This is a genomic window from Achromobacter aloeverae, assembly GCF_004121055.1.
GTDB lineage: Bacteria > Pseudomonadota > Gammaproteobacteria > Burkholderiales > Burkholderiaceae_B > Bordetella_C > Bordetella_C aloeverae.
The window spans coordinates 1-112,742 of the sequence record NZ_PYAL01000008.1; the positions used below are offsets into that span (position 1 = coordinate 1).

Sequence of the window (112,742 nt, forward strand, 5' to 3'; positions counted from 1 at the left end):
GCCGTTGGTGATGACGCCGACCAGGTTGCCGCGGCTGGTGTAGCGCACCGCGTTGACGGGGTCCGCGACGATTTCCTCACAGGCCGCCGCCACACCGGGCGTGTACGCCAGCGCCAGGTCGCGCTGGTTGGTCAGTTGTTTGGTGGGCGTAACCGAAACTTTGCCGGGGCGGCCCTGCTCGTGATATTCGAGCGCGGCCTTGCGTAAATTGGCGTCCATGATCGCTTTCAGGGTGGAAAAACTGGCAACAATGTTACTCCTTGCCATCCGGATGCAGCGCCGGGTGTGTCAAAACCGGCGCTGGGAGCCATGGCCGCGCGCTAGGGCGTCGGCGCGTCCGGAAACAGGCCGGCCGGGTCGAAAACGTCCTTGATATGCGCGTCCAGGGCTCGCGCCTCGGCGGGATAGGCAGGCGCCTCGCCGCCGTCCGCGTCCTTGGTCAAGTCCGCGGACGGGCAGGCCGCCGGCGACGTCACGGCCCCGCCGGCTGCGGACCGCTCGTGGTCCGGCACGGCCTGCAACACCACGCTCTCCACCCACGCCAGCGCGCCCTCGTGGCCCGCCAGCAGGCCCGCGAGGTTGGCCTCCGCCGGCGGTGGCGGCATCAAGGCATCGAGACGGTAGCGCGCCGGCCAACGCGCCTGGGCGCGGCACCAGCCCGCCCCCGCGCGCGTCGACAGGGTATACAAGGCTGGGATCAACGCCTGCCCCGAGGCGCTGCGCAGCGGCAATCCGCCGCTGGCGCCGAACGGCCCCAGCGTCTCCAGCGCGCCATCCGCCAACATGGCGTCAACGCTGACCAGGCCGGGCGGGCAGGCGAACCTCCCGCTGCCGGCCCCGCGGCGACGTCCCGCCAGCCAGGCCGCCACCGTCATGTCCGCCGGCAGCGCCGCGAATTGCGCCAGGCCCGCATCGGCCAGCATGGCCATGGTGACCCCCGGCGCCGCGCGCCAGCGCGCCGCGGACGCGGATGCCGACGACGGCGACACATCGTCCAGGCATCGCAACGTATCGAGCGCCCGAGGATCCACCCATAGGCAGGAGCGCCCCGCCGCCTGGCCGCGCGTCCCCGCCAAGGCCATGGCGACGCCATGCTCGGCGCATAGCGCACGTGCCGCGCGCACGTCCGCCAGGGACGCGGGCCGCCAATGGGCAGCGGCCGATGCCGTGGCGGAGGCGGCCGGCGCGGCGGGCGATGGCGCCGATGCAGGAACCGACCCGGCGTCCATTGCCTGCAATTCTCCCTCGCAGGCACGCCGCAAGCGTCGCAAAAAAACTGTCCACGGCGTTTCCGGCGGTCGACGGCCCATCAGAAACGCTCGGCGCGCTGCCTCCACTACAATCACTCCTTTCGGCCCGGACGATTTTCGTTCAGCGCCCACGTTTTCATGCCAGCCGGCCACGAAGTCGCGTGGACGGCCGCCGGTTCGCTTCCCCGCCAGCCTGGACCGGCCCACTTTGTTCTTGTTCCGGCGCCTGCTCGCGCTGGCGCCCAGTCCTCACGTTTCCGCCTCGAGAATCACCATGCCACGCCTTGCCTCCCGCACCCAGGACTTCCTGACCTTCCAGGTGGTCGAACTGTTCAAGCAGGCGCAGGCGCTACAGGCGGCGGGCCGGGACATCATCAGCCTGGGCATCGGCGAACCCGACTTTACCGCGCCGCCCCAGGTGGTGGAAGCCTTGGAACGCGCCGCCCGTGCCGGCCTCAGTGGCTATAGCGCGCCCGCCGGGCTCTCGGCCCTGCGCGAAGCCATCGCCCACTACTACGAAACGGAGTTCGGCGCCCGCGTCGATCCTTCCCGGGTGATCGTGACCAACGGCGCCTCGGGCGCCCTGGCCCTGGCCTGCGCGGCACTGGTCAATCCGGGCGCCGGCGTCATGATGCCCGACCCCTCCTACCCCGCCAACAGCAATTTCGTCCTGGCCAGCGGCGGCCGGCCGCAATTGGTGCCCAGCACGGCCGCCAAGCGCTACCAATTGTCGGCGCGGGACGTACGGGAAAACTGGAAACCGCATACCCAGGGGGTGCTGATCGCGTCGCCCAGCAATCCCACCGGCACATCGGTGGCGCCGGCCGAATTGGCCGAACTGCTGCGCGAAGTGCGGGAACGCGACGGCTATACCCTGATGGACGAAATCTACCTGGGCCTGTCCTACGAACAGGCGCCCCGCTCGGCGCTGACGCTGGACGACGACATCGTCGTCATCAACAGCTTCTCCAAGTACTTCACCATGACGGGCTGGCGCCTGGGCTGGCTGATCGTGCCGCAGGATATAGCGGGCATCGTCGAGAAAATGGCCGCCAGCCTGCATATCTGCGCGCCGACCCTGGCCCAGCACGCGGCGCTGGCCTGCTTCCTGCCCGATACCCTCAAGGTCTACCAGCAGCGGCGCGAGGCCTTTCGCCAGCGTCGAGATTTCCTGCTACAGGCCTTCGACGGCATGGACCTGAGGGTGCCGGTCAAGCCGGACGGCGCCTTCTATATCTATGCCGATCTTTCCAACCAGGGCCTGGACAGCACCACGTTCTCGCACCGCCTGCTGCACGAATCCGGCGTGGCGGCCGTGCCGGGGGTGGATTTCGGCCCGGCCCATGGCCATCACACCATGCGCTTCGCCTACACCGTGGGCCTGGACCGGCTGGAAGAGGCGGCGACGCGCATAGGTGCGTTCCTGGAAACCTTGCGCGAGCCGGCACTATAAGGCCGTGGACCTATACGGCCGATGGACCTGTACGGCCGTGGACCCATACGGCCGTGGACTGTAGCGCCGTGAGTCCCCGGCCCCTCGAACCCGAGCCGGATCAGTCGCGCGCCAGCGGGATGCCGGACGCCACCGCCAGCCGGCGGCGCTCGGCGAGCACCTTGTCGCCATAGCCGCCATCGTTGGGGCCGCTGGCGCCCACGTAGCAGGCCAAGCCGCCGGACACCGAGCCGCGGCGGCCGATGCAATCCTTGAGGATGCCGGCGCCGACCCGGATGTTCGCCACGGGATCCAGCGCGCCGTTCTTGCTGCCCAAGGTGTCGAACTTGGAACGGTGCACACTGGTCATGACCTGCATCAGCCCCTGGGCCCCGACGCTGCTTTCCGCGAAGGGGTTGTAGCGCGACTCGATGGCGATGACGGCCAGCAGCAGCAGGGGATCCACCTTCAGGTCGCGGCCCACCTTGTAGGAGGTATTGACCAGCACGCCGGTGGCGTCATAAGCCACCTTGTACTTGCGCGATATGTAATTGCGCAGGGCTTCGACCTGCGCACTGGTGGCGGCAACGTCCACGCGCGCCCGCGCGGCCGCCGGCGGATGGGGCAACGGAGTCAGGTATCCCGTGGCATTGCTGCCGGTCGTATCGGGCACGACCATGGCCACCGCGGCCCCGGTGTCGATATCCAGGTCGCCGGCGAGCAGGCCGTCCTGGTCCGAAGACGCATTGGACGGAACGGAACTTGGCGCAAGCGCCGTCAGCAAGGCTTTGTGCACCTGCAAGGCCTGGTCGCGCAGACCGGGCAAGGCAAATCCCATGCTTACCGTCACGATGACCGCGATACCCAGGTAGACCGAGCAAATACGCAGCCATTCGGCAAGATAGCGATGCACTCCTTGTGCCAGGTGCCTGAAGAGGACACTGGCGGCTGACGCATCGGGCATGGAAACCTCCTGCGTGAGTAGAAAAGGGAGGGTGATGTTAACCTTTATCGCGGGACGCGTATGTAACCAAGCCTCTAATAGGGTTGCAACTTTGCGCAATTTAACCTAACTCTCCTTCATCTTCCCGGGATTGCAGTGAAATACCGAGACCTCAGAGACTTCATCGCCCAACTTGAATCGCGCGGCGACCTCAAACGTATCCAGACGGCGGTCTCGACGCGCCTGGAAATGACCGAAATCGGCGACCGCGTGCTCCGCGCCGGCGGGCCGGCGCTGCTTTTCGAGAACGCCCAGCATGATGGCAAGCCGGCCGGCATGCCGGTATTGACCAATCTGTTCGGCACCCCGCAGCGGGTCGCCTGGGGCATGGGCGCCACCGATGTCGCCGCCCTGCGCGACACGGGCGAATTGCTGGCTTCGCTGCGCGAGCCGGAAGCACCGAAGGGCCTGCGCGACGCCTTCGCCAAGGTGTCCATGCTGAAGTCGGCGCTTTGGGACATGAGTCCGAAGGCCGTGCGTGGGGCGGCCTGCCAGGAAATCGTGCTGGAAGGCCAGGATGTCGACCTGGGGCGCCTGCCGCTGCAAGCCTGCTGGCCTGGCGACGTGGCGCCGCTGCTGACCTGGGGGCTGGTGGTCACGCGCGGCCCCAATGCCAAGCGCCAGAATCTGGGCATCTACCGCCAGCAACCCATCGGCCGCAATAAATTGATCATGCGCTGGCTGTCGCACCGCGGCGGCGCGCTGGACTTTCGCGACCACGCCCAGGCCTATCCCGGCCAGCCTTTTCCCATCGCGGTGGCGCTGGGCGCCGACCCCGCCACCATACTCGGCGCCGTCACGCCGGTGCCGGATACGCTGTCCGAGTACCAGTTCGCCGGCCTGCTGCGCGGCTCCCGCACCGAAGTCACGCAGGCCTTGGGCAGCAAGCTGTCGGTGCCCGCCTACGCCGAAATCGTGCTGGAGGGCCATTTGCTGCCGGCCAGCGACCCCCGTGCGGTGGCGCCGGCGGTGCCCGAGGGCGTCAACCCGCCGCCGGACACCGGCTACGAAATGGCGCTGGAGGGTCCCTACGGCGACCATACCGGCTACTACAACGAACGCGACTGGTTCCCGGTATTCACCGTCGACCGCATCACCATGCGGCGCAACCCGATCTACCACTCGACCTATACCGGCAAGCCGCCCGACGAACCGGCCGTGCTGGGCGTGGCGCTGAACGAAGTCTTCGTGCCCCTGTTGCGGCGCCAGTTGCCCGAAATCGTCGATTTCTACCTGCCGCCGGAAGGGTGCAGCTACCGCCTGGCGGTGGTGTCCATCCGCAAGCATTACCCCGGCCACGCCAAGCGGGTCATGTTCGGCCTGTGGAGCATCCTGCGCCAGTTCATGTACACCAAGTTCATCGTGGTGGTGGACGAGGACATCGATCCGCGCGACTGGAAGGAAGTGGTCTGGGCGATGACCACCCGCATGGACCCGGTGCGCGATACCACGCTGGTGGAGCACACGCCCATCGACTACCTGGATTTCGCGTCGCCGGTCTCCGGCCTGGGCGGGAAGATGGGCCTGGACGCCACCAACAAATGGCCCGGCGAAACCCAGCGCGAGTGGGGCACCCCCATCGTCATGGACAAGGCGGTCAAGGACCGGGTCGACGCCATCTGGGGCGAACTGGGGCTATAGGGCAGTAGGGCCATAGGGCCATAAGGCCAAAAGGGCTGTAGATATAGGTGCGGGCGGGCCAACATGATCCACGTCGTGATCCACGTCGGCCCGTCTAGGCCATATCGCGTTGGCCCGTCCAGGCTGTCCAGGTCCCTATGGACCCCTAGCGTGGCTTTCGTCGCTGTCGTCGCGCTTTTCACGCCAGACGCGCAGCGCTTGCCAGCCCACCAGGGCGCCGGCGGCCAGCTTGAGCAGCTTGGACTTCCGGTTACCCCCCATGACCAGCGCGGACGCGCTGGACAACACCATGGGATAACGCCTCAACAAGCCAAACACCTGCCACGCCAGCCTGCTGCCGCCACCGCCGCCTGCCAGGCCTTTCAGGCTGGCGGGCAGCATGTTACGCACCAGGTGCGAAGGGGACAAGGCCACCCCGGCTTCGGCCAGGTGATGCACCAGCGCTTCGCGCTCGACGGCCGCCTTGGCACGCAGCAATTCCAGGCGGACGGCGCGATCGATGGCGGGGGAAAGTTTCTTGCTCATCCAGACCCCCTATCAAAAACGCTCGCGCCGGGCCGCGCGGGCATGCGCGGCCGCCTCTTCGGCCGCTTCCTCGGCTTGCGCCGCGGCCCGGACACGATCGAGCAGTTGCACGTCCCGCCCCAGTTCTTCCAGGGTGGCGGCGAAGGGCGCCGGCCCGTGCACCAGATGACGCCAGACGACGGCAAGCAGGATGACACCCAGCACGGCATAGCCGCCCGCCAGCGCGCCCAGCGCCATATAGCGCGAGTCCGTGGGCCAGAAATAAACGGCCACCAGGATGGAAAACACCAGCACGGCCAGCGTCAGGAACAGCAGGGCCGCGAACGACAGCCCCAGCAGACGCAATAACCGGCCCTGTTCGACGCGGGCCTCCAGCGTCAGCAGTTCGAAACGCGTGCGGCCCAGCTCGACCAGGCTGGAGGCAACGCCCAGCAGGGATTTTCGAATAGCCATGGAGGATAGGGATGAAGAGAGAAGGAGTTGCGGCCAGCACTGCAAGCGCCGTGCCGCCCTCGCCCTCCGCCGGACAGGAAATACAGGCCGTCAAGGAAGACGGCCTGCCACCGTGAACAGCTGCGTGATCAGCGGCGGCTGATCAACAGGCCCAGCAAGAGGCCGACGCCGCCGGCGATGCCGATGGCCTGCCAGGGATTGTCATGCACGTAGTCGTCGGTGGCGCGAGCCGCCTTGCGACCGCGTTCCAGCACGGCGTCCTGCACGTCGTAGAGCGTCTCGCGGGTGCGCTTCAAGGTCGCCAGGGCGCGCTCGCGCAACTCTGCAGCCTTGTCGCCGGTGGTGGACGCCGCTTCGCGCAGCAAGTCCTCGGCGTCGTTCAAACTGCTCTTGACGTTATCGATCAGGGTTTCCTTGACGGCTTCCGGGGATTTTCTCGCGTTCATGTGTGCGCTCCTTGCGTTACGTGTCCGATGGGAACAGGCCCCGATGGGAATAGGCCCTTACCGCTCGATGATACCAGCCGGATATGCCCTGTTTGTCGGCAGCGTGACGCTTTTGCTACCGACTGCTACGGCAGAGCGGGCACATCCATGTAAGCCGCGGCGATTCCCGGCCGTTCTCAACCGGCCCGTTCAACCATATACCGCTATTTCAACTGCGTAATCTCCACCGACGACTTGATGCCTTGCTGGTCGATATCCTGCTTCATCACCAGGTTGACCGCCGGGCAATACCAATCGGTGACGGTGGAGGTGATGCCGGGGATGGGGATGGTCAGGCTCTTGAACGTCGCCATGGTGGGATCGGAGTTACGCTCGTACCGCACGGGGAAGCAGGTTTCCTTGCCCAGCGCGGTATCCAGGGCCTGTTTGGCGCCCACTGTCTTCTGGCCGATGCGCACCGTCGTCGTGGGCGTGCCGCCGACGGGAGCCTCCTTGCCGATGCGCAGGCGGAAGCTGGAGCCCGGCAGCTTCTGGCCGGCCGAGAGCTTGCCGTCATAGGCAAAGAGACCGAGCATGCGCAGGTCGAACTGCCCGTCGCCGCTGGGCTGCTCGCCGGCGTTCTCGTACTTCACGAAGCTTGCCTGGCCGGACTTGACCGTCATCAGGTAATCCAGCTTCGATTTGCCGGGCGGCAGGCCGGCATAGGAAAAAGTGGCCACCCCGTTGACACGGGCGCGGCAGTTGTCGCCATTGGTCTTGTTGACCTCGCTGAAGGCCAGGTCGGCGCCCAATGCCAGGTTGCCCCGGCCAGTCAGTTGCACCGCCCCGCCCTCGTGCATGAAGGCGGCGTCGCAGACGCCCGCCTGCGCGGCGCCAGCGCCCAGGAACATCGCCACGGCAGCCGCCGCCAGAATCTTGGAATCAGGAAACACCGTCGAACCCCGCTAACCGATAGGCGCCGCTACGTCATGGAGCGGCAATCATCTGCCGATACTACACTGTCCGGCATTGCGTCAGACTCCTCCGGCCGCCAGGAAGTTTTATGCCTTGTGCATATATTTTTTGCCAGTTTTATACATTTTAATAATATTGAAATTCCCCCTTGTTCGTTCGTTCAAGGACTGAACCCTATTTAGAATGCAGTTCGCGCGTCGCTCACGCCTGTGCTGGCCGCCACGGCCCTCTCGCGGCCTTCCCCCCCATCCTCGCCAGCCACGCCGCCCTCGGATATACCTCATGAAGCTGTTCCCGCTCTTCGCCGACCTGAATCAGCGACCGGTCCTGGTGGTCGGCGGCGGCGCCGTCGCCAGCCGCAAGACCCAGGCGCTATTGGAAGCGGGGGCGCGGGTGAGCGTCGGCGCGCCGCAGCTGACAGCGGACCTGGCGGCGCTGGCCGCCGGCGGCCGCATCGCGCACCTCGCCGGAGCGTTCCAGCCGGACTGGCTGGATGACGCCTGGCTGGTCGTGGCCGCCACCGACGACCGCGTGGTCAATGCCCACGTTTCGCGTTGCGCCGAGGCGCGCAGGATCTTCTGCAACGTGGTCGACGACCCGGCGCTGTCCTCCTTCCAGGTTCCGTCCATCGTCGATCGCTCGCCCATCACCGTGGCGATTTCGTCGGCGGGCGTGGCGCCCGTGCTGGCGCGACGGCTGCGCGAGCGCATCGAATCGATGTTCGACCACACCCTGGCCCCGCTGGCCCAGCTGGCCGCGCGCCATCGCGCCGCCATCCGCGCCGCCCGCCCGGACCTGGGAGCGCGCCGCCGCTTCTACGACTGGCTGCTGGACGGCCCCGTGGCGTCCCTGCTGCGCCAGGCCCGGCCGGCCGACGCCGAGGCGGCGCTGACGGAAGAACTGGAAACGCCGCAGATGGTCCCGCCGGGCAGCGTGGTGCTGGTGGGCGCGGGCCCGGGCGACCCCGGCCTGCTCACCTTGCGCGCCCTGCGCGCCCTCAATGAAGCCGATGTCATCCTGTACGACCGCCTGGTCAGCCCCGACATCCTGGCCATGGCCCGCCGCGACGCGGAACGGGTCGACGTGGGCAAGCATCCGGGCGAGGACCATCACGCCACCCAGACGCGCATCCACGGATTGATGGCGGACAACGCCCGCCTGGGCCGGCGCGTCGTCCGGCTCAAAGGCGGCGATGCCTTCATCTTCGGCCGCGGCGGCGAGGAACTGCAATTCCTGCGCGCGCGCAATATCCGCTACGAAGTGGTGCCGGGCATCACGGCAGCCCTGGCCTGTGCGGCGCATGCCGGCATTCCCCTTACCCATCGCGCCCATGCGCAATCGGTGCATCTGGTGACGGCGCATTCCAGCACCGAGGCCGACACCCTGGATTGGCCGGCCCTGGCCGGCGCCACCCAGACGTTGGCGTTCTACATGGGCGTGGGGCAGCTGGATGCCCTGGCGCGCCGCCTGATCCAGCATGGACGCGATCCGCTTACGCCTTTTGCCCTGGTGGAGAATGGCAGCCGGCCGCAGCAGCGCGTGCTGACCGGCCAGCTGGAGGACCTGCCGCGCCTGGCGCGCGCCCATGGCATCCATGCGCCGGCCATGCTGTTTGTCGGCGAGGTGGCGCGGCTGGGCGATGAGTTGCACTGGTTCGGGCAGCACCTGTCGGAGCGCGTGGACGCGACGACCTGAAGCGACGATCTGAAGCGGCGGCCTGGAACGGCGGCCTGGAGCGGCGGCGGCCGCCCAGGGCGGCCCGCGACCTATTCCTCTTTCTGCTTGGTCCCGAAGATCCGGTCGCCGGCATCGCCCAGGCCGGGGATGATGTAGCCGTCCTCGTTGAGCCGCTCGTCGATGGCGGCCGTATAGATCCGCACGTCGGGGTGCAGCTTTTCGATGTGGGCGATGCCCACCGGCGCCGCCACCAGCACGAGGGCGCGAATATCGCGGCAGCCGGCCTGCTTGAGCAGGTCGATGGTGGCCGCCATGGAGCCGCCCGTGGCCAGCATCGGGTCGATGATCAGCGCGGTACGCTGGTCCAGCTCTCCCACCAGCCGTTCCAGGTAGGTGTGCGCCTGCAAGGTCTCCTCGTTGCGGGCGATGCCGACCACGCTGACCTTGGCGCCCGGAATCAGGCTGAGCACGCCGTCCAGCATGCCGATGCCGGCGCGCAGGATGGGCACCACCGTGATCTTCTTGCCGGCGATCTTTTCCACCTCGATGGGGCCGCACCAGCCCTGGACCGTGCAGGGCTCCAGGGGCAGGTCCTTGGACGCCTCGTAGGTCAGCAGCGCGCCGACTTCCTGCGCCAGCTCGCGAAAGCTCTTGGTGCTCAGGTCGGCGCGGCGCATGATGCCCAGCTTGTGGCGTATCAGTGGGTGGCGTATTTCATGCACGGGCATGGCGGTCTCCGGGATAGATGCGGCAGGCGCATCGTAGCCCGATTGCAACGCCGCGCGCCAGCGCTCCGGCCGCGCTGCCCTACCGGTCCGCGAGCCAGGCGATCAGCGCGTCGTCGAAGGCCCGCACCGCCTCCGCCTGGGGATGGTTGACGATGCTCACCACGATATAGCGCTTGCCGCTCGCGCCCAGCACATAGCCCGCGATGGAGCGCACCCCGTTCAAGGTGCCGGTCTTCAAGTGCGCCATGCCCTGGGTGCCCTTGCCGCGCATGCGCCGGCGCACCGTGCCATCCAGGCCGGCGATCGCCAGCGAAGACATGTACTCCGGCATGAACGGCGAATTCCACGCCACCGTCATCAGCGAGGCCAGGCTATCGGCGGACACCCGCGCCACGCGCGACAGGCCGGCGCCGTTGTCAACCACCAGCTCCGGCATGTTCAGGCCCTGGCTGGCCAGGATGCGCTTGACCACCTCGCCGCTGCTCTCCACCGTGGCCGGACGGCGGCCGCCCTCGGCGCCCACGGTCAGCAAGAGCGTGCGCGCCATGACGTTGTTGCTGCGCTTGTTGATCTTGCGAATGATGTCGCCCAGCGACGGCGATTCGTGGGTGGCTACCACCACGGCGTCGCCGGGCACCATGCCGGCCCGCACCCGCCCGCTGAACGTGCCGCCCAGCTCGCGCCAGAGCAGGCGGAAGACTTCCGTTGCGAACTCCGGCTGCGCCAGGGCCAGGCGGTAGACGTCGAACTCGCCGCAGGAGCCAGCGACCTTGCCGGCGATGCGCAGCGATACGCCCTGCTGGGTAATGACGGGGTCCGTGTTGATTTCCGGCGATCCCGGGCAGCGGATATCGCTCCACTCGACCTGGCCGGTGATCTTCACGCCCGGTAGCGGCGGGTCCATGACCACATTCCATTTACGCGCCGCCGGGTCCGGCGTGAACAGCAGGCGCACGGCGCCGAAACCCACCATCAGGGCGTCCGGATTCGCGTTGTAGGGCCGGTCCGGCGCGCTGTCGAAGGCGCCGGGATCCACCGCCACGTTGCCGAACAGCGTGCGGTCTATGACCAGGTCGTTGATCTGCCGCACGCCGTGCAGGCGCAGGTCGCGCAGCAGGGTCCACAGGTCCTGCATCAGCAGCAGGGGATCGCCGCCGCCGCGCAGGTACAGCGGTCCGGGAAGAACGCCATCGGCGCCGGCGTGGGCGCCAGGTTCGGCCAGCAGTTCGGTGCGCCAGGTGTAGTTGGGGCCGAGGTCCGAAAGGCCCGCCCAGGTGGTCACCAGCTTCATGACCGAGGCCGGATTGCGCGGCTCCTTGGCGTTGATCGAAATCAGGCGCGGCCCGCCGATTTCCTGCACCACCAGCGACAGCGAGGAGTCCGGCAGCTTGCTGGCGCGCCAGGTCTGGGCCAGCTCGCGCGGCAAGACGTTCTGCGACGCCGGCGCCAGCCCCTGGGCCTGGACGCCCGTCGCCAGCGCCAGCGCGGCCAGCCCGGCCGCCATCGCGCGTGCGCCCCACGCCCGGATCCGCCCGCCCATCGTGCGCCCCATCGTTTCGATCATGCCCCGCCCTTCACTCGCTCGCGCCATGAGCCTGTGCCGCCCATGGGTCCTGTTCCGGTAAAACCGTGAGCATACAGGGAACGGCGGCCGCGGCCGCGCCGGCCCGCCCGGCCGCCACCGTACAATAAGGGATTCCAAGAATTTCCCGTTTCCTGTCAGTGTCTTCCCCGCTCACCGTCGCCGATTTCGACTATGCCCTGCCGCCGGAGCTGATCGCCCAGCACCCCAGCCCCGAGCGCGGCGGCAGCCGCCTGTTGCACCTGGATGCCCAGGGTCGCCTGCACGACCGCGTGTTCGCCGACCTGGCCGGCCTGCTGCGGCCGAACGATCTGCTGGTCTTCAACGACACGCGCGTGATCAAGGCCCGCCTGACCGGCCACAAGGCCAGCGGCGGCAAGGTGGAAGTACTGATCGAGCGCATCGTCGAGCCCGACCGCGCCCTGGCCCATGTCCGGGCCAGCAAGTCGCCCGGGCCGGGCACGGTGCTGCGCCTGGCCGACTGTTTCGACGCCACGGTGCTGGGCCGCGCGGGCGCCCTGTTCGACCTGCGCTTTCCCGGCGACGTGCTGGACCTGCTGCAGGCGCACGGCGCCACGCCGCTGCCGCCCTACATCACGCACGCGGCCGGGTCCGAGGACGATGAACGCTACCAGACGGTCTATGCCCGCGCGCCCGGCGCCGTCGCCGCGCCCACGGCCGGCCTGCACTTCGACGAAGCCATGCTGGGCCGCCTGGAGGAGGCCGGCATCGCCCGCGCCTTCGTCACCCTGCATGTCGGCGCCGGCACGTTCAAACCGGTCCAGGTGGAAAAGGTGTCCGACCACGTCATGCACGCCGAGTGGTACACGGTGCCGCAGGCTACGGCCGATGCCGTGGCGCGGGCGCGCGCCGCCGGCGGCCGCGTCATCGCCGTGGGCACCACCAGCGCTCGCGCGCTGGAATCGGCCGCCGCCCAGGCCTCGCCGCTGCGCGCGACGCAGGGCGACACCCAGCTTTTCATCACGCCCGGCTACCGCTTCCAGGTACTGGACGGCCTGATCACCAATTTCCACCTGCCCCAATCGACCCTGCTGATGATGATTTCGGCGCTGGCGGGCATGGAACCCATCCGCCGCGCCTATGCTCACGCGGTCGCCGAACGCTACCGCTTCTTCAGCTATGGCGACGCCATGCTGATCGAGTCGCCCCTGCCCCCCGCCTCCGCGGCGCCAGCCTCCTCGACACCGCCCTCGCCGGCATCCCCCCACTCGGCCGCTTCCGGCCCCGCAGCAGCATGAACGGACTGAACTTCGAACTCCTCGCCACCGACGGCGCGGCCCGCCGTGGCCGCATGACCCTGAACCACGGCGTGGTCGAGACGCCCATCTTCATGCCGGTCGGCACCTACGGCAGCGTCAAGGCCATGCTGCCGCACGAGTTGAAGGACGTCGGCGCGCAGATCGTGCTGGGCAACACCTTCCATCTCTGGCTGCGTCCCGGTAACGACATCATGCGCAAGCATGGCGGCCTGCACGGCTTCATGGGCTGGGACAAGCCCATCCTGACGGATTCCGGCGGTTTCCAGGTCTTCAGCCTGCAGGGGATGCGCAAGATCACCGAGGAAGGCGTCAAGTTCGCCTCCCCGATCGACGGGGCCCGGCTTTTCCTGACACCCGAAGAATCCATGGCCATCCAGCGCGCGCTGAACTCCGACATCGCCATGGTGTTCGACGAGTGCACGCCCTACGAAATCGATGGCCGCGCCGCCACCCCGGAAGAAGCGGCCAAGTCCATGCGCATGTCGTTGCGCTGGGCGCGCCGGTCCCGCGACGCCTTCGACAAGCTGGAGAACCCGAACGCGCTGTTCGGCATCGTGCAGGGCGGCATGTACGAGAACCTGCGCGACGAGTCCCTGGCCGGGCTGGTCGACATCGGCTTCCATGGTTATGCCATCGGCGGCCTGTCGGTGGGCGAGCCCAAGGAGGACATGCTGCGCATCCTCACCCACGTGGCGCCGCGCCTGCCCGTCAACGCCCCGCGCTACCTGATGGGCGTGGGCACGCCGGAAGACCTGGTGGATGGCGTGGCGCGCGGCATCGACATGTTCGATTGCGTCATGCCCACCCGCAACGCGCGCAACGGCTGGCTGTTCACCCGCTACGGCGACGTCAAGATCCGCAACGCGCGCTACCGCGACGACACCCGGCCCCTGGATCCCAGCTGCGGTTGCCATACCTGCGGCCACTTTTCGCGCGCCTACCTGCATCACCTGCAACGCGCCAACGAAATCACCGGGGCCCGCCTGAACACCTTGCATAACCTGCATTTCTACCTGAACCTGATGGACGAAATGCGCGGCGCCATCGCCGCCGGCACCTTCCAGGCATGGCGCGAGCAATTCGCCGCCGACCGGGCGCGCGGGGTGGATTAGCGGGGAAACCGCGGCCCTGGGCGGCCCGGCCGGACCCGCCGGCCACGGCCCGCTGGCCGCCCTGCGCAACATCGCTACAATAGCGGGCTGCCCTGTCCAAGGCTCGCGCTCAACAGTGGCTAAAAACATACCAAGATCCGCAAACCTGGATCCAAAACCTGCTCAGATCCGGATTCGCTTCGGATTCAACCAAGGAGAACCTTATGTCCCTCATCGATAACCTCGGCGTCGTCGTGGCTCAAGCCGCCGAAGGTGGCGCCGCCGGCAGCCTGCTCGGCATGGCCCCCATCATCCTGATGTTCGTGATCCTCTATTTCCTGATGATCCGTCCCCAGATGAAGCGCCAGAAGGAACACCGCAACCTGGTCGCCGCCCTGGCCAAGGGCGACGAAGTCGTGACCGCCGGCGGCCTGCTGGGCAAGGTCTCCAAGGTGACCGACAGCTACATCACCGTGGAAGTCTCCGAACTGGCCGACAAGCCGGTGGAAGTGGTGGTGCAGAAGACCGCCGTGTCGACCGTGCTGCCCAAGGGAACCATCAAGGCCCTGTAAGCGTCTGACTCGGCCGGCTCGCATAGCGGGCCGGCATGCCGCGCGGCGCCAGGGGGCGTGCGCGCGGCTTTCCCTCATCGCCCCCGCATTTCGTCCAGACTTAGAGTTACGGCCATGAACCGCTATCCCCTTTGGAAGTACCTAACGGTCCTGATCGCGGTCGTTATCGGCCTGCTCTATACGCTTCCGAATTTCTACGGCGAATCCCCGGCCGTGCAGGTTTCCGCCGCCAAGGCGACCGTCAAGGTCGACCAGGTCCTGCTGGATACGGTGCAAAGGACCCTGGCCGCGGCCAACATCCCGACCACGGGCGCCTATTACGAACAGAACGGCACGCTGGGCACGGTGCGCGCCCGCTTCGAGAATACCGACCAGCAGTTGCAGGCGCGCGACCTGCTCGACAAGACGCTGAACACCGTTGCCGGCGATCCGCACTACACCGTGGCGCTGAACCTGCTGCCGGCCTCGCCGAGCTGGATGCACAGCCTGGGCTGGTTCGAGCCCAAGCCCATGTACCTGGGCCTGGACTTGCGCGGCGGCGTGTACTTCCTGCTGCAGATCGACATGCAGGGCGCGCTGACCGCCCGCTACGACTCGATGGCCGCCGACGTGCGCACCACGCTGCGCGACCAGAACGCCCCTGCCACCAATGTGGAACGCAGCGGCCAGTCGGTGCTGATCACCTTCGCCAACGCCGACGCGCGCGACAAGGCCATGTCCGTCCTGCGCCAGCGCGTCCCGGACCTGCAGTTCACCGACGCCAACGATGGCGGCAAGGTGCAACTGAGCGGCGTGCTGAACCCGGCATCCGTCACGCGCGTGCAGGAAAACGCGCTCAACCAGAACATCAACACCCTGCATAACCGGATCAACGAACTGGGCGTGTCCGAACCCGTGATCCAGCAGCAAGGCACCGACCGCATCGTGGTGCAGCTGCCCGGCGTGCAGGACGTGGCCAAGGCCAAGGAATTGCTGGGCCGCACCGCCACGCTGGAAATCCGCATGGTGGACGACTCGCCGGCGGCGCAGTCGGCGCTGAACGCCAATACCGTGCCGTTCGGCCTGGAACGCTACAACGAACGCGACGGCCGTCCCGTGCTGGTGCGCCGCCAGGTCATCCTGACCGGCGAAAACCTGCAGGACGCCCAGCCGGGCCGCGACCAGCAGACCCAGCAGCCCGCCGTGCACCTGACGCTGGACAGCAAGGGCGCGCGCATCTTCCGCGACGTCACCCGCGACAACATCGGCAAGCGCATGGCCATCCTGCTGTTCGAGAACGGCAAGGGCGAAGTGGTCACGGCGCCGGTCATCCGCGGCGAGATCGCCGGCGGCCAGGTGCAGATCTCCGGCAGCATGACCGCCGAGGAAGCCGCCGACACCGCGCTGCTGCTACGCGCCGGCGCGCTGGCCGCGCCCATGTCCATCATCGAGGAACGCACCGTCGGCCCCAGCCTGGGCGCGGACAACATCGCCAAGGGCTTCCACTCCACGCTGTGGGGCTTCGTGGCGATCGCCGTCTTCATCATGCTGTACTACCGCCTGTTCGGCGCCTTCTCCACGGTGGGCCTGGCGGTGAACGTGCTGCTGCTGCTGGCGGTGCTGTCCATGCTGCAGGCCACGCTCACGCTGCCGGGCATCGCGGCCATCGCGCTGACACTGGGCATGGCGATCGACTCCAACGTGCTGATCAACGAACGGATACGTGAAGAACTGCGCAACGGCGCCACGCCGCAGCAGGCCATCCACCACGGCTTCGAGCGGGCCTGGGGCACGATCCTGGACTCCAACCTGACCACGCTGATCGTCGGCCTGGCGCTGCTGGCCTTCGGTTCGGGCCCGATCCGCGGTTTCGCGGTGGTGCACTGCCTGGGCATCGTGACGTCGATGTTCTCGTCGGTGGTCGGCGTGCGCGCCCTGGCCAACCTCTGGTACGGACGCAAGAAGAAGCTGACCAGCATCTCCATCGGCCAGGTCTGGAAGCCCGAGAGCAAATAAAAGCCGCCGGCCCGACGCAAGCAACGAAGCGTCGGAAGCAATCGGCAGTCATCGGAAATAACGGCCGCGGCCTCACCGCCGCGCCCTACAGCTAGTCAACGAACGCTAGGCATATCATGGAATTTTTCCGGATCCACCGCACCATACCGTTCATGCGCCACGCCCTGGTGCTGAACGCCATCAGTCTGGTGACCTTCCTGGCCGCGGTGTTTTTCATCGCCACGCGCGGTTTCCACTTGTCCATCGAATTCACCGGCGGCACGGTGATGGAAGTGAACTACGCCCAGGCCGCCAAGCTCGACGAGGTGCGCGGCGCGGTCGGCAAGCTCGGCTACGCCGACTTCCAGGTGCAGAATTTCGGTACCTCGCGCGACGTGCTGATCCGCCTGCCGCTGGCCCACGGCCAGACGTCGGCGGCGCAAAGCGACGCGGTGCTGTCCGCCCTGAAGGCGGCCGATTCGTCGGTCGAGCTCAGGCGCGTGGAATTCGTGGGCCCGCAAGTGGGGCAGGAGCTGGTGCACAACGGCCTGATGGCGCTGCTGTTCGTGGTGCTGGGCATCGTCATCTACCTGGGTATCCGCTTCGAATGGAAGTTCGCGCTGGCCGGCGTGATCGCCAACCTGCACGACGTGGTCATCATCCTGGGCTTCTTTGCCTTCTTCCAGTGGGAATTCTCCTTGTCGGTACTGGCGGGCGTGCTGGCGGTGCTGGGCTACTCGGTCAACGAGTCGGTGGTGATCATGGACCGGATCCGCGAGAACTTCCGCAAGCAGCGCAAGGCCAGCGTGCCGGAAATCATCAATGGCGCCATCACGCAGACCATCTCGCGGACCATCATCACCCACGGTTCGACCCAGATGATGGTGCTGTCCATGCTGTTCTTCGGCGGCCCCACCCTGCACTATTTCGCCATGGCGCTGACCATCGGCATCTGGTTCGGCATTTATTCGTCCGTCTTCGTTGCCGCGGCCCTGGCCATGTGGTTCGGCGTCAAGCGCGAAGACCTGGTCAAGCCGGTCAAGAAGGAAGGCCCCGAAGTCGCCTGATGACGGCTTCAAGAAGGACTAAGCCAGCCTGAGTACAGAGCCAGCCTGCAAGGGCTGGCTTTTTTCATTGCCCCGTGGCCGTGCCGCGACGGATGCGGTAGTCTCCCGCATGAGAAAAAGGAATCGCGTCCCATGACCACACGCCTGGCAAAAATCATCCTGTCCCTGTCGCTTGCGTCGTTCGCCTTCATGGTGACGTTGAACAACGTCATCGACTACGGCTCCAACTACGCTTTCGTCGAGCACGTGCTGTCCATGGACACGACCTTCCCGGGCAATGCCCTGATGACGCGCGCCATCACCGACCACGTGCTCTGGAGCGTCGGCTACTGGCTGATCATCGGCGCGGAAGGCGCGACGGCCATCCTGCTGTTCTGGGGCACCTGCCGGCTGTGGCGCGCTCGCCGCCGCGACGCGGCCGCCTTCAACCGGGCCAAGGGCCTGGTGATCCTCGGCTGCACGCTGGGCTTCCTGCTGTGGTTCGTCGGCTTCATGGTGGTCGGCGGCGAATGGTTCGCCATGTGGCAGTCCAAGGACTGGAACGGCCAGGAATCGGCGTTCAAGTTCTACATGGCCGTCCTGGGCGTGCTGATCTTCGTGAACCAGCCTGACCAGGACGTGGCGGGACGCTGACGGCGCCGGTCGACGCGCCTGTCCGCCCGCCTATCGCGGCGCCCGCTTGAACCACTGCCACGGCAGGCGCTTGGGCCATTGCCGGGCGGGGTCGAGAAAATAGGGGGAAAGGAAAACGACGACGACCAGGGCGATGAGCGCCGCGGCGGTGACGTCGGACGCGTAGTGGTCCAGGTTCGCCAGGCGGCTGACGGCGACCAGCGTGGATACCGCCAGCACGGGCCAACGACAGCGCGGGAACACGACGGCGAGGGTGAGGCCGACGCCAAACGCGGTCAGGGTGTGGCTGGACGGAAAGGACGTGTAGTGCTTGCCGCCGAACATGGCGCCCAGGCCGTAATAGCCATGCTCGAAAAACATGGAGGGACGGGCCCGCGCCACCAGGTGCTTGAGCACGCCGGTCACGATACCCCCCAGCGCCAGCACCGCCACCATCAGCAGGCCGCCGCGCGCCAGGCGGTCGTAGGCGCCCGCCCAGGGTTCCGACCAGCCGCGCCGGGTCGCGTACAGCGATAGCCCATAGACAAGCAGCGCGCACAAGGCGTAGTTCTCGCCCCGCTCGCCCAGTTGCCCGATCCGGTTGAAGGCCCCGTCGACGTCGGCGGATATCGTCTTGTGGATGTAGATGGCCAGGGGCAGGTCCACATAGGCGGCCAGCAGGGCCAGCACCACGGCGCCGGCCAGCAGGACGGCAACCCAGCGGGCGGGGGGAACGAAACGAACGATCCCTCGGCGGGCGGCGGCGGAAGAGGTGGGCGAAGAAGGCGATTCGCTCATCGAAAAGGAGTCCAGGCGTCGACAAGAAACGCGACGTCCCCGAACAGTCCAGTGAGCGTGCGCGACCAGGCTACGGCGGTCGCGGCGGTGATGCCGGCAACTGCCGGGCAGGCCAATACTCGGTTCCTTGACTGACGCGCCCGCCGAATAATAGCCCGCAATCCTGTCTCCCAACCAGGACAATAAGAAGACAAACGGCGGTGCAAGGTAAAATTATGTGTTTACCTCCTATCCGCCCCCGGGATCTACACCCGTCACGGCCCCTGACATGCAAGAAATCTCCCTCTCGCGCGAAGGCGACCGCGCCGCCGCGCCGTCCACGCCCGCCGCCAGCGCATCGGACACCCTGGCGCAGCCCCGCAAGCTCTTCATCCGCACCTTCGGCTGCCAGATGAACGAGTACGACTCCGAAAAAATGGCCGACGTGCTGCGCGCCGACCAGGGCCTGGAGCTCACGGACAATCCCGAGGACGCCGACGTCATCCTGTTCAACACCTGTTCGGTGCGGGAAAAAGCCCAGGAAAAGGTCTTTTCCGACCTCGGCCGCGTGCAGCACCTGAAAAAGACCAAGCCCGGTCTGGTCATCGGCGTGGGCGGCTGCGTCGCCAGCCAGGAAGGCGACGCCATCGTCAAGCGCGCGCCCTACGTGGACGTGGTATTCGGCCCGCAAACCCTGCATCGCCTGCCGGAACTCATCCGCCAGCGGCAGGCCGATGGCGTGTCCCAGGTGGACATCAGCTTCCCGAATATCGAGAAGTTCGATGCCCTGCCGCCGCCGCGCGTCGAGGGCGCGACCGCCTTCGTCTCCATCATGGAAGGTTGCAGCAAGTATTGCAGCTTCTGCGTGGTGCCCTACACGCGTGGCGAAGAAGTTTCCCGCCCCTTCGATGACGTGCTGGTCGAAATCGCCGACCTGGCCGACCAGGGCGTCAAGGAAGTGACCCTGCTGGGGCAGAACGTCAACGCCTACCGTGGCGCCATGGGCGACAGCGGTGAAATCGCCGATTTCGCCATGCTGCTCGAATACGTGCACGAAATCCCCGGCATCGAGCGCATCCGCTACACCACCTCGCACCCCAAGGAAATGACGCCGCGCCTGATCCAGGCGCATGGCAACCTGCCCAAGCTGGTGTCCTTCCTGCACCTGCCGGTGCAGGCCGGCAGCGACCGCGTGCTGGCAGCCATGAAGCGCGGCTACACCACGCTGGAATTCAAGTCCATCGTGCGCCGCCTGCGCGAGGCGCGGCCGGGCCTGACGCTGTCTTCCGACTTCATCGTCGGCTTCCCCGGCGAAGAGGAAAGCGATTTCGAAAAGACCATGAAGCTGATCGAGGACGTCGGTTTCGACACCTCGTTCTCCTTCGTGTACTCGCGCCGTCCCGGCACCCCGGCGGCCGACCTGCGCGACGACGTGCCGCAGGAACTCAAGCTCAAGCGCCTGCAGCGCCTGCAAGCCCTGATCGGCGAACAGGCGGCGGCCATCAGCCGCGGCATGGTGGGCAGCACGCAGCGCGTGCTGGTCGAAGGCCCGTCGCGCCGCGATCCCAACGAACTGATGGGCCGCACCGAGAACAACCGCATCGTCAACTTCCCGGCCCCGGCACGCCTGGTCGGGCAGATGGTGGACGTGGTCATTACCCAGGCCTATACCAATTCCCTGCGCGCCGAAGTGGCGGGCATCGAGCAGGCGCGCAGCGCCGCCGAAGGAGCACGACAAGGATGAGCAGCGCCCCGCGCAGCCGCGGCGCCCGCCGCGCCCTGCCTGTCACCGTGACATTGGACGGCGACAATACCCACTTGGCCAACCTGTGCGGCCCGCTGGACGAGAACCTGCGCCAGCTGGCCGACGGCCTGGCCGTCAAGCTGCAACGGCGCGGCAACCGCGTCCTCCTCGAAGGCGAGCAGGCCGACCTGGCCGCGCGCGCCCTCCGGCGCTTTCACGAGCAGGCCGTGCACAAGCCCCTGTCGGTGGACGACATCCAGCTGGGGCTGGTGGAGATCGGCGTGTCCCGCCCGCGCGACGAGGACAACGCCGCCCCCGCCCTCGATACCCAGTCCCTGCCGGACCTGGACGATGAAAGCGGCGGCATCGCCCTGCGCACCCGGCGCAGCGACCTGCGGCCGCGCACGCCGCGCCAGCGCGACTACCTGAACAATATCCTCAAGCACGACATCACCTTCGGCATCGGGCCGGCCGGCACGGGCAAGACCTGGCTGGCGGTCGCCTGCGCCATCGACGCCATGGAGCGCGACACCGTCCAGCGGCTGGTGCTGACACGCCCGGCGGTGGAGGCCGGCGAGCGCCTGGGCTTCCTGCCCGGTGACCTGGCGCAGAAGGTTGACCCCTATCTGCGCCCGCTCTACGACGCGCTCTACGACCTGATGGGCTTCGAGCGCGTCCAGCGCCTGTTCGAAAAGCAGACCATAGAGATCGCGCCGCTGGCCTATATGCGCGGACGCACGCTGAACCATGCGTTCGTCATCCTGGACGAAGCGCAGAATACGACGCCTGAGCAGATGAAGATGTTCCTCACGCGCATCGGCTTCGGCAGCAAGGCGGTCATCACTGGCGATCCGTCCCAGGTCGACCTGCCGCGCGGCCAGCAAAGCGGCCTGGCGCACGCCGTGGGCGTGCTCCAGGATGTGCAGGGCATCGCCACCACCCGCTTCACCAGCCGCGACGTGGTGCGCCATCCGCTGGTCGCGCGCATCGTCGACGCCTACGACCAGGCCGCCGAAGATGAAGCCTGATATCCCCGCGCTGTCGCTGGCGGTGCAGTACGCCGTGGCCGAGCCGCGCCTGCCGCGCTGGCGCCTGCGCCGATGGGTGGCCCATGCGCTGGCCGGCGCGCAAGCCGACGGGCTGGTGGACTTCCAGGGCGCGGAGATCAGCCTGCGCCTGGTGGGCCAGGCCGAGGGCCGGCGCCTGAACCGGGATTTCCGTGGCCGCGACTACGCCACCAATGTGCTGACGTTCGAATATGGCGTCGATCCGGCCGGCACCGCACGCGGCGACATCGTGCTGTGCGTGCCCGTGCTGGTGCGCGAGGCGCGCGAACAGGGCAAGACCCTGCTGGCGCATGCCGCCCACCTGACGGCGCATGGCACCCTGCACGCCCTGGGCTACGACCATGTGAAACCGCGCGACGCGCGCCGCATGGAAGCCCTGGAAACCGGCCTGCTGGCCGCCCTGCGCATCGCTGATCCCTACGCGCCCCGGTAGCCGCGCCGTCTGCCGGACCGCATCGGGTAATTACGATGTCCGGGTTACAAAACCGGCCGGCAACATCGGTTATGCTGGCCCATTCTGTAACTTGTCCTCTGGACGATGCCCGACCCTTACCCTGCCAACGAGGCCGACGCGACCCGCCCGGCCAAATCCTCCACCCGTTCCCTGCTCGACCGTATCCTGTCCCTGGTCCGACGCGAGCCCGAAGACCGCGAAGGCATCAAGGCGGTGCTGGAAGCGGCGCACGCACGCGACCTGCTCGACGCCGAGTCCTACACCATGATCAAGGGCGCCCTGGCCGTGTCGGAGCGCACGGTCGGCGACATCATGGTGCCGCGCTCGCGCATGGACCTGCTGGATATCTCCCAGCCGCTGCCCTACCTGTTGTCCACCATCATCGACACCGCGCACTCGCGCTTCCCCGTGTATGAAGGCGACCGCGACAACATTGTCGGCATCCTGCTGGCCAAGGACCTGTTGCGCTGCATGCTGGAGCCCGGCATCGAGGTCCGCTCCCTGGTGCGCCCGGCGGTCTTCATCCCCGAAACCAAGCGCCTGAACGTCCTGCTGCACGAATTCCGCGCCAGCCGCAACCACCTGGCCATCGTCATCGACGAACACGGCGGCATTTCGGGCCTGGTCAGCATGGAAGACGTGCTGGAGCAGATCGTCGGCGACATCGAGGATGAGTTCGACGAAGACGAGGAAACCACCATCTTCGCCGAAGGCGATAACTTGTGGCGTGTCCAGGCCACGACGGAAATCGCCAAGTTCAACGAGGTTTTCGGCAGCAACCTGCCCGACGACGACTACGACACGGTAGGCGGCTGGGTCAGCGCCCAACTGGGGCGCATCCCCCGCCGCGGTGAATTCGTGCAGCACGAAGACCTGCGCATCGAGGTCGTCCGCGCCGATGCGCGACGTCCCTTGTGGTTGCGCGTCAAGCGCCTGCCTTCCGCCCCGCCCCAGGCATGACGTCCGCGGTCCGCTACCCGCGCATGATGCGCGCGGCCGCCGTGCTGGCCGCTGGCGCCGTGCAGGCGCTCTCCTTCGCGCCGGGCCCCTTGCCCGACGCCGTGCTGGCGCCCGTGCAGGTGCTGGCGCTGGCGGTGCTGGCCTGGCATGTGCTGACGGCGCCGGGGCCGCGCCGGGCATTCTGGTTCGGCTGGCTGTTCGATACCGCCTGCTATACGGTCGGCCTGTATTGGCTGTTCATCAGCATGCATCGCTACGGCGATCTCGCCGCGCCGCTGGCCGCGGCCGGCGTCTTCCTGCTGTCCGCGTTTCTCGCCCTCTTCCCGGCCGCCGCCTGCGCCCTGGCGCGCTGGCTGGCGCCGTTGCCGCCCGGCGGCGGCGGTTGGCGCGCCCGGCTGCGGGCGGCGCTGGCCTTCGGCGTGGCCTGGGGTGCGCTGGAGTGGGTGCGCGGCAACCTGTGGACCGGCTTCCCCTGGCTGAACATCGGCTATGCCCATGTCGATAGTCCATTGGCGGGCTGGGCGCCCGTGCTGGGGCTCTATGGCATCGTCCTTATCGCGGCCTTCGCAGCCGCGGCCCTGGCCATGCTGTGGCAGCCCCGCCAGGATGCGACGCGGGACGCGCGCCTGGCCGTCCCCGCCGTGCTGGCTGTCCTGCTGGCGCTGGGCGGTTGGGCGCTGGGCCTGCGCACGTGGTCGCAACCCATGGGCGCGCCGCTGCAGGTTCGCCTGATCCAGGGCAATGTCGGGCAATCCGAGAAGTTCGATCCCGCACTGATGGAGCAGGGCCTGGTCCAGCACATGAACCAGGCTTCCATGCCGCCGGCGGCGGGCACGCCCGCGCCGCGCCTGATCGTATTGCCGGAAACCGTGCTGCCCGTCTTCCAGGACCAGTTGCCGCCGCAGGTGTGGGATATCTGGAAGCGCATCGCCGCCGAGCGCCAGGCCGACGTCATCATGGGGGTGCCGCTGCATCGCGTGGTCAACGGCAAGGACCGCTGGACCAACAGCGCCATCGGGTTCGACGCCAACAGTTCCGTCGAGGCCATGCGCAGCGGTGAAATCAGCACGCGCTATGACAAGCAGCATCTGGTGCCGTGGGGCGAATTCGTGCCGCCGGGCTTCCGTTGGTTCGTGGACCTGCTCAATATCCCGTTGGGCGATTTCGACAATGGGGCGCGCTGGCAGGCGCCCTTCCCCGTTGCCGACCAGCGCATCGCCTTGAATATCTGCTACGAGGACCTGTTCGGCGAGGAATTGCTGCCGGCGATACGGCCGGGACCCAACGGCGAAGCCGGCGCCAGCATCCTCTTGAACATCAGCAATCTTGGCTGGTTCGGCGATTCCTGGGCCTTGCGCCAGCATTTGCAGATCGGCCGCATGCGCACGCTGGAAACCGCACGGCCGATGCTGGCCGCGACCAACACCGGGATGACCGTCGCCATCGACCCGCAAGGACGCGTGGGGGCGGCCTTGCCGCCGATGACGCGCGCCGAATTGGCGACGCAGGTACAGGGAATGAGCGGGCTCACGCCTTATGTCCGCGCCGGCAACCTGCCTGCGGAAGTGTTGATCGCAATCGGGCTGGGAGCGCTGGCAGGGGTGCGGTTGCGGGCGCGGCAGCGCGGGTGATCGACACGCCGCCGCCCGGCGGCTACCCGGCGATCAGGGCAGGTTCAATCCGGTCAGGCCGCTGTTGCGCTCGTCCACCAAGGGCAGGGTCGCGCCCGCCAGCCTGGCGGGCGATACCGGCCCTGTTCCCACGCCTTGCGTCTCGATGACCGCGGCGATTTCCGCCATGTCCTCCGCATCCAGTTCCAGCGTGGCGGCGCCCAGCCAGCCATCGACCTGCGCCGGCGCGCGGGCGCCGACGATGGCGCCGGTCACGCCCGGCCACGCCAGCGTCCAGGCCACAGCGATCGCCGCCACGGTGGAGCCGTGGCGTTCGGCGACTGGCTTGAGCGCTTCTGCCAGGGCCAGGTTGCGCCGCAGGTTCGCGCCCTGGAATTCGGCGCTGTGCGCGCGCCAGTCGTCCGACCCGAGTCGCGCCGCCCGTTCCGCATTGAAGTGCCCGGTCAGCAAACCCGACTGCATGGGGCTGTAGACGATGATGCCCGTGTTACGCGCGGCACACCAAGGCAGCAGGTCCGCGGCCGCATCGCGGCGGATGGCGGAGAACGGCGGTTGCAGGGTATCCACATGGCCAAGGCGCTCGGCGTCCTCCAACTGGGCGACGTTGTGGTTCGACAGGCCGATGGCCCGCACCTTGCCCGCCTGCTTCAGGTCCAGCAAGGCTTGCCAATACTCGTCGATCGGCGCGCCGTCGCTGGAAGGCCAGTGCATTTGATAGAGATCGATGCAGTCGACGCCCAGGCGGCGCAGGGAGTCTTCGGCTTCACGCCGGATGCTGGCGGCCGCGCCCACGCGGCGTGGCGCGGCCCGGCGGTCATGCTCGTCCCACACCAGGCCGCACTTGGTGAAGACATACGGGCGCTGGCTGGGCGGCAGGTCGCTCAGCGCGGCGCGCACGATTTCCTCCGAGTGCCCCAGTCCGTATACGGCCGCCGTATCGATCCAGTTGATGCCGCGCCGGACCGCATGCCGGATGGCGGCGATGGACAGGTTGTCGTCCTGCGGGCCCCAGCCGGCGGCCCAATCGCCGCCGCCCACTGCCCACGCGCCGAAGCCGACGCGGGTGATGGACATTTCGGTGCGGCCCAAGGGGCGGGTGGGAAAGGAGGTATTGCTCATGCCGTGCTCCTGAGTTTGTTGTCCCATGCTTCGGTTGTCCCATGCAGCCGCCGCATGGATCGTGTCCATGCGGTGCCTCCCGCGCCATGCGCGGGCGTGTTCTTCCTGTTCTTCCCATGCGGCTGGGGCTGGGCCCCTCCTGCCCCGGTGCAGTCCGCGTACGCGTTGTCGCGCCTCTGGTCGTGCCTCAGGTAAGACCTGTCCGCCCGTCGCAAGTGCCGCGCCGAAAAAAAATTTCGCAGTTCACACAAATTTTTTTCACCCCGACTTGCACGCCCCAAAAAGTTCATGCATAATCTCGTTTCTTCGCCGACGGAACAAAACGAAGTCAGCAAAGACAGCGGTAAAAAGCGGTTCAGCGTGGTTTTTTGACCCGGTTTTTGCGGCAGGATTTGTTGAAGACGTCCGGATACGGGGGTATAGCTCAGCTGGGAGAGCGCTTGCATGGCATGCAAGAGGTCAGCGGTTCGATCCCGCTTACCTCCACCACTCCAGCCGGACGCGAAGTTGCAGTAAAGTAGCTTGCTTGTTTATGCAGTTCCAGGTCCCCTTCGTCTAGAGGCCTAGGACATCACCCTTTCACGGTGAGTACAGGGGTTCGAATCCCCTAGGGGACGCCAGTTCACTCTGGCTAGGTTGTAGTAATACATACCGCTGCGGAGCGGTAGTTCAGTTGGTTAGAATACCGGCCTGTCACGCCGGGGGTCGCGGGTTCGAGCCCCGTCCGCTCCGCCAGAATTCAGATCGTTGTTGTGACAACAGCGATCACGCAGAAAGCCCTGAAGCTTAATCGCTCAGGGCTTTTTTGCGTTCGGGCTTCCTGAGCAAGCGCCGGGAAGGCGCTCGCTATCTATCAATCGACGTGGATGTCCAGGTGCTGGATGAGTTCGCCGTTGGACTTCAGGTCGTGCTTGTAGATGGCGCTGAAGTCGTCCACGGTGTTGCGCACCGGGATGGCGCCCAGGGTTTCGAGTTTCTTGGCGCCTTCAGGAGTGTTCATGACGTCGTTGATGACGGCATTGAGCTTCGCGACGATCGCCGGCGGCGTGCCCTTGGGAGCCATGACACCGTACCAGGCCTCGGGCGAGAAGTCCTTCACCCCCACTTCCGCGAACGTGGGCACGTCGGGCAGTTGCGCGCTACGCGCCTTGCCCCCGATGGCCAATGCGCGCAACTTGCCTTTCTGCAGTTGCGACATCACCGTGCCCAACGTGGCGAACGACAGGTCGACACGACCCGCCAGCATGTCCAGCATGCCTTCGTTGCCGCCCTTGTAGGGAATGTGCCGGATCCGCAGGCCCGATTTCTGCATGTATTCGGCCAGCGCCAGGTGCGGGTCCGACCCATTGCCCGACGAGAACGCGGTGTACTGGTTCGGATGCGCCGCCGCGTCCTTGACGAAAGCCGCGTAATCCGCCGCCTTCACCGAAGGCCCCACCACCATCACATTGGGCATTTCCAGCACGATGCCGACCGGCTGGAAATCGGTCTCCGGATTGAACGGCAGCTTGGGCGTCAGCCATTTCAGGTTTACATGGCTGCGCGTGACGAAAAACAGCGTGTACCCATCGGCCGGCGCCTTGGTCAGTTCGGACGCCGCGATCGCGCCGTTGGCGCCGCCGCGATTCTGCACGATGATCCTCGCCTGCGGCCACTTCGTGACGATGCGATCCACCAGGAGGCGCGCCGCATTGTCCGCGGGACCGCCAGCAGGAAAGCCGACCAACAGCGTGATGGGCTTGGATGGATAGTCCTTGGCGGCATCCTCGCCGGCGGCATGCGCACTGGATGCGCCCAACGCGGCAAACCCCGCGACGGCCGTGGCCGCGATGAAGGTGGCAAAGCGTTGGCTCATGGTCTTCATGTTGTCTCCTTGTATGACGTCATGGTCCGCAGCGAACACGGAACATGCTTTTATTCATGATAGGGAGACGCGCCTCGCCTGCTATGAAAAATGGGCAAGGCTATGTTCACCAATGCGTGCATAACTGTCACGCGGCTTAACGCGAACGTCATCGCGTTCGTAGCCTAACGCCAGCGGTCACGCGCCCGCATGCACTTCTGTCGAGACCACACGACCTCGCGGCCCGGCACCGTTCGACTATTTGAGATAGGGCTTCACGGCCCGCATGACGATATCCAGGTCGCGCTGGCGCTGGCCCGGATTCGGCTCATGGACGACATGGTCGTGCAAGTGGCCTTCGATGAGAGCGCTCATGAAGCCATTGACCGCGCCGCGCACGGCGGCGGCCTGCTGCAGGATGGCTCCGCAATCCTCTTCCTGGTCGAGCTGGCTCTCCAACGCCGCCACCTGGCCCTTGATGCGTCGGACCCGGGCAAGCAGCTTGGCCTTGTCGCGGATGGTGTGCATGGGTGTCGCCTCGAAGATGGAGCGCGCTGGAAATACAACGCCGGGACCGTGAAAATTATCACGCAACATACTAGGGGGGAGTATATTGGATATCCAGGATCCGGCCACTTTCGCAGCGGGCTGGAATGACCGCGCGGGCACGCCGCGCGCCCTTGTCCCGCAACCCTCTTCATTAAGCGCCGGCGCCACCCCCTACCCCATGACCGACTTCACCACGCTTCTGCAACAAGGCAACGCCTGGCTCTTCCTGCCCAGCGCCATCGTGCTGGGCGCGCTCCATGGCCTGGAGCCCGGACACTCCAAGACCATGATGGCGGCCTTCATCGTGGCCATCCGCGGCAGCGTGATGCAGGCGGTGCTGCTGGGATTGTCCGCGACGCTCTCGCACACCCTGGTGGTATGGGTGGTGGCGATGGCCGGGCTGTACTTCGGCCGTAACTGGGATGCGCAGGCCAGCGAACCCTACTTCCAGGTCGCCTCGGGCATCCTGATCATCGCCGTCGCGGCGTGGATGCTGTGGCGGACCTGGCAAGGCCAGCGCATGGCGGACGCGCACGATCATCATGGGCACCACCATCATGGCCATCATGCGCATGGCGACCATGACCACGCTCATGACCATGACCAGGCCCATGACTTCCATGGGCAGGATCATCATGACGATCACCACCACGGGCATGAGCACCACGGACATGCCCATCACCCGCATGGGCACGGCCCCAACGACAGGCAGTCCAGCAGCGCGGCCGCGCTGCACGAGTGGGAAGCCGTCGCCCCGGCCTACCAGGACGCCCATGAAAAAGCGCACGCGGACGACATACGCCGCCGCTTCGCCAACCGCGACGTCACCACCCCCCAGATCATTCTCTTCGGCCTCACAGGCGGCCTGATTCCCTGCCCCGCTTCCATCACGGTGCTGCTGCTATGCCTGCACCTGAAGAAGGTCGCGCTGGGCGCCACGTTGGTCCTCGGCTTCAGCATCGGCCTCGCACTCACGATGGTGGCCTCGGGCACCCTTGCCGCCCTCAGCGTCCGCCACGTCGCCCGCCGCTGGAGCGGCTTCGGCGAAGTCGCCCGCAAGGCCCCCTACCTGTCCGGCGCCGTCATCGTGGTCGTGGGGTTGTATGTGATCTATCAAGGCGCAGTGGCACTACATCCCTGAACCGCCACAACCATTCCATGGACCTCGGTGGCCGACGGGGACGCCCGCACGCAACGTCACGTCCTGCGGGCCAAAAAAATCGCTCTCGGATCGAACTTTCTTCCAGCGTATGCGACGGACACCGCATTACGCCGGTAAAGTTTCTCCCTCGGGCGGATATACAATCTGGAAATGTATATCCAAGGAGAAATGCCATGCAAGTCGCCAAATGGGGCAATAGCTTGGCCGTCCGGCTTCCAGCCAGTCTCGTGGAGGTATTGCAATTGAAAGAAGGCGACGACATCGAAATCGTGGTCGATGGTCCAAGAAAGTTTGCGGTACGCAAGAAGCCGGGGGCCGATGCGCTCCTGGACCGACTGGACAAGTATCGGGGCAAGCTGCCTTCTGATTTCAAGTTCAATCGGGACGACGCCAATGACCGGGACTGAGCGGCCTGCATTCCTCGACAGCAATGTCTTGCTATACCTTCTGGCGGACGAGCCGCGCAAAGTGGCGCTCGTAAGAGCGCTGCTGAAGCGGCGTCCCACGATCAGCGTACAAGTGCTGAACGAAATCACGAACGTATGCAGGCGCAAGCTCGGCTTGGCCTGGGACGAGATCGGCGAACTCATCGATGTCATCCGGCAGCTGTGCACCGTAACGCCACTGTCGCTGGAGACCCATGACCTTGCGAGACATATCGCACCGCGTTATGGAATGGCTTTCTACGACGCCTGCATCGTTGCCGCCGCAATGCTTGCGGATTGCCGCATCCTGCACACGGAAGACATGCATCATGGCCTGAAAGTGGCCCCCAACCTGACAATCGTGAACCCGTTCAACTAGACCGCGGTTGAAGGGAACGACGTACACAGGGCGCGCCTGCTCACACATGGGCGCGCCCTGCGTAGTGCCCTGGCCCCAAGGCCGGGCGCATCGCCTCCGACTACTCCGCCGGCTGCATCAAGGCCGTGAACGCGCGGGCGTCGTGGACCTTTTCCAGGGACCAGACGGCGTCGCACAAGGCGGCGGCACGGACCTCGCCCAGGACCGGCGCAAGCAGGCCCATGGCCTTGGCCTGGACCTCTTCCCGCGTCATGGGATTCAGGGGCGTACCGCGCACGGCCTTGGTGTGCTCGACGACCGTGCTGCCGTCGTCCAGCGTGATTTCCACGATACCCTGGCGGCTGGGCATGGCCCTGGACAATTCATCGTCGCCCTCCAGCGTGATCAATGCACGCAGGGCCAGCACCCGTGGATCCTGCATGCGCGCCCGGTCGTGCGCCGTATGGAAATCGATATTGCCGTCGATCAGCATCATCGCCACCAGATGCTGCAGGCAGATCTCCGGCATCTCGCGGTTGTTGACGATGGTCAGCGACTCGTGCGGGATGCGCACGCGCACGGCCTTGATGGCATCGGCCTTCAGCTGGTGGCGATGCACCAGCGTATGCGTCGAGTCCAGGGGCGCCTGGATGGGCGAGCCAACGGTCCAGCGCTTGATGCTGGTGCCCAGGATCTCATAGCGCACGCCCAGTTCGCGCCCCAGCGCCAGGCGATCGGGATCATCGCCGAACGCATGATAGAAATTGCGCTCGCCCGAGAATACGTCGTCGACGCCGGTGCAGCCGCTGGCCACCATGATGGCTGCGCTCACGCCATTACGCGCGGCCATGCCGCCGAAGTCGAAGGATTTCTCGATGTGATCCTTGTCCCGCATCCAGCAGGCCACGCCGGACGCCTGTTGCGCGGCATAGGACATGACGTGGCGGCACTGCGTTTCATCCAGGCCGGCCAGCGCGCCGGCCGCCGCAGCCGCGCCGAAGTTCGGGCCGAACGTGTGGGTCGAATGGCCCGCCACGCGAAAATCGTACGCGTGCAGCGACAGCGTCAGGCGCGCGCAAACGTCATAACCCAACACCATCGCGCGCAGCATGTCCTGGCCGCTGCGGCCGAAGAACTCGGCGGCGGCCAGCACCGCGGGAACGATGCCGCACCCGGGGTGCGTCAGAGACGCCGCATGGGAATCGTCGGTTTCATCGGCGTGCGCGAACATGCCGTTGGCCAGCGCCGCATGCACCGGCGACGTGTACAGGCGGGTCCCGGCAACCGCGGACCGCGTGCCGGTTTCGCCCAGCGCCTTGATATAGGCGATGGCCGCGCTGCCCGCTTTCATCCGCGCGCCCGACACCATGGACGCGATGGTATCCAGCATGTGCGCCTTGGCCTTGTCGGCCACCTCGGCCGGCAAGGGCTGCTTGAGCGCGCGCGCCAGATAGGCGGCCAGCGCGGGCATGGGGGTCAGGGCGTCCTGGACGGGGTCGGCTTTCTTGCTATGGCTCTTGGTCATGCTTGCATCCTTGCAGGGGTGGCGCTCAACGCAGCAGCGCCACGAACTCGCGCACGTCGGAGATCTGCTCGAACGCCCACGTGGCCTTGGCGATGGCGGCGGCCTGCGCGGCATCGCGCGCGCCGTCCGCATTGGCAAGGAACTTGGCCTCGATGGCCGCATCCGACATCGGGTTGTCCGTCGTGCCGGTGGCGTGCTCGACCAGGGTTTCGAACACCTCGCCCCCGCGCCGGACGCGGCCCCATGCCTGGTCGCGGCGCAGCCCTTCGTCCACCCCGATGGTGATCTTGCCGCGCAGGGCCGCCACCTGCCCGTCGGCGGCGCGCGCGTCGGTGTACTGCGCAATGCCGGCGGCGCCGTCGATCATCGCCACCGCCGCGCTGTGATAGATGCTGAACTTGGAATGCAGCCCCGTGGTGGGCGCCACCGTGCCCGTAATGGTCACGACCGCGGGATTGACCTTGAGTTCGACTGCCTCGACGCCATCCAGCCGGCCGTCGAGCTTGGCGCGCAACTGGATCATGGCATCGATCGCCGGATGCAGGACGACCCCGCAGGCATAAGGCTTGTGCCCATTGGTGGCGATCATCCATTCCTGTCCCAGGCCGGCCGTCAGTCGCTCCAGCGCCGTGGTCTTGCTGTAGATACGCGCGAAGCCGCGCTTGCCTTCGACGATCTCCTCGGTGCTGTCGAAGCCCTTCTCCGCCAGCAACGCCGCCAGCAGGCCATTGGCGGCCGCCTTGCCCGCATGGAAGGACTTGCACATGGTGCCGCGATTCTGCTGCATCCCGGCCGCCTGCGTGCCCGCGATGCCCAGCGCGTGCGTCATGCGCTGCGCATCCAGCCCCAGCAGCTTGCCCACCGCCGCCGCTGCGGCGAAGGCGCCCAGCGTGCCGGTCAGGTGCCAGCCGCCAGGATGATGCTCCGGCGCCGCCTGGCCGATACGCACGCCCGCCTCGAACCCGGCCACGTAGGCCGCGATGAACGTGCGCCCATCGACCGGGCGCAGTTCCGCCGCGGAGAGCAGCGCCGCCAGCACCGGCGAACTGGCGTGCAGGATGACGCCGCCCATGTGGGTATCGTCGTAGTCCAGCAAATGCCCCATCTGGCCGTTTACCAGGGCCGCGTCGGTGTGCGACAGGCGCGCGGCGCGCGCCAGCACGGTGGCCTTCCCGGCGCTGCCGTTTTCCGCCAGCGCCGCCTGCAGCTTGTCCAGCGTCGGATGGCGGTACGCGGCAAAGGCGCAACCCAGCCAATCCAGAATGCCGCGCCTTGCGGCCTGCACCACGTTCGCGGGCAGTTCGTCATAGGTGAAGCGCGCCAGGAAGGCGGCCAGGTCCTGGGTATAGGCGGGACCATCGCCGCTGCGGATATGCATGCCCATCGTCTTGCTCTCTCTGTCCGGATCTCAATTGGCCTTGATATGCGCGTTCTTGATCACCTCGGACCAGCGCGCGGTTTCGTCGTCCAGCATCTTCTGCGCCTCGGCGGCGTCGCCCTTGGCGGCTTCCAGGCCGTAGTTGGCCAGCTGCTTGCGCATGTCGTCCGAGCGCATGCCTTGCTGGGCCTTCTGCTGCAAGGTCTTCAACACGTCGGCGGGCACGCCGGCCTGCACATAGACGCCGTACCACCCGGTTACCTGGTAGCCCTTCAGCCCCGCTTCGGTCAGGGTCGGCACGTCGGGGAACTGGCTGGTGCGCTCGGCGCTGGTCACGGCCAGCGCGCGCACCTTGCCGCTGCTCAGCATGGGGGCGGCTTCCATGGTCGACGAGAACATCATGTCGACTTCTCCGCCCAGGAGCGCGGTAAGCGCGGGCGAAGCGCCCTTGTAGGGCACGTGAACGATATCCACGCCGGCCTTGGCCTTGAACAATTCGCCGGCCAGATGTATCGCCGAGCCGGTGCCGGCGGACGAGTAATTCATCTTGCCCGGATGCGTCTTGGCGTTCTGGATCAGTTCAGCGACCGACTTGATGGGCGAGTCCGCGCGCACCACCAGCACATAAGGAGTGGTGCCGACCAGCGCGACGGGCGCGAAGTCCTTGGCGCTGATGCCGGATTGCGGATACAGCGCGGGCGCCGAGGCCAGCGCGATATTGCCCAGTAGCAGCGTGTAGCCATCCGGCGCCGCGTGCGCCGCTGCCTGGATGCCGATGGTGCCGCCGGCGCCAGGCCGGTTGTCCACCACCACCGACTGGCCCAGGGCCTTGCCCAGTTCCAGCGCTGCGGGACGCGCGGCGCCGTCCACCGCGCCGCCGGGCGCGAACGGGACGATCAGGCGCAAGGGATGCTCGGGAAAGGCGGCCTGCGCGGGCGCGGCGGCCATGCCCAATACCGAACAAGCCAGCATGAGCATGGTGGGCGCGATCAGGCCGCGTGCACGACGGACGGGCGGACAAGGAAAGGCGGCAACGCCGCCGGCGGACGCGAAATACATGTTTGTCTCCAGGTAACGACATATCAACGGGCCGGATTATGGGCGCGTGCCAGGGCGTCGGAAACGCTCTGCCGTAGAACAGGTCTTCACGATTTTTGATGACTTCGTCTTTCAACGTCGTTCAATTATCGGTAAGACTAGCTTTTTTATTCAAATTTTGGTATGCCATTTTTGGCATACCATTTTACAGGAGGACGGCCCTTTCCGGTTATGGATAGTGGTTGTCGAGCGCGCTGAGGAAAAGAGGAAAGAACGCCCGGCGCGTTTGGCCGGGAGAAGCTAGCCGGTTCGGGTAGATACAAACAGAAACAAATAAAAGCCCTGAAAAATTCCAGTGCATAGACGTCATGTTGTCGCAGCGGCGCGGCGAATTTCCGTCTTCGTGCCCTATCGCCTGCTTTCCACCTTCCAAGCTCCGCGTTTTTCACCCTTTGCAGATCCGGTTTGGTTGTTCCTACGATCGGCCCGCCTGGCCAACCGCCTACTGACGGAGTCCCCATGAACCCGATGCCTAGCGACATGCCGAACGACATGCCGGACGACATGCCAAAAAAGCTCCCCACGCCCGCCATGCCCCTGTCCACCACCGCCCCGTGGCGGGTCCAGGACATCGTGGCGCTTTACGAATTGCCTTTCGCCGAACTCGTGCACCGCGCCCAGTCCGTGCACCGCCAACATTTCGATCCCACGGAACTGCAGCTTTCCAGCCTGCTTTCGATCAAGACCGGGGGCTGTCCGGAGGACTGCGGGTACTGCTCCCAATCCTCCGTCCATGACGCAGGGGTGAAGGGCCAGCCCCTGATGCCGCTGGAAGAGGTGGTGGCGGCCGCGCGGGCGGCGCGCGACCAGGGCGCCCAGCGTTTCTGCATGGGCGCGGCATGGCGCTCACCCAAGCCGCGGCAGGTCGAGGCCGTGGCGCGCATGATAGGCGCGGTGAAGGCGCTGGGCATGGAGACCTGCGTCACGCTGGGCATGCTGGACGACGCGCAGGCGCGGCAGCTCGCCGATGCGGGCCTGGACTACTACAACCACAACCTGGATACGTCGCCCGAGTTCTACGGCAGCATCATCAGCACCCGCACCTACCAGGACCGCCTCGATACCCTGGCGCACGTGCGGGCCACGGGCGTGAAGGTGTGCTGCGGCGGCATCATCGGGATGGGCGAGAGCCGCGTGGTACGGGCGGGCCTGATCAGCCAGTTGGCGAATCTCGATCCGTATCCCGAATCGGTGCCGATCAATCACCTGATGCCCATCCCGGGCACGCCCCTGGCGGGAACGCCGCCGCTCGATCCCTTCGAGTTCGTGCGGACCATCGCCGTGGCGCGCATCACCATGCCGCGCGCCGTGGTGCGCCTGTCGGCCGGCCGCGAGAGCATGGACGACGCAATGCAGGCCCTGTGCTTCCTGGCCGGCGCGAACTCGATGTTCTATGGCGAAAAACTGCTGACGACCGGCAATCCCCGCCTGCAACACGACCAGGCCTTGCTGGAGCGCCTGGGGATGCGAGCCGCGGGAACGACGGCGGACGGCGCCGCCGAGCGGGCGTAGGCCGCATGCCGCAAGGCCCACGGGCGCGGGCCGGCGCATCCGAGCCAGCAGTACGTCACAGCGACGGCGGCCGCGCGCCCTCTCCTGCCGCGGGATCGGGCGACACCGCCGCCCCCGTCACCACGCCTGCCTCCGGACCGCCGCCAGGCACATCGGCATCGGGGGCGCCGTCGGTGCGGGCCGGCTGCGTGGCCGCGGCCGCATCCGGTTCCACCATTTCCAGGGTCTGGTCCACCGATGGATCGACGCGCGGATCCAGCGTCGCCGCGGCGGCCGGCGAACTCTGCAAGGTGTCGGGCATGGGGACGAAGTGCACCGGCGCTTCCTCCACCTGGTGCTTGCCGGTGACCCGGGCGGGACGCACCCGCCACACCAGGATGACCGCGCAGGCCGACACGAAGACGTAGTACATATTGGGCCCCGCCAGCGACATCAGGGCGCCCGCGATCAAGGGCCCGATGCAGGCGCCGATGCCATAGGCCATCAAGAGAATGGCGCTAAGGCCCACGCGTTTTTCCGCCTCGACATGATCGTTGGCGAAAGCCGCGCCCAGCGGATAAAGCGTGAATTGCAGGATACCGAACAGGCAAGCCAGCAGCAGCATCAGCCAATACGGCCAAACGGCCCAGCCCCACATGAGCGCGGTAAAGATGGCCAGCAGCAAGGCGTTGCAGCGGATCAGCCAGGCGCGGTTGATGCGGTCCGACAGCCAGCCCATGGGGAACTGCGACAGCAGTCCCGCCGTGACCGACGCCGCCACGAAAACCGCGACCTGGGTCGTGCTCATGCCGTGGCGCGCCGCGTACACCGGCACCAGGCCATAGAACGCGCCCGACAGATTGCCCGCCATGAACAGGACGGTCAGCGACAGCGGCACGCGGCGCGCGAAGAACTTGATATCCAGCGGCGCCGGCACCGGCGTGGCCGGATGGGTACGCGCCGTCAAGGCAATGGGCACCAGGCACAGCACCTGGAAGATCGCGACCAGGGTCAGCGGCCGCAGGTCCAGCGTGCCATACATCGTCAGCGACAGTTGCCCTAGCACCGTCCCCAAGCCGGACACCAGCATATAGACGGAAAACACCCGGCCCCGCAGCCGGTTTTCCGTCTGCTCGTTGAGCCAGCTTTCCAGCACCATGAATTGCGTCACCATGGCGACCCCGGCGACCAGGCGCAGCAGCAGCCATAGCGGCAGCACTTCGAACGAGGCCTGGGCCAGCACCATGGTGGCGGATATCGCGGCGCAAGCCACGAACGCGCGGATATGTCCCACGCGGATCAACAGCTTGTGGCCCAGGCGCGCGCCGCAAACCAGGCCCAGGTAGTAGCCGGCGATCAACAGGCCCACCCAGAAGGCGCTGACGGACTGCGCGGTCAGGCGCAAGCCCATGAAGGTATTGAACAGGCCAGTCCCGCACAGCATCAGCAAGGCGGCGGCGTAGAGGGAGGAAAACGAGTAAAGGGTCGAATACATGTGGCCGGGGGCATGTGGCCGGAAGCATGTGGCCGAGAGCCGCGATACTGCCTACTACATCCCAGGACGCGCCGCGGCGCGTCCTGGACGAAACGATCAGGCCTGGCCCAGCATGGTGGCCGCGTCGCTGACTTCGAACTTGCCTGCGGCTTCGACGTTCAGCTTCTTGACGACGCCGTCATCCAGCAGCATCGAATAGCGTTGCGAACGCACGCCCATGCCCCGCGCGTTCAGGTCCAGCTCCAGGCCCAGGGCCTTGGTCCAGATCGCCGAACCGTCGGCCAGCATGCGCACCTTGCCGTCGGTCTTCTGCTCGCGGCCCCAGGCGCCCATGACGAAGGCGTCGTTCACGGACACGCACCAGATTTCGTCGATGCCCTTGGCCTTGAGCGCGGCGGCGTTTTCGACATAGCCCGGCAGGTGCTTGGCCGAACACGTCGGCGTGAAGGCGCCCGGCACGGCGAACACGGCGATCTTCTTGCCCTTGACCAGGTCGGCGACCTGGAAGGCATTCGGACCCAGCGCGCAGCTGTCGGTCGCGGTTTCGATGAATTCGGTCAGGGTGCCGTCCGGCACCTTGTCGCCGACTTTGATGGTCATGACGATCTCCAGAAGTGAAACGCGGACGGTTGTCCGCGTCAGAAAACGTGTCTCCGCGCCGCTTGCATCGCGGAGCAAGATGCCCCGGCCTGTAGCGACCGGGACGGCTTTATGCATTTACGACATGGTAGCGCCTTCCTGCCCTCGCCGTCGAAGGCCCGCGCGCGCAAACGCGCACTCGGGCGCCGCACGGGAGGCAATCGGGGCGCGCCGGTATCTCACTTCAGCTTGTGCTCGCCGAACCAGTCCAGCGCGCGCTGCCAGGCCTGGTCGGCATCGGCCTTGACGTAGCTGGGCCGATAGTCCGCATGGAAGGCGTGGCCCGAATTCGGGTAGACATCGATGACCGATGCGCGCGCCGCCTTGTCGCCCTTCTCCAGCGCGGCGCGCATCGCGGCCACGTCGTCCTGCGTGATGCCCGTGTCCTTGCCGCCGTAGGCCCCGCGTATGGGCGCGTGCAGCTTGCCGGCCAACTCGACCGGAAAATGCGGGCGCAACTGGGGATCGGTCTTGCCGCGCAAGGGGCCATAGAACGCCGCGCCGACCTTCAGCCTGGGGTTGTGCGCCGAATACAGCCACACCATGCGGCCGCCCCAGCAGAAGCCGATGATGCCCAGCTTGTTGGCGTCGCCGCCGTGGGCGGCGGCCCACTTGGCGGTCGCATCCAGGTCGGACATGACATCGGCGTCCGGCACCTTCTGCACGACCTCGGCCTGCAGCCTGGCGATTTCCGTGTACTTGGACGGATCGCCCTCGCGCGCGAACAGGTTCGGGGCGACGGCCAGGTATCCCTGGTGCGCCAACCGCCGGCAAACATCCTGGATGTACTCGTGCACGCCGAAGATTTCGGAAACCACCAGCACGGTAGCCAGGTGCTTCCGGTCCTTGGGCGCGGCGCTGTACGCCCACATCTTGCCGTCCTTCACCGGAATCTCGACCGGCCCGGCCGTCAGGCCCTCGGCGCTGGTCTTGACCACCGACTGGGCCGCGACCGGCCCGGCGGCCGCGGCGAAGCCGGTCGCGAGCGCGGTGGCCATGAAACCTCGCCGATCCAGGCGCAAGGGAGGGAGAAGACTATCCAAGTGCTTGTCGTCGCTCATTGAATACGCTCCAGTAAGGTTGCGGATCATGTCTCCGCGGCGCCCGGCGCGCCGGGGAAGGGCCGGGCCGTTTTGGGATGCGGCGCCTGAAGTCGGGAAAGGAACGGGGACAGGGGCCGCGCGCAGGGAGCATACGGCCTTTTGCGTCCGCCAGGGTCAATGTTTGATGGAGAATTCGACCCGGCTGGGCGCGTCCTTGTCCTTGATGCCTTCGGCCGACAGCTCCGGCGCAACCACGAAAATCCGGTCCGCGGGGGCACCTGCCGCCTGCAAGGCCTCATAGACCGCCTGGGCGCGCGCGTCGGCCAGATGGCGCAGCTGTTCGTCGCCCACCGGCGCCGCCTTGCGCAGCAGGTCTTCCATCTGGTCGGGCGGCAAGGACTTGGCCATGCCTATGAAATTGCGCGGCTTGTTCTCCATCTTGGTGTTGTCGTAGACCGATTCCAGATACTTGGCGCGGTCGGCGGCCGACAGCGGCGCGTTGTTCAGGCGGGTACTCTTGCCGCTCGAACGCGCCTGCGCGGCACGGATACGCTGTTCGACCCAGGCCTGGCGCAGGCCCTGGTCATCGGTGGCCGGGTCGGCGCGCCCGGAGATATCCATCTGCAGCGACGGACGGTCGGCCAGGGCCGTGGCCAGCTTGCCCAACCGTTCGCGCGCGGTATCGTCCAGCGCGTCGCTGCCCGGCGCGAAGGTCACGTAGGACAGCTCTTCCCCGCCGCCGAAGGCGGAAGCCAGCAGGCTGAAGGGCGAGGTCACCGCCTTGACCACCAGGTTGCCGATGACGCCAAGAATGATGCGGCCAACCGAGAAGCTGGGATCGTCCAGCGACCCCGACACGGGCAGGTCGATGTCGATATTGCCATTACGGTCCTTCAGCAAGGCCACCGCCAGCATCACCGGCAGCGTCGTGGCGTCCTTGCTGTTCGTCTTCTCGCCGAAAGTCAGCTGGTTCAGCACCACGTGGTTGCTGGCCGACAGGGCGCGGTCCTTGATGCGGTATTCCAGGTCCACCGACAACTTGCCGCGCTTGATCGGGTAGCCGACGTACTTGGCGGAATAGGTGGTGAAGCGCGGCAGGTCCACGCCGCGCGCGGTGGCCTTCAAGTCCAGGGTCAGGAATTTGGCGAAGGGATTGACCACACCGCTGATGGACAGCGGCGCCGTGCGATAGACACGGCCATTGACGCTGACCTTGGCGGGCTGCGGATTCGTCGACGACAACGCCGAGACCGACCCGCTGACATTGGATAGTTCGGCCGTGTAGTTCGGCTTGACGAAGCGGTCGTTGAAGGTGGCGCGGCCATTCTTCAGCGTCACGCTGCGCACCGTGATGTCCGGCAGCCCTCCGCCCGCCGTCTTGCCGGCGGGCGCCGGACGTGGCGCGGAACGGGTCTGCGTGTCCTGCGTGATGGAGCCGCCGGCCTTGCCCGGTTCCGCCACCAGGTCCATGACGTTCAGCCGACCCTCGCCGTTGAGCAGCACATTGCCATAGAAATCGTCGAGAACGATGTCGCCCAGGTCCAGGCGCGGCTTGTCGCCCACGACCTGGATGGCCATGTTGCTGAAGGCGAGCGTTTTCCACGCCAGGAAGTCCGCGCGATTCACCCGATCCAGCAAATTCAGGTCGTCGACGTTGACGGCGCCCTTCCAGCTGGCCTGCATGGGCTTGCCGCCCGCCGCCGCCACGAACCTGGCCTCGCCCTTGGCGCCCACGGAAATCGACCGCACGGTGGCGTTCAGGCTGGACGCGGCATAGGGTGCGAAGCGCGCCAGGTCCAGCTTGGACAGGTCTACCTTGGCGCTGACCTGCAAGGGGTCCAGCGTAAAGCTGCCCTGGGTGGCCAGCACGCCCTGGCCCAGCAGGCCATCGGCCTTGAGGTCGAAGTTGGACGAGCCGGAGCCCAGGGTCCATTTGTCGACGGACAGGGCCAGTCGCTTGAGACCGACGTCGACGGCGGGCTTGGCGCTTTCGTCGCGCGCGGCGATATCGGCGGCATCGACCTTGATGTCGCTGGCATTGACCGCCAGCACGTTGTTGTGGTCGACCACATGGACCTGCGCCGACACACCCACCGTGCCGCCTTGCAGCAGCACGGGCGTCGCGTTGCGCACGGTTTGCGCAAAGGGCGCCAGCGGCAGGCTAGCCGCGCGTACGTCCAGGTCCAGGTTCAGGGGCTGCAGGATCAGCTTGCCCACGCCGCGCAGCTTTGCGCCATCGGCGTTGTCCACGGTCAGCCACAGCCCGATCGGCTGGTCCTTGGGCTGCGGGATGCGTATCTGCTGGACCGTGGCGTCCAGTTTTTCCAGGGTGTAGTCCACCTTGGTCGTGGCGTCGCGCAGGTGGAGGTTGCCGTTGCCGACGTTGACGGCGCCTATCGTCACCTGCCAGGCAGCGGGCGCCGGGGGCGGCGGCGGGGATGCCGGGGGCGCGGATGCCGTCTGGTCGGCCGCCGCTGTCTTGTCCGTGGCGGAAGGCGCCTTGCCCGTGGACGCCCCGTTTGCGGCCGCCTTGTCCGTGGCGGGGACGGCATTGTCCGTGGTCGCGTTGTCCGTGGTCGCCTTGTCCGTGGCAGGCGCCGCTGGCACCACGGTCTTGACCGTGGACACCTTGGGCGCCCCCTCGGTCTTGTCGCCCGCGCTCAAGCGCTGCAACTTGTCGATGACGTCCAGCCAGTTGATCCGCTGGTTGGCGTCCCGCCGCGTCTGGATGCGCGGGTCCAGCAACTCCACGTCGCCGATCGCCGCCGTCCGTCCGATGACATCCAGGTCGACCTGCCGCACGTTCAGGCTGCGCCAGGCCGCCAGGTTGTCGCCGGCGCTCTCGCGCAGGTCGAACTCACGCACGCCCAGGTTGCCGGTGACGCGCAGCCTGACCGGCGCGTCATGCGGCTGCTCGAACACGATGTGCAGGTCCGAGTCCAGCAAGCCATGCTGGAGCTTGACCGGCAGCGGCGCCGGCCAGGCATCGGCCCACTGGTCCAGCGCCAGCCCCGTGAAGACCACGTCCAGCGTCGAGGCCGGCACCTTGTCGAACGGCCGCGCCGTGCCGCGCAGATCGAAGGGGCTGCCGTTGATGCGCGCGTGGAAACGCGGCAGCACGTCGATGTCCGTGGCGTAGCCGAAGTTCGAAATGAAGGGCACGCCCAGGGTGATGTCGTCGATGACCTGCTTGCGGCCGGTGACCTTGTCATCCAGCGTGATGGCGCCGCCTTCAAGCAGCACGTTGTTGAGCGAGAACCGCGGCAGGGGCTTGTCCTTGTCCTCCTCCGGGGCCGGCGGCTGGGCCGCGGACATGTCGGCGACCTTCTGCTGGATGTCGGAAAAGTTGAAGCGGGTCGGCCCCTCGCGCACCAGCGCCACCTTGGGCTGGTGCAGTTCCAGGTGATCGACGACCGGCGCGAACCAGACCACGGATCGCCAGGCGACGCTGGCATTGGCCTCGCCCACCGCCAGCAAGGGCGTCTCCGACCCCGGCTGCGCGATTTTCAGGTCGTGCACGCGCAGGGTCAGCGTAAAGGGATTGAAGGAGATCTTGCCGACCTGGACCTCGCGGCCCAGCATTTCCGCGACCTGCCCCGTCAGCGCCTTGCGCGTGAAATTCGGCACCTGCCACGCCGCCAGGGCGAAGACCAGGAGTATGAAGCCGATGATACCCAGACCGATGCGGCCGAGCCGCCGCGAAAGCCGTATCCGGGGTATCCGCAAGGACATTGAAGGTCTCTCCTGTAGGGCTACGGGGCGATTATCACCCCCGACGCAGCGATGCGTCCATTATCATTGACGGCGCCGCCGGACCTCGGGGCCGCGTGTTGCGACGCCAGGAGGCCCAACGGTGAACCGGGTGCATGCCTGCCATTGGCGGCGGCCAGCCCTTTCCCGCATGGGCAAGGCAGGGCACCGCCAAGGCAAACCCGAATAGTGTCCGAATTCCGTGCCCGCGTGCGCCTTTATACCCGGGCAATTCGTTTCAAACCTTGACCACGAGGCCTGCCGGCCCTCCCCCGACCCCCCGGCCTCGCGGCCGCCTACCCTGGAGCCTCGCCGGCCTGTCACCGCCATGTCCACCACACCGCCCACATTGAGCCACCTCGACGAATCCGGCCAGGTCCGCATGGTCGACGTCGGCGATAAATCCAGCACCGCGCGCGTGGCCATTGCGTCGGCCCGCGTGCGCCTGAACGCCACGGCCTATGGCCTGCTCACCCAGCCCGGGCGCGGCAAGGGGGAGGTGCTGAACACCGCCCGCGTGGCCGGCATGCTGGCCGCCAAGCGCTGTGCCGACCTGATCCCCCTCTGCCACAGCCTGCCGCTGTCCTTCGTCGGCGTGGACTTCGCGCTGGACGATGACCGCCATGAGGTGGAAGTGCGCGCCACCTGCCGCACGGACTTCAAGACCGGCGTCGAGATGGAGGCCATGACCGCCTGCAGCGTGGCGGCCCTGACCGTCTATGACATGTGCAAGGCAGCCGACAAGGGCATCGTCATCGAGCAGGTCCGCCTGGAATACAAGGCGGGAGGCAAAAGCGGCGAATGGCGGGCCCCGACGGAGTAGAATGGCGGGTGGATTTCTGCCCGCCTGGGCACGGAGGTGCGCGGTGAACGGCGCGATTAACACGACAACCGACCCCGGTTCGTCCACGACTACCGGCCCCGGGTCATCCCCACCCAGCCCGGGGGCCATCCATCTGCTCTATTTCGCCCGCGTGGCCGAGATCACCGGCCGCCGCGCGGAGACCTATCCGCTGCCGGAAGGCGGCCCGCTTACCGGCAGCGACCTGCTGCTGCAACTGGGCCGGCGATATCCGGAACTGGCCGGCGCCAGCCGCCTGCGCCTGGCCGTCAACCAGACCCATGCCAAGCCCGGCGTGTTGATCCGTGCCGGCGACGAAGTCGCGGTGTTCGAGCCCGTCACCGGAGGTTGATCCCATGATCGTCGTCCAGGAAGCCGACTTCGACGCCGGCGCCTTGCAGGCGGTCCTGCGCGAGCGCTGCACCGGCGCGGCGGGCGCGCTGGTGACCTTCACCGGCTACGTGCGCGACTTCTCGTCCGAGGATGCCACCCGGACGCTGACGCTGGAACACTACCCCGGCATGTGCGAGCGCGAACTGGAAGACATCGCGAACCAGGCCTGCGAGCGCTGGCGCGTGCTGGACTATGTCATCGTGCACCGCGTCGGCACCCTGGCGCGCAATGACCAGATCGTTTTCGTGGCGACCGCCAGCGCGCACCGCGGCGACGCCTTCCAGGCCTGCGAGTACATCATGGACGCCCTGAAGACGCGGGCGCCCTTCTGGAAACGCGAGACCCTGGCCAGCGGCCGCAGTTTCTGGGTCGAGCAAAAGCAAAGCGATACCGACCGTGCCTGTTCCTGGGACGGTCATCCCTCGAAGGAAGCATCATGAACGACCAGAAAAACGACAAGAAAGTGTCGCTCGCCTGCGCCGTGCTGACCGTCAGCGACTCGCGCACCGCGGGCAACGATACCTCGGGCAACTGGCTGGCCGAAACCCTGGCGCGCGACGGGCACAACTGCGTGCGGCGCGACCTGGTCAAGGACAACGTCTACGCCATCCGCCGCATCATCAGCGAATGGATAGCCGATGACGCGGTACAGGTCATCATCACCAACGGCGCGACCGGCTTCTCGCATCGCGATGCCATTCCAACGGCGGTCACGCCCTTGCTCGATACCGAAATCCCGGGCTTCGGCGAGTTGTTCCGCCAGCTGTCCCATGCCGACATCGGCAGCTCGACCATCCAGTCGCGCGCCCTCGCCGGCATCGCCAACGACACCCTCATATTCTGCCTGCCGGGCTCGACCAGCGCCTGCGAAGCGGCCTGGAACCATATTCTTTCCGAGCAGCTGGACAGCCGCCACAAGCCCTGCAACTTCGCTTCGCACTTCAAACCCCGATGATCCCAGGGCCCGTGGCCCTGCCGGCCTGGCGCCGGCGGAGGCCGGCCCGCAGACGGAACGACGCCGCATGCTGGAATTCGACGACGCCCAACGACAACTGGCGCAGGGCGCGACCGCCCCCACCCGGACCGCGCGCGTGCCGCTGTACCAGGCCTCCGGCCTGGTGCTTGCCACCGACCTGACCGCCACCCTGGACCTGCCTCCGGCCGACAACAGCGCCATGGACGGCTATGCCCTGCGCTATGAAGACTACGTGGCCGCCGCCGGCAATCGGCACGCGCTGCCCGTGCAGCAGATCGTCTACGCCGGCCAGGAGGCGGCCGCCCAGGCCCCGGGTCAGGCTACGCGCCTGTTCACCGGCAGCCTGATGCCCGCCGGCGCCGACACCGTGGTCATGCAGGAAGACACCCGCGCAGCGGACGGCCTCGTCGAAATCCTGGCCGAACCCAAGCCCGGCCAGCACGTGCGCCGGCGCGGCGAGGACGTGGCTGCCGGCCAGCCGCTGCTGGCCGCCGGCACCCGGCTGGACGCGGCGCACGTCGCCTTGCTGGCATCACAGGGCTACGCCGAGGTCACCGTGCATCCGGCGGTCCGCGTGGGCATCCTCACCACGGGCGACGAGCTGGTGGCACCGGGCGCGCCCCGTTCAGGCCACCAGATCTACAACTCCAACGGCGTCATGCTGGCCGCGCTGGTCAACGGCATGGGCGCGCGCGCCACCCACGTGCTGCATGCTCGCGATGACGAGGCCAGCCTGAAGTCGGCCCTGCGGACGCTGACCGACGAATGCGATCTGGTGCTCAGCGTCGGCGGCGTGTCGGTCGGCGACAAGGACCTGGTCAAGCCGGCCCTGGAAAGCCTGGGCGGCACGCTGGCGCTGTGGAAAGTGCGCATGAAACCCGGCAAGCCGGTCGCCATGGCCCATGTGTCGGGCAAGCCCATCGTCTGCCTGCCGGGCAACCCGGTGTCGGCCTACGCGGTATTCACCGTGCTGGTGACGCCCTTGCTGCGCCGCATGCAGGGGCGCACGGAGATTTTCCCGCAGGTCAGCTACCTGACGCTGCGCACGCCCCGGCCGCGCCATGACACGCGCGAGGAATTCCTGCGCGTCAAGCGCGTGGTCAATGCGGGCAGCGTCGGGGAATTGCAGGTGTTCGACCGCCAGGGCTCGGGCGTGATGAGCTCCCTGCCCTGGGCCACCGGACTGGCGCGCATCCCGGCCGGCGTGCCGGTGTATGACGGCGAAAAAGTGGCGTACTACGACTTCCGCCACTGGCAGGCATAGCGCGGATCATGGGCTCATGACCAATGGCGGGAGCCCGTGGGCGGCAAGGACTGCGCCCGCGCAAGCTCGGCCATGGTGTTGAGATTCATGAAGGCAGCCTCGTCGTCGAAGGCCACTTCGACGCAGCCGTGGCGATCCTGCCAACGGTCCACCTTGCGCTCCCCGGCATCCAGGTAGGCACGCAAGGACGGCAGCAGGTCTATCGGCAACAGCATGCAGACCGATTGGCGATGGCCGCCCGCGCGGGCGACGGCGATGCGCGGCCTGCCGTCGGCTCCACTACCGTCGGTTCCACCACCGGCGCCATCGGCCGGCAAGGCCAGCGCCAGCGCCAGTCGCGCCACCAGGTCGCCAGGCAGGAAGGGCGTATCGCAAGGAACCGTCGCCACCCATGGCAAGGGACTGCCCGCCAGGCCCGCCGCGATGCCAGCCAGGGGGCCCTGCCAGAGGCCATGCGCCGGATCGTCGGCCAGCACCGGCGCGTAACGGGAATAGCTGTCCGCATTGCGGTTGGCGCTGACCACCAGCCGCGCCACCTGCGGCATCAGCACGCGAAGCACGTGCTCCACCAGCGGCACGCCGCGCAAGGGCGCGAGGCCCTTGTCGATCTCGCCCATGCGCGCCCCGCGTCCGCCGGCCAGGACCAGGCCGGCGATATTGCCGGCGGCGCCCGCCCGCGGCATGGCGATGCCGGGCGGCGCATGTATCGCTGGATCACCCACCGATATAGCTCATTTCGATCTTGTGCCCGCCGGCGGCCGTCAGGTCCGGACCCGCTTGCGCGCGGTGCTCGGAATAGTTGTCGCCCCGCCCTTGCCAGATGCCGGCCAGGGCGCGCATCAGCCCCGCCTCGTCGGCGCCGCCGCGTATCAGTTCGCGCAGATCGTGCCCCTGCGTGGCGAACAGGCACAGGAACAGCCGCCCTTCGGGCGACAACCTGGCGCGCGTGCAGCCGCCGCAGAACGCCTGCGTCACGCTGGAGATGACCCCGATCTCGCCGGCGCCGTCGGCATAGGCCCAGCGCGCGGCCACGCGGCCCATTTCCTCGTCCTGCACCGCGCGCAGCGGCCATGCCTTGGCCACGCGCGCCACCACATCGGCGCTGGGCACGACCTCGGTCATATTCCAGCCGTTGGTGCTGCCCACGTCCATGTATTCGATGAAGCGCAGGACATGGCCGGACCCGCGGAAATGCCGCGCCATCGGCAATATCTGGTCGTCGTTGACGCCCTTGCGCACGACCATGTTGACCTTGACCGGGGCCAGGCCCGCGGCCGCCGCGGCCTCGATGCCTTCCAGCACCCGGGCGACATCGAAATCGCTATCGCTCATGCGCGCGAAAACCGCGGGATCCAGCGCGTCCATGCTGACCGTCACGCGATCCAGGCCCGCGGCCTTCAATACGCCGGCCTTGCGCGCCAGCAGGCTGCCGTTGGTCGTCAGCGTCAGCTCCGGCTTGCGCCCCTCGGGCGTGCGCAGCTCGGCCAGCAAGGCCACCAAGGTCTCGATATTCCTGCGCAGCAACGGTTCGCCGCCCGTCAGGCGGATCTTGCGCACGCCCATGGCGACGAAAACACGCGCCGCGGCGGCGATTTCCTCGAAAGTCAGCAGGTCCCGATGCGGCAGGAATTCGTGATTCCTGTCGAACACGGCGCGCGGCATGCAGTAGGTACAGCGGAAATTGCAGCGGTCCGTGACCGAGATGCGCAGGTCGCGCAAAGGCCGCCCGCGCGTGTCGAGCAGGGGCTCGCCGGGCATGGGCAAATGCGCCGGCGCGGGGACCTGGGCCGGCGCCTGGCGATGATCGGTCAGGAAAATCACTCTGGACATGGGAACATCATAGCTTTTACGGCAACGTCCCGCCGCCGGGCTTTACCCGGACCCGCCGTCCCCGGCCAGGCGGTCCGACCGCCAGCCGCGCGACGCCGGCAGGTCGGCGAAGACGCCGGCATGGTATATACGCTTTTTCACCCCTAGTTCGGGCCCATGGCCGGCGTCGCCGCCGCCATCGTCCCGCCGGCGACATCATGGACACCGACCCCGCAGAGCATCCGACCTGGCTTCCGTCGCAAGTCCTGCGCGTCCGTGGCGGCCGGCTGGCGCCGGCGCCGCAAACCGATCAGCTGGCCGAAGAAACGCCCATCGCGCTGGAGTACAACGGCATCAGCCACGCCACCATGCTGGCGACGCCGGCCGACCTCGAAGATTTCGCGCTGGGCTTTTCGCTCACCGAAGGCATCGTGGGCAGCGCGCATGACGTGCGCGGCATCGAATGGCGCGCCGAATGCGATGGCATCGTCGTGCAGGTGGAAATTTCCAGCGCCTGCGCCGCGCGCCTGAAGGAGCGCCGGCGCGCGATGTCGGGACGCACCGGCTGCGGCCTGTGCGGCGTAGAGACCCTGCCCGAGGTCGTGCGCGACCTTACCCCCGTGCCTCGCGCCCACGCCCTGCCGCTGGCGTCGGCCCTGGCCGCCATGCAGGCCCTGCGCGGCCGCCAACCCATGCACGCCGCCACTGGCGCCACGCATGCCGCCGGCTGGGCGGATGCCGACGGCGCACTGCAACTGGTGCGCGAAGACGTCGGCCGCCACAATGCGCTGGACAAGCTGATAGGGGCCCTGGCCCGCGCCGACATCGGGCCGGCGCGGCGGGCGGGCAGCCTGGTCGTCGTGTCCAGCCGCGCCAGCTTCGAAATGGTGCAGAAAACCGCTGCCGCCGGCGTCGGCATGCTGGCCGCCGTCTCCGCGCCCACGGCGCTCGCGCAGCGCCTGGCGCAACGCCTGGGCGTGGGCTTGATGGGATTCATGCGCGGCGACGACGCCACCCTGTACGCCTGCCCGGAACGCATCGCCAGTTAAGGCACGCGCCGGCAGGCCAGGAAGGCATCGCCCCTGGTCCGGACACCGGGACACCATGGCGCCGCCTGCCGCGCGCCCGGCAGGAATCCCGCTTCCAGCACTTGCGCTACGTCCGGTCCCGCAGATAGGCGCTCGGCGCCGCGCCGAAGGTGCGGCGAAAGGCCGCGGTGAAGGCGCTGGGACTGTTATAGCCGTGCTCCAGCGCCACCTCCAGCACGGACGCGCCCGCCGCCAGCCTGGGCAGGCTGAGCAGCAGCTTGGTCTCCCTGCACCACTCGCCGAGGTTCATGCCAGTCTCGCGCAGGAACAGGCGCGCCAACGAACGCGGATGCATATGCAGCACATGGGCCCAGGCCGACAGGCTGACTTCCCGCGCCGGATCGCGCACCAGTTCCCGGCACAACGCGGCCAGGCCCGCGTGGGCCGGCATGGGTACGTGCAAGGACAGGGGCTGCGCGCGTTCGATCTCGTCCAGCACCAAGGTCATCAAATGTTCGTCGCGGCCGCCGGTCACATAGTCCAGCGGCAGGTCGACCGCCGCGATCACCAGTTCGCGCAGCAGGGGGCTGACCTCGAAGACCTGGCAGCTTTCCCATAAACCCGCCCGCAATCCCGGCTCCACGAACACCGTGCGCATGGCGACGTCGCCCGCCATCACGATTTCGTGCCGCGCGCCGGGCGGCACCCAGACCGCGCGCCCCGGGGGAACGACCCAGCTGCCGACCGCCGCCCGTACCAGCATCACGCCCGAAATCGCGTACAGCATCTGCCCGCGGCGATGCGCATGGGCCGGGATGACCGTGGCGTCGGGAGCATCCATCGCATAGGCGACCACTGGCCGGGCCGTCTGCTCCCCGTGCACCAGCGCGCGATCTCCCCCGCCGATATCCAGCCAGTCCTGGCTGTCGTCGACGACAGCGGGCGAGGCCCACGCGCGATCACGTGGAGACACCTGGATAAATAGCGGCGCCGCCCCCGGCCCGGCACCGGTGGCAGACGCGCGCGGGGATGCGTTGGAGGGCGGAGAAGAGCGTTTGTCCATTTCTCGATGACAAAAGTAGTTTTATAGAGAGAATTCCTTTATTCGTCTTTTTAGCATGTCTTTTTCTCGACGAAAGGCATTTCATGAGCGCGCATCACCACTCCCCCTCTTCCCATAGGCCCGACCGCGTCCGGCTCGGCCTGCTGACCAGCACGCATGCGGTCAACGACCTCTACCAAGGCCTGGTTCCGGCCCTCCTGCCTTTCATGGTGCTGGAACGCGGCTACAACTACACCGCGGTGAGCGGCCTGATGCTGGCCGCCACCGGCCTGTCCAGCGTCGTGCAACCCCTGTTCGGCCTTTATGCCGACAAGGCGCCGCGCGGCTGGATGGTGCCGCTGGGCTTCCTGGTGGCGGCGCTGGGGCTGGTGCTGGCCGGCATGAGCGGCGACAGCTATATCGCGACCTGGCTGGCCGCGGCGCTTTGCGGCCTGGGCATCGCCGCCTACCATCCTCCCGCGACGGTGGCCGCGCGCGCGGCGGGCGGCGGCTCGCAACGGGCCATGAGCGTCTTCGCGGTCGGCGGCACGATAGGCGCATCCTTCGCGCCCTTCCTGGCCAACACCGTCGTCGGCGGTGGCGCCCTGGATCGCAGCTGGCTGCTGGCCCTGCCGGCCCTGCTGATGGCGATGTTGTGGCTGGCCGCCACGACCGGCGCGCGAGCGCGAGGCCGTGCGCCGGCCCAGGCACGCAAGGCCGCCGATCACGCGACCAACGACTGGCGCGCATTCGCGCTGCTCTGCGGCGTGATCGTCGGCTGGTCGGTCACCTACGTCACCGTGCTGTCCATGCTGTCGCTGTACGTCATCAGGGAGCTCGGCGGCGCGCCGTACATGGGAGCGGCCGCCCTGACCAGCTTCACTGCCGCAGGCGCGGTCGGGACGCTGCTGGGGGGCTGGCTGGCCGACCGGTGGGGCCGCATGCCGGCCATCCGGCTCGGCTACATGCTGTCGCTGCCCGCCATGGGAGGCCTGGCGCTGGCGCCCGATGCCGTGTGGGCGTGGTGCTGCACGGGCGCCCTGGGCATCGCCATGTTCCTGCCCTTCTCGGCGCAGGTCACGCTGGCGCAGGACTACCTGCCGCGCAACCCGGCCACCGCCAGCGGCATCACGCTGGGCCTGGCCATGTCCATCGGCGGGATGGTGTCGCCCGTGTTCGGGCTGGTGTCGGATGCGCACGGCCTGCGCTATACCTTGACATGCGTCCTGGTCATCCTGGCCGCATCGGCCGCGCTGTCGCTGCGCATGCGCAACCGCAGCGTGTCGATGACGATAGGCGTCGAGCAAGCCGCTCGCGCGTAGGACGGGACGCGCGGACGGCAGCGTCCGCGCGCCTTGCTTCTCTCTTGCCTTACTTCTCTTTTTCTTCCTTGACGCGATACACGAGCACGCCCGTATGCGCCAGCGAAAGCACCTTGGCCGTCACGCTGCCCAGCAACAGGCGCGACAGGCCGCTGCGCCCGTGGCTGCCGATGAAGATCAGGTCGCAGCCGGTTTCCTGGGCGGCCTGCACGATGCCATCGGCCACATTGAAGTTGGACACCGCGCGCGACGTCGCCTTCACGCCGGCGGTCTCGGCGCGATCCATCACGGCCTTCAGGTAGCGGCTGGATTGTTCGGCCGAGGCCTTTTCATAATCCTCGTCGGTGATCGCATACGCGGCAGCCATGCCATCGAATCCGATGGTCGCGGCAAAGGGCTGGGTCACATACAGCGCGACCACTTCGGCGCCGATGGAACGCGCAAAGCAGACGCCGGCATTCGCGGCCTGGGCCGACAGCGGCGAACCGTCAGTGGGAATCAGGATCTTCTTGAACATGGTGCCTGCTCCTGGAAGTAGGAAATTTCAATTTACAGGAAAACAGGCATGCGCGGATGAGCACCCACCCAGGGACAACCCGACTATCGCGACGCGGGGCCCGCGCCGCCACGCGTCAGCTCTGCTGTGCGGCCAGGAAAAGATTGGTGCAGCGGGTACCGGAACGGCAATAGGCCAGGACGGGCGTGGGCAGGGTGCGCAGCAGTTGCGCGAAATGCGCCACGTCCTCGGCCGTCATGGCGCCGCTGACCACGGGCTGGTATTCGACCTGCAAGCCGGCGTTCAAGGCCGCTTCCGACACCTGGGCCGCGGTGGGCTGGTCCTGGCCGCCTTCGTAGTCCGGCCGGTTGATGATCACGCTCTTGTAGCCCGCGGCGGCCACGGCGGGCATGTCATCGGGCGTAAGCTGGGGGGCGACCGAGAAATTTTCGGTCAGCACGCGGACGGGAAGGGACATGATGAATTCCTTGAAGGGTCGAGAACCCGCGCCGCGCGAGGCGCGGCGACGGGCTTGAAGCCGACAGTATATTCAGGAATCCGCGTCCGTCCGACCCGGCCCGACCGCCGGCGCGCCGGGCCGGTCCGTGCCCGCGGGGCAGCTTGTCCCTGCTGCCCCGCCTTGCCGCCTTGGCTTGCCCTACCCTGCCGCCACGCGCTCAGCGATGGCCTGCCCGAGCTCGACCGTGGTGGCGCTGCCGCCCAGGTCCGGCGTGAGCGGCCCGCTACGCAAGGCCTCCTCGATCGCCTGCACGATGGCGTCGTGCGCGGCTCGGCACGCGCCCGCGCCATCGCCCAGGAAGTCCAGCATCATCGCGCCCGACCAGATCATGGCCACCGGATTGGCGATGCCCTTGCCGTAGATATCCGGCGCCGACCCGTGCACGGGCTCGAACAGCGACGGGAAGCGCTTTTCGGGGTTGAGGTTGGCGGACGGCGCCAGGCCTATCGTGCCCGTGCAGGCCGGCCCAAGGTCGGACAGGATGTCGCCGAACAGGTTGGTCGCCACCACCACGTCGAAGCGCTCCGGCTGCAGCACGAAGCGCGCGCAGAGGATATCGATGTGCTGCTTGTCGACACGGATGTCCGGATAGGACTGGCCGACCTCGTCGGCGCGCTCATCCCACCACGGCATGCTCAAGGCGATGCCGTTGGACTTGGTCGCGACGGTCAGCTGCTTGCGGGCGCGCGCACGTGACAGTTCATAGGCGAACTTCAGCACGCGGTCGGCGCCGAAGCGCGAGAACACCGACTCCTGGATGACGATCTCGCGCTCCGTGCCCGCATAGATGCGGCCGCCCAGGTTGGTGTACTCGCCTTCCGTGTTCTCGCGCACCACCACGAAATCGATATCGCCGGGCGCCTTGCCCGCCAGCGGGCAGCGCACGCCTTCGAACAGGCGCACCGGACGCAGGTTGATGTACTGGTCGAACTGGCGGCGAAACTGCAGCAGCGACCCCCACAACGACACGTGGTCCGGCACGGTCCGGGGCCAGCCCACGGCGCCGAAATAGATGGCGTCGACACCGGCCAGTTGCGCCTTCCAGTCCTCCGGCATCATCGCGCCATGGCGTTCATAGTATTCGGCGCAAGCCCAGTCGTAGTGCTGGAAATCCAGGCCGATGCCGAATTTCCCGGCGGCGGCGCGCAGCACGCGCAGGCCTTCGGGCATGACTTCCTTGCCGATGCCGTCGCCGGCGATAACGGCGATGCGATATGTCTTGTTCACGGGTGTCCCTCCTCGGTTGAAAAACATGGGCCCATCCCGGACCCGCGGCCCGGCCCGGGGCGTAGGACCAAGCGTGGCGATCCGCATCGTAGGCAAGTTTCCATTTCGGGCACAATATGATCACCGTGAATTGACTATGCACGCTACGTGAATGACGGGATCACGCATGAACGAATCACCCAAGACGCCCCTGAAGACACCGCTCAACGAAGACCTGCGCGTCTTCCTCGCCGTCGCGCGCAAGGCCAGCTTCGTGGCGGCCGCCAATGCGCTGGGCATGTCGCCCGCCTACGTCACCAAGCGCGTCACAACGCTGGAGCGCACGCTGGGCGTCACCCTGCTGCACCGGACCACGCGCCGGGTCGCCGTCACAGACCAGGGCGAGCGCGTGATGGCGCGTGCCCAGCGCATCCTGGACGACCTGAACGAATTGGTGGAGGACCTGGGCGTCACGCGCCAGGCCCCGCGCGGCAGCTTGCGCCTGTGCAGCAGCTTCGGCTTCGGCCGCCAGGTGGTGGCGCCCGCGATCGCCGACCTGGCACGCCATCACCCCGCCCTGCAACTGAGGCTGGACCTGTTCGACCGCCTGGTCGACATCACCGCGGAAGGCTACGACATCGACGTGCGCGTCGGCGACACCATTGCGCAGCATCTCATTGCCCGGCGGCTCGCCCCCAATCGCCGCATCCTGTGCGCGTCACCAGCGTATCTTGCGCGGGCCGGCACGCCACGCGGCCTGGCCGACCTGGCGGGACACGATTGCCTGGTCATCAAGGAACGCGACCATCCCTTCGGCGTCTGGCGCCTGCGCTCGCGCCACGGCGAGCAGATCGCCAAGGTCAGCGGCCCGCTGTCGTCGAATAACGGCGAGGTGGTGGCGCGCTGGGCCGTCGAAGGACATGGGATCTTCCTGCGTTCGATGTGGAACGTGGCGCCGTTGCTGGCCGCCGGCACGCTCGTGCAGGTGCTGCCGGATTGGTACCAGGAGGCCAATATCTGGGCCGTCTACCCGCCGCGCCTGGATGGCTCGGCCAAGGTCAGGGTCTGCGTGGAGTGGTTGCAGCAGGCCTTGGCCCCCGCCGCCAGCGGTTGAGCGGCAGCAGTGGAACGGCATCAGTGGAACGGCATCAGTCGCCGCGCGGCCCCATCAGCGCCGCCAGTTGCTTCCACGCCGCCAGGTTGTCCGCCATGCTGACCGTGAACCGCATATAGGTCGACGGCGCCTGCGTCGGCGAGAACAAGGTGCCGGGCGCGAGCAGCAAGCCACGCTCGGCCGCCATGCGCGCCAACGACTCCGAATCGCGGCAGCAATCCGCCCAGACGAACATGCCTGCCTGGACCGGATGCGGGACCTGGAAACCCAGCCGCTGCAGCTGCCGCACGCAACGCTCGCGGGCCTCGTCGACGCGATTGCGCACCCGTTCGATATGCAGGCGGTACTGCCCCTCGGCCAGGATCCGATGCACCACCCGCTCGCCCAGCTCCGACGAAGTCAGGCCCGACAGCATTTTCAGGTCGGTCAGCTGCTGTTGTATGGCCGGCGCCGCCGCCACATAGCCCACGCGCAGGCTGGCCGCCATCATCTTGGAAAAGCCGCCGACGAAGATCACGCGCTGCAAGCGGTCCAGCGTCGCCAGGCGCATGGCCTTGCCAGGATGCAGTTCCGCATAGGTGTCGTCCTCCACCAGCATGAAGTCGTGCTTCTCCGCGATGCGCAGCACGTCATAGGCCACGCCGCCGGACAGGCTGTAGCCGGTCGGGTTGTGCACCGCGCTGTTGACGATGAACAACTTGGGCTTGTGCTGCGCGGCCAGGCGCTCCAGCGCCGGCATGTCGTAGCCGTCCCGGGTGCGCGGCACGCCCACCACGCGGGCGCCAAAGGCCGCCAGGCGCGCGAAGATCAGGAACCAGGCAGGATCCTCCACCAGCACCGTGTCGCCTGGCCGCACCAGCAGGCGGGCGATCAGGTCCAGGCCCTCCGTCACGCCGGCGGTCGTCAACAGGTTCTCGTCGGGATGGGCGGGAATGTCCAGGCCCTGCAGTTGCGCCGCGAGCTGCTGGCGCAGGGCCGGAAAGCCCTGTGGATGGCCATAGCTCACCAGATTGCTGCGCACGCCGCGTCCGACCGCCCGTACCGCGCTGGCCACCATCTCGGGATCCAGCCATCCGGCCGGCAACAAACCGGCGCCGCCCGGCATGTCGGGCGTGGCCGACTCGCGGAACATGCTGCGCAGGAGCCACGCGATATCGATGCGCGCCGGCGCATGCGGCGCCTGCCGCGCGGCCGCCGGTTGCGGCGGCAGGGCCCGGGGCGCCACGAAGAACCCGGCGCCGCGCCGGGACTGGATCAAGCCGCGCGCAGCCAGCTTCTCGTAGGCCTCGACCACGGTGAAACGGCTGACGCCGGCCTGCCCGGCCATGGTGCGTATGGACGGCAGGCGCGCGCCTGGGCGCAGCACATCGTCCTCGATGCGGCGGGCCAGATCGTCGGCCAGTTGCGCCGCCAGGGTGGTGTCGGCGCCGCGCACCGGTTGCCAGGAAGACATCGTGTCCATGGTCGGGGAAGGGCTCGCGTGCAGGGTCGGGGATAACTGTCATGGTCGAGCGACCAGGCCAGTTATTTGAATTATCTGAAAAAGTGTACCGGTACTGTACCGCATACCTTACGTAGAGTGTCAGGCTTACGGGCAGACCGGCAATCCGGATTCGCCCGGATGCCGGAGACACGCATGCCACCCACCGCTACTTCCCTGTCCGCCCGGCCGGAGACTCGCTCCCCCGCCACCCAGCCCCATCACCGCTGGGATGGCTACGGCTACGGCCTGATGGGCGTCCTGATCTTCAGCCTCACCCTGCCGATGTCGCGCATCGCCGTCGCCGAATTGCACCCGCTGCTGGTCGGCCTGGGACGGGCGCTGGCGGCGGCGGTGCCCGCCATCCTGCTGCTGTGGCTGACGCGCAGCCGGCGCCCCAACCGCGATGAATGGCGCGCGGTCATCCTGGCGGCGCTGGGCGTGGTGGTGGGCTGGCCCCTGGCCTCGACGCTGGCCATGCGCACGGTGCCGTCGGCCCACGGCGCGGTCATCAATGGCCTGCTGCCGCTGTGCACCGCCGCCTTCGCGGCCCTGGGCAGCGGAGAGCGCCCGTCCGGTCGATTCTGGCTGTGGGCGCTGGCGGGCGCCGCGCTGGTCGTCGGCTTCGCGCTGCGCGAAGGCGGCGGCGCGCCCCAGCCTGGCGACCTCTGGCTGCTGCTGGCGGTGCTGCTGGGCGGCATGGGCTACGCCCAGGGCGCCCAGGCGGCCCGCACGCTGGGCGGCTGGCGCACCATCTGCTGGGCCCTCGCCATCAGCGCGCCCTTCATCGTCGCGCCCGTCGGCTGGCTGGCCTGGCACGCGCCTACGGCGCCGTCGCCCTTGACCTGGATGGCGCTGGGCTACCTTTCCTTCTTCTCCATGTTCATCGGCTTCTTCGCCTGGTATCGCGGCTTGGCCCAAGGCGGCATCGCGCGGGTCGGGCAGGTGCAATTGCTGCAGCCCTTCCTGACCGTCCTGGCCGCCGCCCTGCTGTTCCAGGAAACGGTGCCAGCCAGCACGCTGCTGTGCGCGCTGGCCGTGATTGCAGTCATCGCGGGCGGACGCCGTGCCGCCGTGCGGGGAGCGCGCCCATGAACGACTTCACCGCCAGCATCCCCTTGCTCTCCGGCAGCCTCCTTGCGCCGCTGGCCTTGTTCGCGCTGGTCAGCTCCATCACTCCCGGGCCGAACAACGTCATGCTCGCCGCATCGGGCCTGAATTTCGGCTTCCGCCGCACCCTGCCCCACCTGCTGGGCGTGTCCATCGGGTTCACCCTGATGATCCTGCTGGTGGGCGCCGGCCTGGGCACCGTCTTCCAGAATGCGCCGGTGCTGTACACCCTGCTCAAGTATGCCGGCGCGGCTTACCTGCTCTACCTGGCCTGGAAGATCGCGCGCGCGGGCGAGCTGAGCGAAGACGGCCGCCGCGCCCAGCCCATGACCTTCCTGCAGGCGGCGGCGTTCCAGTGGGTCAATCCCAAGGCCTGGGTCATGGCCGTCGGTATCGCGGCCGCCTACATCCCCGCCAACGGTTTCTACGCCAATCTGCTGGTGGGCACCGCGGTCTGCGGCGCCATCAACCTGCCCAGCGTGGGCGTGTGGGTGATGTTCGGCAGTTCGCTGAGGGGCTTGCTGCGCAAGCCCGCCGCCGTGCGCATCTTCAACGGCGGCATGGCCTTGCTGCTGGTCGCGTCGCTGTATCCGGTGGCGCTGGACCTGGTGCATGCCCTTGCCGGACGCTGACGGCAAGGCCCACGGGCCGGGGCGGGGAGCCAGGCGCGGGGCGGGTTAAGAACCAGGAACGGGACCAAGAACGACCAAGAACGCACCAAGAACGCACCAAGAACGGCGCGGGAACCTGGCCGCCGCCCGGCGGTCTATCTGGATATGCGCCCATCCAGACGCCTACTCCTCCCCGCCCTTCTGGCGCTGGCCCTGCTGGCCGGCGCCTGCGCCTATGGCTGGACCAGGCTGGACGCCTGGCAACGCCAGGCGATCTTCGCGTCCGCCACGGGCGACCAGCCCTGGTTCCGCGACCCGCCGCGCGGCACGGAGGTCTTCGACCTGGACGTGGCGCCGGGCCAGAAGGTCCACGCCTGGTTCTGGAAGAGTCCCGATTCCCAGGCCGCCACGGTGCTCTACCTGCATGGGGCACGCTGGAACCTGAACGGCAGCGCCTTCCGCATGACGCACTGGACGGAAATGGGCTATTCGGTGCTGGCGATAGACTACCGCGGCTTCGGCCAGTCCACCCCCTTGCTACCTTCCGAAAGCACGGCCGGCATCGATGCCGCCGCGGCCATGCGCGAACTGGCGCGCCGCCAGCCCGATCCCGCGCGCCGCTTCATATACGGCCACAGCCTGGGCGGCGCCATCGCCATCGACCTGGCGACGCGCCAGAACATGCCACCCTTCGCCGGCCTGATCGTCGAATCCAGCTTCACCAGCATCGACGCCATGCTGCGCCTGCGCCAATGGGGGCGTATCCCGGGGGCGGGCCTCCTGGTCACGCAGCCCTTCGATTCGATCGGCAAGGTAGCCCAGCTGCGCACGCCGGTCCTGTTCATCCACGGCACCGCGGATGCGGTCATCCCCCCCGCCATGAGCGACCAGCTCTATGCCGCCGTGCGCGACGTGACGCCAGCGCTGAAGCGGCTGGTGAAAATCGAAGGGGCCTCGCACTCCGGGGCGGTGCGCAGCGGCGCCCGCTATGACCATGCCGTGCAGTCCTTCGTCCGCGATGCGCGCGCGGCCTGGGTTACGATACCTCGGCCCGCCGACCCGCCGCTTCCGACCGACCTCACGAACCCTAAGCCCGCGCCCGCATGACCGCTGCCGCCCCGACCAAACGCCGTGCCGCCGACATCGCCTACGATGCCATCGAAAGCATGATAGCCACGCTGGAATTGCAGCCCGGCAGCGCCGTCGTCGAGGCCGACCTGGTGCAGCGCACCGGCCTGGGCCGCACCCCCTTGCGCGAGGCGCTCCTGCGCATGGTGGCCGCCGGGCTGATCCGCCAGGAGCCGCGGCGCGGCCTGCGCGTTTCCGATGTGCAGTTGGCCGATCACCTGGACCTGATCCAGACCCGCCGCGCGCTGGAGCAGTTGATCGCGTCATCGGCGGCGCGCCGCGCCACGCCGCCGCAACGAGAACAGATCCTGGCGTGCGGCCGGGAAATGATCCGTGCGGCCGATGGCGGCAACCTGGACGAATACATGCAGGCCGACCAGCGGCTGGACCACATCTGCCACGATGCGTGCCGCAATGCGTCGGCGGTCAACGCGGTCGTGCCCTTGATCATCCAGTGCCGGCGCTTCTGGTATGCCTACCAGCACGAAGGCGATATCGTCGAGGGCGCGCGGCGCCACATGGCCATGGCCGAAGGCATCGCCACCGGCGACACGCAGGCCGCGACGGCCGGCGCGGACCTGCTGATGGACTACCTCGAGGCCTTCACGCGCAAGGTCATCGACGCCTGATCGTCGCCTGGCAGCATGCGCGCGACGCGCAAGCCCTTGCGCAACAGGGCCTCGGCAAACCCGGCATCGTTCAACACCTGGAACTCGGCGCCACGCTGCGCCGCCATGTCAGTGTCGCCGGGATAAGGCATGGCCGGATGGCACATCAGCAGATCGCCATCGCGCATATTCTCCAGCCACAACGGCACCAGGGCCGCATAGGCTGCGCTGCCGCCCTGGAAATCATAGACGCCCAGCAGGCGCCGATTGGTGCGCAGGCCCGCCGCCGCGGCGGCGCGGCCGAAACGATACGCGCCCAGCGCGCCGATGACGCGCGCCTTCCAGCGCAGCGCGGCGGGCAGGCCCGCCTGGCGCCCCGGCGCCGAACACCGCACCCAGGGCGCATCCGCGCCATAGCGGCGCGCGATGGTCTGCAACAGGGCATCGCGTATCTGCGGCAACTGGTGCACATGCTGATGGCCGTCGATGAAATCCGGACGGCGTCCCATGGCCGCTTCGAAGGCATCGAGCTGGCGCTCGATCTGCCGGGCCAGGCGGGGCACATCCAGGGTGCGGGCATAGCTGCGGGCGATGAGCTGCGAGAGGGGCAGGTACAGGCCCGGCTGGCCCAGGGCCTCGGTGAAGTTCAGGTGCACGCCCGCATCGACGTCCAGCTGGGCCAGGCGCCGCGCGTCCTGCTGGAAAGCGGGCGCATGCGTCATGCAACCGACGGCGCTCAGGCGACGCTTGCGCGCAAGCGCGAGGATGCCTTCGTCGATGGCCGTGTTCATGCCAAAATCGTCGGCGCAGATGATAATGCGCCTCGGGCTGCCCGAGCGGGTACCATCGCCCTGCTCATTGCTGCCGGAGGCTTTCCCTACATGCGAGTCCTGATACGACAACTCGGCTGGTTCATCATCGTTGGCTGCGCGGCCGCCGCCACACACTGGCTGGTAGCCGTGAGCTGCGTGCGCGGACTGGAACTGCAGCCATTGTGGGCCAATGTCGCGGGTTGGGCGGTCGCGTTCGTGGTTTCGTTCAGCGGTCATTTCCTGCTTACCTTCCGGCATCAAGCCGGTGCCTGGCATGAAGCGGCACGCCGCTTCTTCTTCGTATCCGCGGGCGGCTTCGCGGTCAACGAACTTTCCTACGCCTGGTTGCTGCGACATACCGGAGTGCGATACGACATTCTGCTGGCGGCCATCCTCGTGGGCATAGCGGTACTCACCTTCCTGGTCAGCCGGCTGTGGGCGTTTCGCCGCAGTACTGCCGCCTGAACGGCTCCCCGCTTTCCATGTACCACACCTGACCGCGCGGCGTCGCGTATCTCGGCGCCTGGCCCTTCAATATCCTATAACTGTCGAAGTCGTGTCGAGGGTCGGCCCATATCCAGAAGCCCTGTCCATCGGGCGCCGCGCACATGCGTCGTCGCATTTCGGCCTCGGAAACAAGGAGCTGGTTCATGAGGGGCTTGTCGAACTGCCCCGCGTCGTACAGTTCCTTGCGCCAGTTGTCGCGCTTGGCGATATCCGCGCGGGTCCAGTCATCCACCACCCAGATGCGCTTGTCGGTATGCAGCGCCATGGCCAGGTCGTAGGGATAGAAGCGCATCGCGATCAAGGTGTCGCCGGGCCGGAACTCCGCCAGCATCTGGCGCCCCATCGCCACGTTGTTCGGCCGCGCATAATGCGCGGCCAGGACATTGGCCACCACGCACAGCACCGCCGCGCCCGACAGCGTCACGGCAAACAGGCGGTTCCGGCGATCGACGCGCTTGTCGGCGCGCACCAACCCCATGACGATGACTTCGGCCACCAGGGCGGCGATCGCCGGCAACACCGGCTGGATATAGCCCACCAGCTTGGACGCGGGAATCGAAAAAAACACCACGATCACCCCCAGCCAGCAGAGCATCAGCCAACGCACGTCGGCGGCGCGTATGGCGTCGGACGCCGCCTCCGACGCCTCGGCGACGGCAGGAGGGTTGGCCCAGAAGGCCTTGCGCAAGGCGCCGCCCAGCCACAAGGTCCATGGCAGCGCCAAACCCAGCAGCACCGGCACATAGAACCAGACGGGCTGGACGTTGTTGAAACCCGTGGCGGCGAAGCGCTCGAACTGCTGGTAGACGAAGAAGTACTCGAGGAAGCCCGGAAAGCGCTGCTGCATCACCCAGAACCAGGGCACCGTGACGGCCAGGAAAACGACGATCACGGGCGGCCACAGCAGCACGGCCAGGCCGCGCCAGCGCCGCCGCAGGAGGATCCACAGGACCAGGACCGCGCCCGGCAGCACCACGCCGATCAGGCCCTTGGCCAGGACGCCCAGCGCGGCCAGCGCGCCGGTGGACACCGACAGCGCGTGATAGGGCAGCCCGGCGTCGGCGCGCAGCACCGTCGTGGCGCCCGCCAGGATGGTGAGGCCGATCAGGCCGGCCACCAACATGTCCAGGTTGGCGAATTGCGCGCTGCCGAAGAAGAATGGCTGCGTCAGCAGCGCCAGCAGGCCGATGACGGCCGTGCCCTGCCCGCGCCAGCGGCGCAGGAAGAAATACAGCGCCATCGCCACGCCCCAGGCCCCCAGCCAGGAAGGCAGCCGTGCTGCCCATACGCTGGGGCCGAACAGGCCGTAGGCGGCTTCGGCCAGCCAGTAATAGAGTGGAGGCTTGTGGAAGAACGGCATCCCGTTCAGGGTCGGCAGCAGGTGCGTGCCGTGGCTCAGCATCTCCCATGCGACGCCGCCATAGCGGCCTTCATCGGGCAGGGTGAGCGGGCGCAGCCAGGAGAGCCAGAGCAGCCATGCGCCCGAGCCAAGACAAACCATCGCGCGGGAAGGCGCGATCAGCAGACGCCGCAAGGCGTCTGTACCAGTACGTCTCATTTGGCGGTCGGCTTCTCGGTAAAGACCCTACCGCGCTGTTCGCGGACGACATACAGCGGACGTCCTTTCACTTCGTCGAAGATACGACCGACATACTCGCCGACCACGCCCAGCGACAGCAAATTGATGCCAGCAAAAAACATCAGGGCCGCCACGATGGTGGTCCAGCCGGACAGCGGATTTCCATACAGCCAGAAATCGACGACCAGGTAGCAGCCATAAGCGAACGAAAGCACGGCAAACAACATGCCTATCATGCTGACGACGCGCAGCGGCCAGGTCGTGAATGCGGTGAGGCCCGCAAAGGCCAGCTTGAACAGCTGCCGTCCGTTGAAATGGCTATCGCCATGCGCGCGCTCGGCAGGGCTGTAGGGCAGCGGCTCGGCCTTGAAGCCCACCCAGGCGTACAGGCCCTTCATGAAGCGGGTGCGCTCGGGCAAGGCGTTCAGCGCCTGCACCACCCGGCGGTCCATCAGGCGGAAGTCGCCGGCATGCGGCGGCACCTTGACGCGGCGGCCATTGCTGAGCAGCCGGTAGAAGGCCTGGGCGCCCAGGCGCTTGGCCCAATGTTCGTCTTCGCGGTGCTCGCGCACGGCATAGACCATGTCGGCGCCAGCGCGCCAGCGCGCCAGCATTTCGGGAATCAGGGCGGGGGGATGCTGCATATCCGCGTCCAGGCAGATCACCACGTCCCCGGACGTATTCTCCAGGCCGGCGCTGATCGCCGCTTCCTTGCCGAAATTACGCGAGAGCTGCAGATAGCGGACGCCGTCGACGGCCGTCCACTCGCGCATCATGTCGGGCGTGGCGTCCGTGCTGCCGTCATCGGTGACGACGATTTCCCACGACGTGCAGAGCCGACCCAGCATGGAGATGAGGGCAGGCAACAGCACGCGCAGATTGGCGCTTTCATTCAGACAAGGGACGACACAGGAAATCCTGATGTCGTCGATATTCTCTGATCGGGGCGTTACGTCCGGCAACATACTGGGCGATAACGCCCCGGCCCGGGATTCGATATGCATGGCTCACCGCTAGGTAAAGGACTGCAGGCACGAATTATGGACACCCGGTCGTTGAATTTTCATCAAACGCAATACAAGCGCAAGATCGATAGAATTGGAACTTCAACCATTTATTTGTAACACTTTCCATTTAGCGTGCCTAGAAGGGAAAGTGTGGTCGGTGGCGCTTTCATTTCACCTTCACCTGGGCAAGACCCTCGGACTGGGCAGCGGACTGTTGCCAGCAGGCGACACAGCCAGCCATGAAGGACTGCTGCACCAGGTTGCGGCGCCCAGCCGGTCGAAATCATGGCGGTCCCTACCGGTATATCATCGGCGGCGCCGACGCGAACGTTCGCCCACCCGCGCGCATCAGCCCGACGTTCGCGGCCACCCGTACGCATATGCCGACTCGACACTACCTGATCTGCACCACCACGCTGGTGCTCCTGGCTTGCGCCACGTCGCTGGTCAGCGCCGACGCCGGCCCCGTCCTGCTCTACCTCACCGCCGTGATGGCCCTGGTGGCCATGGCCATCAACCTACATACCCGCCGCGAGTCCTTCCAGATCGGCGCGCCCATCGTGGTGGCACTATGCGCCCCGCTTGCGGTCATGCTGGCGGTCAGCGCGGTCAGCGGCACATGGGCGCCGTCGGAATTCGAGAAGCTGTTGCGCTTCGCCCTGGGCGCGCCGCTCGCATGGCTGCTGTTGCGCGCCGACCGGCGCTGGCTGCGTCACGTCCAATGGGCGCTGCTGTTCAGCGCATACGCCGGCTCGCTGATGCTCATCGTCATCGTCACCACGAATGAACTGGGCCGAATGGCGGTCGCCGACTATGGCGGCCGCTACAACGCCGTCGCGTTCGCGGACCTGACGCTGTTCTTCGGCTTCGCGTCGGCCTTGACCATGCCGTGGACATGCTCGCCCTGGCCGCGCGCCGAAGCCCTCCTCAAGGCCGTGGCCTGTCCGCTGGCCATCTATGCGGTATGGCTTTCGCAGACCCGCAGCAGCTGGATCCTGCTCGGCATATTGGCGCTGGTCGTCTTGCTGGAGAACACGCACTGGCGCCGGCGCGCCAAGCTCGGGTTCGCGGCGGCGACGCTGGCCCTCCTGGCCGCCGGCGCCGCGTTCTCCTGGCATTCGCCGGACAGCCGCATGAGCGCCGTATGGTCGGATGTGCAGCACTATGAACATCAGGACCGCGACACTTCCGTGGGCATACGCATGCAGCTGTGGCACGCCTCCTGGCTGATGTTCAAGGAAAATCCCCTGCTGGGCGTGGGACCGTCCCAGTTCCGCGCCGAGCTGGCCAGGTTCGAAAAGCAGGGAATCGTGACGCCCGCGGTGGTCGAGGGTTATGGCGAACCGCACAACGACTTCCTCAATGCCCTGGCGGGCTACGGGCTGTTGGGTTTTTTCAGCGTGTGCGCGCTTTACTTGCTGCCATCGGCCGTCTTCCTGAAGCGCTTGCGCGCCCCGGATATCACGGTCCGCACGGCGGCCCGGATCGGCCTGCTTTTCACCTGGGGGTATGCCTGCTTCAGCGTGACTGAAATGATGTTCCGCAACATGCGCAGCGTTCCCATCTATGCCATCACGCTGGTGATACTCCATGCCCTGGCCTCGCCGCGCCCGGAACGCTTGACCGCGCCGGTGCGCCCGGCGGGCGGCTGAGGCCCGCAGCAACCGTCGCGGAAGAGGGCCGCCAACGAATAGACAGCGGAAGCGCAGCCGGTGCGCGCGAATCCGCGGAAGGCCTGGGCCTTGGTTGGCAAGCGGGAGCAACGCGGTCCCGCAGCCGACCGCGAGCCACATCCTGTCCTGACGGTCGCAAGTCCGTCGGCCGCCGTGATGGTTTCCCCCTATTTCCCCCCTCTTGCCAAGCGCGAGCTGAATCCGTACGATCCGTAAATCGATTTAGTAAACCGATTTACTTGTCTGACTTCGCACACTGGATCGACCGATACCGGCCACATCGATGGCCGGAAAACATAACGACGACATTCAGGAGACAAAGTCATGAGGCTGACCCCGCCACCGGCACGCCCGTCGCGCCGCGCCTTTTTGCAGACCGCCGCCGCCGGCGCGGCCGCCCTCGCGGCGCCCAACATCATGGCGGCGCCCGCGCCCGTGGCGCTGCGCTGCTCGTCCTCGCAACCGGCCGACCAAAGCGCCGCCCAATTCATCTGGTACGACCGCTTCGCCGCCAATCTGCGCCAGTCGGTAGGCGACCGCATCCGCGTCGACTTTTTTCCCAATGGCCAATTGGGCAAGGAAGCCGATGTGGTGCAGCAGGTACGCCTGGGTTCGATCGACATGATGATCACCGGCAGCTCGATCTGGGCCACCGCCCTGCCCGAGCTGGCGCTGCTCGACATGGGCTTCCTGTTCGACAGCTGGGAACACGTCAACAAATCCGTCGACGCCGGCGTCGGCGCGCAGTTCGACAAGCTGCTGCAGGAGCGCACCGGCTGCACGTTCCTGGGCTGGGGCAATCACTTCAACGCGCGCAGCGTCTACACCAAGAAGCCGGTGCTGCGCGACGCCGACCTGAAGAACGTCAAGCTGCGCGTGCTGCCCACGCCCATCTTCGTGGAAACGTTCAAGCTGATGGGCGCCATCCCCACGCCCATTCCGGTCAACGAGCTGTACACCGCGGTGCAGACCGGCGTGGTCGACGGCTTCGAACACGACGCCGCCACGGTGCTGTCCAGCAAGTTCAATGAAGTGGTCAGCAACTGCTGGCTGACCAACCATCTGTTCAGCCCTTCCATCACCGCCATTGGCAAGCGCGGCCTTGCCAAGGTGCCCAAGGACCTGTTGCCGGCCTTCCACCAGGCCGCCAAGGACGCCGACGCGTTCCAGCGCCAGGCCTCCGGCACCAAGGGCAAGGAAGCGCTGGCCGCGCTGGAGAAAGCCGGCATTGCCTTCCACCCCATGGACCCGGGCGAGCGCCAGCGCATCCGCCAGACCATGGAGACCAAGCTGTGGCCCACGGTGACCGCGCAGTACCCGGTGACCAAGCCGATGCTGGACATCATCAACGCCCAGCGCGCATAAGCGGGCGCGCGCCGCCGGCCCTCCCCGGGGAGCGTTTGCCCTTGGGGACGGGCCGATGACGCAGAAGAAGAACAACCCGGGGAACAACCCGCGGACCGACCCGGAAATCAGGGCGGGAAAGCGGGATGGGAAGACAGGGCGGAAAAGAAAGGTCAAGGAGATGGAGACATGAGTTCACACGCAATGGCAAACGCCGCCGCGCCCGACGCCGCCGTGGCGCACGCCGCGCACGGGGCGACGGAAGACGACGCGGTGGCCGGGCATGGCATGCACGCGGGGCATGGCGCGTCCGCGACGCCAGCACCATGGCCCGCGCTGACCCGCCTGTGCAAGGTGATCGAATACTTCTGCGCGGCTATCCTCGCGGCCGACGTGGTGGTGGTGTTCGTGTCCGTCATCCTGCGCTACTTCCTGCATAGCCCGGTGGACTGGGCCGAGGAAGTCGCCCGCAACCTGATGGCGACGCTGGTGTTCCTGGGCGGCGCCACCGTACTCGCACGCCGCCAGCACGTGGGCATCGAGGTCTTCCGCGGCATGCTGCCGGCCTCGTGGCGCGAGCCCGCCATCCAGCTTGGCGGCTGGACCGTTGCTGGCGTGTCCGCGGCGCTGCTGTATTCATCCGTGCTGCTGCTGGAGGACTCGGTCAACGTGACCACGCCCATCGGCACGCCGCAATGGGTCAGCGTATTACCGGTCTGCGTCGGCGCGCTGTTCATGACGGTCGCCGGCATCGCCAATGCCATCAGCGGCGCCAAGCGCGCCACCTGGGCCACGCTGGCCGCCGCCATCGTGCTGTGCCTGGCCGTCTGGGGCTGGAACACGTTCGCGCCCGAGGCCTTGGCCATCCAGCCATGGCTGCTGCTGACCGTCGCCTTCCTCGCCAGCCTGGTCATGGGCATTCCCATCGCCTTCGTGCTGGCGCTGTCCTCGCTGGTCTATTTCCTGGCCGAGCCCAGCCTGCCCATGATCATCTATTCGCAGCAGGTGATGGCCGGCATGGACCATTTCGTGCTGCTCGCCATTCCGTTCTTCGTCCTGGCGGGGCTGATCATGGAAGCCAACGGCATGTCGTCGCGGCTGATCGAGCTGCTGGTGCGCATGTTCGGCCGTGTGCGCGGCTCCATGAACCTGATCTCCATACTCGCCACCGCCTTCTTCTCCGGCGTGTCGGGTTCCAAGCTGGCCGACATCGCGGCGGTCGGCGGGATCGTGGTCCCGGCCGTGCGCCGCACCAAGCAGGACGCCAACGAAACCGCCGCGGTGCTGGCCGCGTCGGCCGTGATGGCCGAGACCATACCGCCGTGCGTCAACCTCATCATCATGGGCTTCGTCGCCAACATTTCCATAGGCGGCCTGTTCCTGGCCGGCCTCGTCCCCGCGGCCGTGCTGGCCGCGGGGCTGTGCGCGATGGCCGTCGCCTTCGGGCGCAAGATCGATCCGCGGCTGGCCTTCCCGCAGCGCATGGCCCTGCCCAAGCTGCTGGGCGGCGCACTCATCGCGCTGGTCATGGTGGGCATGATAGGCAAGGGGGTGACCTCGGGCATCGCCACGTCCACGGAGGTCTCCGCCTTCGCCGTGGTCTACGCGCTGCTGGCCGGCGGCATCGCCTTCCGGGAATTGACGCCCCGCGCCATCGTCGGCCTGTTCGTGCGCGCCGCGTCCATGGCCGGCGGCATCCTGTTCATTATCGCCGCCGCGTCCAGCGTGGCCTTCGCCCTGACGGTGCAGCAGCTGCCGACCTTTCTGTCCGGCACCATGACCACGCTCGCCCACGACTACGGCAGCGTGGCCTTCGTGCTGGTGTCCGCCCTGCTGATGGTGATCTTCGGCGCCATCCTGGAGGGCGCGCCGGCCCTGATCATCTTCGGTCCCCTGCTGACGCCCATCGCGCAGCAGGTGGGCGTCAACCCGCTGCACTTCGGCACCGTGGTCGTGATCGCGATGGGCCTGGGCTTGTTCGCGCCGCCCTTCGGCCTGGGCCTGTTCGCCACCTGCGCCATGACCGGCACCCGCGTCGAGCAGGTCGCCCGTCCCATGATCAAATACCTGGTGCTGCTGGCCATCATGCTGGTGGTGCTGATATTCGTTCCTGCCATTTCGCTGTGGCTGCCGCGTATGTTCAACATGGCGTAAGGCCCTCACCCCGATGAATCGACGCGGCAATCGCGACAGTATCCCTACGACCCTATGACGACTATCCAGGATGTGGCTGCGCTGGCCGGCGTTTCGGTGAGTTCGGTATCCAACGTGCTCAACGGCCGCACCGAGCGGCTGGGACGCGAAACCTACAGGCGCGTCGAAGAGGCGATACGCCAGCTCAATTACCGTCCCAACCTGGTGGCCCGCCAGCTCAAGACCGGCAACGCGCCCTTGCTGGGCTTGCTGGTCCCCTCCACCGCCAACCCGATGTTCGGCGAACTGGCGGTGCATGTGGAAAAGGCCGCCAGCGAGCAGCACGGCTATCGCGTCCTGCTGGGCAACACGCATCGTGACCAGGACCAGGAAGCGCGCATGTTCGACGACCTGCTGTCGCAAGGGGTGCGGGGCGTCATCCTGGCGTCCTCGCGCACCGACGAAGGCCACTTGCACAGCGCCATCGAACGCGGGCTTGCGGTGGTCAGCTATGACCGCGGCGGCAACGGCGAACCGGACTCGCGCATCGACCACGTCTCGCCCGACAACATGAAGGCCGCGCGCCTGGCCGTGGAGCACCTGGTCGAGCAGGGCCACCAGCGGCTAGCCCTGGCGACGCCCGACGTCAAGACGATCAGCCGGACGCTCAAGCGCGCGGGCTTTCTCGACGCGGCCGCGGCCGCCGGGCTGGGCGACCAGGCCCAGGTGATCGAAGGCGCGACCGGCCCCGACTTCGGCGACTCGCACCTGGCCGACGTCGGCTATCGGCTGGCCACGCGCATCGCCGGCATGGCGCGGCGGCCCACCGCCATCATCACCATCAACGACATGATGGCGCTGGGCCTGATGGCGGGCCTGCAGGCGGCCGGCCTGTCGGTGCCGCACGATATTTCCGTCATCGGCATGGACAACCTGGTCATGGGCGCCTACGTGAACCCGCCGCTGACTTCGGTCGACATGCCCAGCGCCGACATGGCGCGCTGCATGGTCGACATGCTGATGCAACGCCTGGCGCAGCCGGATGCCCCGGCGCGCGAAGTGTTGTTCCAACCCTCGCTGGTGAAGCGCGCCTCGGTCGCGCCGCCACCGGCTGGCGCCCATCGCGCCGCTCCCCGTATCACCAGGAAGAAAAAGGCATGACCACCATTTTGTTGACGCATTCACCGCTGGCGCGCCAGAACTACTACGGCGACGCCGCGTTGCAGGCCTTGGGCGAGCTGGGCGAGGTTCGGCTGAATCCGGGCGCCGACCCGGCCGACCCCGCCGACCTCATCCGCCTGGCCCAGGGCTGCCAGATCATCGTCTCCAGCCGCCTGGCGGCGGCGCCGGCCCAGGTCTTCGACGCCTTGCCCGACCTTGTGGCTTTCTGCCGCGTGGCGGTGGACATCCGCAATATCGACGTCGACGCGGCCAACCGTCATGGCGTGTTGGTGACCCATGCCACGCCTGGCTTTGCCGCGTCGGTATCGGAATGGATCATCGGCGTCATGATCGACGCGGCGCGCGGCATCAGCCAGTCCGCCGCGGCCTATTGGCGTGGCGACGCGCCCGTCATCGCCATGGGGCGCGAATTGCGCGGCGCCACGCTGGGCATCATCGGCCACGGCCATATCGGCGGTTACCTGGCGCCGTTGGCGGGCGCCCTGGGCATGCGCGTGGTGATATCCGATCCCAAGCCGGAACAGGATCCGGGCGACCTGCCCCGCCTGTCGCTGGAAGCGCTGCTGGCCGAATCAGACTATGTCGTGTGCCTGGCGCCCGCCAATGCGCGGACCGCCAACCTCATCGATGCGGCCGCGCTGCGCCGCATGAAGCGCGACGCCTTCTTCATCAATGCCTCGCGCGGCGAACTGGTCGACGAGGACGCACTGCGCGCGGCGCTGGACGAAGGCTGGATCGCCGGCTGCGCCATGGACGTGGGACGCGCGCAGGACCAGATGCCGACGCCCGCGCTGGCCGGCCATCCCCGCGTCATCGCCACCCCGCACATCGGCGGCCTCACGCCGGCCGCCTCGATGCACCAGGCCATGGACACCGTGGCCCAGGTCCGTGCCATCGTGCGCGGCGAAGCGCCGCCGCATGCCGTCAATCTCGACAACGCGACCCGTCTGCGGCGCCTGCGCGCCTGACGCCACAAGCCTGAAGCCATAAGCCTGAAGCCTGAAATCCGAAGGAAGCCCATGAAGACTCCCGAACTGAAGGTACCCCAACTCAAGGCGCCCGCCGGCGCCTGCGATTGCCACATCCATATCTACGAACTGCACCGCTATCCCCTCGCGTCGACCGCCACCTTCGGGCCGCCGCAGGCATCGTGGGACGACTACCTGGAAGTCCGTCGCGCCCTGGGCCTGGAACGCGCCGTCATCGTGCAGGCCACGGGCTACGGCTTCGACAACCGCTGTGCGCTGGAAGCCCTGGCGCTGTCGCGCGGCACGGCACGCATGATCGCCACGCTGCGCGCCGATACGCCGCTCGCGGAACTGCGCGCGCTGCATGAAGCCGGCGTGCGCGGCGTGCGCTTCATGATGATCCCCAACAGCGGCGGCGTGATGCAATGGGACGATCTCGAACCCATGGCCGAACGCATCGCCGAACTGGGCTGGGTCATCAATCTGCAGTTGGACGGCCGCGAACTGCCCTTGTACGAGGACAGGCTGGCGGCCCTGCCCTGCCAGGTCAGCATCGACCACAACGGCAAGTATCTGACGCCGGTGGCGCCCTCCGATCCCAGCTTCCGCTCGCTGCTGAGACTGCTGGATCGCGGCCATGCGTGGGTCAAGCTGTCGGCGCCCTACGAAACGTCGCGCTCCGGCCCGCCGCGCTACGACGACGTCAGCGCCCTGGCCCGTGCGCTGGCCGCCGACTATCCGGACCGTTGCCTGTGGGCCAGCAACTATCCACATCCCGGCCGCGCGGACCGGCCCGACAACGCGGACATGCTGGACCTGCTAGCGCACTGGGCGCCCGGGGAGACGGACCGGCGCAAGATCCTGGCCGACAATCCGGCGCGCCTGTACGGGTTCTGAAACCGACGAGCCATGTCTCGGCCACGAGCATGGCACGCGGCAGCGGCTGCCCAGGTCCGGCGCCCAAAGGGCAGTCGTTCTATAGTTGTACATATCTTGTATTTCCAAATCGCCGATAGCGGGTATAGACCTCGGGTATACCCCTAGAATTTCCACGCATCGCGCTGAGTTATAAATCGTCTTGTACTTTTTATGTATCACCGACAAGGCGAAGTAATGAAAATTGCGATTCTGGGTTGCGGCGAAGTCGGCCATTGCTATGCGCAGGCATGGATGGCAGCGGGACACGTAGTGACCGCTGTCTGCGAACTGCGGCAAGACGAGGACATGCGGGCCCGGGTCGGGTCCTATGGCGCCACCCTGCACGCCACGCCCGGCCCCTGGCTGGCCGACGCCGACCTGGTCGTGTCGGCCGTCTTCGGCCACGCCGCGCTGGGCGTCGCCGAGCTGGCCCTGCCCCATATGCGCGCCGATGCGGGCTATGCGGACTTCACCACCGCCAGCGCCGGCGACATGCGCGCGGCCGCGGCGGTGGCCGCGCGTCACGGCATCGCCTTCACCGACGTCGCCATCATGGGCGCCATCGTCCTGCTGGGCGCTCGCACGCCCCTGCTGTGCGCCGGCACCGGCGCCGACGCCGTGGCCCGCTTCGCCGTCGCCAGCGGCGCTCCCGCGCGCGCCATCCCGGGCGAGGCGGGTGACGCCGTGCGCCTCAAGCTCCTGCGCAGCATCATGACCAAGGGCATGGAAAGCCTCACGGTGGAATGCCTGGTCGCCGCGGAAAGCATGGGCTTGCGCGACGCGCTCTACGAAGTGCTATCCGACATCGACCGCACGCCGCTCACGGCCTTCATGGACTCCTTCCTGCGCTCGCACGTCCTGCACGCGCAGCGCCGCCTGGCGGAAGTGCGCGAAGCGCGCGACCAGTTGACCGAGGCCGGCCTGCAACCCCTGGTGCTCAACGGCGTCGAAAGCCTGTTCGCCCGCACGTCGCAGGGCATCGAGGCGGCTCGGGCCGCGCACGGCGGCAAGCCGCTGGAAGTACCTGATACAGTGCCGGCGCGCCTGGCATGGCTGACCACGCTGGCACGGCAGGAGACCCCCGCCTCGGCATGAGGCATGGGGCGAGCCCGGGCGCGCCGGGTTGGCATGCCGGCGGCGGCAGCCCGGCGTCTTTACGATCCCCATGCATGCTGCCCGCATACTCCCGATACCCACAAGGTCCGGCCGCGACCCAGCGGCACGGCCATAAGAACAAGCTCTTGAGAGGAAGACAATGCGATTCTTGAAAAAACTGGTCGTCACGGCGACGCTGGCCCTATGCGCCCTCCCCACCCTGTCCGCCCATGCCGCGGACCTGAGCGGCGCGCCCGTCACCTTCATCTCCCCCTTCCCGCCCGGCGGCGGCACCGACATGCTCACGCGCATGGTCAGCAACGCCATCGGCCAGCACACGCACTGGAACATCGTCGTCGAGAACAAGCCCGGCGCCGGCGGCAACCTGGCGCTGGACGCCACCGCCCGGGCCCGGCCGGACGGCCATACGCTGGTCATGGCGCAGACCGACAACATCGTGCTCAACCCCTGGCTCTACAGCAAGTTGACCTACGACGTGTTCAAGGACTTTCGTCCGGTAGGCCTGGCCGCGTCCTCGCCCAGCGTGTTCGTGGTGCTGCCTGATTCGCCGTACAAGAATCTCGCCGACGTGGTCAATGCCGCCAAGGCCAGGCCGGGCCAGATCTCGCTGGGCATACCCGGCATCGGCGGCAGCGGCGACCTGATCGGCCACCTGTGGGGCAAGGCCGCCGGCATGGAGCTGATGCACGTGCCCTACCGCGGCTGGGGCCAGGCCTTTCCCGACCTGATGAGCGGGCGCATCGCCGTCTACACGGGATCGGTCGCCACGCTGCTGCCGCAAATCCGCGGCGGCAAGGTGCGCGCCCTCGCGGTGGTCGCGGAAAGCCGCTCGCCCGCCCTGCCCGACGTGCCCACCTTCGCGGAAAGCGGCTTCAAGTCGATCACGCAGACGATCTGGTGGGGGCTCTTCGCGCCCGGCAAGACGCCGGATGACGTGATCGCCACCTTGAACACCGAACTGAACCGCGCGCTGGCCCAACCCGAGCTGGTGCAAAAACTGGAGGAGGCCGGCTATAGCGTCATGAAGGGCACGCCGGCCGACCTCGCCAGGCAGTTGCGCGCCGACCACGACATATTCGGCAAGGTCGTGGAAGAAGCAGGCATTCCCAAACAGTAAGCGCGGCCGACTGCCCGCCCCCCCGCCGCGGTCCCTTTCTTCCTCAGGAGCCATCATGATCGGATTCGCCATCCACCCCCGCCAACGCGCCGTCAGCGCCGAGGCCGTGGCCCGTTTTCGCGACATTCCCGTCGCCAACGTCAGCGACTGCATGTCGCGCATGAGCGCCGGCGGCGCCCGCCTGCGGCCCATGCACGACGGCACGCCCATGGCCGGCCCGGCGCTGACCGTGCGCTGCCGCCCCGGCGACAACCTTTTGGTGCACAAGGCGCTGGACCTGGCCGCGCCCGGCGACGTCATCGTGGTCGATGCGGGGGGCGACCTGACCAACGCCATCATCGGCGAAATCATGGCTGCCTATGCGGCGACGCGCGGCGTGGCCGGCATCGTGATCAACGGCGCCATCCGCGACGCCGGCACGCTGCGCCAGGGTACGCTGCCGGTCTATGCCGCCGGCGTGACCCACCGGGGCCCCTACAAGGACGGTCCGGGCGTCATCAATGGCACGATCGCGCTGGACGGCATGACGATCGAGCCGGGCGATCTCATCCTGGGCGATGACGACGGCCTGCTGTGCGTCCCCTACGCGCAGGTGGAGGCGCTGTACCAGGCCGCCAGCGCCAAGCACAAGGCGGAACTGGAGATGCTGGCGCAGATTGCCGCGGGCAAGCTGGATACGTCGTGGATCGATGCGCGCCTGGCGGCCCTGGGCTGCGAGACGAAATAGGTTAGGCGGGGCACGACCCGCGCTCGCTGCGTAAAGGCCGCCGTACCCATGCTGCCCAGCAGGGGGCAGCCCATGGCGCGAGTGCCTTGCCGGCGCCCGCGAGGGAAATCGCGCTGGCGATCATCCCCTGGCCGGCGCCTTCCCCTTGCGCTGCCCGCGGAACAGCAGGTGGGTCGCCGACAGGTGAAAGCGCATGGCGGTCTCGGCATGCGCCGCATCCCCCGCCCGCAAGGCGGCGATGATGTCGCGATGATGCTCCACGCTGCGCAGCATGTCCTCGTGGCTGTAGAAGTAGAACGAGCCGATGATGATGGGCAGGTCCAGCAGGCTCTCCACCAGCGAGCGCACGCGCGCCGACTGCGCGGCCGCCAGCAAGGCATGATGGAAGCGGTTGTTGAGTTTCTGGACCCGGTCCACACGGTCGGCATCGTCCGACTCGGCGGCCGCCTTCATGCCGCGATTGATGGCTTCCAGCTCGTCGATCTCCGCCGGCGTGGCGCGCTGCGCCGCAACGCCGGCGGCATAGGGTTCCAGCAACAGCCGCAGCGCGAACGCCTCGTCGATATCGCGGTCCAGCCAGCCCAGCACCACCGTCCCGCGCCGCCCGTCACGCTTGACCAGGCCGTCGGCTTCCAGCCGCTCGATGGCCTGGCGCACCGGCGTGCGGCTGACGTCCAGTTCCTTCGCGATGCGTTCCTCGCGCAATTTCTCGCCGGGCAGGAAGGCGCCCGCCATCAGGCGTCGGCGTAACTCCCCATAAACCAGGTCGCGGGCGCTGGGCATCGATGCTCGAATACGGAAGGACTTGTGGAGTTGCCGACTATACCTGAAGGCCACCTGTCCGGACGCCGCCCGCCGCTCCGGAGGCCCCCGCATCCTCCAGCACGGGCTCCAGGCGCGCGCCCACCGATTGTTCGAAGGCGTAGGCCAGCCCCAGCAGGCGCGCCTCGTCGTGGGGCGCGCCCATGAAGGACAGGCCCACGGGCACGCCGGCGCGCGCCCGGCCCGCCGGCACGCTGATTTCCGGCAGGCCCGCCGCGCTGGCGACATACAGCGCGGCATAAGGATTGCCGGGGTGCTCCACATAGGAGGGATCGGGCTGGTCGTAACGCGGCGAAGCCGGACAGGAAAGCGTGGGGAACACCAGCGCCGTCACGTCCTCCTGCCGCATCCGCTGCATCAACGCGGCACGAAAGCCCGCCAGCGTGGCCTGCGCCCGCGCGCGCTCCACCGCCGTCTGCTGTCGCGCCGCCTCCAGCGCGCGCCGCATGCCGGCCAGCGTGCGCGGATTGACATCATGCGTGGGACAGGCCGCGGACCAGGCGGTGGCGGCATCGACCAGTTGCGCCATGGTAAGCGGTGCCGCACCCAGGCTCTTCTTCAGGTACTCATCCAGCTGCCCGGGCCATTCCGCGTCGGCGAGGGGCGCGAGCAGAATGGGATGCAGCGCCGTCGCCGGCGCGGGCACCCGCAGGTCCACCAGGACGGCGCCCAGGTCGCGCAGGCGGTCCAGGGACTGCCCGACGATGGCCTGGACCTCTTCGTCCTCGCCCGGGAAGTCCGCCACCACGCCGATGCGCTGGCCCCGCAGGGCCCCCGCATCCAGCGCGTCAAGATATTCGCCGCGCTCGCCACCCGGCACCGCGCATGCCATCGAACGCAGCAACAGCGCCACGTCGCGCACCCGGCGCGCCAGCGGCCCCACGGTGTCGAAGGACAAGGACAGCGGCAGAATGCCATCGACCGGAATCAGGCCCAGGGTGGGGCGCAGGCCAGCCAGCCCCGCCACGCAAGCCGGCGCCCGCACGGACCCGAAGGTATCGGTGCCCAGCGCCGCCGCCGCGAAGCCCGCGGCCACGGCCGCCCCGCTACCGCTACTGGAACCCGCCGCGTTGCGGGCGCGGTTGTAGGGATTCAACGTCAGGCCAGCCAGCGAGCCATAGCCGTAGCGCCCGTTGGAGCAGGCGAATTCCGACATATTGGTCTTGCCCAGCACGATGGCGCCGGCCTGCCGCAAACGCCGCACGACGCTTGCATCGCGGGCGGGGCGATGTTCGCGCAACAGCGCGGAGCCCGCCGTGGTCGGCAGGCCGGCCAGGTCGATGTTGTCCTTCACGACAATGGGGACGCCATGCAGCGGCCCGCGCACCAGGCCGTTCGCCCGCTCCTGGTCCAGCTGGCGCGCCTGGGCGGCCGCATCGTCGCACAGCCAGGTCATGGCATTGATGGCGGCGCCCTTCTTGTCGTGGGCCGCGATACGCGCCAGGTAGGCCTCGACCAGTTGCAGGGAAGTGGTGGCGCCGCTTGCGAGGTCGGCGCCCAATTCCGAAATGTCCTGGCTCAAGGGATCGTACACGGTCTCTCCTGAAGGCTGACGCGGCCGCCGGAAGGCGGCACGTTCGCCATCGTGCCGCAAGCCTAGCGGAAATGGCAAGCCACCCACTGGGTCGCCGCCGCCGCCGAGCCGTCCGCGCCGGCACCGTCCGGGCTGCGTGGCGACAGGACCGGCCGCTCCTTTTTGCAAATATCCTGGGCCAGCGGGCAGCGCGTGTGGAATCGGCAGCCGCTGGGTGGATTGGCCGGACTGGGCGGATCGCCTCGCAGCAGGATGCGCTGGCTGTGCACATGCGGATTGGGCACGGGCACCGCCGACAACAGGATCTCCGTGTAAGGATGGCGCGGCCGCGAGAACAGCGTCTGGCGGTCCGCCAGTTCGACCACCTGGCCCAGGTACATCACGGCCACGCGATGGCTGATGTGGCGCACCACGGCCAGGTCGTGAGCCACGAACAGGTACGCGATGCCGAACTCCCGTTGCAGGTCCGTCAGCAGATTGATGACCTGCGCCTGCACCGAGACGTCCAGGGCCGACACCGGTTCGTCGCACACGATCAGCTTGGGCCGCAGCGCCAGGGCGCGCGCGATGCCCAGCCGCTGGCGCTGCCCGCCCGAGAACTCGTGCGGAAATTTCTTCATGGCCTCCGGCCGCAGGCCCACCTTGGAGAACAGCCAGGCCACCCGCTCGGCCCGCGCCGCCGCGCCATGCCCCTGCGCGCTGCTGAAATTGCGCATGGGCTCTTCCACGATGGCGCCGGCCGTCATGCGCGGATTGAGCGAAGCGTAGGGGTCCTGGAAGATGATCTGCATATCGCGCCGGCGCTCGCGCATCGCCGCCGCATCCAGCCTGGCGATATCCTCGCCGTCGAGCTTGACCGAGCCGGACGTCGGTTCGATCAGGCGCAGGATGGATTTGCCGGTGGTGGTCTTGCCACAGCCGGACTCGCCCACCAGGGCCAGCGTTTCACCACGTTCGACGTCGAAGGACACGCCATCGACCGCCTGTATGGTCGGGCGCTTGCGGCCCAGCCAGCTTGCGGCCCCGGGATAGTGCTTGACCAGGTCGCGGACCTGCAGCAAAGGAACACTCATGCCACCACCCTCTCCAACTTACCCAACGCATCCGACGCGACGCGCTCCGCCTCGAAGCAGGCCACCACATGATCCTCGCCCAGCGCCCGCAGGGCCGGCATCTCGCGGCGGCAGCGGTCGGTAGCATAGGCGCAGCGCGGCGCGAAACTGCAGCCCGGCCCCAGCTGGGTCAATGGCGGCACCATGCCCGGGATCTCCGTCAGGCGCTCGGCGCTGTTCATCGACGGCATGGATGCCATCAGAGCGCGGGTATAGGGGTGCAGGGGGCGGTCGAACAGCTCCGCCACCGGCGCCTCTTCCACCTTGCGCCCGGCATACATCACCACCACGCGCTGGCAGGACTCGGCCACCACGCCCAGGTCGTGGGTGATCATGACGATGCCCATGCCCAGCTTTTCCTGCAAGCCGCGCAGCAGGTCCAGGATCTGCGCCTGTATGGTCACGTCCAGTGCGGTGGTCGGCTCGTCGGCGATCAGCACCTCCGGATTGCAGGCCAGGGCCAGCGCGATCATCACGCGTTGCCGCATCCCGCCGGACAGCTGGTGCGGATATTCGTTGACCCGGCGCTGCGGCTCGGCGATCTGCACCAGGCGCAGCATTTCCGTGGCGCGCGCCATGGCCTCGCGCTTGCCCACCTTCTGATGCACCATGACCGTCTCGGCGATCTGCCGGCCCACGGTCAGCACCGGATTGAGGGACGTCATCGGCTCCTGGAAGATCATCGAGATGCGGTTGCCGCGGATGTCGCGCATCTGCTTCTCGCTGAGCGCGAGCAGGTTGGTGCCGCGATAGCGCACCTCGCCGCCGGCGAAGCGCGCCGGCGGCATGGCCAGCAGGCGCATGATGGACAGCGCGGTGACGCTCTTGCCGCAACCCGACTCGCCCACCACGCCCAGGGTCTGCCCGGCCCGCACCTGGTAGGACACGCCATTCACCGATTTCACGATGCCGGCCACGGTATCGAACCAGGTCGACAGGTTATCCACTTCCAGCAGGACCGGCGCGGACGACGTTTCTGGAGTCATATCCACATCCTCCTACAGTTGGTTCGCCAGGCGCGGATCGAGCGCATCGCGCAGGCCGTCGCCGATCATGTTGATCGACAGCACGGTCAGCGCGAGCAGCACGCCCGGGAACAGGATGACCGTGAAGGCCACCGCCACGAAGTTGCGGCCGTCGGCCATCATGTTGCCCCAGCTCGGCACCTGCGCCGGCACGCCCACGCCCAGGAAGGACAGCACCGCCTCCGTCAGCACCGCGGTGGCGGCGATGAAAGTCGCCTGCACGACCAGCGGCGTGACGATATTGGGCAGGATATGGCGCACCAGTATCACCGGCAGCCGCGTGCCGATGGCATGGGCCGCCTCGACGAAAAGCTGTTCGCGCAGCGTCAGCGCCAGCGAACGCACCAGCCGCACCACGCGCGGCACCTGCGGTATGGTGATGGCCAGGATGACGGTGGACAGGCTGGCGCGTATCACCGCCATCAACGCGATGGCCAGCAGGATGTCGGGAATCGCCATCAGCCCGTCCATCACCCGCATGATGAGCGAATCGGCCCAGCGGACGAAACCGGCCATCAGCCCCAGCGCCACGCCCAGCGCGGTCGCCAGCACGGCGACCGCGATCGCCACCACCAGCGACACGCGACCGCCCCACACGGCGCGGCTGAACACGTCGCGCCCAAGCGCGTCGGTGCCGAAGAAATGTTCCGCCGACGGCGGCTTCAGGCGCTGCAAGGGATTGATGGCGGTGGGATTGTGCGTGGCGATCCACGGCGCGGCCAGCGACAGCACCACGATGGCCGCCAGCAACACCAGGCCAAGGATCAAGGTCGGGTGCTTGCGCAGCCAGCGCCAGCGCAGGGACGGCGGCGCCTGCGTGGCGGCGATCGTTGCGCCGGCTGCGTTGGCCGCGCCCGCCGCGTCCGTTGCCGAAGAAGTTTCAAGCATCTGGTTTCCCCTGGGCCGCATCAGTAGCGGATGCGTGGATCGAACAGGCGATAGCTCAGGTCGATCAGCAGGTTGATCAGGACATAGGTGGCGGCCGACAGCAGCAGCACGCTCTGGATGACCGGGTAGTCGTGGTGTTGCACCGAATCGATCACCAGGCGGCCGATGCCCGGTATCGCGAACACCGTTTCCGTGACCACCACGCCGCCGATCAGCAGCGCGATGCCCACGCCCACCGTGGTCGCGATGGGTATGGCCGCGTTGCGCAGCGCATGCCCCAGCACCGGCAGCACCGCCAGGCCCTTGGCGCGGGCGGTGCGGATGTAGTCCTCGTGCAGCACCTCCAGCACCGTGGCCCGCGTCATGCGGGTGATCAGCGCGATGTACACCAGCGCCAGGTTCACGCACGGCAGGATAAGGTTGCGCAGCCAGGGCCAGAGGCCGTTGGACAGGCGCGTATAGCCCTGCACCGGCAGCCAATGCAGCTGCACCGCGAAACCGTAGATCAGCAGGTAGCCGATCAGGAACACCGGCACCGAAAACGCCAGCACCGCGAAGATCATCACCAGGCGGTCGATCCAGCCGCCCGCCTTGTAGGCGGCCAGCACGCCCATGGGAATGGCGACCAGGATGGACAGGCCCATGGTCAGCAGGGCGATGGACAAGGTGGGCTCCAGCCGCTGGGCCAGCAGGCTGGACACCGGCACCTGGGTGAACAGCGACGTGCCCAGGTCGCCATGCAGCAGCTTGCCGGCCCACAGCAGGAACTGCTGCCACAGCGGCTGGTCCAGGCCCAGCGCGACGTGCAGGCGCTGGATATCCTCGGCCGTGGCCAGGTCGCCGGCAATCAGCGCCGCCGGGTCGCCGGGCGACAAATGAATGAGCAGGAAGACGATCACCGCCACCACCGCCATCACAGGCAAGGTGGCGAGGATGCGCCGTATGACATAGGCCATGCGAACTCCGTACTACGGGCTAGCGACGGCAACCGCCCCGCGCGGCGGATGGCCGTATCGTGTTGTGGCCGGCACGCCGCGGCACTGGGCGTGGCACGGCGCGGGATGGCTATCGACGCCGTGGCTACTTATCCAGCACCCAGACGTTGGGCAGGCCCCACAGCAGGTCGCTGTGCTTGATCGAGGCACGCACCGCGTGCACGCGATCGAACTGGCCCACGGCGATATACGGCAAGACCTCGTAGGCGCGCGCCTGGAACTTGTCCAGCAGCTCCTTGCGCTTGGCCGGATCGGTGGCGCCGACCCACTGCGTGCGCAACTCGTCGAGCTGCTTGTCGCAGGGCCATCCGGGCAGGCTGTTGCCGCAAGCCGCGCCCAGGTAGGTATTGTTCAGCGGAGAGTTGACGTTGTAGTCGGCCGCCGAGGACAGGTAGACGCTCCACCCGCCCTTCTCGACCGGGTTCTTGCTGGCGCGCCGCGCCGTTTCCGTGGCCCAGTCCATGGACTGGATATCCACGTTCAGGCCCAGGTCCTGCATGGCCTGGATCGCCACCAGCGTGGCGGAGTTCAGGTAGGCCACGTCGGTCGGCAGCATGACGGCGACCTTCTCGCCTTTGTAGCCCGATTCGGCCAGCAGCTTCTTGGCCAGCGCCATGTCCACCTTGCGATAGGGTTCGGCGCCGGCGCTGGTGTCGTTGGGGCTGCCGCAGATGAAATAGGTCGCGCAGTAGTTCATGCGCAGGTCTTCCGGGTAGCCCATGGCCGCCACGAATTTCTCCTGGTCGATGGCATGGCGCAGCGCCTGGCGCGCCTGCGCCTTGTCGAACGGCGGATTGAGGAAATTCATGATGAGATAGGCCTGCGACTTGCCGGTCACCCCCGTATGCACGGCGCTGTCGCCGCGCAAGGCCTTGATGTAGTCGGGCGTGACTTCCTCGATCATGTCGACTTCGCCGTTCTTCAACGCGGCGATGGCGCTGTTGGCGTCCGGCAGGATGGCCCATTCCACGCGATCCACATGCGAGGTCTTGTTGCCGGCCAGGCCCGAGGGCGCATCGGCGCGCCCCACGTAGGCGGGGTTGCGCAGGAACACCAGCTTGCTGCCAGGCACCCATTCATCGCGCTTGAACAGGTAAGGGCCGGAACCGACCACTTCGTTCAACGGCGCGGTGTCGGGCATCTTCGCCAGGCGCTCGGGAATGATGAAGGCGGGATAGCTGGCCACCTTGGCCAGGCCGTCCAGCACCGGCCCGAAGGGCTGGTCCAGGGTCAGCGTGAACGTCTTGTCGTCCACCGCGGCCCACTTGCCGCCGGCCGCGACCATGGCGCGGCCGATGTTGTCGCGCTTCTCCCAACGCTCCAGCGATGCCACCACGTCGGCGGAACGCACGGGATTGCCGTCGCTGAACTTCAGGCCGTCGCGCAGCGTGAAGGTCCAGGACTTGCCGTCCGCCGAGGTCTTGTAGGTGTCCACCATCTGCGGCCGCGGATTGCCCTTGGCGTCCGGCCCGAACAGCGTGTCGTACACCATGAAACCGAAATTCCGGGTGATGTACGCCGTGGTGAAGAAGGGGTCCAGCACCTTGAGGTCGGCGTAAGGCACCAGCCGCAGGGTCTTGCCCTCGGCCTGGGCGGGGGCGCCGGAGAGACAGGCGGCTGCCATGGACAGGGCGGCGAGCGCGGAGTAGAGGCGGCGTTTCATGGGGCGGCTCCGTAGGTCGGGGTCGAGGGGATGTCGTGGATTGTTCAAAGCGGCCATTTCGGCATGCGGATTTTCTTGTACACCAGCGTCTTCCAGTCCGGCGTGGCCACGCCAGGCGCGCCTACGTAGATCACGTGCCTGGCGATCTTCGAGTAGGACGCATGGAAGTGCTGGGCCGATTTCACCACCACCATCTTGTGCGCGGCAAGGTCGCAATCGAGTTGCGAGAACAGATCCGTGTTGATTGCCTGATTTCGATTGGATACCAGCACAATATCCACACCCTGCGCATGCACCAGCGCGCAATCGCCCATGGGCGCCGGGCTGCCGGTCAGGCTGGTCATTTTCATATCGCGGCGCAAGGCCCGCACGGTACAGGTCACGTCCACCGGGTCGCCGGACAAGGGGCCCACCTTGCCGCCCAGGCGCATGGGCAGCGTGGCCCCCTCGCCGGCGTCGAAGGCAATACGCACGGCGATGGGGTCCCACAGCGGTCCCATCGCGACGTTGGCGATGCCGCGTTCGAGCAGGCGGCGCAGCACATAGGTCGAGTCGCCGGGCGCACCGCTGCCGGGATTGTCGGCGCGGTCGGCCAGCACCACGGGGCCGCCATCGAAGGCCAGGGCCTCGTCTATGCCTTCGTCTATCGTGCGGTACTTCACCATCAGGTTTTCGCGCTGGCCGATGAGCTCGTCGGCCAGACGGCGGGCCAGGTCGCGCGCCTTGGCTTCGTCGGCGTCGGTATAGACCAGCACCTTGGCTCCCATCTCCGGCACGTCGCCGGTGGCGAATCCCATGGAGAACGACAGGGACAGGACGCCGTCCTTGCCTTCCATGGCGCGCAGGCGATCGACGAAACCCTTGGCCGGCTCGCGCGTCGTATGCATGGGCACCACCATTTCGCAATCGACCAGGGCGGCGACCGGACGGGTCCGGCCCTGCGCCTTGTCCAGGCAAAGGTCCAGCAACTGCTCGGCGCACCGGACGATATCGGTATGGGGATATTCCTTGTACAGCACGACGATATCGGCACTGTCCACGATCAGCGGGCTGAGGTGGGCATGCGGGTCCAGCTCGGTCCCGATGACGACCTCGGGCCCCACGATCGCGCGCGCCCGCTGCAGCAGGTCGCCTTCGCAGTCGTCGTAGCCGTCGGCCACCATGGCGCCGTGCAGGCCCAGCAGGACTATGTCCACGGGCAAGGCGGCACGCAGGTCGGCGAGGATCTGTTCGCGCAACGTTTCATAGGCCTCGCGGGTCGTGGTGCCGCTGGGCTGCGCCGAGGCCACCAGGCCTTCCTTCAGCGTCCATCCCAACGGCCCGCCACGCTTGCGCGCCACCCATAGCGGCGCGCCCTGCGCCGTCGGCGTATCAGGGTGCTGGCCCGCCGGGAAGTACTCCTTGCCGCGGAACGAATCGAGGCTGGTCGGCAGGGGAGCGAAGGTATTGGTCTCGGTGCCGAGACCGGCGCTGAAAATACGCATGGCGAATGTCCTTGGAGGGCCACGATGGGAGTCCAGGAGCGCATCATGCCGTTTGGGTTGGAGGCCGTACAAATAGCAATTGCGGCAGGAACCATAACCGATGGTTATCCGCTGGTGAAATAGCTAGGGTTAACGATGATATTTCCGAGGGAACTTGTGCGTTCCGGGGTCCCCGTACGAGGGTTTACCATGCCCTAAAGGTTATGTTTCGCCGCATCAGCGCCGGGCCGGCGCCGAGAGGCCTTCCCCCCACGCCCCTTTCCGTTTCCCGCCGCGCAGCCAGGTTATGGAAGGTACGGCGTTAGGCATTGGTCACCGCCGTCAGGCAAGCGCACAATGCCGCATCGTTCCCAGCCAAGGACCCCAAGCATGGACACGCAGCAACCGTACGACCTGATACTGCAAGGCGGCGACGTCGTCGACGGCACGGGCGCCCCGCGCCGCCGCGCCGATGTCGGCATCCGCGGCGGGCGCATCGCCGCCATTGGCGACCTGGCCTCGGCCCCGGTCCGCCCCCAAGGCAGGATGGATGTCACGGGACTGGTGGTCGCTCCTGGCTTCATCGACTGCCATTCCCACGATGACTGGGCAGTCCTGGAAATGCCCGACATGGCGCCCAAGGTCTCGCAAGGCGTGACCACCGTCATCAACGGCAATTGCGGCATCAGCCTCGCGCCGCTGCAATCGGAGGAGCTGCCGCCGCCGCCGTTGAACCTGCTGGGCGGCGGCTACCGCTTCGGCAGCTTCGCCGAATATCGCGCGGCCATCGACGCCCGGCCGCCCGCGGTGAACGTCGCCGCGATGGTCGGCCACTCCACCCTGCGTGTGCGCCATATGCCCGACCTGGATACCCCGGCCGACGCGGCGCAGATCGCGGCCATGCGCGCGGACGTGGAGCAAGCCTTGCGCGAGGGCGCGCTGGGCGTGTCCACCGGCACGTTCTACCCGCCCGCGGCCGCCGCCACCGAAGCGGAAATCATCGCGGTCTGCGAGCCGTTGTCGCGCCTGGGCGGCGTCTATGCCACGCACATGCGCGACGAAGGGAATCACGTCATGGACGCCATCGACGAAAGCCTGCGCATCGGCGCCGCCTTGAACGTGCCTCTCGTCATTTCGCACCATAAGCTGGTGGGCAAGCAGAACCATGGCCGCTCCGCGCAGACGCTGGAGCACGTGCGCGCGGCGGCGGCGCGCCAGGCGGTCTGCATGGACTGCTATCCGTACGACGCGTCCTCCACCATGCTGCGGCCGGAGCGCGTGGAGATCTGCGACCGCATCATGATCACCTGGTCCAAGCCGTTCCCGCAGGCCAGCGGCCGGTATCTGGAAGACCTGGCGGACGAATGGGGCTGCTCGCGGCGCGAAGCCGCCGAGCGCCTGCTGCCCGGGGGCGCGGTCTACTTCATCATGGACGACAACGACGTGCGCCGCATCCTGGCGTACCAGGACACCATGATAGGGTCCGATGGCCTGGCCGCCGACGCGCGGCCGCATCCGCGCCTGTGGGGCACCTTCCCGCGCGTGCTCGGCCACTATGCGCGCGGGCTGGGCGTCTTCTCGCTGGAAGAGGCGGTATTCCGCATGAGCGGGCTGACCGCACTGCGCTTCGGCCTAAGGGAACGCGGCCAGGTGGCGGTGGGCTTCCATGCCGACTTGGCCGTCTTCGATCCCGCCACCATCATCGACCGAGCCACCTTCGATGAACCGGAAACCCCGTGCGAGGGCATGCGGCATGTCTACGTCGGTGGTGTCGCGACCTGGGCGGATGGTGCGCCCACGGGTGCGCGGCCGGGCCGCTACATCGCCGAACGGATCGGCCGGTCCGCCTGAGCCGGCCCTGGCCGGAGGGGCGGCATACCCCGCAAGAAAAAAGGCCGGAGATCGCTCTCCGGCCTGTTTCCCTGATCGGACGATCAGCGCGGCGACGCGCGCATCAGGCTCCGATCGAGTCCAGCGCGGCGTTCAGCGTGGCGCTGGGACGCATGGCCTTGCTGGTCTTGTCGGCGCTGGGGCGGTAGTAGCCGCCGATGTCCACCGGCTTGCCCTGCGTCGCGCCCAGTTCCTGGACGATCTTGGCTTCGTTCTCGGTCAGGGTCTTGGCCACCGGCGCGAACTTGGCCTGCAGGTCCTTGTCCTCGGTCTGCTCGGCCAGGGCCTGGGCCCAGTAGAGCGCCAGGTAGAAATGGCTGCCGCGATTGTCCAGGCCGCCGACCTTGCGGGCGGGCGACTTGTCGTTGTCCAGGAACTTGCCGGTGGCGGCGTCCAGGGTCTTGGCCAGCACGGCGGCCTTGGCGTTCTTGTAGGTGTTGCCCAGGTGCTCCAGCGACGCGGCCAGCGCCATGAACTCGCCCAGCGAATCCCAGCGCAGGAAGCCTTCCTCGACGAATTGCTGCACGTGCTTGGGCGCCGAACCGCCCGCGCCGGTCTCGAACAACCCGCCGCCCGCCATCAGCGGAACGATGGACAGCATCTTGGCGCTGGTGCCCAGTTCCATGATGGGGAACAGGTCGGTCAGGTAATCGCGCAGCACGTTGCCGGTCACCGAGATCGTGTCCTTGCCGGCGCGGATGCGCTCCAGCGAGAACTTGGTGGCCTCGACCGGCGACAGGACACGGATGTCCAGGCCCTTGGTGTCATGGTCCTTCAGGTAGCGTTCGACCTTGGCGATGAGCTGGGCATCATGGGCGCGGTTCTTGTCCAGCCAGAATACGGCCGGGGCGCCAGTGGCGCGGGCGCGCGAGACGGCCAGCTTGACCCAGTCCTGCACCGGGGCGTCCTTGGTCTGGCACATGCGGAAGATGTCGCCGGTTTCGACGGCTTGCTCCAGCAGCACCTTGCCGGCGGCGTCGGTGACGCGCACCACGCCGTCAGCGGCGATCTGGAAGGTCTTGTCGTGCGAACCGTATTCTTCGGCGGCTTGCGCCATCAGGCCGACGTTGGGCACGCTGCCCATGGTGACCGGGTCGAAGGGGCCGTTCTTCTTGCAGTCCTCGATGACCGCCTGGTACACGCCGGCGTAGCAGCGGTCCGGAATCACGGCCTTGGTGTCGTGCAGCTGGCCGTCCGGGCCCCACATGCGGCCGGAGTCGCGAATCATGGCGGGCATCGAAGCGTCGACGATGACGTCGCTGGGCACGTGCAGGTTCGTGATGCCCTTGTCCGAATTGACCATGGCCAACGCGGGGTGGTTGGCGTACAGGGCCTTCATGTCGGCTTCGATTTCAGCCTGCTTGGCCGCCGGCAGGTCCTTCAGCTTGGCGTACAGGTCGCCGATGCCGTTGTTGGGGTCGAAACCCACCTGCTTGAGCGCGTCGGCGTGCTTGGTGAGCACGTCCTTGTAGTACACGGACACGGCGTGGCCGAAGATGATGGGGTCGGAGACCTTCATCATGGTGGCCTTCAGGTGCACCGAGAACAGCACGCCCTTGGCCTTGGCGTCGGCGACTTCCTTTTCCAGGAAGCTGCGCAGGGCCTTCTTGCTCAGCACCGAGGCGTCGATGACTTCACCGACCTTGACCGGGGTCTTTTCCTTCAGCACGGTGGTGGAACCGTCCTTGCCGACCAGTTCGATCTTGACGTTGCCGGCATCGGCGATCAGCGCCGACTTCTCGCTGCCGAAGAAGTCGCCGTTGTCCATGTGGGCGACGTGCGACTTGGAATCGGCGGTCCAGGGGCCCATCTTGTGGGGATGCTTGCGGGCATAGTTCTTGACCGACAGCGGCGCGCGGCGGTCGGAGTTGCCTTCGCGCAGCACGGGGTTCACGGCGCTGCCCTTGACCTTGTCGTAGCGCGCCTTGACGTCCTTGTCGGTGTCGTTCTTGACCTCGTCCGGGTAGTCCGGCAGCTTGTAGCCCTGCTCCTGCAGTTCCTTGATCGCGGCCTTCAGCTGCGGGATCGAGGCGCTGATGTTGGGCAGCTTGATGATGTTGGCTTCGGGCTTGGTGGCCAGCTGGCCCAGCTCGGCCAGGGCGTCCGACTGCTTTTGCGCGTCGGTCAGGTACTCGGGGAAAACGGCGATGATGCGGCCCGCCAACGAAATGTCGCGCGTCTCCAGCACGACGCCGGAGGGGCGGGTGAAGGCCTGGACGATAGGCAACAACGAATACGTTGCCAGCGCCGGCGCTTCGTCAGTGAGGGTGTAAATGATCTTCGACGTAGTAGACATTTTTCTCGTAGCCCTGACTCGATTAAGGGATTGCCAGAATTCTTGTGATGACGCGGAGTCGGCGGGTCGCATCGATGCGTATCGGACGCGGGGGACGGGCATGCGCACAGCAGCCACGGAGGAATGCGGAGACGGGTAAATCCCATCCGCGACCGCCGGGGCGGACCTGTTCGCTTGGGTCGAACCTGGACTCACACAGCGGTGTAAGAGTGTATCACCGAGTTTTCCTGGCGGCCGGCGGCGTTTCCCGGCGCCGCCAGCAGGGGCTTTCAGCCGGAAGAAAGGCGCGGCCGCGGCAGGCACGCAGGCCAGCCGTGCGCCCACCACGGCATTCCCGGCGAGGTTGCCGCGTCACCGCCTGCGCAGGCACAACCCGACCAGGACGCAAGCCATCATGGCCACGCCGGCGAGCAGGAAGGCGTCACTATAGGAAAGCAGCAAGGCATCGCGCTGGACCAACCTGGCCACCAGGCCGACCGCCTGGGAGAAAAACGGCTGCACCGCCGCATCCCCCCCCATGGGCGGCGACCCGACCCCGCCATGGGCGAACACGTTACCCAAGGCCGCCAGCCGCTCCTGAGTCGCCTGCGCGAACAGCGTCACCGATTCGCCGATGCGCTGCGCGTGGAATTTACCGCGGTCCACCACCACCTGGCTGAACAAGGCGATGCCGATAGCGCCGCCCACGTTGCGCACCATCGAGAACAACCCGGAGGCGGAGCCGATCTCCGCCTTCTCCAGTCCCTGGACTGCCATCACCCCCAGCGCCACCACGACTAGCGATTGGCCGATGCCGCGCACGACCAACGACGGCACGATGACATTCGCGGCCGCGTCGATATTCAGGGACACATTCATCAGGCAACCCAGGCCGGTGATGAGAAAGCCCGCGACGATGACCGTGCGCGCGCTTGTCCAGCGCATCAGCCGCGGCGTGGCGAAGGACATGACGAACTGCACCAGCCCGTAGGGAATCATCAGCAGGCCGATCTGCCGGGCGTTGTAGTCGTGGATCTCGGAAAAATAGTTGGGCACCAGGAAGACCACGCCGAACACCACCGCGCCGAACGTGAATTGCATGAGGCTGGCGATGCCGAAGTTGTACCGGCCCAACAGTCTCAGGTTGATGAAGGGATGTTCGCGCCGCAACTCGATCAGGACGAAGGCCGCCAGGCTGACGACGGTGGCGCAGGCGCAATAGACGATGGCCGGCGACGCGAACCAGTCGTAGCGCTCGCCCTCCTCCAGCAGGATCTGCAGCGCCGACAGGCCAACGGCCATGGTCGCCATGCCCCACCAGTCGCCCTGCCGCAAACGGCGCAGCTCGACAGGACGGGGGCGCACCGACCAACCGATCGCCGCGAGCAGCAGCACGCCCGGCGGCACCTGCAGGTAGAAAATCCAGCGCCAGGAAAACACGTCGGCCAGCCAACCGCCCAGCGACGGGCCGGCGGCTTGCGCGACATTGTTGGCGACGGCGAACAGCGCCATGCCTAGGGGATGCCTGGCCGCCGGCAACTCCGTGACGATGAGCTGGAACGACAGGGGAATCAGCACGCCGCCGAAGGCGCCTTGCAGCGCGCGCGCAAGTATCATCGTCTGGATGTTCGGCGCCAGCGAGCAGGCAATCGAGAACACCACGAAACCGGCCGTCCCCACCACCATGACGCGGCGCATGGAGAATATCGACACCAGCCAGCCTGTCATCGGAATGATGATGATCTCCGCCACCAGGTAAGCGGTGGTGATCCAGGACCCCTCCTCGAAGGTGGCCCCCAGCGAACCGCGCACGTCCGGCAGGGCGGCATTGGTCACATGGACATTCATGCCGGCCATGAAGCAGCCCACCACGCTGCCCAGGACGGCTACCCAGGTGCGCAGGGAAATTTCCGGAACGACCGGGGACGGCGGGCCCGCGACCTTGCTATTCATGACGCGTGTCCACCGACGCGATCACCGACATGCCGGGGCGGATGTCGCGCATCCGCGGCTGTCCCGCGTCCAGCACGATCTTCACCGGCATGCGCTGGACGATCTTGGTGAAATTGCCCGTGGCATTGTCGGGCGGCAGCAGCGCGAACTGCGCGCCCGATGCCGGCGCCAAGCTATCGACGTGGCCATGCAGCCGCAGCCCGTCGAAGGCGTCGACCTCCACGATCGCCGGCTGCCCAGGTCGTAGCTGGCCGACCTGGGTCTCCTTGTAGTTGGCGATGACATAAACGTCCCCGGGCACCACGGCTAGCAGTGGCGTGCCCGGCGCCACGGCGGCGCCCACGCGCACACTGCGCTGTCCCACCAGTCCGCCGACCGGGGCGCGCACGACCGTGTAGGACAAGGCGATACGCGCCTGCGCGAGCACCGCTTCCGCTTCTTCGCGCCTGCCCTGCGCTTTTTCGTATTCCGAGGCGGCCATGCGCTTCTCGGTTGCCAGCACCGAAAGTTCGCGTGTACGCGCCTCCAAGCCGGCACGGGCCGACGCCAGGACGGCATCGGCCTTGCGGGCGTCCGCCTGCGCGGCCTCCCATTGCTGCGCGCTGTTCACCTGGCTGTCGAAAAGCTGGCGCTGGCGGGCCCGCGCCTTCCCCGCACGCGCCGCTTCGGCCTGGGCTACGCGTACCGCGCCTTCGGCCTCGTCGATCAGGCTCTGCTGCAGGCGCGTACGGGCATCCAGGTTGGCGACCGCGGCCGCGCGAGCCTCGCGTTCCGCTCCGGCGGCGTGCAGCGCTGCAGTGGCCTGGGCCACTTTCGCCTGGTAGCCGCTGTCGTCGATGCGCGCCAGTATGTCGCCGGCGCCGACCTGCTGGTTGTCCCGCGCATCGACCGCCAGGATATGGCCGGCGACGCGCGCCGACACGGTGGAGATGTCCGCCCGTGCGTAGGCGTCGTCCGTCTCCACCATGTAGCGGGCATGCAGCCACCACCGCACGCCCCAGGCCACCGCCAGCACCGCGATGATCGCCACCGCGGCCATGCGGAATTGTTTCGACGCGAACGGGTTCGCGCGTCCGGCGGGACGAGTGCTGCCCTGCCCGTCCATGTATTTACTGTCCATGTCTTTCCAATCTGTATCGCGCGCTGCGTGCGCCGCCGCGTGCGTGGTTGCTCGCGTCATCACCCGCCTCATTCCGGGCGGCCTTTCTGATGGCGTCTCTTCCCTCACTGGCCGATTTCGCCCTTCCCGATGGACGGGCCGGCGGCGGCGACCCGGTCCGGGACAGCCAGGGCGACGGCCGGCGCCTCCCGCCAGCCGCCCCCCGCCGCCTTGAACACCTGCACCTGCGCGTCGATGAGCGCTGCCCGCGCCCCGGCCAGCCTTGCCTGCGTCGCCACGTCCTGGCGCTGGGCGTCCAGGTACTCGAGCGCCGACGTCTCGCCCGCCTGCCGTCCCAGCGTGGCCAGGCGCAAGGCCTCATCGCTCTGGCGCTCGGCCTGGGTCAGGTCGGCCACGCGCCGGGACGCGGCGTCATAGGCGATCAGGGACTGGCGCAACTCGCCCAGCGCGCGCAGGATGGCGCCGTCGAACCGCGCCAGCGCCGCGCTTTCATGGGCGCCGGCCTGCGCGATGCGGGCGCGCGCCGCGGTCATGTCGGGAAACGACCAGCTCAGCAGCGGACCGAGGCTCCAGACGGTACTCCGGCTTTCCCCGCCCCGGCCCACGTCCAGGACGGCATGCGTAATACCGCCGCCCAAGGCGATGCGCGGATAGAGTTCAGCGCGCGCCACGCCCAGCCTTGCGGTAGCGGCCGCCAGCTCATGCTCCGCCTCGCGCAGGTCGGGCCGGCGCCGCAGCATGGCGACGGGATCGTTCGCAAGCATGGCGCCGGACAGGGCAGGCGGCGCCTCGCACGTCCGCGCCTGCGCAGGCGCATCCTCGGGCACGCGCCCCATCAGCACCGCGAGCCGCGCCAGCGCCTGCCGTCGCGCCGCGGCCAGGTTCGCGGCATCCGCGCGCGTTTCGGCGATCAAGGCCCGCGCGCGCGCCACGTCCAGCGCCGACCCGGCCCCGGTGTCGCGCAGGCGATGCGCCAGCGCAAGGCCATCTTCGAGTAGACGGATCGAATGCTGCTGGATCGCCAGGCGGCTGGCGGTGCTGCAAGCCTGCAGCCAGGCCCGGGTGGTATCCGCGGCGACGAGAATACGCACACCGTCCCGGGCCGCCGCGGCCGACTGGGTGTCCTCCCGCGCGGCATCCGCCAGGTGACGCAGGCGGCCGAAGAGATCCAGCTCCCACCCGACGTCCAGGCTCGCACCGACACGGCTGCCGGTATGTCCCTCTCCCGCATCGGCCATCGCGGCTTCGGGCTGGCCGCTGGTGGCGTTGCCATGACCGGCCCACGCGCCTGTCGCCGCATGCAGTCGCCCGCGGTCGTCCACTTCGTCCTGCATCGCCATCGCCGCCAGCAGGTTCGCCGCGGCGACGCGCAAGTCGCGGTTGTGCGTCAGCGCCTCCTCGACGGCGTCGTTCAGTGCGTCGTCGCTGTATAGCGTCCACCATTTATCCGGCGTGTCCACGGCCAGCTTGGTGGTCGCGGGTTCGTTCGTAGGGGAAAGCGGCACAGTGGCCCGCGGCGGTCCGTCGGGTCCGACCGCGCAACCCGCGACAGCCAGCACCAGCGCCGCCGCCGCCGCGCGCAATGTTGTAGGAATGATCTTCATGCAACCTCCAGATTCGTCCGCGACACAGCGGGCGGCCGGCGCTGCGTTCACACTGGAAGCTCGACTACCTGGAAGTTCGACCACCGCGTACACGCAAGGCGTTCCGCCCATCGCGGGACAAATTCTGCGGCGGCCGGCGCGCCCGGAATCGACGCAATCCGACAACCTTCGTCGGGATCTGGACATGAACCGAATATGACGGCCGGAGGCGGACCTCGGACAGCTACCCCGGACATGGCACCAACCGGCGCGCAATTGCCAACCGTGCCAGTGAAAAAGACAAAAGCGTTGCCCAGGGCTTACCGGGGCGCGCAGGTTATGGATAATGAAGCCGGCCCACGAAGCCGCCCGGCTTCACGAGTAAGCGCATCACCTGCATTGAAATGAATTGCCTGAGTTGCACCCATCGGCGTTTCGAGGATTGCCAGCACACCCTGCGCCCCCTGGCCGCCATGGCCAGCAATCATCCGGACGGGGACTATATCGACCGGCACAGCCATCGCCGCGGACAGTTGCTGCACTCGCTGTCGGGCGTGATGATCACCAACTGCGAGCACGGCAACTGGTACGTGCCGGCCGGCTGCGCCATCTGGATTCCCTGCGGGATCGACCATGGCATCCGTATCTCGGGACCGGTGCAGATACGCACGGTGTTCGTCGAAGCGAATGCGCGCGCATCGCTGCCGCGGCGCTGCGAAGTCATCGGCGTCAGCTCTCTTCTGCGCGCGGCCATCATCGCGGCGGTGGGCTTGCCGCTGGACTATGCTCCGGACAGCCGCGCCGCGCACATCATGGACCTTATCCTGGACGAGCTGGAAATCGCGCCCCGGCAATCCACGCGCCTTCCCATGCCGCGCCATGCCAAGCTGGCTCATCTTTGCGCGCGCCTGCTCGCGGCGCCCGCCCTGCCCCTATCGTTGGAAGACGCGGCGCGCGGCGTGAACATAAGCAGCCGCACGCTGACACGCTTCTTCCATCGTGAAACCGGAATGAGCTACACCGCCTGGCGACGGCAGTCCCGCATCCTGCTCAGCCTGCCCCAGCTCGCCGAAGGGGCATCCATCTTGCGGGTGGCGCTGGACCACGGATACGACAGCCCCAGCGCCTTCGCTGCGGCCTTCAAGCGCGTGCTGGGCGTCCCACCCAGCGTCTATGCACGCGAGGATGACGGCGAACCGGACGGCCGGCCTGTGGATAACAGGGCTGCCCCTGCACTCGGCCGCATGCCCGAGTGCTCACAAATCGAGCAGTAAAGGGGAGCCTGACTGGGGACACCAGGCGACAATCGAGCAGCATCCTGCCTGCTCATAGATCCAGCAGCAGCAGACGGCCCGACAAGGGCGCTTCGGCGTTGTTTCGTGGACCGACCTGCCCACGCCCAAGGGCCGCCATCGTGAAGAAGCTGGAGGCCGCCATAATGCGCGGCTTCGCCGAGCCCGATGCCAAGGCGAAGCTGGAATCCACCGGCTTCGAGGTGGTTATCCGGGACAGCACCTGCGCCGGCCGTGGCGCCGAACGTGGCTAGGCAGGCGGCGGAGGACGCTCCCGATCTGGCGGCTGGCTCAGCTTCAGCACGCCAATATACAGATCGAGCGATCGTTGCACCGAGACCGCGACCAGGGACGTGATATCGGCGTAATCGCCGCGAACGCACGCCGTGTCCAGGACATCGTAGTATCCCAGCCGGTCTTCCTTGAGAAGGATCGCAGGCGGATAGCCCTCTTTCATCAATTCGAAGTTAAGCAGCAAGCGCCCGGTTCGCCCATTGCCATCGATAAATGGGTGAATCTTCACGAATCGTGTGTGCAGCTCCGCGGCCCGCTCGACCGGATGCAACGCCCCGGCGTGCCCGTACCAATCCAGTAGCGCGGCCATTTCGACGGAAAGGTGCAGAAAATCCGGCGGTGTCGTACTCGCGCCTGCGGTCACTACGTTTTCCTGCCGATACCGGCCAGCCTGTTCCGGATCGATGCCCTTAAGGACGAGTGAATGCAAATTGCGAATCTGCCATTCGGTAAGCGCCTCGTGCTTGGCAACGATATCTTCGACGTACAGGATCGCGTCGCGGTGATTGGTCGCCTCGAAGTGCTCGCGCAAGGACTTCCCGCTCCCGCCACACGGCCAATCTTTGAAGGGGCTGGTATCCATGCCCCCGGGCCGACGAATTGCTCGGCCGAATGACGTCCTTGTTCCGCTACGGACGCCCAATAAGCCGACTGGACCAGCATGGACGCAAAAAAGCCGGCGTCTCTGTCGAGGCCGGCTTTTCAACTTCGGAATTCCTGGTGGGCGGTACTGGGTTCGAACCAGTGACCCCTGCCGTGTGAAGGCAGTGCTCTACCACTGAGCTAACCGCCCGAAGTGAGACAGCGACTATAGCATGTCTTTTTGCATCATGGCAAGCATCGATGAAAAATCGCGACACGATCGTCAGCTACCGGCGCGGGCGGAAACGTTTGTCAGCCGGCCGGCGCTGCTTCCCCGGCGGGTGGCAAGGGATCGTAGGTTCGCCATACGCAGGCGCCCCCCACCGATTTGTCCAGGACCAGCAGATATTCTTGGTGCTCGGCCAGTTCCTCGGCCGCCGCTACGATCACGGGCAGGCCGGACGCATCGAAGCGGCCCATCACTTCGGCGCCCGCCTGCGCGCCCGTGCCGTCGTCTTCCACCTCGATCAGCAACGCATCCTGGCCGCGGGTCATCGCCAGCCACACCTCGCCCAGCAACTGCGCATCGAGCAAGGCGCCGTGCAGCGTCCGGTGGGCGTTGGAGATACCGTAGAAATCGCAAAGCGCATCCAGCGAATTGCGCTTGCCCGGGCGCCGCTGGCGCGCCTCCATCAGCGAGTCGGTGATCTTGCCGCAATACTCCACCATCGCGGGCTTGCCCAGGCGGGCCATTTCCGCATTGACGAACTTGGTGTCGAAGGCCGCGTTATGGATGATGATTTCAGCGTCCCGCATGAACTCCATCAGCTCATCGGCGATCTCCTCGAAGCGCGGCTTGTCGGAAAGGAATTCGGTGGTCAGGCCATGCACCGCCAGCGCCTCGGGATCGCTGTCGCGGTCCGGGTTCAGGTAGACATGCATATTGCGGCCGGTCACCGTCCGATTGACGATTTCGACACAACCGATTTCGACGATGCGATGGCCCTGGGCAGGGTCCAGTCCGGTGGTTTCGGTATCGAAAATGATCTGGCGCATGGAGGCGGTGCGGAAGGCAGGAAAACGGCAAGGCGACAGTGTACGCCACGACCCCGCCGGCGACGCAACGCCCCCGCAACGCGGCGGCAACGTCGCCGCGGCATCGAACCGCTATCCCCGCGGCAGGATCACTGCGCCACGGGACGCCGCGTGCTCTCCTGCCGGCGCGCCTCGTCCACGCCCCGATTGGCCAGCAGATCCGCCATTTCGTTGCCCGGATCCCCCGCATGCCCCCGCACCCAGCGCCATGTCACCTCGTGGCGCTGTACCTGCTCGTCCAGCAGGCGCCACAGGTCGGCATTCTTGACGGGCTTTTTCTCCGCCGTGACCCAGCCGCGCCGCTTCCAGTTGGCCAGCCATTCCGTCATTCCCTTCATCACGTACTGCGAGTCGGTGTGGATGGTGACGCTGCATGGCTTGTTGAGCACGCCCAGGCCCTCGATGACGGCCGTCAACTCCATGCGGTTGTTGGTGGTCGACATCTCGCCGCCATGCATGGTTTTTTCATGCGTGCCCGCGCGCAGCAGCACGCCCCACCCGCCAGGTCCAGGGTTGCCCTTGCAGGCGCCATCGGTCCAGATTTCCACTTCGGGGCGAGCATCAGTAGTCAAGACTATGTATTCCAATCAATTCGGAAAAAAAACCTGGCGCGCATGATACGCGCGGCCGTCAAAGATCGCCGACCCGGTGATTGGCCACCACGGACGCGGCCGCCGGCGCCTTGCGCTTCTGCTTCCATGCCGGACCGATCAGGCGCATGCCGGCCACCCGCTTGATGGCCGACACCACATATACCGCTCCGCAGACCGCCCACCAGCGGTCGCCCGCCGACTCCATGAACTTCCAGCGATCCAGCCAGACATCGGTGCGGCAGGCCGGCGCATAGCAGCCGAACCGCCCACGATCGACCTCGAAGGAAAGCAGCTTGAGCCAGTCCTTCACCCGCGCCAGCGATACCTGGGCCGACGGCGCATGCGGCAGCCACGGCTCCATGCCGGGCATGCGATTGCGCGCCCCCCAAAGACTCCAGGGATTGAAGCCCGAAATCACGACCCGCCCCTCGGGCATCAGCACGCGCTCCACCTCGCGCAAGATCTCGTGCGGCGCATCGGTGCACTCGAAGGCATGCGGCAGGACCAGCAGGTCGATGCTGCCCGATTCGAACGGCAAGGCATGCGGATCCGCCACCGTGCATGCCTGCCAGCGTGCGGCGACGTCAGGCTCGGGCATGACTTCGCCCACGTATGCCTTGAAGGGCATACGGTTGGCGCGCAGCAGATCCAGCTCGGCCAGCCCCACCTGCAGGGCGTTGTAGCCGAAGACGTCGGCCACTACCGCATCGAACTGAGCCTGCTCCCAGCGCAGCGCATACTGGCCGGGAGGTGTCTCGAACCACTCGGCCAGTTCTACAATCGGCGCAATTTCTTCTGCCACGCTTTGGATTCCTTAGATCATGCAAGCTACCCACGCCCCCGCTGGCGTCGGCGCACAGGGTCCCGCCATCCTGCCCGTGCCGGCATTCTCCGACAACTACATCTGGCTGTTGCGCAACCAGGGCCTGGCCGCCGTGGTGGACCCCGGTGACGCCGCGCCGGTTTTCGATGCGCTGGAAAAGCAGGGCCACGAAGGCGAACCCCTGCAACTGCGCGCCATTCTACTCACGCATCACCACGCCGACCACGTAGGGGGCGTCCTGGAATTGTCGCGCGCCACGGGTGCCACCGTATACGGCCCGGCCCTCGAAACCTTGCCGCGCTGCGACGTCCCCTTGCAGGAAGGCGACCGGGTGCGGCTGCCGGACCTGGACCTGGACCTCGCCGTGCTCGATGTCCCTGGCCACACCGCGGGCCATATCGCGTATTGGGGACGGGCCGCGGGTGTCAATCCCGCGCTGTTCTGCGGCGATACCCTGTTCGCTGGCGGCTGCGGGCGCCTGTTCGAAGGCACCCCGGCACAAATGCATGCATCCCTGGAAAAATTCGTAACATTACCGCCTGAAACACAAGTTTTCTGCGCTCACGAGTACACTCTGGGCAACTTGCGCTGGGCATTGGCCGTAGAACCTGCCAACCGCACCCTGCAACAGTGGTATCAGCGGGCCCAGCAACTGCGCGAACTCGGTCTTCCCACCCTGCCCTCCTCGATGGGCCAGGAGACGAACACCAATCCCTTCCTTCGCACCCAGCAAGTTGACGTTGCCAAGGCTGCCGCGGTTCAGGCTGGGCGTTCACTAACCTCGCCGGTCGAAGTATTTGCCGTACTTCGAGAATGGAAGAATAACTTCAAGTGATCTAACTGATGAAATTGCTCCGACTGATTGTTCCCTTGCTGGTTGCCTTGTTGGCAGGATGCGCGGGAACAGCGCCGAAACAGAATTTCTCTGATGCCGATTCCAAGCAGCCCGGATACCCCAATCGCTATGTCGCCGCGGTGACATCGCGCACCGTCGACCTGACGCACCCTCCGCGTGACGTCTGGGACCGCATCCGCCGCGGCTTCGCCATCCCGAATCTGAATACGCCGCTGTCGGAACAATGGACCGAGTACTACGCGTCCCACCCCGAAGCCATGCAACGCATGGCCGAGCGCGCCGGCAAGTATCTCTATTACGTCACCGACGAAATCAACCGGCGCGGCATGCCTACCGAACTGGCGCTGCTGCCTTTCGTCGAAAGCGCCTACAACCCGACCGCGCTGTCGCGGTCGCAGGCGTCGGGCCTGTGGCAATTCGTGCCCGCGACCGGCCAGCACTTCAATCTGAAGCAGGACTGGTGGCGCGATGAGCGACGCGATCCGATCGCGTCGACCAATGCCGCCCTCGACTATCTCAGCAACCTCTTCGACATGCAGGGTGACTGGTACCTGGCGCTCGCCTCCTACAACTGGGGCGAAGGATCGGTGCAACGCGCCATGGCCAGGAATGAGGCCGCGGGCCTGCCGACCGACTACCTGTCCCTGACCATGCCCGAAGAAACCCGCAACTACGTACCCAAGTTGCAGGCCATCAAGAACATCATCGCCGACCCCGCGAAGTATGCGGTGGTGTTGCCGCCCGTCAGCAATCAACCGTATTTCGCCACGGTGCAGAAGAACCAGGACATGGACGTGGAAGTCGCCGCCCGCCTGGCCGAGATGCCTCTGGACGAGTTCAAGGCCTTGAACCCGTCCTTCAACCGTCCGCTGATACGCGGCGAGCATGCACCGACCCTGATCCTGCCGGCTGATCGCGTGGCCATCTTCAATGCCAACATCGACGCCTACAAGGGCCAGTTATCCAGCTGGAAGGTGTACAGCGCGCGGCGCGGCGAGTCGTATGCCGCCATCGCCAAGCGTTTCGGCGTGTCCGAATCGACGCTGCGCCAGGTCAACGAGATCCCCCATAAGCAGAAATCCGCCGTGGCGCAAAACCTGCTGGTGCCGGGCAACAGCGGCGCGGTGCAGGTGGCGTCGCTCGATATGTCGGATGGCGCGGAGCGCGCCGAGATCAAGCCGGCGGTGGCGCAAAGCCAGGGCCGCCTGGCCTCGGTCAAGCCCAATGCCGTCAAGCCCAACGTGCGCCAGCACAAGGTGCGCAGCGGCGATACCTTGTTCTCGCTGGCCCGCCAGTACAGCACGTCGGTGGACGCGCTGCGCGCCTTGAACAACCTGAAAGGCAATAACCTGAAGGTCGGCAGCACGCTGCGCGTGCCCGGCACCAACGTCCGGGGCTGACCGGCGCCCTGTCCGGCATCGATTTTTCGGGATCCACGGCCCGATCCGCTGATAGCGGGTCGGGCCGTTTGCTTTGCACACGGGACGTGGAGACGGGACGAGCGGGGAACGGGACGAGCCTGCAGCCGCCGCAACGTGTTTTGGCTTTGTCACGATGACAACGGGACAGCGGAGAGAAATCTGATTCTCGACGGAGCCATCCTTCCAGATACTGCCCGGGCGCTTCACCACCAGGAACCATCGATGCCGCCCACACCGAGACACACGCTGTCCTGCAACTGCACAACGACGCAGACTTCATGCTCAAACCCTGGCGATGCCGGCCATGCCGCCCGCCGCCGCTTCATGGGCCTGGCCCTGGCCGCCGCGGCATCCGGCGGGCTGGGTCTGAACGCGGCGCCGGCACTGGGGGCCACGCCCAAGTTGTTGAGCCCACTGCCTGCCAACACGCCTGACGAAGCCCTGGCAAAGCTGATGGCCGGCAACGCGCGCTATCTGCAACTCAAGCACACTACGTCCCCGCACGACTTCGAAATGCTGCGCACGCAAACCGCCGAAGGCCAGTCTCCCTTCGCGGCGATTCTTGCCTGTTCGGACTCGCGCGTCCCTGTCGAACTGCTTTTCGACCAGTCCATCGGCAAGCTCTTCGTTGTTCGCGTGGCAGGCAATGTCGCCTCCTCGGCCGTCATCGGCAGCCTGGAATACGCGGCTGAAGTATTGAAGGTGAAAACGCTGATGGTGCTGGGCCATAGCCGGTGCGGCGCGGTCAAGGCGGCCATCGACAACAGGAACGCGCCGGGTCAGATCACGACCCTGTACTCCTACATGCATGGCGCAATCGCCAAGATCCCGTCGAAGGAATATCGTGCCGTGGTCATGCAGAACGCCATCGAGCAGGCCCGGGTACTGGGCGCCGCGTCGCCCGTGATCGCGCAGCGCGTCAAGACGGGCGCGTTGCGCGTCCAACCCGCGATCTATGACGTCGAAACCGGCGAGGTCGCCTTGCTGGGCCTGGCGTAGAGGCATGGAGGCCCGTGCGTGCTCACGAACGCCATGGGCCCCTATGGAAAGCCCATGGGCGTCCACAGCCCCGGACGCCTGCCGGCGCTACGCCTCTATGCCTGCGCTTCGACGGCGTAGTCGAACACCAGCACGCCCCCCTGCGGCGCCAGCAGCGGGCCGACGTAGGCCTTGAACTCATCGTGCCTGGAGTCGAAATACGCCTGGTCGGTGACGACGGGCTTGCCGACGTAATAATTGCGGTCGCCGGCCGATTTGAACGCCACGGTATAGCCTTGCTCGTAGCCCTGCCCCACGCCTTCCAGGCTGTTCTGGCTGCCCGACGTGATGGAAAGGATATAGGCAGAGGCGGCGCCGGCACGCTTGGAGCCGCCCAGCGCCAGGAAGCGGCGCTGCACTTCCAGTTTTTGCTCCGCCGTAACCTCCGCCTTGTACTTGAACAGCACAATGTGGAGCAGCAAGCCCGGTTGATATGCGTCGCTGGTAAAGACTGCGTCGGGCTCGCGGGCGGATGCGGGCGTTCCCGCGGCGGCGGTCGTGGACGACAGGCTACCGGGAGCGGCGGTCCTGGACGGCAGGCTATCGGAAACGGCGCTGGTGGGCGGCAGGCTGGCCGGGGCGGCGGTCGTGGACAGGCAGGCGAGCATGGAACCGGCTCCCGCTTTGAGCAAGCGGCGTCTCGAGTCGTACATGGTGAAAAACTCCAGGAAGGTCGGACCAATCCGATCGCCTGGCGTTATACCGAGCGCCGCGCCGCCCGGACCATCAGATATATCCACCGGCACGCCCGCCGATAAATCCGCGGACATATCCTAAAATGGCGGTTTTCCAGATCCGTCATCAAGGACCAATCATGGGTTTTCTCGCCGGTAAACGCATTCTCATCACGGGCGTCCTCTCCAACCGTTCGATCGCCTACGGCATCGCGCGGGCCTGCCATCGAGAAGGGGCCGAACTGGCCTTCACTTATGTCGGCGAACGCTTCAAGGACCGCGTGAGCGAATTTGCCGCCGAATTCGGCAGCAAGATCGTGCTGGAATGCGACGTGGCCGAAGACGCGCAGATCGCCGCGACGTTCGACGGCCTGGCCCAGCATTGGGACGGCCTGGACGGCCTGGTGCACTCCATCGGCTTCGCGCCGCGCGAGGCCATCGCCGGCGACTTCCTGGAAGGCCTGTCGCGCGAGGGCTTCCGCATCGCGCACGACATCTCCGCCTATAGCTTCGCCGCCATGGCGAAGGCCGCGCTGCCGCTGATGAAGGGCCGCAACGGCTCGGTGCTGACCCTGACCTACCTGGGCGCGGAGCGCGTGGTCCCCAACTACAACACCATGGGCCTGGCCAAGGCTTCACTGGAAGCCAGCGTACGCTACCTGGCCACGTCGCTGGGCCCGCAAGGCATACGCGCCAACGGCATTTCCGCCGGTCCCATCAAGACGCTGGCGGCCAGCGGCATCAAGGACTTCTCGTCCATCCTGAAGTTCGTCGAGGCGAATGCGCCGCTGCGCCGCAACGTCAGCATCGATGACGTCGGCAACGTCGCCGCCTTCATGCTGTCGGACCTGGCCAACGGCGTGACCGGCGAAATCACCCACGTCGATGCGGGCTTCTCGACCATCGTGCCGGGCATGGAATAAGCCGGGGCCGGCCAAGCCGGCCACCGCCTGGCGCCGACGTCAAGCCGGCGCCAGCTCCGCCGACACCTGGATCTCCGTCTGCGTCATCAATTTGTGGACGGGGCAGCGGCCGGCGACATTCAGCAGTTCCTGGCGCTGTTCTTCGGTGAGATCGCCATTGAGCGTCAGTACGGTCTTCAAGCGATAAACGCCTTTTCTTTCTTCCGAGTCATCGCGCTGGACATCGACATCGATCGACATCAGCGGAATGCCCTTGCGCCGCGCATACAGCGTGACCGTCAACGCCTTGCACGCGCCCAGCGAGGTATCGAACAGATCATGCGGATCCGGACCGTCGCCTTCCGGCGGCGGCATATCGATGGGCAGATCGTGGCTGCTGGCCGTGGCGGTGAATTGCAGGCCCTGCAAGGCGTTCTGGCGGATACGTATGGTCATCGCGGCTCCATGTGGATGAGGGCGGCCCCGGACAGCGCGGCCGCCGGGATGCTTGTATGGGCATGCCAGGGCACGCCTGGGTATGCCTGGATATGCATCATGGCCTTCATCATACCGGCATGAGGTCGCCGCCCAGTCGCGCGCGCCGCCCCGCCATCCATGCGCTCCGCCCCGCGGGAATCAATCGGCGTGCAGCCCCATGCTCGCGGTCAGCGTGGAGAAGCGATCGATATCGCTGTCTATCAAGGCCTGGAACGTCTGCGGCGAACTGCGTGTGGGACTGAAGCCGAGTTGGCGCAAGTCGTGCTGCACGTCCTCGCGCCGCATGATGGCGGATACCGCGGCATTCAGGCGCGCAATCACCGGCGCTGGCGTGGCGGCCGGCGCCAGCAGCCCGTGCCATTGGTCCAGCGTGTAGCCGGGAAACCCTTGCTCCGCCACGGTCGGCACGTCCGGCATCAGGTCCGAACGACGCGGCGACGTGACCGCCAGCGCGCGCAGGCGGCCCGCGGCCAGGAAGGGCGCGGCGCTGGACGCGGTGACGATGCCCATGCCGACCTGGCCCGACAGCACGTCCGTCAGCGCCGGCCCGCAGCCCCGATACGGCACGTGCTGCAAGGCACGTCCGCTGGCCCGCCGCAGCATCTCCCCGGCCAGATGTTGCGGCGTGCCGTTGCCGCAGGAGGCAAAGGCCAGCTGCGGCACGGCCGCGGGGGGCGCCGTCGGATCCTGGCGGCCGGCGCTTTCCAGGGCCTGCGCCAGCGTGCGCAGCGGCGAGGCTGCCGGCACCACCAGCACCGAAGGCACGAACGCGACGTTGATCACGGCGCGTAGGTCGCGCTTGGGCGAGAACGGCAGGTTACGGTATACGCCGGGGTTGATGGCGTAGGAACTGTTGACCATCAGCAGGGTGTAGCCGTCCGGCGCCGCCTCGGCGACGGCACGCGCGCCCAGGTTGCCGCTGGCGCCGGGACGGTTCTCGACGATGACGGACTGGCCCAGTTCGCGCTGGAGTTCGGCGCCCAGGCGGCGCGCCAGCAAGTCCGTGCCGCCCCCCGGCGGAAACGTGACCAGGATGGTGATGGGACGCTTGGGAAAGCTCGCCGCGACGGCCGCGGCGGCCGCCGCGCCATCCGCCGGTTCGGCCATGCCCAGCCGCAAGGCCCCTAGGGACAAGCCCAGGGCCGCGACGGCGATTGCGCCGGCGGCGCGCAAGCGATTGCGGATTGCGGGCGGCGGGCGCCCGCCGTCGACGCGTTCAGGTTCGATGGACATGATGGCCCTCCTCAGGCATCCAGGCCGATATCCAGGACGCGCGCGCTGTGCGTGATCCAGCCGACGGCGATCAGGTCGACGCCCGTGGCCGCGACGTCCGGCGCCGTCTCCGGCGTGATGCGGCCGGACGCTTCGGTCACCGCGCGCCCACGGCACATGGCGGTGGCCCGGCGCAATTCGTCCAGGCTCATGTTGTCCAGCAGCACGACCTCCACGCCGAGGGACAACGCTTCATCCAGCTGCGCCAGGGTGTCGACCTCCAGCTCGATGCGCACCATGTGTCCCACGGCAGCGCGGGCGCGCTCGACGGCATTGCGCACGCCGCCGGCCAGGGCCACATGGTTGTCCTTGATCAGGACGGCATCGTCCAGGCCATGGCGGTGATTGCTGCCACCGCCCACCCGCACGGCGTACTTCTGCACCGCGCGCAGGCCGGGCATGGTCTTGCGGGTGCACGTGACGCGCGTGCCATGGGCGCGGATGGCATCCGCGATGCCGGCGGTGGCCGTGGCGACACCGCTGAGATGGCAAAGGAAATTCAGCGCGGTGCGTTCCGCGGTAAGAATTCCGCGCGCGGGGCCGCGCAGCGTGGCGATATGGCTGCCCGCCTGCAAGCGCGCGCCGTCGCGCAGGACCGGCTGGAAATCGATGCGCGCGTCGGTCAGGCGCAATGCCAGCCGCACCAGGTCGAGGCCGGCGAGCACGCCCGGCTGGCGTGCCACCAGACGCAGGTCGGCTTGGGCGTCAGCCGGCACGATGGCGTCGGTGGTGATATCGCCGGCGCGCCCGAGATCTTCCAACAAGGTCGCGCGGACGAGCGGCTCCAGCATGACATCGGGCAAGGGCGGAACGATGGGCAAAAGTGAGGCGGAATCGAGGACAGGGGCGACGGTCATGATATTTATGCTCAAGTGGAGTATTAATAGTCCGAAAAAAATCGCGTGTAGATCGTTGCGTGATTTGGATAGACAGCGGCCGGGATCCGGTTTCGAGGAGGCGTCGGTCTCCACGCCGGCGTCATGCCTGTGCTGGAACCGTGGGAAGCCCGGGAAACAATGACCGCTGGCGTCTATGTCTCGGTATCTGGATAGCGTGCCTGAATTTATGCTTTTTTTGAGCATAAGTCCGGCATCATGGTTTTGTCAACGCCGATTCCGGAAGCCGGCCATATCAACGGAAACAGACAGGGCCAGCGTAACAGGCAGGATCAGCGGGATGGCGGATGGATGCCGGCCGGCGCATCGCCCTGCCCGCCCGCCGGAGTCGCACGCTCCGCCGACGTCAGACCGGATGCAGTTCGCGGGCCAGCGGCAGCTTGCTGCCGGAAATCGCCCGCTCCAGCAGCACGTCGCGGCGGAAACGGAAAAGCTTGGCGGGACGACCGGCGGCGCCGCTGGCCATGGCGCCGGTTTCCTCGACCAGGGCCTGCTGCTCGATGAGGCGGCGGAAATTCTGCTTGTGCAATCCGCGTCCCGCCAGGGCTTCCACGGCCTGCTGCAATTGCAGCAAGGTGAATTCGGCCGGCATCAGTTCGAAGACCACGGGCCGGTACTTGATCTTGGCGCGCAGGCGCGCGATGCCGGTGGCGAGAATGCGCCTGTGGTCGTGCCGCATGGGCGTACCCGGCAGCGGCGCGACTGGTGGCAACGGCGGCAGGCCGGCCACGCCATGGGCTTCCGGGACCAGGCCCACTTCGTAGAGCAGCTCGTAGCGCTGCAAGACCATGTCCTCGTTCCAGGCGCCCCCATGCAGGCCAAAACTGATTGCCGCGCGGTCGGCGCGCCGCTGGCGCATGGCGGCATCGTCGGCCAGGTCCACCCAGGCGGCCAGGCGCGGCTCGATCGCCTCCGCCATCAGCGCCCCCGGCCCTTGCCGGCGATCTTCCCAGGGGAAATAGCGATACCAGCTTTGCCATCCCACGCTGGCCACGCCGGTTTCCGCCGGTTCGCGCGTCAGGCCCAGGTAACTCACCGAAATGACCTGGGCGCCATCCTGGTCCGAGCGGTCCCGGTCGGCAAAGGTGTAGAGTTGTTCGACATAACCCAGGGGATGGTGGGTCTGGGTTTCTACCCACGCGCGCAAGCCAGCCTGCAGCGAACGATGGTTGGACTCGAAGGGCCCCGCCGGCAACGCGCGTGCGTCGTCCGTGGTCAGCACACGGGGCTGGCCATCGGTCACCGCGGCGAGCACGGCGACGAGTTCGGCGGCAACGGGGTTTTCCATCGGCGGGTACAGGGTGAGCGCCGGCCAAGCCGGCGTGCCGGAATTATACGGGGCCGGATATGTCCTGGCGTAAGGCAGGTCTGCGTCCACGGTGCCAGCTCACTGTTCCAGCTCCAGGAACGCAGTTAACGGGCGCCCCCCCTTTTTTCCATGCCGCGCCCTCGGCGATGATTGAAAGCCTGACCGGCCGCATCCGGCGGCCGTCCCCGACACAGCGAGGTGGATACATGGAATATCGACACTTGGGCGCATCCGGCTTTACGGTGCCCGTACTCAGCTTCGGAACCGGCACGTTCGGCGGCAAAGGCGAGTTCTTCCAGGCCTGGGGGCAGACCGACGTCGCGGAAGCGCGCCGCCTGATCGACATCTGCCTGGAAGCGGGGGTGACAATGTTCGACACGGCGGATATCTATTCGCGCGGCGCGTCCGAAGAGGTCCTGGGCGAAGCGATCAAGGGACGCCGGGACCAGGTCATCCTGTCGACCAAGGCAACCTTCCGTTTCGACGACACCCCGAACAATGTGGGATCGTCGCGCTTCCATTTGATACGCGCGGTCGAAAACTCGCTCAAGCGCCTGGGCACCGACTACATAGACCTGTTCCAGCTGCACGGCTTCGACGCCAGGACCCCCGTGGAGGAAGTCCTGTCGACGCTGGATACGCTGGTGCGCGCCGGCAAGATCCGCTACACGGGCGTATCCAATTTCTCCGGGTGGCATCTGATGAAGTCGCAGGCGACGGCCGACCGCTACGGCTATCCGCGCTACGTGGCCAACCAGACCTATTACTCGCTCATCGGGCGCGATTATGAATGGGAACTGATGCCGCTGGGCCTGGACCAGGGGGTGGGCGCGGTGGTGTGGAGTCCGCTGGGTTGGGGTCGGCTCACCGGCAAGATCCGGCGCGGCCAGCCGCTGCCGGCCAACAGCCGTCTGCACAAGACGGCCCACCTGGGGCCGCAGATGGCGGAGGAATATCTCTTTCGCGTCGTCGATGCACTGGACGAGGTCGCCCAGGAAACCGGCAAGACGGTCCCGCAGATCGCGCTGAACTGGCTGCTGCAACGGCCGACGGTCAGCACGGTGCTGATCGGGGCGCGCGATGAAGCCCAGTTGCGGGCGAACCTGGGCGCCGTAGGCTGGAACCTGACGGCCGACCAAGTGGCGAAGCTGGACGCCGCGAGCAAGGTGGACCGCCCATACCCTTATTGGCATCAGCAAGGTTTTGCGGAACGCAATCCCGCGCCTACGGAATAAGGGCACCGGGGCGCGGCGGGGTGTGGCGCTCTGGCGCGCCAGCACGCAATCGCAGGCATGCAATCGAGGCATGCAATCGCAGGCATGCAATCGTTTGCTATTTTTACACACAATATTTGTTTACTTTTATTAGCAAACTTGTTGAGGCGCGACGATTGAAATAATTAATTAACTTAACTACTATCCCTACACCCCAGTAGTGGCCAGTTGCAATTGGCACCGGTAGCGCGACCGCGCCGCGCAGTCCCGGCCCCCCCGGGCCGTGCTGGACCACCATGCGACTCAAAGCGATCCTCGCCAGGCTGGCGTTCCTGCTGTCAGTACTTTTGGCCACGACGACCGCCTGGGCTGGGGACCTGCGTTTAAGCGCCGCGCCGGACCGCCCCCTGGACCTGAAGCCGTACATCGACGTCTATGACGATATGTCGGGACGGCTGCGGCTGCCCGATGTACTGGCCCTGATGCGGTCTTCCCCCCGCGTCTTCCAGCACAGCAGCCACGACCCGCGCTCCCCGCCCGCGCAGGCCATCCGCTGGATGGCGATCGCCCTGCACAACGACGCCGACGTCCCCCTGCGGTTGGCGTTGATCCCCGCGGCTACCGACACCGACGAGGTGGAAGTCAACGTGGACCTTGACGGTGCCTGGACGCAAACGCGCTTCGGCAGCGCCCTGCCCTTGGAACAGCGAACCAACGCCGACGACGCCACCAGCACCCGTTTCGTCCTGGAGCCCGGCGCCCAGGCCCGTGTCTTCATAAGCGTGCGCAATGCCTTGCCCAGCCCCATCATGCCCATGCTGGAATCGGCCGAGCGCCATGCGCGGATCAAGTCCGCAAGCCTGGCCTGGGATGCCGCGCTGATCGGTGGACTGGCCGCGCTGGCCTGGTGCGCGTTCCTGATAGGCTGCATCACGCAACGCCTGCCCTATGTGTACCTGGGCCTGCTGGCCGCCACGGAAGCACTGTACGAAGCGGCCATCCGCGGCCAGGCCCAGGCCATGTTCTGGCCCGACGCCGCCGGCTGGGGCAGCCGCGCGGAATTGGTCCTGGGCAGCATCTGCATCGTGCTGTTCATCCTGTTCCTGCGCAGCGTGGCGCGCCGCGACCCCTTGCTGGCGGGCGGGCTGCTGGCGGTGGACATGGTGCTGGCCCTGCTGACCGGCCTGCTGGTAGCGTCTTGGACCACGGATCTTTACACGGTGTCGGTGCTGCTGACCGCCATCGGCGCGGTAGTGAGCGCCAGCCTGCTCGCCGTGACGCCCTTCCTGCCGCGCCGCGCGCTGCCCACGGCACGCCTGCTGGGTATCGCCGCCGCGCTGCTGCTATGCCATACCTTGCTGCATACGGCCAGCCTGCGCAGCCTGCAGGCGGTTCTCTCGCCCTATCCCGAGCTCGGGATAAACACGATGTCGGCCTTGCTGCTGCTGGCGCTGGGATCCACGCTGGCCATGCTCGCCGCCTGGACCAACCGGCTGCCCCGGCGCGGCAGCGCGGCGGCGATCATGGGACCGCATGAACGCGCCAGGCTGCGCATGCAAGTACAAATGCAGACCGCCGCGCTGGACGAGGCGCTGCAGCAGGCCACGCAAAAGAGCCGCCAGCAGGACCAACTGCTGGGGTATATCAGCCACGACCTGCGTGCGCCGCTGGCTACCATCGCCAATTACATGCGCCTGGTGCGCGAGGCCGCCACGCCGGAACAGCAATCCCACCTGGACGTCATCGAGCGCAGCCTGGGCCATCAATTCCAGCTGGTGGACGAAGTACTGGCATTCGCCCGCGGCCGGACCCAGCCGCTGGAACTGGTGCCGGCGCCGGCGTCGCCGACCCAGCTGCTGAGCGAGGTCATCGGCAATGCCGTGGCCTTCTGTGCCGCCAAGCGCAACGCCTTCCATTTCCTGCCGCCCGCCAGCCTGCCCGTCAGCATCATGGTCGATGCGGTCAGGCTGCGGCAGGCGCTCTTGAATCTCCTGGACAATGCGGCCAAGTTCACCGAGGACGGCCGGGTATCCCTCTGCGTCACCACGCTAAGGCGCGACGACCGCTGGATCCTGGAATTCATGGTGGCTGACAACGGTCCGGGCGTACCGCTGGAACGCCAGGCGGAAATCTTCAGCGCCTTCAAGCAGCTGCGCAACGAGCACGGCGGCGTGGGCCTGGGCCTGTTCATCGCGGAGCACATCGTGCGCGCAATGGGCGGCCAGCTTGCCTTGTCCAGCATTCCCGGCGACGGCGCGCGATTCAGCTTCAGCATCGACGTGCCGGGCGTCGACCAGACCCTCGTATCCATGTCTCCGGTCAGCGTGGCGCCGCCGCCCCGCTTCCTCGAAGCCGCGCTGACCTTGCCGCCGGCGGCGACACGGCAGGCGCTGGCGCGGCTGGCGCGCGACGGCGAGGTCAGTGAATTGCATGCCTGGCTGAAGCGGACACGCGACAAGCATCCGGAATGCGGCGCCTTCATCCAGCGCGTCCATGGCGCCCTGGAAGAGCTGGACCTGGCCACCATCGAACACCTGGCGCGCGCATCCTACGATACGTCCTACGCCAACACCGCGATAGCCGCGCCGGCGACACCGCCGCGTCCCAGGCGACGCCAGCGCACCCGCGCCTAGCGCCGCGGACTGCCGTGGCGGGGCGGCGTGGTCCGGCCTAGCGTCCGGCCACGGCCTGGATTTCCCGGCCTATCGCCGCCAGGGCCACGGTGCGCTCCACGGCGCCGCGCTTGATGGCCTCCTTCGGCATGCCGAACACCACGCAGCTCTCCTCGTCCTGCGCCAACGTGCGCGCGCCGGCGCTGCGCATTTCAAGCAGGCCGGCCGCGCCGTCGTCGCCCATCCCGGTCATGATGATGCCCAGGGCATTGGCGCCGGCGCTGCGCGCGACCGAACGGAACAGCACGTCGACCGACGGTCGATGGCGGTTGACCAGCGGACCGTCCAGCACATCGACGTAGTACTGCGCGCCGCTGCGCTTGAGCACCATGTGGCGCCCTCCCGGCGCGATCAGCGCGCAACCGGGCGCGACCCGGTCCCCTGATCGTGCTTCCTTCACGCTGATGCGGCACACGCCGTCGAGCCGCGCGGCGAACGCCGCGGTGAATTTCTCCGGCATGTGCTGCACGATGACCAGGCCGGGGCACACCCGCGGCAGGCTGGTCAGCACCTCCTCCAGCGCCTGCGTGCCGCCGGTGGAGGTACCGATGGCGACAACCCGCTCGGTGGTCTGCGCCATGGCGCGCGCCTGCGGCGGCGGCCGCACGGCGTCCGCGCTGAGCTTCGGCGCCGGCGGCGCGCCACCGCCCGGCCGCACCCGGGCCCGGGCGGCGCTGCGCACGGTGGCGATCAACTCGTTGGCGGCTTCCACCAGGAATTGCCGCAGGCCCAGCTTGGGCTTGGTGACGACGGCTACCGCGCCCACGGCCAACGCCTCGATCGAGGTGCGCGCCCCTTTTTCAGTCAACGTCGAACAGATCACCACGGGCGTGGGGCGTTCCTGCATCAACAGGCGCAGGAACGTCAGGCCGTCCATGCGCGGCATTTCGATGTCGAGCACGATGACGTCGGGCCACGCCTGTCCCGCCTGCCTGAGGCGGTCGATGGCGAGCAACGGGTCCGCCACCGCATGGCTGACGGCGATATCGGGCGCATCGTTCAGCACGCTGGCGAGCACCTGGCGCACGACGGCGGAATCGTCGATGACCATGACGTTGAGGGTAGGCATGACTGTACTGGGTCCTACGTGATCGTTGGCGCCGACGGCGGGAGTGAAATCTGCTTCACCCAGACGTCGCCGGTCGCCATACTGAAAATGACTTGCCTGTGGCCGCTGCCGAACAGATGCTCCGATCGCACCGCGACGCCGTATTGCCGCAACAACTCGCGGGCCGCCTCGCCATTGCGGCGGCCGATATCCACCACGTGAGGATGGGGCCGGTCGGGGAACATATTGCCGCCGCCGAAAATCTTGGCCTCGCACTCCTGCACCCCGATGCCTTTCCTTTCCAGCGCCCGTACCATCAAGTGCACCGCCTCCGCGCCGTAGCGGCCATCCAGCGGCTGGTCGCCGTGCCGGGGGCGGGAAGCCAGCAGGAAGTGGGACATCGCGCCCTCGCGGCGACCCGGATGCCACAACGTGATGGACACGCACGATCCCAGGATGGTGCGAACCCGGAACCGCGCATCGCCCACGATGTAGCTGCCCGGCTGCAGGAACATATCCACGGCATGCCCCGCCAGCGACGCATCGGCCGCGTCGTTGGCAGGGCGACGCGGCGCGGGCTGGGCAGGTATGCATTCCCGCATGGTCAGGTCTTGCGATACACGGACGGCATCACCGCGGTCACCGCGGCGTCCAGGCCGTGCAGGCTTTCCGAATGACCCACGAACAGCACCCCTCCCGGTTTCAGCCGCGACAGGACGCGTCCTATCACCTGCCGCTTGGTCTCGCCGTTGAAATAGATCATCACGTTGCGCAGGAACACCGCATCGAAGGCGCCCAGGTCCGGCAGGGGCGCGTTCAGGTTGGCATGATCGAAGCGCACATGCTGGCGCAGCGTCCGGTCGACCAGGAAGGTGCCGGCCTGCGGACCCAACCCCTTGAGGCAATAGCGCTTGAGCATGGCCTGCGGAATATGGCGTCCACGCTGTTCAGGATAGTGGCCGGTACGGGCGCGCGCCAGCACCCGGGTGCTGATGTCGGTGCCCAGCACCTCGAAAGGACGGCCTTGCAGGCAGTCGTGCAGCACCATGGCGACGGTATAGGCCTCCTCGCCGGTGGAGCTGGCCGCGCTCCAGACGCGGTAAGGCCGGGACCT

Annotated in this window: 101 protein-coding genes, 4 tRNA genes and 2 pseudogenes (1 of these 107 running past the window's edge); 52 read left to right on the plus strand and 55 right to left on the minus strand. The window is 67.2% G+C overall.

The genetic code is table 11. From position 1 onward, the window contains the following. A pseudogene (locus C7R54_RS23530) lies at positions 1 to 219 on the minus strand (hypothetical protein); the annotation flags it as partial. 101 nt (positions 220 to 320) lie between these two features. Then, entirely contained in the window at positions 321 to 1,229 is a 909-nt protein-coding gene (locus C7R54_RS23535) for a hypothetical protein (protein ID WP_240039684.1), read from the minus strand. Between the two features lie 295 nt (positions 1,230 to 1,524). Between C7R54_RS23535 and C7R54_RS23540 the strand changes: the two genes are divergently transcribed. Then, entirely contained in the window at positions 1,525 to 2,703 is a 1,179-nt protein-coding gene (locus tag C7R54_RS23540; protein ID WP_129153166.1) for a pyridoxal phosphate-dependent aminotransferase, read from the plus strand. 100 nt (positions 2,704 to 2,803) lie between these two features. On the opposite strand, the gene C7R54_RS23545 is transcribed toward C7R54_RS23540, so the two are convergent. Next, positions 2,804 to 3,646: a lytic transglycosylase domain-containing protein gene (locus tag C7R54_RS23545; RefSeq protein ID WP_129153167.1), complete on the minus strand. Its 843-nt coding sequence runs from the start codon at positions 3,644 to 3,646 to the stop codon at positions 2,804 to 2,806. A gap of 135 nt (positions 3,647 to 3,781) precedes the next feature. On the opposite strand from C7R54_RS23545, the gene ubiD reads away from it, so the two are divergent. Next, positions 3,782 to 5,326 carry a 4-hydroxy-3-polyprenylbenzoate decarboxylase gene (gene ubiD / locus C7R54_RS23550; RefSeq protein ID WP_129153168.1) on the plus strand — a complete coding sequence of 515 codons (1,545 nt, stop codon included), beginning with the start codon at positions 3,782 to 3,784 and terminating at the stop codon, positions 5,324 to 5,326. 135 nt (positions 5,327 to 5,461) lie between these two features. Here the strand turns inward: ubiD and C7R54_RS23555 are convergent, their stop codons facing one another. From C7R54_RS23555 to C7R54_RS23570, 4 genes are all read right to left on the minus strand, one after another. Next, positions 5,462 to 5,851 (minus strand): hypothetical protein, encoded by a 390-nt coding sequence (locus C7R54_RS23555; protein ID WP_129153169.1) that lies wholly within the window; start codon positions 5,849 to 5,851, stop codon positions 5,462 to 5,464. Positions 5,852 to 5,863: 12 nt separating this feature from the next. Beyond that, a complete protein-coding gene (locus C7R54_RS23560; protein ID WP_129153170.1) occupies positions 5,864 to 6,304 on the minus strand; it encodes a phage holin family protein in 441 nt (146 codons plus the stop codon). A gap of 128 nt (positions 6,305 to 6,432) precedes the next feature. Beyond that, a complete protein-coding gene (locus tag C7R54_RS23565) occupies positions 6,433 to 6,750 on the minus strand; it encodes an ElaB/YgaM/YqjD family protein (RefSeq protein WP_094855815.1) in 318 nt (105 codons plus the stop codon). 203 nt (positions 6,751 to 6,953) lie between these two features. Then, complete coding sequence (locus tag C7R54_RS23570; RefSeq protein ID WP_129153650.1) at positions 6,954 to 7,640, minus strand: hypothetical protein; 687 nt, start codon at positions 7,638 to 7,640, stop codon at positions 6,954 to 6,956. 346 nt (positions 7,641 to 7,986) lie between these two features. Between C7R54_RS23570 and cysG the strand changes: the two genes are divergently transcribed. Further along, positions 7,987 to 9,399, plus strand: a complete 1,413-nt coding sequence (gene cysG / locus C7R54_RS23575; RefSeq protein WP_129153171.1) for a siroheme synthase CysG — start codon at positions 7,987 to 7,989, stop codon at positions 9,397 to 9,399. A 71-nt stretch (positions 9,400 to 9,470) separates the two neighbouring features. Here the strand turns inward: cysG and upp are convergent, their stop codons facing one another. Together upp and dacB are read right to left on the minus strand one after the other, a co-directional pair. Then, entirely contained in the window at positions 9,471 to 10,109 is a 639-nt protein-coding gene (gene upp, locus C7R54_RS23580) for a uracil phosphoribosyltransferase (RefSeq protein ID WP_129153172.1), read from the minus strand. 79 nt (positions 10,110 to 10,188) lie between these two features. Further along, a complete protein-coding gene (gene dacB / locus C7R54_RS23585; RefSeq protein ID WP_240039707.1) occupies positions 10,189 to 11,613 on the minus strand; it encodes a D-alanyl-D-alanine carboxypeptidase/D-alanyl-D-alanine endopeptidase in 1,425 nt (474 codons plus the stop codon). Positions 11,614 to 11,831: 218 nt separating this feature from the next. Between dacB and queA the strand changes: the two are divergent. The 6 genes and pseudogenes from queA to C7R54_RS23615 form a co-directional block, all read left to right on the plus strand. After that, a pseudogene (gene queA, locus C7R54_RS23590) lies at positions 11,832 to 12,866 on the plus strand (tRNA preQ1(34) S-adenosylmethionine ribosyltransferase-isomerase QueA); the annotation flags it as partial. Between the two features lie 80 nt (positions 12,867 to 12,946). Further along, positions 12,947 to 14,083: a tRNA guanosine(34) transglycosylase Tgt gene (gene tgt / locus C7R54_RS23595; protein WP_129153174.1), complete on the plus strand. Its 1,137-nt coding sequence runs from the start codon at positions 12,947 to 12,949 to the stop codon at positions 14,081 to 14,083. Positions 14,084 to 14,286: 203 nt separating this feature from the next. Then, complete coding sequence (gene yajC / locus C7R54_RS23600) at positions 14,287 to 14,634, plus strand: preprotein translocase subunit YajC (RefSeq protein ID WP_129153175.1); 348 nt, start codon at positions 14,287 to 14,289, stop codon at positions 14,632 to 14,634. 114 nt (positions 14,635 to 14,748) lie between these two features. Continuing rightward, positions 14,749 to 16,629: a protein translocase subunit SecD gene (secD, locus tag C7R54_RS23605; protein WP_129153176.1), complete on the plus strand. Its 1,881-nt coding sequence runs from the start codon at positions 14,749 to 14,751 to the stop codon at positions 16,627 to 16,629. 116 nt (positions 16,630 to 16,745) lie between these two features. Further along, positions 16,746 to 17,675 carry a protein translocase subunit SecF gene (gene secF, locus C7R54_RS23610; protein ID WP_129153177.1) on the plus strand — a complete coding sequence of 310 codons (930 nt, stop codon included), beginning with the start codon at positions 16,746 to 16,748 and terminating at the stop codon, positions 17,673 to 17,675. A 132-nt stretch (positions 17,676 to 17,807) separates the two neighbouring features. Further along, a complete protein-coding gene (locus tag C7R54_RS23615; RefSeq protein ID WP_129153178.1) occupies positions 17,808 to 18,308 on the plus strand; it encodes a DUF2165 family protein in 501 nt (166 codons plus the stop codon). Between the two features lie 30 nt (positions 18,309 to 18,338). Here the strand turns inward: C7R54_RS23615 and C7R54_RS23620 are convergent, their stop codons facing one another. Further along, complete coding sequence (locus C7R54_RS23620; protein WP_129153179.1) at positions 18,339 to 19,085, minus strand: phosphatase PAP2 family protein; 747 nt, start codon at positions 19,083 to 19,085, stop codon at positions 18,339 to 18,341. A gap of 268 nt (positions 19,086 to 19,353) precedes the next feature. On the opposite strand from C7R54_RS23620, the gene miaB reads away from it, so the two are divergent. The 5 genes from miaB (at position 19,354) to lnt (ending at position 24,920) form a co-directional block, all read left to right on the plus strand. Further along, positions 19,354 to 20,808 carry a tRNA (N6-isopentenyl adenosine(37)-C2)-methylthiotransferase MiaB gene (gene miaB, locus C7R54_RS23625; RefSeq protein WP_129153180.1) on the plus strand — a complete coding sequence of 485 codons (1,455 nt, stop codon included), beginning with the start codon at positions 19,354 to 19,356 and terminating at the stop codon, positions 20,806 to 20,808. Beyond that, positions 20,805 to 21,836 carry a PhoH family protein gene (locus C7R54_RS23630; protein ID WP_129153181.1) on the plus strand — a complete coding sequence of 344 codons (1,032 nt, stop codon included), beginning with the start codon at positions 20,805 to 20,807 and terminating at the stop codon, positions 21,834 to 21,836. The genes miaB and C7R54_RS23630 overlap by 4 nt, the downstream gene beginning before the upstream one ends. Beyond that, on the plus strand, positions 21,826 to 22,308 hold the full coding sequence (gene ybeY, locus C7R54_RS23635) for an rRNA maturation RNase YbeY (protein WP_129153182.1): 483 nt from the start codon (positions 21,826 to 21,828) through the stop codon (positions 22,306 to 22,308). The genes C7R54_RS23630 and ybeY overlap by 11 nt, the downstream gene beginning before the upstream one ends. A 105-nt stretch (positions 22,309 to 22,413) precedes the next feature. Then, positions 22,414 to 23,289: an HlyC/CorC family transporter gene (locus C7R54_RS23640; protein ID WP_129153183.1), complete on the plus strand. Its 876-nt coding sequence runs from the start codon at positions 22,414 to 22,416 to the stop codon at positions 23,287 to 23,289. Beyond that, positions 23,286 to 24,920, plus strand: coding sequence for an apolipoprotein N-acyltransferase (gene lnt, locus C7R54_RS23645; RefSeq protein WP_129153184.1), 1,635 nt, complete (start codon positions 23,286 to 23,288; stop codon positions 24,918 to 24,920). Before C7R54_RS23640 ends, lnt begins: the two co-directional genes overlap by 4 nt. Before the next feature lie 33 nt (positions 24,921 to 24,953). Here lnt and C7R54_RS23650 read toward each other — a convergent pair whose 3' ends face one another. Then, complete coding sequence (locus tag C7R54_RS23650; protein WP_204524383.1) at positions 24,954 to 25,994, minus strand: aldo/keto reductase; 1,041 nt, start codon at positions 25,992 to 25,994, stop codon at positions 24,954 to 24,956. A 458-nt stretch (positions 25,995 to 26,452) separates the two neighbouring features. On the opposite strand from C7R54_RS23650, the gene C7R54_RS23655 reads away from it, so the two are divergent. The 3 genes from C7R54_RS23655 to C7R54_RS23665 all read left to right on the plus strand — a co-directional run bounded on the left by C7R54_RS23655 (position 26,453) and on the right by C7R54_RS23665 (position 26,774). Beyond that, positions 26,453 to 26,528: transfer RNA gene (locus C7R54_RS23655), tRNA-Ala, on the plus strand. 55 nt (positions 26,529 to 26,583) lie between these two features. Then, positions 26,584 to 26,659, plus strand: a tRNA-Glu gene (locus C7R54_RS23660). A gap of 38 nt (positions 26,660 to 26,697) precedes the next feature. After that, positions 26,698 to 26,774, plus strand: a tRNA-Asp gene (locus tag C7R54_RS23665). 118 nt (positions 26,775 to 26,892) lie between these two features. Here the strand turns inward: C7R54_RS23665 and C7R54_RS23670 are convergent. Continuing rightward, positions 26,893 to 27,903 (minus strand): Bug family tripartite tricarboxylate transporter substrate binding protein, encoded by a 1,011-nt coding sequence (locus C7R54_RS23670; RefSeq protein ID WP_129153186.1) that lies wholly within the window; start codon positions 27,901 to 27,903, stop codon positions 26,893 to 26,895. Between the two features lie 237 nt (positions 27,904 to 28,140). Continuing rightward, on the minus strand, positions 28,141 to 28,410 hold the full coding sequence (locus tag C7R54_RS23675; protein ID WP_129153187.1) for a metal/formaldehyde-sensitive transcriptional repressor: 270 nt from the start codon (positions 28,408 to 28,410) through the stop codon (positions 28,141 to 28,143). A 199-nt stretch (positions 28,411 to 28,609) separates the two neighbouring features. Here C7R54_RS23675 and C7R54_RS23680 point away from each other — a divergent pair, with 199 nt between their 5' ends. The 3 genes from C7R54_RS23680 (at position 28,610) to C7R54_RS23690 (ending at position 30,397) form a co-directional block, all read left to right on the plus strand. Further along, complete coding sequence (locus C7R54_RS23680; RefSeq protein ID WP_129153188.1) at positions 28,610 to 29,572, plus strand: nickel/cobalt efflux transporter; 963 nt, start codon at positions 28,610 to 28,612, stop codon at positions 29,570 to 29,572. Positions 29,573 to 29,766: 194 nt separating this feature from the next. Further along, positions 29,767 to 30,000, plus strand: a complete 234-nt coding sequence (locus C7R54_RS23685; protein ID WP_129153189.1) for an AbrB/MazE/SpoVT family DNA-binding domain-containing protein — start codon at positions 29,767 to 29,769, stop codon at positions 29,998 to 30,000. Beyond that, positions 29,987 to 30,397, plus strand: coding sequence for a PIN domain-containing protein (locus C7R54_RS23690; protein ID WP_129153190.1), 411 nt, complete (start codon positions 29,987 to 29,989; stop codon positions 30,395 to 30,397). Before C7R54_RS23685 ends, C7R54_RS23690 begins: the two co-directional genes overlap by 14 nt. Before the next feature lie 100 nt (positions 30,398 to 30,497). Here the strand turns inward: C7R54_RS23690 and C7R54_RS23695 are convergent, their stop codons facing one another. Genes C7R54_RS23695 through C7R54_RS23705 form a run of 3 tightly spaced genes read right to left on the minus strand, consistent with a single transcriptional unit; the run spans position 30,498 to position 34,338 of the window. Next, positions 30,498 to 31,901, minus strand: coding sequence for an MmgE/PrpD family protein (locus C7R54_RS23695; RefSeq protein ID WP_158021276.1), 1,404 nt, complete (start codon positions 31,899 to 31,901; stop codon positions 30,498 to 30,500). A 25-nt stretch (positions 31,902 to 31,926) separates the two neighbouring features. Further along, positions 31,927 to 33,279 (minus strand): MmgE/PrpD family protein, encoded by a 1,353-nt coding sequence (locus tag C7R54_RS23700; protein WP_158021277.1) that lies wholly within the window; start codon positions 33,277 to 33,279, stop codon positions 31,927 to 31,929. A gap of 30 nt (positions 33,280 to 33,309) precedes the next feature. Further along, positions 33,310 to 34,338 carry a tripartite tricarboxylate transporter substrate binding protein gene (locus C7R54_RS23705; protein WP_129153193.1) on the minus strand — a complete coding sequence of 343 codons (1,029 nt, stop codon included), beginning with the start codon at positions 34,336 to 34,338 and terminating at the stop codon, positions 33,310 to 33,312. A 531-nt stretch (positions 34,339 to 34,869) separates the two neighbouring features. Between C7R54_RS23705 and bioB the strand changes: the two genes are divergently transcribed. Next, the gene (gene bioB, locus C7R54_RS23710) at positions 34,870 to 35,889 is read left to right on the plus strand and encodes a biotin synthase BioB (protein WP_192903742.1); all 1,020 of its coding nucleotides are present in this window, start codon (positions 34,870 to 34,872) and stop codon (positions 35,887 to 35,889) included. Between the two features lie 55 nt (positions 35,890 to 35,944). Here the strand turns inward: bioB and C7R54_RS23715 are convergent, their stop codons facing one another. The 4 genes from C7R54_RS23715 to C7R54_RS23730 form a co-directional block, all read right to left on the minus strand. Next, positions 35,945 to 37,363, minus strand: coding sequence for an MFS transporter (locus C7R54_RS23715; protein WP_129153194.1), 1,419 nt, complete (start codon positions 37,361 to 37,363; stop codon positions 35,945 to 35,947). 96 nt (positions 37,364 to 37,459) lie between these two features. After that, a complete protein-coding gene (locus C7R54_RS23720) occupies positions 37,460 to 37,963 on the minus strand; it encodes a peroxiredoxin (protein ID WP_129153195.1) in 504 nt (167 codons plus the stop codon). A gap of 218 nt (positions 37,964 to 38,181) precedes the next feature. Further along, positions 38,182 to 39,063, minus strand: coding sequence for a dienelactone hydrolase family protein (locus C7R54_RS23725; RefSeq protein ID WP_129153196.1), 882 nt, complete (start codon positions 39,061 to 39,063; stop codon positions 38,182 to 38,184). A gap of 156 nt (positions 39,064 to 39,219) precedes the next feature. After that, positions 39,220 to 42,777: a DUF748 domain-containing protein gene (locus tag C7R54_RS23730; protein ID WP_129153197.1), complete on the minus strand. Its 3,558-nt coding sequence runs from the start codon at positions 42,775 to 42,777 to the stop codon at positions 39,220 to 39,222. Positions 42,778 to 43,123: 346 nt separating this feature from the next. Here C7R54_RS23730 and moaC point away from each other — a divergent pair, with 346 nt between their 5' ends. The 5 genes from moaC to C7R54_RS23755 all read left to right on the plus strand — a co-directional run bounded on the left by moaC (position 43,124) and on the right by C7R54_RS23755 (position 46,269). Then, on the plus strand, positions 43,124 to 43,618 hold the full coding sequence (gene moaC / locus C7R54_RS23735; RefSeq protein WP_129153198.1) for a cyclic pyranopterin monophosphate synthase MoaC: 495 nt from the start codon (positions 43,124 to 43,126) through the stop codon (positions 43,616 to 43,618). A 133-nt stretch (positions 43,619 to 43,751) separates the two neighbouring features. Next, on the plus strand, positions 43,752 to 43,988 hold the full coding sequence (locus C7R54_RS23740) for a MoaD/ThiS family protein (protein WP_377815466.1): 237 nt from the start codon (positions 43,752 to 43,754) through the stop codon (positions 43,986 to 43,988). Positions 43,989 to 43,992: 4 nt separating this feature from the next. After that, positions 43,993 to 44,469, plus strand: coding sequence for a molybdenum cofactor biosynthesis protein MoaE (locus tag C7R54_RS23745; RefSeq protein ID WP_129153200.1), 477 nt, complete (start codon positions 43,993 to 43,995; stop codon positions 44,467 to 44,469). Then, positions 44,466 to 44,984 carry a molybdenum cofactor biosynthesis protein B gene (moaB, locus tag C7R54_RS23750; RefSeq protein ID WP_129153201.1) on the plus strand — a complete coding sequence of 173 codons (519 nt, stop codon included), beginning with the start codon at positions 44,466 to 44,468 and terminating at the stop codon, positions 44,982 to 44,984. Before C7R54_RS23745 ends, moaB begins: the two co-directional genes overlap by 4 nt. A gap of 67 nt (positions 44,985 to 45,051) precedes the next feature. Further along, positions 45,052 to 46,269: a molybdopterin molybdotransferase MoeA gene (locus C7R54_RS23755; RefSeq protein ID WP_129153202.1), complete on the plus strand. Its 1,218-nt coding sequence runs from the start codon at positions 45,052 to 45,054 to the stop codon at positions 46,267 to 46,269. 14 nt (positions 46,270 to 46,283) lie between these two features. On the opposite strand, the gene mobA is transcribed toward C7R54_RS23755, so the two are convergent. Next, a complete protein-coding gene (gene mobA / locus C7R54_RS23760; protein ID WP_129153656.1) occupies positions 46,284 to 46,952 on the minus strand; it encodes a molybdenum cofactor guanylyltransferase MobA in 669 nt (222 codons plus the stop codon). 31 nt (positions 46,953 to 46,983) lie between these two features. After that, complete coding sequence (moaA, locus tag C7R54_RS23765) at positions 46,984 to 48,099, minus strand: GTP 3',8-cyclase MoaA (protein ID WP_129153203.1); 1,116 nt, start codon at positions 48,097 to 48,099, stop codon at positions 46,984 to 46,986. A gap of 197 nt (positions 48,100 to 48,296) precedes the next feature. Here moaA and fdhD point away from each other — a divergent pair, with 197 nt between their 5' ends. Continuing rightward, the gene (fdhD, locus tag C7R54_RS23770) at positions 48,297 to 49,127 is read left to right on the plus strand and encodes a formate dehydrogenase accessory sulfurtransferase FdhD (RefSeq protein ID WP_129153204.1); all 831 of its coding nucleotides are present in this window, start codon (positions 48,297 to 48,299) and stop codon (positions 49,125 to 49,127) included. A 106-nt stretch (positions 49,128 to 49,233) separates the two neighbouring features. On the opposite strand, the gene C7R54_RS23775 is transcribed toward fdhD, so the two are convergent. After that, a complete protein-coding gene (locus tag C7R54_RS23775) occupies positions 49,234 to 50,013 on the minus strand; it encodes an AraC family transcriptional regulator (RefSeq protein ID WP_377815469.1) in 780 nt (259 codons plus the stop codon). A 239-nt stretch (positions 50,014 to 50,252) separates the two neighbouring features. Between C7R54_RS23775 and C7R54_RS23780 the strand changes: the two genes are divergently transcribed. Then, positions 50,253 to 51,470 carry an MFS transporter gene (locus tag C7R54_RS23780; RefSeq protein ID WP_129153206.1) on the plus strand — a complete coding sequence of 406 codons (1,218 nt, stop codon included), beginning with the start codon at positions 50,253 to 50,255 and terminating at the stop codon, positions 51,468 to 51,470. A 49-nt stretch (positions 51,471 to 51,519) separates the two neighbouring features. On the opposite strand, the gene C7R54_RS23785 is transcribed toward C7R54_RS23780, so the two are convergent. The 3 genes from C7R54_RS23785 to C7R54_RS23795 form a co-directional block, all read right to left on the minus strand. After that, positions 51,520 to 51,987 carry a universal stress protein gene (locus C7R54_RS23785; protein ID WP_129153207.1) on the minus strand — a complete coding sequence of 156 codons (468 nt, stop codon included), beginning with the start codon at positions 51,985 to 51,987 and terminating at the stop codon, positions 51,520 to 51,522. Between the two features lie 115 nt (positions 51,988 to 52,102). Further along, positions 52,103 to 52,444 carry a protein tyrosine phosphatase family protein gene (locus C7R54_RS23790; protein WP_129153208.1) on the minus strand — a complete coding sequence of 114 codons (342 nt, stop codon included), beginning with the start codon at positions 52,442 to 52,444 and terminating at the stop codon, positions 52,103 to 52,105. 180 nt (positions 52,445 to 52,624) lie between these two features. Continuing rightward, a complete protein-coding gene (locus C7R54_RS23795) occupies positions 52,625 to 53,740 on the minus strand; it encodes a tartrate dehydrogenase (protein WP_129153209.1) in 1,116 nt (371 codons plus the stop codon). A gap of 139 nt (positions 53,741 to 53,879) precedes the next feature. Between C7R54_RS23795 and C7R54_RS23800 the strand changes: the two genes are divergently transcribed. Continuing rightward, complete coding sequence (locus tag C7R54_RS23800) at positions 53,880 to 54,806, plus strand: LysR substrate-binding domain-containing protein (protein ID WP_192903731.1); 927 nt, start codon at positions 53,880 to 53,882, stop codon at positions 54,804 to 54,806. A gap of 34 nt (positions 54,807 to 54,840) precedes the next feature. On the opposite strand, the gene C7R54_RS23805 is transcribed toward C7R54_RS23800, so the two are convergent. Next, positions 54,841 to 56,241 carry an aminotransferase-like domain-containing protein gene (locus C7R54_RS23805; RefSeq protein ID WP_192903744.1) on the minus strand — a complete coding sequence of 467 codons (1,401 nt, stop codon included), beginning with the start codon at positions 56,239 to 56,241 and terminating at the stop codon, positions 54,841 to 54,843. Positions 56,242 to 56,442: 201 nt separating this feature from the next. Between C7R54_RS23805 and C7R54_RS23810 the strand changes: the two genes are divergently transcribed. The 4 genes from C7R54_RS23810 (at position 56,443) to C7R54_RS23825 (ending at position 59,764) form a co-directional block, all read left to right on the plus strand. Beyond that, complete coding sequence (locus C7R54_RS23810; protein WP_129153212.1) at positions 56,443 to 57,381, plus strand: DMT family transporter; 939 nt, start codon at positions 56,443 to 56,445, stop codon at positions 57,379 to 57,381. Continuing rightward, complete coding sequence (locus C7R54_RS23815) at positions 57,378 to 58,028, plus strand: LysE family translocator (protein WP_129153213.1); 651 nt, start codon at positions 57,378 to 57,380, stop codon at positions 58,026 to 58,028. Before C7R54_RS23810 ends, C7R54_RS23815 begins: the two co-directional genes overlap by 4 nt. Positions 58,029 to 58,172: 144 nt before the next feature. Next, complete coding sequence (locus C7R54_RS23820; protein WP_129153214.1) at positions 58,173 to 59,114, plus strand: alpha/beta hydrolase; 942 nt, start codon at positions 58,173 to 58,175, stop codon at positions 59,112 to 59,114. Further along, positions 59,111 to 59,764: a GntR family transcriptional regulator gene (locus C7R54_RS23825; RefSeq protein ID WP_129153215.1), complete on the plus strand. Its 654-nt coding sequence runs from the start codon at positions 59,111 to 59,113 to the stop codon at positions 59,762 to 59,764. The genes C7R54_RS23820 and C7R54_RS23825 overlap by 4 nt, the downstream gene beginning before the upstream one ends. Here the strand turns inward: C7R54_RS23825 and C7R54_RS23830 are convergent. Next, complete coding sequence (locus C7R54_RS23830; protein WP_377815321.1) at positions 59,725 to 60,690, minus strand: ChbG/HpnK family deacetylase; 966 nt, start codon at positions 60,688 to 60,690, stop codon at positions 59,725 to 59,727. The two genes, C7R54_RS23825 and C7R54_RS23830, sit on opposite strands and share 40 nt — an antisense overlap. On the opposite strand from C7R54_RS23830, the gene C7R54_RS23835 reads away from it, so the two are divergent. Further along, the gene (locus C7R54_RS23835; protein ID WP_192903732.1) at positions 60,625 to 61,020 is read left to right on the plus strand and encodes a GtrA family protein; all 396 of its coding nucleotides are present in this window, start codon (positions 60,625 to 60,627) and stop codon (positions 61,018 to 61,020) included. The two genes, C7R54_RS23830 and C7R54_RS23835, sit on opposite strands and share 66 nt — an antisense overlap. Here C7R54_RS23835 and C7R54_RS23840 read toward each other — a convergent pair. Then, on the minus strand, positions 60,980 to 62,620 hold the full coding sequence (locus C7R54_RS23840; RefSeq protein WP_240039685.1) for an ArnT family glycosyltransferase: 1,641 nt from the start codon (positions 62,618 to 62,620) through the stop codon (positions 60,980 to 60,982). The two genes, C7R54_RS23835 and C7R54_RS23840, sit on opposite strands and share 41 nt — an antisense overlap. Continuing rightward, positions 62,617 to 63,606 carry a glycosyltransferase family 2 protein gene (locus C7R54_RS23845; protein WP_240039711.1) on the minus strand — a complete coding sequence of 330 codons (990 nt, stop codon included), beginning with the start codon at positions 63,604 to 63,606 and terminating at the stop codon, positions 62,617 to 62,619. The genes C7R54_RS23840 and C7R54_RS23845 overlap by 4 nt, the downstream gene beginning before the upstream one ends. Before the next feature lie 422 nt (positions 63,607 to 64,028). Between C7R54_RS23845 and C7R54_RS23850 the strand changes: the two genes are divergently transcribed. The 9 genes from C7R54_RS23850 to C7R54_RS23890 all read left to right on the plus strand — a co-directional run bounded on the left by C7R54_RS23850 (position 64,029) and on the right by C7R54_RS23890 (position 74,826). Continuing rightward, the gene (locus C7R54_RS23850) at positions 64,029 to 65,300 is read left to right on the plus strand and encodes an O-antigen ligase family protein (RefSeq protein ID WP_129153219.1); all 1,272 of its coding nucleotides are present in this window, start codon (positions 64,029 to 64,031) and stop codon (positions 65,298 to 65,300) included. Between the two features lie 345 nt (positions 65,301 to 65,645). Further along, entirely contained in the window at positions 65,646 to 66,686 is a 1,041-nt protein-coding gene (locus C7R54_RS23855; RefSeq protein ID WP_129153220.1) for a TRAP transporter substrate-binding protein, read from the plus strand. 267 nt (positions 66,687 to 66,953) lie between these two features. Next, entirely contained in the window at positions 66,954 to 68,819 is a 1,866-nt protein-coding gene (locus tag C7R54_RS23860) for a TRAP transporter large permease (protein ID WP_129153221.1), read from the plus strand. Positions 68,820 to 68,873: 54 nt separating this feature from the next. After that, complete coding sequence (locus C7R54_RS23865) at positions 68,874 to 69,959, plus strand: LacI family DNA-binding transcriptional regulator (RefSeq protein WP_129153222.1); 1,086 nt, start codon at positions 68,874 to 68,876, stop codon at positions 69,957 to 69,959. Beyond that, positions 69,956 to 70,948: an NAD(P)-dependent oxidoreductase gene (locus C7R54_RS23870; RefSeq protein WP_129153223.1), complete on the plus strand. Its 993-nt coding sequence runs from the start codon at positions 69,956 to 69,958 to the stop codon at positions 70,946 to 70,948. The genes C7R54_RS23865 and C7R54_RS23870 overlap by 4 nt, the downstream gene beginning before the upstream one ends. Positions 70,949 to 70,999: 51 nt before the next feature. Further along, positions 71,000 to 71,845 carry an amidohydrolase family protein gene (locus C7R54_RS23875; RefSeq protein WP_129153224.1) on the plus strand — a complete coding sequence of 282 codons (846 nt, stop codon included), beginning with the start codon at positions 71,000 to 71,002 and terminating at the stop codon, positions 71,843 to 71,845. 216 nt (positions 71,846 to 72,061) lie between these two features. After that, complete coding sequence (locus C7R54_RS23880; RefSeq protein ID WP_129153225.1) at positions 72,062 to 72,961, plus strand: NAD(P)-dependent oxidoreductase; 900 nt, start codon at positions 72,062 to 72,064, stop codon at positions 72,959 to 72,961. 160 nt (positions 72,962 to 73,121) lie between these two features. Next, positions 73,122 to 74,099 (plus strand): Bug family tripartite tricarboxylate transporter substrate binding protein, encoded by a 978-nt coding sequence (locus C7R54_RS23885; protein WP_129153226.1) that lies wholly within the window; start codon positions 73,122 to 73,124, stop codon positions 74,097 to 74,099. A 55-nt stretch (positions 74,100 to 74,154) separates the two neighbouring features. Then, complete coding sequence (locus C7R54_RS23890) at positions 74,155 to 74,826, plus strand: RraA family protein (protein WP_129153227.1); 672 nt, start codon at positions 74,155 to 74,157, stop codon at positions 74,824 to 74,826. A gap of 120 nt (positions 74,827 to 74,946) precedes the next feature. Here C7R54_RS23890 and C7R54_RS23895 read toward each other — a convergent pair whose 3' ends face one another. From C7R54_RS23895 to C7R54_RS23930, 8 genes are all read right to left on the minus strand, one after another. After that, a complete protein-coding gene (locus C7R54_RS23895) occupies positions 74,947 to 75,609 on the minus strand; it encodes a GntR family transcriptional regulator (RefSeq protein WP_129153228.1) in 663 nt (220 codons plus the stop codon). Positions 75,610 to 75,646: 37 nt separating this feature from the next. Then, the gene (locus C7R54_RS23900) at positions 75,647 to 77,182 is read right to left on the minus strand and encodes an amidase (protein ID WP_158021278.1); all 1,536 of its coding nucleotides are present in this window, start codon (positions 77,180 to 77,182) and stop codon (positions 75,647 to 75,649) included. Between the two features lie 62 nt (positions 77,183 to 77,244). After that, a complete protein-coding gene (locus C7R54_RS23905; RefSeq protein ID WP_129153230.1) occupies positions 77,245 to 78,255 on the minus strand; it encodes an ABC transporter ATP-binding protein in 1,011 nt (336 codons plus the stop codon). Continuing rightward, positions 78,252 to 79,280 carry an ABC transporter ATP-binding protein gene (locus C7R54_RS23910; protein ID WP_129153231.1) on the minus strand — a complete coding sequence of 343 codons (1,029 nt, stop codon included), beginning with the start codon at positions 79,278 to 79,280 and terminating at the stop codon, positions 78,252 to 78,254. Before C7R54_RS23910 ends, C7R54_RS23905 begins: the two co-directional genes overlap by 4 nt. Positions 79,281 to 79,292: 12 nt before the next feature. Further along, positions 79,293 to 80,207 (minus strand): ABC transporter permease, encoded by a 915-nt coding sequence (locus C7R54_RS23915; RefSeq protein ID WP_129153232.1) that lies wholly within the window; start codon positions 80,205 to 80,207, stop codon positions 79,293 to 79,295. A 20-nt stretch (positions 80,208 to 80,227) separates the two neighbouring features. Further along, entirely contained in the window at positions 80,228 to 81,163 is a 936-nt protein-coding gene (locus tag C7R54_RS23920; RefSeq protein WP_129153233.1) for an ABC transporter permease, read from the minus strand. Positions 81,164 to 81,287: 124 nt separating this feature from the next. Beyond that, positions 81,288 to 82,865 carry an ABC transporter substrate-binding protein gene (locus C7R54_RS23925; protein WP_129153234.1) on the minus strand — a complete coding sequence of 526 codons (1,578 nt, stop codon included), beginning with the start codon at positions 82,863 to 82,865 and terminating at the stop codon, positions 81,288 to 81,290. A gap of 44 nt (positions 82,866 to 82,909) precedes the next feature. After that, positions 82,910 to 84,349: a M81 family metallopeptidase gene (locus C7R54_RS23930; protein ID WP_129153235.1), complete on the minus strand. Its 1,440-nt coding sequence runs from the start codon at positions 84,347 to 84,349 to the stop codon at positions 82,910 to 82,912. A 369-nt stretch (positions 84,350 to 84,718) separates the two neighbouring features. On the opposite strand from C7R54_RS23930, the gene C7R54_RS23935 reads away from it, so the two are divergent. Next, positions 84,719 to 86,179 carry an N-acyl-D-amino-acid deacylase family protein gene (locus C7R54_RS23935; protein WP_129153236.1) on the plus strand — a complete coding sequence of 487 codons (1,461 nt, stop codon included), beginning with the start codon at positions 84,719 to 84,721 and terminating at the stop codon, positions 86,177 to 86,179. 103 nt (positions 86,180 to 86,282) lie between these two features. Here the strand turns inward: C7R54_RS23935 and C7R54_RS23940 are convergent, their stop codons facing one another. From C7R54_RS23940 to C7R54_RS23955, 4 genes are all read right to left on the minus strand, one after another. Continuing rightward, positions 86,283 to 88,514, minus strand: a complete 2,232-nt coding sequence (locus C7R54_RS23940; protein ID WP_129153237.1) for an NADP-dependent isocitrate dehydrogenase — start codon at positions 88,512 to 88,514, stop codon at positions 86,283 to 86,285. A gap of 351 nt (positions 88,515 to 88,865) precedes the next feature. Beyond that, entirely contained in the window at positions 88,866 to 90,446 is a 1,581-nt protein-coding gene (locus tag C7R54_RS23945; protein ID WP_129153238.1) for an MDR family MFS transporter, read from the minus strand. Then, positions 90,439 to 91,566, minus strand: coding sequence for an HlyD family secretion protein (locus C7R54_RS23950; protein WP_240039686.1), 1,128 nt, complete (start codon positions 91,564 to 91,566; stop codon positions 90,439 to 90,441). Before C7R54_RS23950 ends, C7R54_RS23945 begins: the two co-directional genes overlap by 8 nt. Positions 91,567 to 91,670: 104 nt before the next feature. Continuing rightward, entirely contained in the window at positions 91,671 to 93,170 is a 1,500-nt protein-coding gene (locus C7R54_RS23955) for a TolC family protein (protein WP_129153239.1), read from the minus strand. A 383-nt stretch (positions 93,171 to 93,553) separates the two neighbouring features. On the opposite strand from C7R54_RS23955, the gene C7R54_RS23960 reads away from it, so the two are divergent. Both C7R54_RS23960 and C7R54_RS29385 read left to right on the plus strand, forming a co-directional pair. Then, the gene (locus C7R54_RS23960) at positions 93,554 to 94,423 is read left to right on the plus strand and encodes an AraC family transcriptional regulator (RefSeq protein ID WP_129153240.1); all 870 of its coding nucleotides are present in this window, start codon (positions 93,554 to 93,556) and stop codon (positions 94,421 to 94,423) included. A 140-nt stretch (positions 94,424 to 94,563) separates the two neighbouring features. Further along, complete coding sequence (locus C7R54_RS29385) at positions 94,564 to 94,695, plus strand: hypothetical protein (protein WP_275669706.1); 132 nt, start codon at positions 94,564 to 94,566, stop codon at positions 94,693 to 94,695. Here C7R54_RS29385 and C7R54_RS23965 read toward each other — a convergent pair. From C7R54_RS23965 to C7R54_RS23985, 5 genes are all read right to left on the minus strand, one after another. Continuing rightward, on the minus strand, positions 94,692 to 95,318 hold the full coding sequence (locus tag C7R54_RS23965; protein ID WP_129153241.1) for a Fic family protein: 627 nt from the start codon (positions 95,316 to 95,318) through the stop codon (positions 94,692 to 94,694). The two genes, C7R54_RS29385 and C7R54_RS23965, sit on opposite strands and share 4 nt — an antisense overlap. 135 nt (positions 95,319 to 95,453) lie before the next feature. Next, positions 95,454 to 95,528 (minus strand) — tRNA-Val (locus C7R54_RS23970). Between the two features lie 101 nt (positions 95,529 to 95,629). Then, a complete protein-coding gene (gene dnaQ / locus C7R54_RS23975) occupies positions 95,630 to 96,373 on the minus strand; it encodes a DNA polymerase III subunit epsilon (protein WP_129153242.1) in 744 nt (247 codons plus the stop codon). A gap of 128 nt (positions 96,374 to 96,501) precedes the next feature. Further along, on the minus strand, positions 96,502 to 96,984 hold the full coding sequence (gene rnhA, locus C7R54_RS23980) for a ribonuclease HI (RefSeq protein WP_377815336.1): 483 nt from the start codon (positions 96,982 to 96,984) through the stop codon (positions 96,502 to 96,504). Positions 96,985 to 97,042: 58 nt separating this feature from the next. Further along, positions 97,043 to 97,807 carry a methyltransferase domain-containing protein gene (locus C7R54_RS23985; RefSeq protein WP_129153244.1) on the minus strand — a complete coding sequence of 255 codons (765 nt, stop codon included), beginning with the start codon at positions 97,805 to 97,807 and terminating at the stop codon, positions 97,043 to 97,045. Positions 97,808 to 97,826: 19 nt separating this feature from the next. On the opposite strand from C7R54_RS23985, the gene gloB reads away from it, so the two are divergent. The 3 genes from gloB (at position 97,827) to C7R54_RS24000 (ending at position 101,104) form a co-directional block, all read left to right on the plus strand. Then, positions 97,827 to 98,663, plus strand: coding sequence for a hydroxyacylglutathione hydrolase (gene gloB, locus C7R54_RS23990; protein ID WP_129153245.1), 837 nt, complete (start codon positions 97,827 to 97,829; stop codon positions 98,661 to 98,663). 8 nt (positions 98,664 to 98,671) lie between these two features. Further along, positions 98,672 to 100,084, plus strand: a complete 1,413-nt coding sequence (locus C7R54_RS23995) for a transglycosylase SLT domain-containing protein (protein WP_129153246.1) — start codon at positions 98,672 to 98,674, stop codon at positions 100,082 to 100,084. Positions 100,085 to 100,327: 243 nt separating this feature from the next. After that, on the plus strand, positions 100,328 to 101,104 hold the full coding sequence (locus C7R54_RS24000; RefSeq protein ID WP_129153247.1) for a carbonic anhydrase: 777 nt from the start codon (positions 100,328 to 100,330) through the stop codon (positions 101,102 to 101,104). Positions 101,105 to 101,199: 95 nt separating this feature from the next. Here C7R54_RS24000 and C7R54_RS24005 read toward each other — a convergent pair whose 3' ends face one another. Then, positions 101,200 to 101,796, minus strand: coding sequence for a Dabb family protein (locus tag C7R54_RS24005; protein ID WP_158021279.1), 597 nt, complete (start codon positions 101,794 to 101,796; stop codon positions 101,200 to 101,202). Between the two features lie 161 nt (positions 101,797 to 101,957). On the opposite strand from C7R54_RS24005, the gene fabI reads away from it, so the two are divergent. Further along, positions 101,958 to 102,740 carry an enoyl-ACP reductase FabI gene (gene fabI, locus C7R54_RS24010; RefSeq protein ID WP_129153249.1) on the plus strand — a complete coding sequence of 261 codons (783 nt, stop codon included), beginning with the start codon at positions 101,958 to 101,960 and terminating at the stop codon, positions 102,738 to 102,740. 39 nt (positions 102,741 to 102,779) lie between these two features. Here the strand turns inward: fabI and C7R54_RS24015 are convergent, their stop codons facing one another. The 4 genes from C7R54_RS24015 to C7R54_RS24030 all read right to left on the minus strand — a co-directional run bounded on the left by C7R54_RS24015 (position 102,780) and on the right by C7R54_RS24030 (position 106,673). Further along, positions 102,780 to 103,175: an OsmC family protein gene (locus tag C7R54_RS24015; protein ID WP_129153250.1), complete on the minus strand. Its 396-nt coding sequence runs from the start codon at positions 103,173 to 103,175 to the stop codon at positions 102,780 to 102,782. Between the two features lie 180 nt (positions 103,176 to 103,355). Further along, positions 103,356 to 104,324: a tripartite tricarboxylate transporter substrate binding protein gene (locus C7R54_RS24020; RefSeq protein WP_129153662.1), complete on the minus strand. Its 969-nt coding sequence runs from the start codon at positions 104,322 to 104,324 to the stop codon at positions 103,356 to 103,358. A gap of 137 nt (positions 104,325 to 104,461) precedes the next feature. Beyond that, positions 104,462 to 105,361, minus strand: coding sequence for a carboxylating nicotinate-nucleotide diphosphorylase (gene nadC, locus C7R54_RS24025; RefSeq protein WP_129153251.1), 900 nt, complete (start codon positions 105,359 to 105,361; stop codon positions 104,462 to 104,464). Positions 105,362 to 105,731: 370 nt separating this feature from the next. Continuing rightward, a complete protein-coding gene (locus C7R54_RS24030; RefSeq protein WP_129153252.1) occupies positions 105,732 to 106,673 on the minus strand; it encodes an NUDIX hydrolase in 942 nt (313 codons plus the stop codon). 227 nt (positions 106,674 to 106,900) lie between these two features. On the opposite strand from C7R54_RS24030, the gene C7R54_RS24035 reads away from it, so the two are divergent. Together C7R54_RS24035 and C7R54_RS24040 are read left to right on the plus strand one after the other, a co-directional pair. Then, positions 106,901 to 107,929, plus strand: coding sequence for an aldo/keto reductase (locus C7R54_RS24035; RefSeq protein ID WP_129153253.1), 1,029 nt, complete (start codon positions 106,901 to 106,903; stop codon positions 107,927 to 107,929). A 275-nt stretch (positions 107,930 to 108,204) separates the two neighbouring features. Then, positions 108,205 to 110,541, plus strand: a complete 2,337-nt coding sequence (locus tag C7R54_RS24040; RefSeq protein ID WP_129153254.1) for a sensor histidine kinase — start codon at positions 108,205 to 108,207, stop codon at positions 110,539 to 110,541. A gap of 37 nt (positions 110,542 to 110,578) precedes the next feature. Here the strand turns inward: C7R54_RS24040 and C7R54_RS24045 are convergent, their stop codons facing one another. The 3 genes in view from C7R54_RS24045 to C7R54_RS24055 are tightly spaced (at most 14 nt apart) and all read right to left on the minus strand, a layout consistent with a single transcriptional unit that may run on beyond the window. Then, complete coding sequence (locus C7R54_RS24045; RefSeq protein WP_129153255.1) at positions 110,579 to 111,649, minus strand: protein-glutamate methylesterase/protein-glutamine glutaminase; 1,071 nt, start codon at positions 111,647 to 111,649, stop codon at positions 110,579 to 110,581. A 14-nt stretch (positions 111,650 to 111,663) separates the two neighbouring features. Further along, entirely contained in the window at positions 111,664 to 112,230 is a 567-nt protein-coding gene (locus tag C7R54_RS24050) for a chemotaxis protein CheD (protein WP_192903734.1), read from the minus strand. A gap of 2 nt (positions 112,231 to 112,232) precedes the next feature. Continuing rightward, positions 112,233 to 112,742: the 3' portion of a CheR family methyltransferase gene (locus C7R54_RS24055; protein ID WP_129153256.1), read on the minus strand. 291 nt of this gene lie beyond the right edge of the window; only the last 510 of its 801 coding nucleotides appear in the window; the start codon falls outside the window, past its right edge; the stop codon is at positions 112,233 to 112,235.

What these genes read in the sequence shown, in the direction of transcription:
- C7R54_RS23885 (WP_129153226.1), top strand. Translation starts at nt 73,122, where the DNA reads ATGCGATTCTTGAAAAAACTGGTCGTCACGGCGACGCTGGCCCTATGC.
- C7R54_RS23815 (WP_129153213.1), top strand. Translation starts at nt 57,378, where the DNA reads ATGAACGACTTCACCGCCAGCATCCCCTTGCTCTCCGGCAGCCTCCTT.
- C7R54_RS23810 (WP_129153212.1), top strand. Translation starts at nt 56,443, where the DNA reads ATGCCACCCACCGCTACTTCCCTGTCCGCCCGGCCGGAGACTCGCTCC.
- C7R54_RS23555 (WP_129153169.1), bottom strand. Translation starts at nt 5,851, where the DNA reads ATGAGCAAGAAACTTTCCCCCGCCATCGATCGCGCCGTCCGCCTGGAA.
- C7R54_RS24045 (WP_129153255.1), bottom strand. Translation starts at nt 111,649, where the DNA reads ATGCCTACCCTCAACGTCATGGTCATCGACGATTCCGCCGTCGTGCGC.
- C7R54_RS23910 (WP_129153231.1), bottom strand. Translation starts at nt 79,280, where the DNA reads ATGACTCCAGAAACGTCGTCCGCGCCGGTCCTGCTGGAAGTGGATAAC.
- dacB (WP_240039707.1), bottom strand. Translation starts at nt 11,613, where the DNA reads ATGGCGGCCGGGCTGGCCGCGCTGGCGCTGGCGACGGGCGTCCAGGCC.
- C7R54_RS24040 (WP_129153254.1), top strand. Translation starts at nt 108,205, where the DNA reads ATGCGACTCAAAGCGATCCTCGCCAGGCTGGCGTTCCTGCTGTCAGTA.
- C7R54_RS24030 (WP_129153252.1), bottom strand. Translation starts at nt 106,673, where the DNA reads ATGGAAAACCCCGTTGCCGCCGAACTCGTCGCCGTGCTCGCCGCGGTG.
- C7R54_RS23905 (WP_129153230.1), bottom strand. Translation starts at nt 78,255, where the DNA reads ATGAGTGTTCCTTTGCTGCAGGTCCGCGACCTGGTCAAGCACTATCCC.
- cysG (WP_129153171.1), top strand. Translation starts at nt 7,987, where the DNA reads ATGAAGCTGTTCCCGCTCTTCGCCGACCTGAATCAGCGACCGGTCCTG.
- C7R54_RS24005 (WP_158021279.1), bottom strand. Translation starts at nt 101,796, where the DNA reads ATGTACGACTCGAGACGCCGCTTGCTCAAAGCGGGAGCCGGTTCCATG.
- C7R54_RS23945 (WP_129153238.1), bottom strand. Translation starts at nt 90,446, where the DNA reads ATGAATAGCAAGGTCGCGGGCCCGCCGTCCCCGGTCGTTCCGGAAATT.
- lnt (WP_129153184.1), top strand. Translation starts at nt 23,286, where the DNA reads ATGACGTCCGCGGTCCGCTACCCGCGCATGATGCGCGCGGCCGCCGTG.
- C7R54_RS23790 (WP_129153208.1), bottom strand. Translation starts at nt 52,444, where the DNA reads ATGTCCCTTCCCGTCCGCGTGCTGACCGAAAATTTCTCGGTCGCCCCC.
- C7R54_RS23875 (WP_129153224.1), top strand. Translation starts at nt 71,000, where the DNA reads ATGAAGACTCCCGAACTGAAGGTACCCCAACTCAAGGCGCCCGCCGGC.
- moaB (WP_129153201.1), top strand. Translation starts at nt 44,466, where the DNA reads ATGAACGACCAGAAAAACGACAAGAAAGTGTCGCTCGCCTGCGCCGTG.
- C7R54_RS24015 (WP_129153250.1), bottom strand. Translation starts at nt 103,175, where the DNA reads ATGACCATACGTATCCGCCAGAACGCCTTGCAGGGCCTGCAATTCACC.
- C7R54_RS23820 (WP_129153214.1), top strand. Translation starts at nt 58,173, where the DNA reads ATGCGCCCATCCAGACGCCTACTCCTCCCCGCCCTTCTGGCGCTGGCC.
- secF (WP_129153177.1), top strand. Translation starts at nt 16,746, where the DNA reads ATGGAATTTTTCCGGATCCACCGCACCATACCGTTCATGCGCCACGCC.
- C7R54_RS23630 (WP_129153181.1), top strand. Translation starts at nt 20,805, where the DNA reads ATGAGCAGCGCCCCGCGCAGCCGCGGCGCCCGCCGCGCCCTGCCTGTC.
- tgt (WP_129153174.1), top strand. Translation starts at nt 12,947, where the DNA reads ATGAACGGACTGAACTTCGAACTCCTCGCCACCGACGGCGCGGCCCGC.
- C7R54_RS23560 (WP_129153170.1), bottom strand. Translation starts at nt 6,304, where the DNA reads ATGGCTATTCGAAAATCCCTGCTGGGCGTTGCCTCCAGCCTGGTCGAG.
- C7R54_RS24000 (WP_129153247.1), top strand. Translation starts at nt 100,328, where the DNA reads ATGCCGCCCACACCGAGACACACGCTGTCCTGCAACTGCACAACGACG.
- C7R54_RS23835 (WP_192903732.1), top strand. Translation starts at nt 60,625, where the DNA reads ATGCGAGTCCTGATACGACAACTCGGCTGGTTCATCATCGTTGGCTGC.
- C7R54_RS23620 (WP_129153179.1), bottom strand. Translation starts at nt 19,085, where the DNA reads ATGAGCGAATCGCCTTCTTCGCCCACCTCTTCCGCCGCCGCCCGCCGA.
- C7R54_RS23960 (WP_129153240.1), top strand. Translation starts at nt 93,554, where the DNA reads ATGAATTGCCTGAGTTGCACCCATCGGCGTTTCGAGGATTGCCAGCAC.
- upp (WP_129153172.1), bottom strand. Translation starts at nt 10,109, where the DNA reads ATGCCCGTGCATGAAATACGCCACCCACTGATACGCCACAAGCTGGGC.
- fabI (WP_129153249.1), top strand. Translation starts at nt 101,958, where the DNA reads ATGGGTTTTCTCGCCGGTAAACGCATTCTCATCACGGGCGTCCTCTCC.
- miaB (WP_129153180.1), top strand. Translation starts at nt 19,354, where the DNA reads ATGCAAGAAATCTCCCTCTCGCGCGAAGGCGACCGCGCCGCCGCGCCG.
- C7R54_RS23955 (WP_129153239.1), bottom strand. Translation starts at nt 93,170, where the DNA reads ATGAAGATCATTCCTACAACATTGCGCGCGGCGGCGGCGGCGCTGGTG.
- C7R54_RS23950 (WP_240039686.1), bottom strand. Translation starts at nt 91,566, where the DNA reads ATGGACAGTAAATACATGGACGGGCAGGGCAGCACTCGTCCCGCCGGA.
- C7R54_RS23915 (WP_129153232.1), bottom strand. Translation starts at nt 80,207, where the DNA reads ATGCTTGAAACTTCTTCGGCAACGGACGCGGCGGGCGCGGCCAACGCA.
- C7R54_RS23540 (WP_129153166.1), top strand. Translation starts at nt 1,525, where the DNA reads ATGCCACGCCTTGCCTCCCGCACCCAGGACTTCCTGACCTTCCAGGTG.
- C7R54_RS23840 (WP_240039685.1), bottom strand. Translation starts at nt 62,620, where the DNA reads ATGAGACGTACTGGTACAGACGCCTTGCGGCGTCTGCTGATCGCGCCT.
- C7R54_RS23800 (WP_192903731.1), top strand. Translation starts at nt 53,880, where the DNA reads ATGAACGAATCACCCAAGACGCCCCTGAAGACACCGCTCAACGAAGAC.
- C7R54_RS23715 (WP_129153194.1), bottom strand. Translation starts at nt 37,363, where the DNA reads ATGTATTCGACCCTTTACTCGTTTTCCTCCCTCTACGCCGCCGCCTTG.
- C7R54_RS23545 (WP_129153167.1), bottom strand. Translation starts at nt 3,646, where the DNA reads ATGCCCGATGCGTCAGCCGCCAGTGTCCTCTTCAGGCACCTGGCACAA.
- C7R54_RS23860 (WP_129153221.1), top strand. Translation starts at nt 66,954, where the DNA reads ATGCACGCGGGGCATGGCGCGTCCGCGACGCCAGCACCATGGCCCGCG.
- C7R54_RS23725 (WP_129153196.1), bottom strand. Translation starts at nt 39,063, where the DNA reads ATGAGCGACGACAAGCACTTGGATAGTCTTCTCCCTCCCTTGCGCCTG.
- C7R54_RS23865 (WP_129153222.1), top strand. Translation starts at nt 68,874, where the DNA reads ATGACGACTATCCAGGATGTGGCTGCGCTGGCCGGCGTTTCGGTGAGT.
- ybeY (WP_129153182.1), top strand. Translation starts at nt 21,826, where the DNA reads ATGAAGCCTGATATCCCCGCGCTGTCGCTGGCGGTGCAGTACGCCGTG.
- C7R54_RS24050 (WP_192903734.1), bottom strand. Translation starts at nt 112,230, where the DNA reads ATGCGGGAATGCATACCTGCCCAGCCCGCGCCGCGTCGCCCTGCCAAC.
- C7R54_RS23565 (WP_094855815.1), bottom strand. Translation starts at nt 6,750, where the DNA reads ATGAACGCGAGAAAATCCCCGGAAGCCGTCAAGGAAACCCTGATCGAT.
- C7R54_RS23880 (WP_129153225.1), top strand. Translation starts at nt 72,062, where the DNA reads ATGAAAATTGCGATTCTGGGTTGCGGCGAAGTCGGCCATTGCTATGCG.
- C7R54_RS23705 (WP_129153193.1), bottom strand. Translation starts at nt 34,338, where the DNA reads ATGTATTTCGCGTCCGCCGGCGGCGTTGCCGCCTTTCCTTGTCCGCCC.
- fdhD (WP_129153204.1), top strand. Translation starts at nt 48,297, where the DNA reads ATGGACACCGACCCCGCAGAGCATCCGACCTGGCTTCCGTCGCAAGTC.
- C7R54_RS23795 (WP_129153209.1), bottom strand. Translation starts at nt 53,740, where the DNA reads ATGTTTTTCAACCGAGGAGGGACACCCGTGAACAAGACATATCGCATC.
- C7R54_RS23675 (WP_129153187.1), bottom strand. Translation starts at nt 28,410, where the DNA reads ATGCACACCATCCGCGACAAGGCCAAGCTGCTTGCCCGGGTCCGACGC.
- moaC (WP_129153198.1), top strand. Translation starts at nt 43,124, where the DNA reads ATGTCCACCACACCGCCCACATTGAGCCACCTCGACGAATCCGGCCAG.
- C7R54_RS23745 (WP_129153200.1), top strand. Translation starts at nt 43,993, where the DNA reads ATGATCGTCGTCCAGGAAGCCGACTTCGACGCCGGCGCCTTGCAGGCG.
- C7R54_RS23925 (WP_129153234.1), bottom strand. Translation starts at nt 82,865, where the DNA reads ATGAAACGCCGCCTCTACTCCGCGCTCGCCGCCCTGTCCATGGCAGCC.
- C7R54_RS23670 (WP_129153186.1), bottom strand. Translation starts at nt 27,903, where the DNA reads ATGAAGACCATGAGCCAACGCTTTGCCACCTTCATCGCGGCCACGGCC.
- C7R54_RS23825 (WP_129153215.1), top strand. Translation starts at nt 59,111, where the DNA reads ATGACCGCTGCCGCCCCGACCAAACGCCGTGCCGCCGACATCGCCTAC.
- gloB (WP_129153245.1), top strand. Translation starts at nt 97,827, where the DNA reads ATGCAAGCTACCCACGCCCCCGCTGGCGTCGGCGCACAGGGTCCCGCC.
- C7R54_RS23690 (WP_129153190.1), top strand. Translation starts at nt 29,987, where the DNA reads ATGACCGGGACTGAGCGGCCTGCATTCCTCGACAGCAATGTCTTGCTA.
- C7R54_RS24020 (WP_129153662.1), bottom strand. Translation starts at nt 104,324, where the DNA reads ATGGCCGAACCGGCGGATGGCGCGGCGGCCGCCGCGGCCGTCGCGGCG.
- C7R54_RS23685 (WP_129153189.1), top strand. Translation starts at nt 29,767, where the DNA reads ATGCAAGTCGCCAAATGGGGCAATAGCTTGGCCGTCCGGCTTCCAGCC.
- bioB (WP_192903742.1), top strand. Translation starts at nt 34,870, where the DNA reads ATGCCGGACGACATGCCAAAAAAGCTCCCCACGCCCGCCATGCCCCTG.
- mobA (WP_129153656.1), bottom strand. Translation starts at nt 46,952, where the DNA reads ATGCCGCGGGCGGGCGCCGCCGGCAATATCGCCGGCCTGGTCCTGGCC.
- C7R54_RS23640 (WP_129153183.1), top strand. Translation starts at nt 22,414, where the DNA reads ATGCCCGACCCTTACCCTGCCAACGAGGCCGACGCGACCCGCCCGGCC.
- C7R54_RS23920 (WP_129153233.1), bottom strand. Translation starts at nt 81,163, where the DNA reads ATGGCCTATGTCATACGGCGCATCCTCGCCACCTTGCCTGTGATGGCG.
- C7R54_RS23755 (WP_129153202.1), top strand. Translation starts at nt 45,052, where the DNA reads ATGCTGGAATTCGACGACGCCCAACGACAACTGGCGCAGGGCGCGACC.
- C7R54_RS23650 (WP_204524383.1), bottom strand. Translation starts at nt 25,994, where the DNA reads ATGTCCATCACCCGCGTCGGCTTCGGCGCGTGGGCAGTGGGCGGCGGC.
- C7R54_RS23700 (WP_158021277.1), bottom strand. Translation starts at nt 33,279, where the DNA reads ATGCATATCCGCAGCGGCGATGGTCCCGCCTATACCCAGGACCTGGCC.
- C7R54_RS23680 (WP_129153188.1), top strand. Translation starts at nt 28,610, where the DNA reads ATGACCGACTTCACCACGCTTCTGCAACAAGGCAACGCCTGGCTCTTC.
- C7R54_RS23695 (WP_158021276.1), bottom strand. Translation starts at nt 31,901, where the DNA reads ATGACCAAGAGCCATAGCAAGAAAGCCGACCCCGTCCAGGACGCCCTG.
- C7R54_RS23965 (WP_129153241.1), bottom strand. Translation starts at nt 95,318, where the DNA reads ATGGATACCAGCCCCTTCAAAGATTGGCCGTGTGGCGGGAGCGGGAAG.
- C7R54_RS23870 (WP_129153223.1), top strand. Translation starts at nt 69,956, where the DNA reads ATGACCACCATTTTGTTGACGCATTCACCGCTGGCGCGCCAGAACTAC.
- C7R54_RS23940 (WP_129153237.1), bottom strand. Translation starts at nt 88,514, where the DNA reads ATGTCTACTACGTCGAAGATCATTTACACCCTCACTGACGAAGCGCCG.
- moaA (WP_129153203.1), bottom strand. Translation starts at nt 48,099, where the DNA reads ATGTCCAGAGTGATTTTCCTGACCGATCATCGCCAGGCGCCGGCCCAG.
- C7R54_RS23895 (WP_129153228.1), bottom strand. Translation starts at nt 75,609, where the DNA reads ATGCCCAGCGCCCGCGACCTGGTTTATGGGGAGTTACGCCGACGCCTG.
- yajC (WP_129153175.1), top strand. Translation starts at nt 14,287, where the DNA reads ATGTCCCTCATCGATAACCTCGGCGTCGTCGTGGCTCAAGCCGCCGAA.
- C7R54_RS23785 (WP_129153207.1), bottom strand. Translation starts at nt 51,987, where the DNA reads ATGTTCAAGAAGATCCTGATTCCCACTGACGGTTCGCCGCTGTCGGCC.
- C7R54_RS23995 (WP_129153246.1), top strand. Translation starts at nt 98,672, where the DNA reads ATGAAATTGCTCCGACTGATTGTTCCCTTGCTGGTTGCCTTGTTGGCA.
- C7R54_RS23935 (WP_129153236.1), top strand. Translation starts at nt 84,719, where the DNA reads ATGGACACGCAGCAACCGTACGACCTGATACTGCAAGGCGGCGACGTC.
- C7R54_RS23930 (WP_129153235.1), bottom strand. Translation starts at nt 84,349, where the DNA reads ATGCGTATTTTCAGCGCCGGTCTCGGCACCGAGACCAATACCTTCGCT.
- C7R54_RS23730 (WP_129153197.1), bottom strand. Translation starts at nt 42,777, where the DNA reads ATGTCCTTGCGGATACCCCGGATACGGCTTTCGCGGCGGCTCGGCCGC.
- C7R54_RS23780 (WP_129153206.1), top strand. Translation starts at nt 50,253, where the DNA reads ATGAGCGCGCATCACCACTCCCCCTCTTCCCATAGGCCCGACCGCGTC.
- C7R54_RS23850 (WP_129153219.1), top strand. Translation starts at nt 64,029, where the DNA reads ATGCCGACTCGACACTACCTGATCTGCACCACCACGCTGGTGCTCCTG.
- C7R54_RS23720 (WP_129153195.1), bottom strand. Translation starts at nt 37,963, where the DNA reads ATGACCATCAAAGTCGGCGACAAGGTGCCGGACGGCACCCTGACCGAA.
- C7R54_RS23570 (WP_129153650.1), bottom strand. Translation starts at nt 7,640, where the DNA reads ATGTTCCTGGGCGCTGGCGCCGCGCAGGCGGGCGTCTGCGACGCCGCC.
- C7R54_RS23845 (WP_240039711.1), bottom strand. Translation starts at nt 63,606, where the DNA reads ATGTTGCCGGACGTAACGCCCCGATCAGAGAATATCGACGACATCAGG.
- C7R54_RS24035 (WP_129153253.1), top strand. Translation starts at nt 106,901, where the DNA reads ATGGAATATCGACACTTGGGCGCATCCGGCTTTACGGTGCCCGTACTC.
- C7R54_RS23890 (WP_129153227.1), top strand. Translation starts at nt 74,155, where the DNA reads ATGATCGGATTCGCCATCCACCCCCGCCAACGCGCCGTCAGCGCCGAG.
- C7R54_RS23535 (WP_240039684.1), bottom strand. Translation starts at nt 1,229, where the DNA reads ATGGACGCCGGGTCGGTTCCTGCATCGGCGCCATCGCCCGCCGCGCCG.
- C7R54_RS23855 (WP_129153220.1), top strand. Translation starts at nt 65,646, where the DNA reads ATGAGGCTGACCCCGCCACCGGCACGCCCGTCGCGCCGCGCCTTTTTG.
- secD (WP_129153176.1), top strand. Translation starts at nt 14,749, where the DNA reads ATGAACCGCTATCCCCTTTGGAAGTACCTAACGGTCCTGATCGCGGTC.
- dnaQ (WP_129153242.1), bottom strand. Translation starts at nt 96,373, where the DNA reads ATGCGCCAGATCATTTTCGATACCGAAACCACCGGACTGGACCCTGCC.
- C7R54_RS23615 (WP_129153178.1), top strand. Translation starts at nt 17,808, where the DNA reads ATGACCACACGCCTGGCAAAAATCATCCTGTCCCTGTCGCTTGCGTCG.